Annotated in this window: 107 protein-coding genes and 2 riboswitches (2 of these 109 cut by a window edge); of the genes, 39 read left to right on the plus strand and 68 right to left on the minus strand. The window is 37.5% G+C overall.

Features of this window, described 5'->3' with window-relative positions; translation table 11 throughout:
• Nucleotides 1–339: the 5' portion of a glycosyl hydrolase family 18 protein gene (locus tag ACFYKX_RS08520; protein ID WP_389360053.1), read on the minus strand. 1,470 nt of this gene lie to the left of the window's left edge; only the first 339 of its 1,809 coding nucleotides appear in the window; its start codon is at nucleotides 337–339; its stop codon lies beyond the left edge, outside the window.
• Nucleotides 340–575: 236 nt separating this feature from the next.
• Between ACFYKX_RS08520 and ACFYKX_RS08525 the strand changes: the two genes are divergently transcribed.
• A complete protein-coding gene (locus tag ACFYKX_RS08525; RefSeq protein ID WP_389360055.1) occupies nucleotides 576–902 on the plus strand; it encodes a hypothetical protein in 327 nt (108 codons plus the stop codon).
• A gap of 42 nt (nucleotides 903–944) precedes the next feature.
• Here ACFYKX_RS08525 and ACFYKX_RS08530 read toward each other — a convergent pair whose 3' ends face one another.
• Nucleotides 945–1,160 (minus strand): hypothetical protein, encoded by a 216-nt coding sequence (locus ACFYKX_RS08530; RefSeq protein WP_389360057.1) that lies wholly within the window; start codon nucleotides 1,158–1,160, stop codon nucleotides 945–947.
• Nucleotides 1,161–1,362: 202 nt separating this feature from the next.
• Between ACFYKX_RS08530 and ACFYKX_RS08535 the strand changes: the two genes are divergently transcribed.
• Both ACFYKX_RS08535 and ACFYKX_RS08540 read left to right on the plus strand, forming a co-directional pair.
• A complete protein-coding gene (locus ACFYKX_RS08535; protein ID WP_389360059.1) occupies nucleotides 1,363–1,938 on the plus strand; it encodes a hypothetical protein in 576 nt (191 codons plus the stop codon).
• Between the two features lie 77 nt (nucleotides 1,939–2,015).
• Nucleotides 2,016–2,711 (plus strand): hypothetical protein, encoded by a 696-nt coding sequence (locus ACFYKX_RS08540; RefSeq protein ID WP_389360060.1) that lies wholly within the window; start codon nucleotides 2,016–2,018, stop codon nucleotides 2,709–2,711.
• Between the two features lie 240 nt (nucleotides 2,712–2,951).
• Here the strand turns inward: ACFYKX_RS08540 and pepF are convergent, their stop codons facing one another.
• From pepF to ACFYKX_RS08555, 3 genes are all read right to left on the minus strand, one after another.
• Nucleotides 2,952–4,760, minus strand: coding sequence for an oligoendopeptidase F (gene pepF, locus ACFYKX_RS08545; protein ID WP_389360062.1), 1,809 nt, complete (start codon nucleotides 4,758–4,760; stop codon nucleotides 2,952–2,954).
• A gap of 144 nt (nucleotides 4,761–4,904) precedes the next feature.
• Nucleotides 4,905–5,096: a hypothetical protein gene (locus tag ACFYKX_RS08550; protein ID WP_389360064.1), complete on the minus strand. Its 192-nt coding sequence runs from the start codon at nucleotides 5,094–5,096 to the stop codon at nucleotides 4,905–4,907.
• Between the two features lie 143 nt (nucleotides 5,097–5,239).
• A complete protein-coding gene (locus ACFYKX_RS08555; RefSeq protein WP_389360066.1) occupies nucleotides 5,240–5,440 on the minus strand; it encodes a cold-shock protein in 201 nt (66 codons plus the stop codon).
• A gap of 311 nt (nucleotides 5,441–5,751) precedes the next feature.
• Here ACFYKX_RS08555 and ACFYKX_RS08560 point away from each other — a divergent pair, with 311 nt between their 5' ends.
• The gene (locus tag ACFYKX_RS08560) at nucleotides 5,752–6,132 is read left to right on the plus strand and encodes an SET domain-containing protein (protein ID WP_389360068.1); all 381 of its coding nucleotides are present in this window, start codon (nucleotides 5,752–5,754) and stop codon (nucleotides 6,130–6,132) included.
• A gap of 55 nt (nucleotides 6,133–6,187) precedes the next feature.
• On the opposite strand, the gene ACFYKX_RS08565 is transcribed toward ACFYKX_RS08560, so the two are convergent.
• A complete protein-coding gene (locus tag ACFYKX_RS08565; protein ID WP_389360070.1) occupies nucleotides 6,188–6,562 on the minus strand; it encodes a hypothetical protein in 375 nt (124 codons plus the stop codon).
• A 216-nt stretch (nucleotides 6,563–6,778) separates the two neighbouring features.
• Here ACFYKX_RS08565 and ACFYKX_RS08570 point away from each other — a divergent pair, with 216 nt between their 5' ends.
• A complete protein-coding gene (locus ACFYKX_RS08570) occupies nucleotides 6,779–6,949 on the plus strand; it encodes a hypothetical protein (RefSeq protein ID WP_389360072.1) in 171 nt (56 codons plus the stop codon).
• Between the two features lie 89 nt (nucleotides 6,950–7,038).
• Here the strand turns inward: ACFYKX_RS08570 and ACFYKX_RS08575 are convergent, their stop codons facing one another.
• Together ACFYKX_RS08575 and ACFYKX_RS08580 are read right to left on the minus strand one after the other, a co-directional pair.
• Nucleotides 7,039–8,298 (minus strand): hypothetical protein, encoded by a 1,260-nt coding sequence (locus tag ACFYKX_RS08575; RefSeq protein ID WP_389360074.1) that lies wholly within the window; start codon nucleotides 8,296–8,298, stop codon nucleotides 7,039–7,041.
• Nucleotides 8,299–8,312: 14 nt separating this feature from the next.
• A complete protein-coding gene (locus tag ACFYKX_RS08580; protein WP_389360076.1) occupies nucleotides 8,313–9,995 on the minus strand; it encodes an SWIM zinc finger family protein in 1,683 nt (560 codons plus the stop codon).
• Nucleotides 9,996–10,128: 133 nt separating this feature from the next.
• Here ACFYKX_RS08580 and ACFYKX_RS08585 point away from each other — a divergent pair, with 133 nt between their 5' ends.
• Nucleotides 10,129–10,713: a YncE family protein gene (locus tag ACFYKX_RS08585; protein ID WP_389360078.1), complete on the plus strand. Its 585-nt coding sequence runs from the start codon at nucleotides 10,129–10,131 to the stop codon at nucleotides 10,711–10,713.
• Nucleotides 10,714–10,899: 186 nt separating this feature from the next.
• Nucleotides 10,900–11,046 carry a YncE family protein gene (locus ACFYKX_RS08590; protein WP_389360532.1) on the plus strand — a complete coding sequence of 49 codons (147 nt, stop codon included), beginning with the start codon at nucleotides 10,900–10,902 and terminating at the stop codon, nucleotides 11,044–11,046.
• A gap of 37 nt (nucleotides 11,047–11,083) precedes the next feature.
• On the opposite strand, the gene ACFYKX_RS08595 is transcribed toward ACFYKX_RS08590, so the two are convergent.
• The 3 genes from ACFYKX_RS08595 to ACFYKX_RS08605 form a co-directional block, all read right to left on the minus strand.
• Nucleotides 11,084–12,322 (minus strand): M20/M25/M40 family metallo-hydrolase, encoded by a 1,239-nt coding sequence (locus tag ACFYKX_RS08595; protein WP_389360080.1) that lies wholly within the window; start codon nucleotides 12,320–12,322, stop codon nucleotides 11,084–11,086.
• 323 nt (nucleotides 12,323–12,645) lie between these two features.
• Nucleotides 12,646–12,987 carry a zinc ribbon domain-containing protein YjdM gene (locus ACFYKX_RS08600; protein ID WP_389360082.1) on the minus strand — a complete coding sequence of 114 codons (342 nt, stop codon included), beginning with the start codon at nucleotides 12,985–12,987 and terminating at the stop codon, nucleotides 12,646–12,648.
• 35 nt (nucleotides 12,988–13,022) lie between these two features.
• Nucleotides 13,023–13,382, minus strand: coding sequence for a winged helix-turn-helix transcriptional regulator (locus ACFYKX_RS08605; RefSeq protein WP_389360084.1), 360 nt, complete (start codon nucleotides 13,380–13,382; stop codon nucleotides 13,023–13,025).
• Nucleotides 13,383–13,477: 95 nt separating this feature from the next.
• On the opposite strand from ACFYKX_RS08605, the gene ACFYKX_RS08610 reads away from it, so the two are divergent.
• Complete coding sequence (locus ACFYKX_RS08610) at nucleotides 13,478–14,734, plus strand: MFS transporter (protein WP_389360086.1); 1,257 nt, start codon at nucleotides 13,478–13,480, stop codon at nucleotides 14,732–14,734.
• On the opposite strand, the gene ACFYKX_RS08615 is transcribed toward ACFYKX_RS08610, so the two are convergent.
• Nucleotides 14,731–15,447, minus strand: coding sequence for a YwaF family protein (locus ACFYKX_RS08615; RefSeq protein ID WP_389360088.1), 717 nt, complete (start codon nucleotides 15,445–15,447; stop codon nucleotides 14,731–14,733). The genes ACFYKX_RS08610 and ACFYKX_RS08615 overlap by 4 nt on opposite strands.
• A gap of 125 nt (nucleotides 15,448–15,572) precedes the next feature.
• On the opposite strand from ACFYKX_RS08615, the gene ACFYKX_RS08620 reads away from it, so the two are divergent.
• A complete protein-coding gene (locus tag ACFYKX_RS08620; RefSeq protein WP_389360090.1) occupies nucleotides 15,573–16,484 on the plus strand; it encodes a nuclease-related domain-containing protein in 912 nt (303 codons plus the stop codon).
• 724 nt (nucleotides 16,485–17,208) lie between these two features.
• Here the strand turns inward: ACFYKX_RS08620 and ACFYKX_RS08625 are convergent.
• The 6 genes from ACFYKX_RS08625 to ACFYKX_RS08650 form a co-directional block, all read right to left on the minus strand.
• Nucleotides 17,209–18,192, minus strand: a complete 984-nt coding sequence (locus ACFYKX_RS08625) for a DUF3231 family protein (RefSeq protein ID WP_389360092.1) — start codon at nucleotides 18,190–18,192, stop codon at nucleotides 17,209–17,211.
• A 154-nt stretch (nucleotides 18,193–18,346) separates the two neighbouring features.
• Nucleotides 18,347–18,652, minus strand: coding sequence for an ArsR/SmtB family transcription factor (locus tag ACFYKX_RS08630; RefSeq protein WP_389360094.1), 306 nt, complete (start codon nucleotides 18,650–18,652; stop codon nucleotides 18,347–18,349).
• A gap of 33 nt (nucleotides 18,653–18,685) precedes the next feature.
• Nucleotides 18,686–19,450, minus strand: a complete 765-nt coding sequence (locus tag ACFYKX_RS08635; protein WP_389360096.1) for an SDR family NAD(P)-dependent oxidoreductase — start codon at nucleotides 19,448–19,450, stop codon at nucleotides 18,686–18,688.
• 264 nt (nucleotides 19,451–19,714) lie between these two features.
• Nucleotides 19,715–20,692 carry a hypothetical protein gene (locus ACFYKX_RS08640; RefSeq protein WP_389360098.1) on the minus strand — a complete coding sequence of 326 codons (978 nt, stop codon included), beginning with the start codon at nucleotides 20,690–20,692 and terminating at the stop codon, nucleotides 19,715–19,717.
• Between the two features lie 176 nt (nucleotides 20,693–20,868).
• A complete protein-coding gene (locus ACFYKX_RS08645; RefSeq protein ID WP_389360100.1) occupies nucleotides 20,869–23,097 on the minus strand; it encodes an MASE3 domain-containing protein in 2,229 nt (742 codons plus the stop codon).
• Between the two features lie 164 nt (nucleotides 23,098–23,261).
• Complete coding sequence (locus ACFYKX_RS08650; protein ID WP_389360102.1) at nucleotides 23,262–24,635, minus strand: MFS transporter; 1,374 nt, start codon at nucleotides 24,633–24,635, stop codon at nucleotides 23,262–23,264.
• 400 nt (nucleotides 24,636–25,035) lie between these two features.
• On the opposite strand from ACFYKX_RS08650, the gene ACFYKX_RS08655 reads away from it, so the two are divergent.
• The 9 genes from ACFYKX_RS08655 (at nucleotide 25,036) to ACFYKX_RS08695 (ending at nucleotide 34,516) form a co-directional block, all read left to right on the plus strand.
• The gene (locus ACFYKX_RS08655) at nucleotides 25,036–25,254 is read left to right on the plus strand and encodes a YuzF family protein (RefSeq protein WP_389360104.1); all 219 of its coding nucleotides are present in this window, start codon (nucleotides 25,036–25,038) and stop codon (nucleotides 25,252–25,254) included.
• A 12-nt stretch (nucleotides 25,255–25,266) separates the two neighbouring features.
• Nucleotides 25,267–26,163 (plus strand): manganese catalase family protein, encoded by an 897-nt coding sequence (locus tag ACFYKX_RS08660; RefSeq protein WP_389360106.1) that lies wholly within the window; start codon nucleotides 25,267–25,269, stop codon nucleotides 26,161–26,163.
• 206 nt (nucleotides 26,164–26,369) lie between these two features.
• Complete coding sequence (locus ACFYKX_RS08665) at nucleotides 26,370–27,950, plus strand: M2 family metallopeptidase (RefSeq protein WP_389360108.1); 1,581 nt, start codon at nucleotides 26,370–26,372, stop codon at nucleotides 27,948–27,950.
• 204 nt (nucleotides 27,951–28,154) lie between these two features.
• On the plus strand, nucleotides 28,155–29,402 hold the full coding sequence (locus ACFYKX_RS08670; protein ID WP_389360109.1) for a DUF418 domain-containing protein: 1,248 nt from the start codon (nucleotides 28,155–28,157) through the stop codon (nucleotides 29,400–29,402).
• Nucleotides 29,403–29,514: 112 nt separating this feature from the next.
• The gene (locus ACFYKX_RS08675; RefSeq protein WP_389360111.1) at nucleotides 29,515–30,051 is read left to right on the plus strand and encodes a GNAT family N-acetyltransferase; all 537 of its coding nucleotides are present in this window, start codon (nucleotides 29,515–29,517) and stop codon (nucleotides 30,049–30,051) included.
• Between the two features lie 183 nt (nucleotides 30,052–30,234).
• A complete protein-coding gene (locus ACFYKX_RS08680) occupies nucleotides 30,235–31,341 on the plus strand; it encodes a Fe(3+) ABC transporter substrate-binding protein (protein ID WP_389360113.1) in 1,107 nt (368 codons plus the stop codon).
• Between the two features lie 173 nt (nucleotides 31,342–31,514).
• Nucleotides 31,515–33,158 (plus strand): ABC transporter permease, encoded by a 1,644-nt coding sequence (locus tag ACFYKX_RS08685; protein WP_389360115.1) that lies wholly within the window; start codon nucleotides 31,515–31,517, stop codon nucleotides 33,156–33,158.
• Nucleotides 33,158–33,862: an ABC transporter ATP-binding protein gene (locus ACFYKX_RS08690; RefSeq protein WP_389360117.1), complete on the plus strand. Its 705-nt coding sequence runs from the start codon at nucleotides 33,158–33,160 to the stop codon at nucleotides 33,860–33,862. Before ACFYKX_RS08685 ends, ACFYKX_RS08690 begins: the two co-directional genes overlap by 1 nt.
• Nucleotides 33,863–34,024: 162 nt before the next feature.
• Nucleotides 34,025–34,516 carry a hypothetical protein gene (locus ACFYKX_RS08695; RefSeq protein ID WP_389360119.1) on the plus strand — a complete coding sequence of 164 codons (492 nt, stop codon included), beginning with the start codon at nucleotides 34,025–34,027 and terminating at the stop codon, nucleotides 34,514–34,516.
• 68 nt (nucleotides 34,517–34,584) lie between these two features.
• On the opposite strand, the gene ACFYKX_RS08700 is transcribed toward ACFYKX_RS08695, so the two are convergent.
• Nucleotides 34,585–35,829: a helix-turn-helix domain-containing protein gene (locus ACFYKX_RS08700; protein WP_389360121.1), complete on the minus strand. Its 1,245-nt coding sequence runs from the start codon at nucleotides 35,827–35,829 to the stop codon at nucleotides 34,585–34,587.
• A gap of 222 nt (nucleotides 35,830–36,051) precedes the next feature.
• Here ACFYKX_RS08700 and ACFYKX_RS08705 point away from each other — a divergent pair, with 222 nt between their 5' ends.
• Together ACFYKX_RS08705 and ACFYKX_RS08710 are read left to right on the plus strand one after the other, a co-directional pair.
• The gene (locus ACFYKX_RS08705) at nucleotides 36,052–36,417 is read left to right on the plus strand and encodes a hypothetical protein (protein ID WP_389360123.1); all 366 of its coding nucleotides are present in this window, start codon (nucleotides 36,052–36,054) and stop codon (nucleotides 36,415–36,417) included.
• Nucleotides 36,417–37,982 carry a sodium/solute symporter gene (locus ACFYKX_RS08710; protein ID WP_389360125.1) on the plus strand — a complete coding sequence of 522 codons (1,566 nt, stop codon included), beginning with the start codon at nucleotides 36,417–36,419 and terminating at the stop codon, nucleotides 37,980–37,982. The genes ACFYKX_RS08705 and ACFYKX_RS08710 overlap by 1 nt, the downstream gene beginning before the upstream one ends.
• Nucleotides 37,983–38,282: 300 nt before the next feature.
• Here ACFYKX_RS08710 and ACFYKX_RS08715 read toward each other — a convergent pair whose 3' ends face one another.
• Nucleotides 38,283–39,809, minus strand: a complete 1,527-nt coding sequence (locus ACFYKX_RS08715) for an AbgT family transporter (protein WP_389360127.1) — start codon at nucleotides 39,807–39,809, stop codon at nucleotides 38,283–38,285.
• A 303-nt stretch (nucleotides 39,810–40,112) separates the two neighbouring features.
• On the minus strand, nucleotides 40,113–40,982 hold the full coding sequence (locus ACFYKX_RS08720) for a DegV family protein (RefSeq protein WP_389360129.1): 870 nt from the start codon (nucleotides 40,980–40,982) through the stop codon (nucleotides 40,113–40,115).
• 346 nt (nucleotides 40,983–41,328) lie between these two features.
• On the opposite strand from ACFYKX_RS08720, the gene ACFYKX_RS08725 reads away from it, so the two are divergent.
• On the plus strand, nucleotides 41,329–42,252 hold the full coding sequence (locus ACFYKX_RS08725; protein WP_389360534.1) for an NAD(P)H-dependent flavin oxidoreductase: 924 nt from the start codon (nucleotides 41,329–41,331) through the stop codon (nucleotides 42,250–42,252).
• Between the two features lie 150 nt (nucleotides 42,253–42,402).
• Here the strand turns inward: ACFYKX_RS08725 and ACFYKX_RS08730 are convergent, their stop codons facing one another.
• The 6 genes from ACFYKX_RS08730 to ACFYKX_RS08755 form a co-directional block, all read right to left on the minus strand.
• On the minus strand, nucleotides 42,403–43,113 hold the full coding sequence (locus ACFYKX_RS08730; RefSeq protein WP_389360131.1) for an ABC transporter ATP-binding protein: 711 nt from the start codon (nucleotides 43,111–43,113) through the stop codon (nucleotides 42,403–42,405).
• Nucleotides 43,106–43,879, minus strand: coding sequence for an ABC transporter ATP-binding protein (locus tag ACFYKX_RS08735; RefSeq protein ID WP_389360133.1), 774 nt, complete (start codon nucleotides 43,877–43,879; stop codon nucleotides 43,106–43,108). Before ACFYKX_RS08735 ends, ACFYKX_RS08730 begins: the two co-directional genes overlap by 8 nt.
• Nucleotides 43,851–44,828, minus strand: coding sequence for a branched-chain amino acid ABC transporter permease (locus ACFYKX_RS08740; protein ID WP_389360135.1), 978 nt, complete (start codon nucleotides 44,826–44,828; stop codon nucleotides 43,851–43,853). The genes ACFYKX_RS08735 and ACFYKX_RS08740 overlap by 29 nt, the downstream gene beginning before the upstream one ends.
• A gap of 12 nt (nucleotides 44,829–44,840) precedes the next feature.
• Nucleotides 44,841–45,716, minus strand: a complete 876-nt coding sequence (locus ACFYKX_RS08745; RefSeq protein WP_389360137.1) for a branched-chain amino acid ABC transporter permease — start codon at nucleotides 45,714–45,716, stop codon at nucleotides 44,841–44,843.
• Between the two features lie 120 nt (nucleotides 45,717–45,836).
• On the minus strand, nucleotides 45,837–46,988 hold the full coding sequence (locus ACFYKX_RS08750; RefSeq protein WP_389360139.1) for an ABC transporter substrate-binding protein: 1,152 nt from the start codon (nucleotides 46,986–46,988) through the stop codon (nucleotides 45,837–45,839).
• Between the two features lie 340 nt (nucleotides 46,989–47,328).
• Entirely contained in the window at nucleotides 47,329–47,892 is a 564-nt protein-coding gene (locus ACFYKX_RS08755) for a flavin reductase family protein (protein WP_389360141.1), read from the minus strand.
• 202 nt (nucleotides 47,893–48,094) lie between these two features.
• Here ACFYKX_RS08755 and ACFYKX_RS08760 point away from each other — a divergent pair, with 202 nt between their 5' ends.
• The 3 genes from ACFYKX_RS08760 to ACFYKX_RS08770 all read left to right on the plus strand — a co-directional run bounded on the left by ACFYKX_RS08760 (nucleotide 48,095) and on the right by ACFYKX_RS08770 (nucleotide 50,658).
• Nucleotides 48,095–48,949 (plus strand): hypothetical protein, encoded by an 855-nt coding sequence (locus ACFYKX_RS08760; RefSeq protein WP_389360143.1) that lies wholly within the window; start codon nucleotides 48,095–48,097, stop codon nucleotides 48,947–48,949.
• Between the two features lie 42 nt (nucleotides 48,950–48,991).
• On the plus strand, nucleotides 48,992–49,909 hold the full coding sequence (locus tag ACFYKX_RS08765; RefSeq protein WP_389360145.1) for a Gfo/Idh/MocA family protein: 918 nt from the start codon (nucleotides 48,992–48,994) through the stop codon (nucleotides 49,907–49,909).
• A gap of 161 nt (nucleotides 49,910–50,070) precedes the next feature.
• The gene (locus ACFYKX_RS08770; RefSeq protein ID WP_389360147.1) at nucleotides 50,071–50,658 is read left to right on the plus strand and encodes a CPBP family intramembrane glutamic endopeptidase; all 588 of its coding nucleotides are present in this window, start codon (nucleotides 50,071–50,073) and stop codon (nucleotides 50,656–50,658) included.
• A 48-nt stretch (nucleotides 50,659–50,706) separates the two neighbouring features.
• Here the strand turns inward: ACFYKX_RS08770 and ACFYKX_RS08775 are convergent, their stop codons facing one another.
• The 4 genes from ACFYKX_RS08775 to ACFYKX_RS08790 all read right to left on the minus strand — a co-directional run bounded on the left by ACFYKX_RS08775 (nucleotide 50,707) and on the right by ACFYKX_RS08790 (nucleotide 56,702).
• Entirely contained in the window at nucleotides 50,707–50,847 is a 141-nt protein-coding gene (locus ACFYKX_RS08775) for a hypothetical protein (RefSeq protein ID WP_389360149.1), read from the minus strand.
• A gap of 107 nt (nucleotides 50,848–50,954) precedes the next feature.
• Entirely contained in the window at nucleotides 50,955–52,418 is a 1,464-nt protein-coding gene (locus tag ACFYKX_RS08780; protein WP_389360151.1) for a protein adenylyltransferase SelO, read from the minus strand.
• 763 nt (nucleotides 52,419–53,181) lie between these two features.
• Nucleotides 53,182–55,569, minus strand: coding sequence for a S8 family serine peptidase (locus tag ACFYKX_RS08785; protein WP_389360153.1), 2,388 nt, complete (start codon nucleotides 55,567–55,569; stop codon nucleotides 53,182–53,184).
• Nucleotides 55,570–56,171: 602 nt separating this feature from the next.
• Entirely contained in the window at nucleotides 56,172–56,702 is a 531-nt protein-coding gene (locus ACFYKX_RS08790) for a helix-turn-helix domain-containing protein (RefSeq protein WP_389360155.1), read from the minus strand.
• Between the two features lie 162 nt (nucleotides 56,703–56,864).
• Here ACFYKX_RS08790 and ACFYKX_RS08795 point away from each other — a divergent pair, with 162 nt between their 5' ends.
• On the plus strand, nucleotides 56,865–57,890 hold the full coding sequence (locus ACFYKX_RS08795; protein WP_389360157.1) for an ATP-binding protein: 1,026 nt from the start codon (nucleotides 56,865–56,867) through the stop codon (nucleotides 57,888–57,890).
• A gap of 73 nt (nucleotides 57,891–57,963) precedes the next feature.
• On the opposite strand, the gene ACFYKX_RS08800 is transcribed toward ACFYKX_RS08795, so the two are convergent.
• Nucleotides 57,964–60,330, minus strand: a complete 2,367-nt coding sequence (locus tag ACFYKX_RS08800; protein ID WP_389360159.1) for a polyprenyl synthetase family protein — start codon at nucleotides 60,328–60,330, stop codon at nucleotides 57,964–57,966.
• A 188-nt stretch (nucleotides 60,331–60,518) separates the two neighbouring features.
• Here ACFYKX_RS08800 and ACFYKX_RS08805 point away from each other — a divergent pair, with 188 nt between their 5' ends.
• The gene (locus ACFYKX_RS08805; RefSeq protein WP_389360161.1) at nucleotides 60,519–60,827 is read left to right on the plus strand and encodes a hypothetical protein; all 309 of its coding nucleotides are present in this window, start codon (nucleotides 60,519–60,521) and stop codon (nucleotides 60,825–60,827) included.
• Between the two features lie 41 nt (nucleotides 60,828–60,868).
• Here ACFYKX_RS08805 and ACFYKX_RS08810 read toward each other — a convergent pair whose 3' ends face one another.
• The 10 genes from ACFYKX_RS08810 to ACFYKX_RS08855 form a co-directional block, all read right to left on the minus strand.
• Nucleotides 60,869–61,153 carry a YkgJ family cysteine cluster protein gene (locus ACFYKX_RS08810; RefSeq protein ID WP_389360163.1) on the minus strand — a complete coding sequence of 95 codons (285 nt, stop codon included), beginning with the start codon at nucleotides 61,151–61,153 and terminating at the stop codon, nucleotides 60,869–60,871.
• Complete coding sequence (locus tag ACFYKX_RS08815) at nucleotides 61,150–62,505, minus strand: hypothetical protein (protein WP_389360165.1); 1,356 nt, start codon at nucleotides 62,503–62,505, stop codon at nucleotides 61,150–61,152. The genes ACFYKX_RS08810 and ACFYKX_RS08815 overlap by 4 nt, the downstream gene beginning before the upstream one ends.
• A gap of 3 nt (nucleotides 62,506–62,508) precedes the next feature.
• Complete coding sequence (locus tag ACFYKX_RS08820; protein ID WP_389360167.1) at nucleotides 62,509–63,528, minus strand: hypothetical protein; 1,020 nt, start codon at nucleotides 63,526–63,528, stop codon at nucleotides 62,509–62,511.
• 112 nt (nucleotides 63,529–63,640) lie between these two features.
• Nucleotides 63,641–63,724: riboswitch (cyclic di-GMP riboswitch) on the minus strand.
• A gap of 169 nt (nucleotides 63,725–63,893) precedes the next feature.
• Nucleotides 63,894–64,478 carry a nitroreductase family protein gene (locus ACFYKX_RS08825; protein ID WP_389360169.1) on the minus strand — a complete coding sequence of 195 codons (585 nt, stop codon included), beginning with the start codon at nucleotides 64,476–64,478 and terminating at the stop codon, nucleotides 63,894–63,896.
• Nucleotides 64,479–64,546: 68 nt separating this feature from the next.
• Nucleotides 64,547–65,527 (minus strand): siderophore ABC transporter substrate-binding protein, encoded by a 981-nt coding sequence (locus ACFYKX_RS08830; RefSeq protein WP_389360171.1) that lies wholly within the window; start codon nucleotides 65,525–65,527, stop codon nucleotides 64,547–64,549.
• Nucleotides 65,528–65,589: 62 nt separating this feature from the next.
• Nucleotides 65,590–66,348 carry an iron ABC transporter ATP-binding protein gene (locus tag ACFYKX_RS08835; RefSeq protein WP_389360173.1) on the minus strand — a complete coding sequence of 253 codons (759 nt, stop codon included), beginning with the start codon at nucleotides 66,346–66,348 and terminating at the stop codon, nucleotides 65,590–65,592.
• Nucleotides 66,342–67,295, minus strand: coding sequence for an iron chelate uptake ABC transporter family permease subunit (locus ACFYKX_RS08840; RefSeq protein ID WP_389360174.1), 954 nt, complete (start codon nucleotides 67,293–67,295; stop codon nucleotides 66,342–66,344). The genes ACFYKX_RS08835 and ACFYKX_RS08840 overlap by 7 nt, the downstream gene beginning before the upstream one ends.
• Nucleotides 67,285–68,238, minus strand: a complete 954-nt coding sequence (locus ACFYKX_RS08845) for an ABC transporter permease (protein WP_389360176.1) — start codon at nucleotides 68,236–68,238, stop codon at nucleotides 67,285–67,287. The genes ACFYKX_RS08840 and ACFYKX_RS08845 overlap by 11 nt, the downstream gene beginning before the upstream one ends.
• A 393-nt stretch (nucleotides 68,239–68,631) precedes the next feature.
• The gene (locus ACFYKX_RS08850; protein ID WP_389360178.1) at nucleotides 68,632–69,081 is read right to left on the minus strand and encodes a MarR family winged helix-turn-helix transcriptional regulator; all 450 of its coding nucleotides are present in this window, start codon (nucleotides 69,079–69,081) and stop codon (nucleotides 68,632–68,634) included.
• Nucleotides 69,082–69,245: 164 nt separating this feature from the next.
• A complete protein-coding gene (locus ACFYKX_RS08855; protein ID WP_389360180.1) occupies nucleotides 69,246–70,565 on the minus strand; it encodes a Na+/H+ antiporter family protein in 1,320 nt (439 codons plus the stop codon).
• A gap of 229 nt (nucleotides 70,566–70,794) precedes the next feature.
• Nucleotides 70,795–70,906: riboswitch (SAM riboswitch) on the plus strand.
• 117 nt (nucleotides 70,907–71,023) lie between these two features.
• Here ACFYKX_RS08855 and ACFYKX_RS08860 point away from each other — a divergent pair.
• From ACFYKX_RS08860 to metH, 4 genes are read left to right on the plus strand one after another with little or no spacing between them, the layout of a single operon-like run.
• On the plus strand, nucleotides 71,024–72,136 hold the full coding sequence (locus tag ACFYKX_RS08860; protein WP_389360182.1) for a methionine biosynthesis PLP-dependent protein: 1,113 nt from the start codon (nucleotides 71,024–71,026) through the stop codon (nucleotides 72,134–72,136).
• Nucleotides 72,133–73,308, plus strand: coding sequence for a cystathionine beta-lyase (gene metC, locus ACFYKX_RS08865; protein WP_389360184.1), 1,176 nt, complete (start codon nucleotides 72,133–72,135; stop codon nucleotides 73,306–73,308). Before ACFYKX_RS08860 ends, metC begins: the two co-directional genes overlap by 4 nt.
• Nucleotides 73,305–75,170, plus strand: a complete 1,866-nt coding sequence (locus ACFYKX_RS08870) for a bifunctional homocysteine S-methyltransferase/methylenetetrahydrofolate reductase (RefSeq protein WP_389360186.1) — start codon at nucleotides 73,305–73,307, stop codon at nucleotides 75,168–75,170. The genes metC and ACFYKX_RS08870 overlap by 4 nt, the downstream gene beginning before the upstream one ends.
• Nucleotides 75,148–78,597, plus strand: coding sequence for a methionine synthase (gene metH, locus ACFYKX_RS08875; RefSeq protein ID WP_389360188.1), 3,450 nt, complete (start codon nucleotides 75,148–75,150; stop codon nucleotides 78,595–78,597). Before ACFYKX_RS08870 ends, metH begins: the two co-directional genes overlap by 23 nt.
• A 139-nt stretch (nucleotides 78,598–78,736) precedes the next feature.
• Here metH and ACFYKX_RS08880 read toward each other — a convergent pair whose 3' ends face one another.
• From ACFYKX_RS08880 to ACFYKX_RS08905, 6 genes are all read right to left on the minus strand, one after another.
• On the minus strand, nucleotides 78,737–79,663 hold the full coding sequence (locus tag ACFYKX_RS08880; protein ID WP_389360190.1) for a DMT family transporter: 927 nt from the start codon (nucleotides 79,661–79,663) through the stop codon (nucleotides 78,737–78,739).
• A gap of 342 nt (nucleotides 79,664–80,005) precedes the next feature.
• Nucleotides 80,006–80,713: a M48 family metallopeptidase gene (locus ACFYKX_RS08885; RefSeq protein WP_389360192.1), complete on the minus strand. Its 708-nt coding sequence runs from the start codon at nucleotides 80,711–80,713 to the stop codon at nucleotides 80,006–80,008.
• Nucleotides 80,714–80,718: 5 nt separating this feature from the next.
• Nucleotides 80,719–81,210 (minus strand): YehS family protein, encoded by a 492-nt coding sequence (locus ACFYKX_RS08890; protein WP_389360194.1) that lies wholly within the window; start codon nucleotides 81,208–81,210, stop codon nucleotides 80,719–80,721.
• A gap of 130 nt (nucleotides 81,211–81,340) precedes the next feature.
• A complete protein-coding gene (locus ACFYKX_RS08895; RefSeq protein ID WP_389360196.1) occupies nucleotides 81,341–81,901 on the minus strand; it encodes a DUF1697 domain-containing protein in 561 nt (186 codons plus the stop codon).
• A 258-nt stretch (nucleotides 81,902–82,159) separates the two neighbouring features.
• Nucleotides 82,160–83,971 carry a WXG100 family type VII secretion target gene (locus tag ACFYKX_RS08900; RefSeq protein WP_389360198.1) on the minus strand — a complete coding sequence of 604 codons (1,812 nt, stop codon included), beginning with the start codon at nucleotides 83,969–83,971 and terminating at the stop codon, nucleotides 82,160–82,162.
• A complete protein-coding gene (locus tag ACFYKX_RS08905; protein ID WP_389360200.1) occupies nucleotides 83,971–86,028 on the minus strand; it encodes an efflux RND transporter permease subunit in 2,058 nt (685 codons plus the stop codon). Before ACFYKX_RS08905 ends, ACFYKX_RS08900 begins: the two co-directional genes overlap by 1 nt.
• 163 nt (nucleotides 86,029–86,191) lie before the next feature.
• Between ACFYKX_RS08905 and ACFYKX_RS08910 the strand changes: the two genes are divergently transcribed.
• Entirely contained in the window at nucleotides 86,192–86,746 is a 555-nt protein-coding gene (locus tag ACFYKX_RS08910; protein WP_389360202.1) for a TetR/AcrR family transcriptional regulator, read from the plus strand.
• A 70-nt stretch (nucleotides 86,747–86,816) separates the two neighbouring features.
• Here the strand turns inward: ACFYKX_RS08910 and ACFYKX_RS08915 are convergent, their stop codons facing one another.
• The 3 genes from ACFYKX_RS08915 to ACFYKX_RS08925 form a co-directional block, all read right to left on the minus strand.
• Nucleotides 86,817–87,509, minus strand: coding sequence for a YwaF family protein (locus ACFYKX_RS08915; RefSeq protein WP_389360204.1), 693 nt, complete (start codon nucleotides 87,507–87,509; stop codon nucleotides 86,817–86,819).
• A 170-nt stretch (nucleotides 87,510–87,679) separates the two neighbouring features.
• Nucleotides 87,680–88,810: a DUF4030 domain-containing protein gene (locus tag ACFYKX_RS08920; RefSeq protein WP_389360206.1), complete on the minus strand. Its 1,131-nt coding sequence runs from the start codon at nucleotides 88,808–88,810 to the stop codon at nucleotides 87,680–87,682.
• The gene (locus ACFYKX_RS08925) at nucleotides 88,800–89,378 is read right to left on the minus strand and encodes an RNA polymerase sigma factor (protein ID WP_389360208.1); all 579 of its coding nucleotides are present in this window, start codon (nucleotides 89,376–89,378) and stop codon (nucleotides 88,800–88,802) included. Before ACFYKX_RS08925 ends, ACFYKX_RS08920 begins: the two co-directional genes overlap by 11 nt.
• 186 nt (nucleotides 89,379–89,564) lie before the next feature.
• On the opposite strand from ACFYKX_RS08925, the gene ACFYKX_RS08930 reads away from it, so the two are divergent.
• The gene (locus tag ACFYKX_RS08930; RefSeq protein ID WP_389360210.1) at nucleotides 89,565–90,125 is read left to right on the plus strand and encodes a GNAT family N-acetyltransferase; all 561 of its coding nucleotides are present in this window, start codon (nucleotides 89,565–89,567) and stop codon (nucleotides 90,123–90,125) included.
• Nucleotides 90,126–90,323: 198 nt separating this feature from the next.
• Here ACFYKX_RS08930 and ACFYKX_RS08935 read toward each other — a convergent pair whose 3' ends face one another.
• From ACFYKX_RS08935 to abc-f, 3 genes are all read right to left on the minus strand, one after another.
• Nucleotides 90,324–91,619, minus strand: coding sequence for an NCS2 family permease (locus ACFYKX_RS08935; RefSeq protein WP_389360212.1), 1,296 nt, complete (start codon nucleotides 91,617–91,619; stop codon nucleotides 90,324–90,326).
• 160 nt (nucleotides 91,620–91,779) lie between these two features.
• Nucleotides 91,780–93,837 carry a catalase gene (locus ACFYKX_RS08940; RefSeq protein ID WP_389360214.1) on the minus strand — a complete coding sequence of 686 codons (2,058 nt, stop codon included), beginning with the start codon at nucleotides 93,835–93,837 and terminating at the stop codon, nucleotides 91,780–91,782.
• 431 nt (nucleotides 93,838–94,268) lie between these two features.
• Complete coding sequence (gene abc-f / locus ACFYKX_RS08945; RefSeq protein WP_389360216.1) at nucleotides 94,269–96,185, minus strand: ribosomal protection-like ABC-F family protein; 1,917 nt, start codon at nucleotides 96,183–96,185, stop codon at nucleotides 94,269–94,271.
• 767 nt (nucleotides 96,186–96,952) lie between these two features.
• Here abc-f and ACFYKX_RS08950 point away from each other — a divergent pair.
• Entirely contained in the window at nucleotides 96,953–97,540 is a 588-nt protein-coding gene (locus tag ACFYKX_RS08950; RefSeq protein WP_389360218.1) for a CBO0543 family protein, read from the plus strand.
• A gap of 95 nt (nucleotides 97,541–97,635) precedes the next feature.
• On the opposite strand, the gene ACFYKX_RS08955 is transcribed toward ACFYKX_RS08950, so the two are convergent.
• Complete coding sequence (locus ACFYKX_RS08955) at nucleotides 97,636–98,427, minus strand: SagB/ThcOx family dehydrogenase (protein ID WP_389360219.1); 792 nt, start codon at nucleotides 98,425–98,427, stop codon at nucleotides 97,636–97,638.
• 118 nt (nucleotides 98,428–98,545) lie between these two features.
• Between ACFYKX_RS08955 and ACFYKX_RS08960 the strand changes: the two genes are divergently transcribed.
• Nucleotides 98,546–99,421 (plus strand): LysR family transcriptional regulator, encoded by an 876-nt coding sequence (locus tag ACFYKX_RS08960; protein WP_389360220.1) that lies wholly within the window; start codon nucleotides 98,546–98,548, stop codon nucleotides 99,419–99,421.
• A gap of 69 nt (nucleotides 99,422–99,490) precedes the next feature.
• Here the strand turns inward: ACFYKX_RS08960 and ACFYKX_RS08965 are convergent, their stop codons facing one another.
• From ACFYKX_RS08965 to ACFYKX_RS08975, 3 genes are read right to left on the minus strand one after another with little or no spacing between them, the layout of a single operon-like run.
• Nucleotides 99,491–99,754, minus strand: coding sequence for a M14 family zinc carboxypeptidase (locus tag ACFYKX_RS08965; RefSeq protein ID WP_389360222.1), 264 nt, complete (start codon nucleotides 99,752–99,754; stop codon nucleotides 99,491–99,493).
• A 17-nt stretch (nucleotides 99,755–99,771) separates the two neighbouring features.
• Nucleotides 99,772–100,791, minus strand: a complete 1,020-nt coding sequence (locus ACFYKX_RS08970; RefSeq protein ID WP_389360536.1) for a FecCD family ABC transporter permease — start codon at nucleotides 100,789–100,791, stop codon at nucleotides 99,772–99,774.
• Complete coding sequence (locus ACFYKX_RS08975) at nucleotides 100,791–101,804, minus strand: FecCD family ABC transporter permease (protein ID WP_389360224.1); 1,014 nt, start codon at nucleotides 101,802–101,804, stop codon at nucleotides 100,791–100,793. The genes ACFYKX_RS08970 and ACFYKX_RS08975 overlap by 1 nt, the downstream gene beginning before the upstream one ends.
• Nucleotides 101,805–101,925: 121 nt before the next feature.
• Here ACFYKX_RS08975 and ACFYKX_RS08980 point away from each other — a divergent pair, with 121 nt between their 5' ends.
• Together ACFYKX_RS08980 and ACFYKX_RS08985 are read left to right on the plus strand one after the other, a co-directional pair.
• On the plus strand, nucleotides 101,926–102,894 hold the full coding sequence (locus ACFYKX_RS08980; RefSeq protein WP_389360226.1) for an iron-hydroxamate ABC transporter substrate-binding protein: 969 nt from the start codon (nucleotides 101,926–101,928) through the stop codon (nucleotides 102,892–102,894).
• Between the two features lie 173 nt (nucleotides 102,895–103,067).
• Entirely contained in the window at nucleotides 103,068–103,868 is an 801-nt protein-coding gene (locus tag ACFYKX_RS08985) for an ABC transporter ATP-binding protein (protein ID WP_389360228.1), read from the plus strand.
• Between the two features lie 46 nt (nucleotides 103,869–103,914).
• Here ACFYKX_RS08985 and ACFYKX_RS08990 read toward each other — a convergent pair whose 3' ends face one another.
• From ACFYKX_RS08990 to ACFYKX_RS09035, 10 genes are all read right to left on the minus strand, one after another.
• The gene (locus ACFYKX_RS08990; RefSeq protein ID WP_389360230.1) at nucleotides 103,915–104,526 is read right to left on the minus strand and encodes a hypothetical protein; all 612 of its coding nucleotides are present in this window, start codon (nucleotides 104,524–104,526) and stop codon (nucleotides 103,915–103,917) included.
• Between the two features lie 241 nt (nucleotides 104,527–104,767).
• Complete coding sequence (rlmD, locus tag ACFYKX_RS08995) at nucleotides 104,768–106,153, minus strand: 23S rRNA (uracil(1939)-C(5))-methyltransferase RlmD (protein ID WP_389360538.1); 1,386 nt, start codon at nucleotides 106,151–106,153, stop codon at nucleotides 104,768–104,770.
• Between the two features lie 229 nt (nucleotides 106,154–106,382).
• On the minus strand, nucleotides 106,383–106,955 hold the full coding sequence (locus tag ACFYKX_RS09000; RefSeq protein WP_389360232.1) for a hypothetical protein: 573 nt from the start codon (nucleotides 106,953–106,955) through the stop codon (nucleotides 106,383–106,385).
• Nucleotides 106,956–107,600, minus strand: coding sequence for a hypothetical protein (locus tag ACFYKX_RS09005; protein WP_389360234.1), 645 nt, complete (start codon nucleotides 107,598–107,600; stop codon nucleotides 106,956–106,958).
• A 189-nt stretch (nucleotides 107,601–107,789) separates the two neighbouring features.
• Complete coding sequence (locus ACFYKX_RS09010; protein WP_389360236.1) at nucleotides 107,790–108,176, minus strand: hypothetical protein; 387 nt, start codon at nucleotides 108,174–108,176, stop codon at nucleotides 107,790–107,792.
• A gap of 186 nt (nucleotides 108,177–108,362) precedes the next feature.
• Nucleotides 108,363–109,793 (minus strand): aspartate ammonia-lyase, encoded by a 1,431-nt coding sequence (aspA, locus tag ACFYKX_RS09015; RefSeq protein ID WP_389360238.1) that lies wholly within the window; start codon nucleotides 109,791–109,793, stop codon nucleotides 108,363–108,365.
• Between the two features lie 474 nt (nucleotides 109,794–110,267).
• Nucleotides 110,268–111,119, minus strand: a complete 852-nt coding sequence (locus ACFYKX_RS09020; RefSeq protein ID WP_389360240.1) for a DegV family protein — start codon at nucleotides 111,117–111,119, stop codon at nucleotides 110,268–110,270.
• A gap of 249 nt (nucleotides 111,120–111,368) precedes the next feature.
• A complete protein-coding gene (locus ACFYKX_RS09025) occupies nucleotides 111,369–111,536 on the minus strand; it encodes a hypothetical protein (protein ID WP_389360242.1) in 168 nt (55 codons plus the stop codon).
• Nucleotides 111,537–111,561: 25 nt separating this feature from the next.
• Entirely contained in the window at nucleotides 111,562–112,335 is a 774-nt protein-coding gene (locus tag ACFYKX_RS09030; protein ID WP_389360244.1) for a DUF1385 domain-containing protein, read from the minus strand.
• A 17-nt stretch (nucleotides 112,336–112,352) separates the two neighbouring features.
• Nucleotides 112,353–112,691, minus strand: coding sequence for a PadR family transcriptional regulator (locus ACFYKX_RS09035; RefSeq protein WP_389360540.1), 339 nt, complete (start codon nucleotides 112,689–112,691; stop codon nucleotides 112,353–112,355).
• A 261-nt stretch (nucleotides 112,692–112,952) separates the two neighbouring features.
• Between ACFYKX_RS09035 and ACFYKX_RS09040 the strand changes: the two genes are divergently transcribed.
• The 3 genes from ACFYKX_RS09040 to ACFYKX_RS09050 all read left to right on the plus strand — a co-directional run.
• Nucleotides 112,953–113,297 carry a PadR family transcriptional regulator gene (locus tag ACFYKX_RS09040; protein WP_389360245.1) on the plus strand — a complete coding sequence of 115 codons (345 nt, stop codon included), beginning with the start codon at nucleotides 112,953–112,955 and terminating at the stop codon, nucleotides 113,295–113,297.
• On the plus strand, nucleotides 113,294–113,797 hold the full coding sequence (locus ACFYKX_RS09045; protein ID WP_389360247.1) for a DUF2812 domain-containing protein: 504 nt from the start codon (nucleotides 113,294–113,296) through the stop codon (nucleotides 113,795–113,797). Before ACFYKX_RS09040 ends, ACFYKX_RS09045 begins: the two co-directional genes overlap by 4 nt.
• Before the next feature lie 229 nt (nucleotides 113,798–114,026).
• Nucleotides 114,027–115,343, plus strand: the 5' portion of a protein-coding gene (locus ACFYKX_RS09050; RefSeq protein WP_389360249.1) for a YheC/YheD family protein. 24 nt of this gene lie beyond the right edge of the window; 1,317 of the gene's 1,341 nt are visible here — the first part of the coding sequence; the start codon lies at nucleotides 114,027–114,029; the stop codon falls past the right edge of the window.

The raw sequence follows: 115,343 nt of genomic DNA on the forward strand, positions 1-115,343 counted from the left end.
TCCCCTAGCGTCCTTTGCTCTAACATGAAAACTGTAAGTGGTATTCGGAGCTAGACTCTTTACTACGTAATGTGTTGAAGAGGTATTTCCTATGTAACTATTATTTTGGTAGACATTGTAGCCTGTTACTCCTACATTATCTGTCGAGTTTGTCCAATCTAGAGATACACTGCTATCAGTAATATTTGTAGCTTGGAGATTCGTAGGAGCTGTCGGTGCTTTTCGATCTGGCTTAGCTGCTTCGGCTATCTGATAGCTCATAAAGCTACCAATTAAAACTAGAAAAACAACGGAAAGAATGACTAATTTGGATGATAATTTTTGACTAAGTTGCTGCATCTTTGTTTCCTTCCTCTCCTAATTAGAAAACGTAGCATATCCCCGTCAACATTAGGGTATTTATACCTACCTTTCCAATTATATTAGTAGTTTCTATTTAATTTTAGTATAAGAAGATTTTGGAGAATAGGGATAATAGTAGCATTATATAGTGGTAAAACTTTACAACTCAAAATAAATGAACTTTTTAAAAAAATTCACATATCCTACCTATATATATAAGGGAGGATACTGATTTGGACTCAAAAGAAACAAACCTTCAACAGAGTATGTATGATACAAATAAAACCCTAAACAATATTTCAGCTCAGCATGCCACAGCCGGGCATAATGAGGCAAATGCTAACATCATCCAATACAATATATCCACTAGCTCAGAATATGTTAATAGTTTAATAATGCTCTATATTGCAAAATTACTTAATAATATATCCAACAACACGAGTCAAGATCTCACAGATGATTTCACCAGACTAGAATCCTTGATTACAAAGGCAATAGAGGATGACCAACAGTATCGCAATAAACTATTGCACGAACTATCTAAGAACCATCGTAAGTAAAAGCAGCTCCTCTTTTGGAAGCTGCTTTACTTATATGTTATGTTAGCAGTTCTTAATCAAGGAAGCCGCTACGATCTGACTTTGCTGGACAAAAACTAGTTGGTTTTCTAAAAATGGTCCAGATGCTTCAGTTAATCGAAGTATAACGGAATCAAAGTCCTCTGAAAATAAATCTTCAATTGGATTCTCATCCAATTCGACCACAAACCCCCTAAATACACTTCCGTCTACAGTAAGGATTAACAGCTCATTATTCATTAAAGAATCCCTCCTTTCGTCATTATTTATATGCAAAGCTCCTTAACTCTCTTGGACAAACTTACTAATTAATTGAATTACTTTTTTTATTTAGTAGGTTTGACTATACATGTCCACATATTTTTGAATAACTTGTGGTAATAAGGAAGGGAGGCATATCTAATGGAACAAGACCAAAATCATAAAAAGAAAAATTTTGCGGATGCTGACGCAGATAAACAATCCTCATCTGCGGCAAGTGGCGGTCCTGACGGTGGTGATGCAGTTGCATCAAGTGCTAAGGACCATGCTGCTGGTGCAGCGGGAAGTGATGATGCGGCAGCTGCTGCTACAGATGCAGGGCGACATGCTGCTGCAGCAGCGGGTAATGACGATGCCGATGCGGCGGCGGCTGATGCAAACTCTAGTAGACATGCTGCTGCGGCGGCGGGTAATGAAGATGCTGATGCGGCAGCAGCAGATGCGGCAGCAGGAGAAAATTCTGCTTCAGCAGCTGGGACAACTTCAGCGGCTTCCGCCGGTAGAAATGCAGCCGCTGCTGCAGGTGCAAATGCTGATGCTGATGCCGATGCCGATGCCGATGCCGATGCTGACGCTGATGCTGATGCTGATGCCGATGCTGACGCTGATGCCGATGCCGATGCCGACGCTGATGCCGATGCCGATGCCGATGCTGACGCTGATGCTGATGCCGATGCCGATGCCGATGCCGATGCTGACGCTGATGCCGATGCTGACGCTGATGCAGCAGCAGCTGCAGGTTCAGCAACAAACATAGTCATCCAGTCAGTAACATCAGGAAATAATACCGCAAGAAATTCTATTGTAATTGAATAAAAGAAGGAAGGTGATAAAATGGCACGGGAAAATGATCACCTAGACGAACAAAAATCTAATTTTGCAGACGCTGACGCAAACAAACAATCTGCAACGGCAGCTGGTGGTGGCTCTGATGGTGGTGATGCGGCAAGCGCTAGCTCGGGCAACCATGCTGCTTCTAGCGCTGGATCAAACGATGCAACAGCGGCTGCTTCAGACTCTGATATACACGCTGCGGCGGCTGCAGGGAACGATGATGCCGACGCTGCTGCTACAGATTCAGCAGCTAGTAGACATGCTGCGGCGGCTGCAGGAAATGAAGACGCTGATGCAGCAGCAGCAGATGCGGCAGCTTGTGACAATGCTTCAACTGCTGCCGGAAATACTGCGTCTGCTGCCAGTAGTACAAACGCTTCCACTGCTGGGGCAGCGGATGCTGATGCCGATGCTGACGCTGACGCTGATGCAGCAGCAGATGCTGGGGCGGATGCTGATGCCAATGCGGATGCTGACGCTGATGCCGATGCGGATGCCAATGCGGATGCTGATGCCGATGCGGATGCTGACGCTGCTGCTGACGCGAGCGCAGATGCTGCTGCATCAGCCGATGCGGATTCGGATTCTGATGCTGACGCCGCTGCAGGGGACGCAACTAATATCGTAATTCAAAATCCAGCATCTGGAAATAACACAGCTACTAATGAAGTTAGAATTAGAAGAAGTAGTCTTTAAAGGTGAATACTAATCTTTAAAAATAGGTTGTTTTCGCATGGAATGTTACTATTCGTATATGCGCTCCAACACGGGTTCTATGCTGTTTAGTGGCATCTTTTCTCGCAAAATAAAGAAAAACAGCAACATAAATTTGTTCAATAGCAGTTTAGATTATTTAAATAGCAACAAATTTTATGAAAAGAGCCTAAAAATATAAAAAAAGCAGCCACAATGCTGCTTTTTTCGTTCTTTACATATTTAAAAACCCTTCTCCAACTCATCCACTAACTGCCCTACGTAAGCGACCGCTTTTCGAATCGGTTCCGGTGTAGACATATCAACACCAGCTAATTGCATTAATTCAAGAGGTTTTAATGTTCCTCCTGCCTTCAGAGCCGACAACCAACGATCCACAGCAGGTTGACCTTCTTCTTTTATTTTTTGAGCAGCAGCAGTTGAAGCCGTTAATCCAGCAGAATACGTATACGGATAAAGCCCCATATAGTAATGTGGTTGGCGCATCCAAGTTAAGCCCGCACCCTCATCCATTTCTACGCTATCTCCCCAGAATTTAGAGAGCAACTCTGTTTTTTGTTCGCAAAGCAGAGTTGCTGTGATTGGCTTTCCATTGTGTGCTAGTTCGTAGATTCGACGTTGAAGCTCTCCTTCAAGAATATGAGTAACAAAATTATGATAATAAGTTCCTAATGATTGAAGAATGACCCAGCGGCGCATACGGTCATCTTTGACATTAGCTAAGATATGTTGACTTAGTAACATTTCATTCATCGTCGAAGGCGCCTCAACAAAGTACATAGAAGGACGAGTATTGGAAATACGTTGATAACGTCCTGCTAAACTAAAATGACCTGCATGGCCTAGTTCATGGGCCAATGTAAAAGCATTCCTCATCGAACCATTCCAAGTCATTAAAATATAAGGATGTACTCCATAAGGACTCGAGCAGAAGGCTCCTGATCTTTTTCCAATATTGTCAGCAAGATCTATCCAACGATCGTTTAAGCCTCTTTCCATAATTTCTACATATTCAGACCCCATCACCTGTAGGGATTCAAGCACAAGCTTTGATGCTTCTTCATACGTAATGGTTGGTTCAAATTCAGGATCAAGTGGAGCTTTTAAATCACTGAAATGCATCTTATCTAATCCTAAAACACGCTGCTTAAGCTTAGCAAAACGTTGCATATGTGGAGCTAACTCTGTTTGAATCGTGTCTAATTGGTTGTGATACATTTCTTTCGTTACCTGTTGCTTATGTAAAAGCATATCTGTTGCAGAATCAAATCCACGAAGACGAGCTTCAATTACTTGTTTCTTTACTTCTGTCGCATAAGTAGCTGCGTATGTGTTCTTATATTGTTTAAGTGTTTCAACAAAAGAATCATACGCTTTTCGGCGAACCTCAGTGTCAGCTGAACCTTCATAAGTTGGAAATGAATTAAAAGTTAAAGGATAATCTACTCCATCATCAGTTGTAAAGGATGAAAACCTCATATCAGATGTTCTACTTCTTTCATAAATCATGTATGGAGCATCGTGAACTTCACTAAAAGCAGCCAATACTTCCTCAACATCTGGGGAAAGTTGATGTTGCTTTGTTTCTAATATATCGTTCAACGTTTTAGTAAACTCTTTTAACCCATCTTCTTGTTCGATATATTTTTTAACCGTGTCGTCAGCTATTCCAAGAATCTCTGAGTTTAAAAAGGAAGTGCTTTCACTTACATTTGCTAGCACAGATCCAACGCGGGCTGAATTCGATTGATTCACCGGATCCGTACCATCTCCGGATTGTTTTAAAGATGCATAAGTCATCACACGAACTACACGTTCTCTGAGTGCATCACTAGCTAGAAGACAATCTAGTAATGTTTTTGAACTCTCACCAAGGCGGCCTTTAAATTTAGTTACGGTTTGGATATCCTGTTCAATCCGGGATAGCTCCTTCTCCCAAGCTTCATCGGTTTGATATAGATCAGTTAAATCCCAAGTTTCCTCAACTGGTACCTCTGAACGAGTTAATGTTTTTTTAATGGTTTGTTTCATGGGAATGCTCCTTTCGAAACCTCTAAACTATTTCGTGTTACGAAACATTGGTTTTATTATACAATAAAAGAAGAATAATTAGAAAGAATATTTCGAAAAGAGATCTGATTAATTCGTGAAACGTCTTAGCTCCAAAAAAAAAACTTACCCTTTAGGCAAGTCTAATGCTCGATATGCTTCTTGATATTTTCCGCCTGCTGCAACTTCCGAATGGTACAATGCTTTAAGAGCAAAGTTTTTCTCAAGCTCATGTTCGTCCATTAACTCTTTTAAACGTACTTGTAATTCTTTATTTTCTTTAACTAACTGTTTCATTTGTGATTTGAAATATTTCACTTAATACTGCCAACCTTTCGTATCCGTACTTACAAAATTTACACCACATTTTATATATTGCTCTAATGTTACTTTTTATTTACATGCACAGTACTAAAATAGTAGAACTAAAAAAAGGAACCCGAATTGGGTTCCCATTAACATTATGCTTTTTTAACGTTAGTAGCCTGAAGTCCACGTTGACCTTGCTCAGTGTCAAAAGTAACTTTTTGGCCTTCATCTAAAGATTTAAAACCTTCGCCTTGAATAGCTGAGAAGTGTACGAATACGTCTTCTCCACCTTGCATTTCGATAAATCCGAAACCTTTTTCTGCGTTAAACCATTTTACTGTACCTTGTTGCATGTTTGTTTCCTCCTGCGTGGAAAATCCACATTTTAATACTATAGTTGCTCAATTAGATTTCAAAGGCGAGAAGTTTAAATACTTTTTCTTTCCTTACAGACCGAACAAAAATAATTCTTCTTAAGGTTAACAGACCAAATCAGGAAAAGCAAATTTATTCGATTTCCAAATTTCAACAAAACCCGCATTTTTTATCACAAAAGGTATACCTTTTTATGTAATATTTCTAACTTAGTTTACCTTCGATACCTTTAGTGGTACAGTTAGAGGAAGTGTCGCAGAAATAATTGTGAAAAGCGTAGGTGGAAATCATGATAGAGGTAAAGAAATCCCAATTAAGTGACGGGGAATTTAATAGAGGAGTTTTTGCAACTCGCGATATAAAAAAAGGAGAGCTTATACATGAAGCTCCCGTACTTGCATACCCTAATGATGAACATGAGCATATCGAAAAAACGTTACTGGCTGATTATGCCTTTGAATACGGAAAAAACCACTCAGCCATCCTTTTAGGGTATGGAATGCTCTTTAACCATTCATATGAGCCTAATGCAACTTATGAAATAAGTTTCGAAAAACATACATTCGACTTTTTTGCTTATAAGGACATTAAGGCAGGAGAAGAAATTCTAATTAACTACAACGGAGATGTGGATGACAACGACCCACTTTGGTTTAATAAAGAAGAATAAAGTAAGAAGACGCTTATCCTCTTATAATTAGGATAAGCGCATTCTTTTTTCTGAACTACCTAAATAACTTTGTTACTTTGGTTATTACTTTTTTGTCCTTAGAAGACACTTTTTTAGGCATAATAGGTTTTACAACACTACAATTTTCTTGAAGTGCTACTGATGTTATTTGTAGATAGAAGGCCTTAGAGTCCTTATCCCCACCAAGGTATCCTTTTAATATCTTTACTTTCTCAACCGAACCACTAAGCTTACTTTCGTAATCCCACTCAATTTCATTTTTGTATCTTGAGTCCATCTTTTCTTTCAAAGCTAATGCTTCTGATATTGCTTCTTGAGGAGTGTTAAAAAAGGAATTCGATCTATTCATTCTCTTTTTTCTTAACCCGTCTCCTGCATAAGCTTGATAAACTGTACTTGTCGTCAACATTGGTCATCCTTCCTAAAGGTCTTTTGCCTTCTGTCAAAAAGAATGAGCTTCAGAAGACCAAGGGGATTTCCTCATTCTTTAACAGTATATCCCAAAGTACCAACACCTACCACTTTTGTTCTCAATGAATTGAGATTCTATTGCGTTTTTTAATCTACATAATGAATAAAATATATTTATAAACACTAAGGCTTTTTAAGCAGAAAGGGAATCCTAATGAAAAACAAAGAAAAATTCAAGGTCAACGAAAAGGTACTTATTAAGGCAACAGGCGAAACGGGAACCATTCATAAACGAAGCTTCGTCGCCAATATGAAAAGATATTCTTATACTCTTAAAGAGCATCCTAATACTTTTTACTTTGAAGAAGAGCTAGACACTATATAGTTTTTGACACAACCATATTAGCCAGAAATCCACTTTTGTGAAAAAATTAACCGTTTAGAGATAAACTCCTAAACGGTTATTCCCTATCTTTAATGTCTCATGTCTTCTGGTGGAATTTCATTCTCAAATAAAAACTTCAGTAAATCTTTATAGTTATTACAAACAAATATAAGTTCTTGCCTATCGAACACCATGAATGACGGTGGCAACTCACTGCCATCCTCTAGTTTTAAAGATATTTCAATAGTCGTTTTCTTTACATCCTTTAAGTCATCCTTATCCGGCTCCTCTATAGGTTTTGTAAATGACTTATCCCCTACCGCTAACACAGAATAAGTCCAATCCTCTTTTGGTCTCCATTTCTCTTCTAAAAAGATTGGATCAGCTTCCTTAATAATTTCTACGGATTCGGTATGGTTTAAAAAGGGCATTTCATGATGGAAAGTATTTATATTTGCTTTAACATGTTGTCCCACTTTTAATCGATGGATATCATCGGTTCGGAACATAAGACCATTGTCTAGTATGACAAACTGAAACATTCGATTAATGGTAGTGATTTTACCCTCCGCTTTAATACTTTTTAATTCAGTATTCTCCTCTAAAAATTTGATAGCTTCGTCATACTTAGTGGACCTAAAAGCCTCACCCTTGTGATCTAATACAACAATCGTTGGAACGCTCTCAATGTTTAGCTCAGGGTATTGATCTTTTGCCTGCTTTAAATTATCCATAGTACTATAACCATTAACAAAATATTGAAGTTTACTAATTCTTTCATATGGGGGATCTTCCCCCGGCTTGTGAACAATTAACAATGAATAGAACCCTTCTTCAAAAGCTATCATATTTTGATACGGGGTTAGATGTTCTGCTTCATACGAAAAAAGATAATCTGCTTTCTTTCCATCCCCCCATTTTGCTTGAATGACAACAGTCGACTCCCCATGCATACGGTGAAATGGAAATGGCGACGTTAACGGTAGAAACGATGGTAGCTGCATAACACGGTTATCATGCCCCTCCATTAGTCCATATGTAACCACAATGGGTTTAGTTTCCTCTGGAAATTCTACCGATAATCTAGCCCTTGGATCAATTGTATCCAATCTTAAGTTCTTCATTACCTCTTCTGGTTTCCGTTCTACTAGCTCCCCGTTCCACCTATAGGTTCCTAGACCAATATCAAGCTGTTGACCATCTATTTCTACAACCGGAATTGGGGGTTCTTCCTCTAAATAGACTTTTTTCATATCAAAGTAAATCATTACTGCTAAAACTAAAACAATTCCAATTGCTCCAAGCACTACCTTTTTGGTTTTTAATCTATCCTTAAGCTTAATGGTCACAGCCTCCTAATCTATTAAATCTTTATTTTTCCAAGCTCATCAATAAACGCTGGTCTCTTAACATTTAATGTCATTAGTTTTCTTATTAACAATGCTGTATTCGTCTCTCCAAAGACTTTCTTATATGACTTAATAAGCTTACAAACATTCCTATACTTTCTCCGCTCATTTGCATTAGCCGATTCTGATTCTATGAATTTTAAATAGAGTAGGTTTGTTTCCTCGAAATAGTCTTCAATAAGGTAAGGGTACAAATGCTGGATAGAGGATAAATGATTATTACAGTATTGAAGAATTTTTTCGTATAATCGTTCCTCTTTTAATATCTCTAAATAAGCTGAAGACGGATATCGCTCCTTCTCAAAGGTTGTAAGGATTTCCTCAAGCATCGCTGGCCAGTCAGCCGAAGGGTATAAATTCTTCAACTCGTTGTAATAGCTATAGTCACTTCCGTATAGGAACTGTAACATTAACTCTCTTTGCATCTTTACATCACCTAGTCCTGCATAGGCTTTTAGACGATACTCCTTCCATATTTTAACCAAACCTCGATATTCTTTGTCAACTACTTCTCCTTCTTCACAAATACTTATTACTTCTCTGTAATTACCTACCTTTAATAATCGTTCAAGTACCTTTTTCCTAAAGGGGCTGAGGTGGATATTCTCATTTATAAAATGAAGTGCCCTTTCTTCCCCATCAAATTTCTCAATTAACTCTAGTTGAAGAAGCTTTATATTTTCGGTTTCGTATTTAGAACTCCATGAGTCACTTGAGTTTTCTAACATGCCATTAAGCTGTATTTCAAGTTTATTTCTAAATTTCTGATTGGCTGCTAAGTGGACACAAGCTCCCAATAATCTTAACTGCCATTCACTCCATCCTTCGTACCTTTTATGGTTAGCCTCATTCAGAACAGCATCAAAAAGTTTCTTTTGCTGAGATTCTTTTAATTGGGTCCCTCCTATTGAGAGAGCTTGGTCGATTATCCCAAAACTTTCATCTATAACACTACCAACAAACCCACTTGAATCATCACAGTATTGAATCATATCAACCACAACTGAAAGAACAGTCAAACTTAATAGTACTGCTCCTTCTATATCCCCAATTGATACTTTCGCATCTGCCTTCTCTAAAACCATATGTGCTCCTTCAAGTGCTTCATCTACTCTATTCCACTCTATAAAACCACGCTTTTTAGCTCCATTTATATATTCTCTAATCAGTTTTTTACTGGAGGCAATCTCATCTGTATTGGATGAGAATTTAAATAGCAATCTATTTTCAATCTCAGAGTATTCATTTGATAGATCTAAAATGATGTTTAGTAGTTCTTCCTTGTTAAAATTAAAGAGTATAAATTTAAGGTCTTTTTCTTGTTTCAAAGCAGTTTTGTCTAGATTCCCTTGGTTTTCACCATTCTCCCTTAAATCTCTCAATGCATACAATGCTGCAACCTGATGTTTACAATACTCTCCCCAATCATATGGACAGTCACAAGAAGTACTTACTATATCATCTTTTTCAGTCAAAGATACTTTTACTGAATAAAACTCAGTGCCAACTACCTCTACGATATAAAGGTTTTCCTTTACCATTTCTACCTTTTGAATGGAACCACTAATAAAGTAATCCTTGCCACGTTTTAAGATTGTTTTATCCACATATTCCTCGAAATCCGAAATCCTCATCATTTTTTACTCCCTTGGTCTGCTACTAATACCAATATTTTAACATTTTTAATAGAAAAAGATATGAATGCGATATTTCTAATCTCGAAATAATTATGGTAAAATTCAGTATAGTGCAAAAAAGGAGGATTCACCTATGAAGGAATACTTAATTGTATTGAACAAAGACGAGGACACTATCTCGATAGTGAATCTGGAATCAAACAGTGTTGAAAAGACGATAGAAACAGACCATAACCCACATGAAGTTATTGTTACACCAGATGGCAAGAAAACATATGTTGCTTGCTCGTTAGGAAACAAGTTAGACATTATTGATAATGAAACATTTGAAGTTGTAAAACGTCTAGAGCACCCGGATTTTAATTTTCCACATGGGCTAGGGCTTACAAAGGACGGCAAAAAACTTTACCTTGCATCTACATACAGTGAAAAAGTATTTATCATTGATACGGAAACAGATGAAATTGAAAAAGTGATCCCAACTTATCAGAAGTACTCTCATATGATCACTTTTTCACCGGATGGAAGTTCGGTTTATGTGCCTAACATTGGTAGCAACAATATAACCGTTATAGACGTTCAAACAGAATCAATCATAAATCATTTCCCTGTGGGGCCAGGCCCTGAGGGGGTTGCAGTTCATCCAAATGGTAAACATATTTATGTAGCAAACCAAGAAGATAACACATTATTTGTAATCGATACTAAAACATACTAGGTTCTTCATAAACGCAGAATTGGTAGTGTTCCAGTTCGCCTTCTGTTTACACCAGATGGCAAGTACGCGCTTACGGCCAACCGTGAGTCAGGGGACATTTCAGTTATTCAAACAGAACAGAAAATTAATGGCCAAGTTCGGCCCTGGGAAATTAAACGGATCCCTGTTGGAATTTGGGCTGGGGGTATCGTACTAAACGAAGATGCTTCAACTCTTTATGTAGCGAACAACAAAACAAACGACATTTCAGTCATTGACATGAACACTTTAAAAGAAGAAACGCGCATTGATGTAGGTATTCATCCTGATGGAATTGCTTATTTGAAAAAGTAAAAAGGTAGGGCCAGACCCCCGGGGTCTGGCCCTCATTTTATTTAGTTCTTTTTTCTAGCAGGGGCTTGGTGATTTCTTCTATTCCAACAAGCCCTAGCATAAAGAGAAAGATCTTTTGAACTCCATGATAGGCTTCTTTTGGTTCAAAATATTCTTCAAGGGTATGGCAACCTCCATAACCTCCGCCCCCGCCGAGCGTGACAGCAGGAATTCCTAGACTAATAGGAACATTGGAATCAGTACTACTTGCTCCATTTAAAACAGGGTCAAATCCTAGTAAATCAGCAGCTACTAAAGCCGATTGAACGATTAAAGAATCCTGAGATTGACTCCCTGCAGGTCGATCTCCAACCAATTCAATCTCTACTCTTATCTCCTCTTTCCCCCAACGAGAATTTTCATCATTAGCAGCTTGTTGGATGATTTCTAGAACTTCTTTTTCAAGTGAAAGTAGTTCATCCTGCGCAATCGAGCGCAAATCAATAACCGTACTTGCACTTGCTGCAATCGTGTTTACAGAAGTTCCTCCGGTAATCGTCCCCACATTAAATGTTGTTTTCGGATGGTCAGGAACTTGTAGATTAGATATTTTACCTATTGCCCTTCCTAAAGCATGAATGGCGCTCGGTAGTCCAAAGTCTCCAAAACTATGGCCCCCTGGTCCTGTATAGGTAACTCGATATCTTCGACTACCTGTTCCTAAATAGGTCACTTCATTGGGAGTTCCTGGTTCAATTGAAATAAACCCATCTATATCCTTATGATTTTTAAACAAACCTTTTACTCCCTTTAAATCCCCTAATCCTTCCTCACCAACAGTTGCAACAAACACAATATCCCCAACCGTTTTAACGCCAGTTTCATTCAATGCACGTATTAACGTTAGAAGCGAAGCAAGACCTCTTCCATCATCCGCTATACCAGGAGCATAAATCTTTCCGTCCCTTTTTTTCGCTTTAAGGTCTGTCCCTGCTGGAAAAACCGTATCCAGGTGAGCTGACACAACTAACTTCGGCCCCCCACTACCAGGTCGATCACCATATACATTTCCGTGTTCATCGACTCTTACATTCTGTAAACCAAGTTCCTCAAATCGCTTTTGAAAGAACTCTCCCCTAACCCTTTCTTGAAAGGTCGGAGCCTCTATTTCTGTTAAAAGAATTTGTTCCTCCACAGTTCTTTCGTTATCTTCCTTTAAAAAGTCTAAACCTATTTTTATAACATCTTCCCCTATTAATAGCTTAAATACTTGTTGAATCCCCATTCTTTCAGTCATCTAAATCTCACCCCTATAGTTCTCTATTACCTTCATATTAAAAGATTATGATTTTTAAATACAGTAAAGAGTTTGAAATATTCTAAAATTTTTATTAGCCAGATCCTCATCGTTTATTATTTTCTAGAATTCTAAATTTCCTATGTATTTGACAACAACTACAGATGAGGCAGTTTAATCTATTTTTGATTTTTTAAACGGATTCGCAAAAGTTTTACCTCTGATCAAGAACAACAAACTACTTATATACTAGTGGGCGAAACAAAAACAGAGATTAAAATTGAAAGGACAGTCCGCTCATATTCGCAGAACTGTCCTTTTAGTCAAACCTTTTTAACAAATTCAGATTTTAATTGCATGGCTCCGAAACCATCAATCTTGCAATCAATGTCATGGTCCCCGTCTACTAGGCGAATGTTTTTAACTCTTGTGCCGATTTTAATAACAGATGAACTCCCTTTTACTTTCAGATCTTTAATAACCGTAACCGTGTCACCATCGGTTAAGACATTCCCATTAGCGTCCTTTACAACCTTAACATCTTCATTTGCTTCAGACTCTGCTTCTGTAGTCCACTCATGAGCACATTCTGGACAAACCAATAGACTTCCATCTTCGTATGTATATTCTGAATTACATTTCGGACAATTTGGTAAAGCGACCATTATTATTCCTCCAAATTCTAATTTACTCCGCTAGTCTAATTTGCATCTTCGTTTTCTAATATTTCGTTCTCTATCTCTAGAGTGCGCTTCTTATGCTGTTTTCCCCATTCACTCATTAGCTGGAGTAAGGGAGTTGTTGATTCTCCGTATTCTGTTAAGTAGTACTCAACCCTTGGTATCTTTTCTTGGTAAATATCACGCATAATTAGGCCATCTTCTTCAAGTTCTCGTAGTGATTGGGTAAGCATCTTCTGTGTAATATTAGGGATTAGTTGTCGCAACTCTCCATAACGGTATGGTTTTTTGCTTAAATGCCACATGATCCTCGATTTCCACTTCCCACCCATGACCTCAACTGTAATTTCAACCGGACAATTGTACATTTCTCTTTTCATAACTTCTCCCCTTTACGAACAAAAAAGTGCCTACTTGTTATGTTAATACGCTAGGAATAATATGTAAATGAATTACAACAAAGGGGCTGTTATCCATGCAACTCGAAAGGTTTCGTTCTTACTCTAAAAACATTCAATCTATACTAGTCTGGAATATTCTATTCTGTTTCGGATTAGGCATACATCTAGTGTTATACAATCTATACCTAGAAGGAATCGTCCAAGATGACGCAATGATTGGTAAAATAATAGGGCTAAACTTTTTAGCTCAGGCTTTGATTTATATTCCCGCTGGACTCTTTTCAGATCGGGTTGGTTCAAAGAAAGGAGTTATAGTTGGGGTCATTCTTTTCACCATTGCTTTGGTAGGGAATTTGTTTGCTTCAACTCCTGATTCACTATCATTCTGGGGATTTATGATTGGTATTGGCCATGCAGCAAGCATCGTTACGTTCGTCCCTTTACTAACCGAATACTCCAACTCTGAGGAAAAAAAGAACTTATTTACATTTGCATTTAGTACAGGGACGTTATTTACTTTCTTAGGGACATTATTAGGAGGAATATTCTCGGATGGTTTTCAAACTATTTTTGATATAACACAAACAGAAAGTATGCGATTAACACTTGGCTTCACAATACTAATATTTGTTTTTTGTTTAATTCCGTTATTATTCGTAAAGAAGAATGCACTTAATGTTTCTAGCAAAAAACAGACTTCTATTTTTTCCATTATTAAAAATAAGCCTGGTGTGCTGCTTCCACTGATGAAGTTTAGCACCTCAAAAGTTTTTGCTGGTGTAAGTTTAGGAATCATATCACCCTTCCTAAATCTATTTTTTATGCATAAGTTTTCACTGACACCATCAAACATTAGCTTTGTTTTAGCCGCTGGAACACTCGCTACTGTAATCTTTATGAGTTATAATTCCAAGATTACAAACCGGATCTCAGAGGTTAAAACTGTCTCACTTTATCATTTGATTTCGATTCCTGCGATTATCCTTTTAGGCTGGACCCAGAGTATATGGATAGCCATTGTTGCGTTTATCATTTTTAGATCTGCAAACTTTGGATTAAACCCGATTGTTTCTAAGCTGATGATGGATGGAGTAGACCAAGAGATTAGAGGGCTAACAAATAGCTTTGGATTTATGGCCCAATCAATATGTATAAGCTTACTTGGTCCTATCTCTATGTATATAGTCCAAATTGCAGGAACTGAAAAAGGATATTTCCTACTATGTTTAATATCCGCTGCAGGCTCACTTATAGCTGGTGTTTACTTTTTATATGCGTTTGGGCAGAAAAAGAATCAGCTGGTTGGAAAAATGGAGAACCAGCCGGTTTAACTCCATTTATTTTTTATATAGAAGGGGGCATACAAGAATAAAAATGTCCCAATCGTTATCAGCTCTAGTGGGATCATGTAAAAAGGCCATGGACCCAAGTAGTCAAACACCGATGGATTTGCAGGCTTTCGCATGGTATACATATAGTTGCCATTCAGGACTATGTTTACGAAGAATATGAATAAGGCATATCCATTTACATAAAAGAAAGCTTTGATTACGGACTTAAAAGTGGGAGAGAATTCTTCGACGAACACCATAAATATATTGGCTACTACAATCCCCCCATGAGAGATAAAAAAATGAACATAGCGAAAATGCGGAAAAGTATAGGCTTGAATGTCTGGTGTGATCATGGCTTGTAGAGCACTCCCCAAGCCAACAAAATAAGTAAATTCGAAAAGTCTATAGCTTCTAGTTAGAAGTAGTACGCTAGATAAGAGTAGAGAAAGACTGCTTAAATGTAGTGGAAGAGAATGCTCAATCGCCCATGTATCAATATAATTAAGCCACCAAATTAGGCTTGCTTCTGAAGCAAGAAGAATAGTTGCTAATGAATACCTTGTGAGTCTATTGACTACGTTCTGTCTTAGCTGACTTCTAAATAGGTAAATTGTAAAACAAATTATTAATAAAATTGTTAGCGTTGTTATGTGGGTGGCTGAAAATAAAATAAAAGGGGCGTTTCCGTCGGGTTTGATTAGGTCTATCACTAGATGCACTCCTCTTAATTAGGCCTATCCATATTTTTGTCAAATCTGTAGTTTGATAATCCTTGTTTTAATAGAATCTATACAATAAGATAGAGCTAATTGGAAATAGAAAGGAGAAATTCATTTTGATTTTTAAGCCCCGATTTGAATCGATGGAGCTAAAGATTCTTAGGTATTTGAAAGCTCGTATGAAGTTAGATCCTAAAGATGAAAATCACTACACAAATCTTGAGAAAGGTTATGCAGGTGAGCTACAGTTCGATAAGCTATTAGAGAAACTCTCAAACGAAAATCTTGTGATAAACGATTTACTATTAGAATGTAACAATACTTTTTTTCAAATTGATACAATGCTAATCCTTTCAAACACGATTTACCTATTTGAAATCAAAAATTTTGAAGGAGACTTTTATATTGAAGGCGACAGATGGTATTCTACACCCCGATCTGAAATTAAAAACCCCCTACTACAATTAAAGCGTAACGAGTCTCTACTTCGGAGATTACTCCAGGAACTTGGTTCTAACTTTCCAATTGAAGCACACCTCGTCTTTCTTAACCCGGAATTCCAACTATATCAAGCTCCTCTTAACCTTCCTGTTATTTTCCCAGCACAACTCAACCGTTATATAGAAAAAATCTCAAGAAGATCCTCAACCATTAAAAACACTCACACAAAACTAGCGGAACAATTGCTTACCCTTCATATAAGCGAGTCACCTTTTTCTAGAATACCGGAGTACACGTATGAAGAACTTGAAAAGGGGATTATTTGTTTGGGGTGTGGTGGGTTTTATGAAACTCTTCATGGAACCACCTTAAAATGTAATAGGTGCGGTGAAACAGAAGATCACTATTCTGCTGTTTTAAGGAGTATTAAGGAACTTGAGGTCCTCTTCCCTTCAGTTAAATTAACTATGAAAACATTGCAGGACTGGTGCAAGGTTTTAAAAAACAAAAAAACCATAAAAAAGATTATTAGGGGAAATTATATGTTGGTTGAAAAAGGGAAACAGTCTTATTATATAAGGAAGTAATAGTATAGTTATTTTTGCTATCGAATCACACCCATACTTGCCGTGTTTCCTACTTTTTTCCTTCTATCGCGGCTCGCAGCACACCCTTGCCTGCCGCGTTTCTTGGTTTTTCCTTCAATCGCGGTTCGCAGCACACCCTTGCTTGCCACGCTTCTTACTATTTCCTTCTATCGCGGCTCGTAGGACACCCTTGCTTGCCGCGTTTCTTACTTTTCCCTTCTATCGCGGCTGGAAACACACCCTTGCCTGCCGCGTTTCTTCCTTTTTCCTTCTATCGCGGTTGGAATCACACCTTTGCCTGCCGCGCTTCTTCCTTTTTCCCTTCTATCGCGGCTCGCAGCACACCCTTACCTGCCGCGTTTCTTACTTTTTTCCTTCTATCGCGGCTGGAAACACACCCTTGCTTGCCGCGTTTCTTACTTTTTTCCTTCTATCGCGGCTCGCAGCACACCCTTGCCTGCCGCGTTTCTTCGTTTTTCCTTCTATCGCGGCTGGAAACACACCTTTGCTTGCCGCGTTTCTTACTTTTTTCCTTCTATCGCGGTTCGCAGCCCCCTTGCCTGCCGCCTATCCTACTTTTTTCCTTCTATCACGGCTCGATTCACACCCTCGCCTGCCGCGATACCCCTATTTTCTCTTAGGTTTGCGGCTATGTTCAAATCTTTCGCTCCACCCACAAAAAAGCCACCACACAAAAAAATGCAGTGACCATTCCTAACTATTTTTACTCTAAAACAGGAGCCTGCGGCGGTGTCTCCATCCAACCTTTCTCAATTAAGAGATTCACTCCATCCTCAGCATACTGAGCTACCTCAGTAGCTAATCTTGTAAAAGTTGATCCTATGTCCCTTCTAAAGGAAGTCGATATAGCTATTCCATAATTACTAACTCCTTGGGCATTAAGAAACGCAACCATGTTTAAAATCAATTTTTCTGAAAAAGGTGAAGTTGTAGTCGAAGTCACCCCGGCATTCCAAAATGAAGGAACGGGTAGTTCACTTTCAGAAAGAGGTTTTGAAAGAACAGTTATATGTTTTTCTGCTATTTCTTTTCCTCTCTTCAGATAATCTTTGACTTCTCCGTCTTGTAGAGACTGGATAAACCCTTTCATTAATTGTTCACCAATCTGGTTTGTAATAATGTTATAGAAAATGGAACTAATTTCTTCAGCAATCAGAGGACGTTTATCTCCAAACCATCCATTTAGGAAGCTCTGTTTTTTTATAAAACTTACTTCTTTTGGGACTGGGATATAAGGGGATCTTTGCCACAATCCTTTTTCTAACAATAAATCTCTAACTTTATTCAATTGAGCTAATGATTCTTTCACTTGATTTGTAAAAAACGAAACAACATCTTCTCTAGCTATTTTATTGGTAGCAATAGAACCGTAATTTACATTTCCCTTAGCTTTGAACCAAAGAAAATACAAAATAAATGGATCTGTGAATAGTTTCTCTGCACTTGAATTTAGATCAGAAGAAGAAAAAGCCGTTGGTATAGGGAAATTTTCCAATTCAAAAGTAGTTTTTATTTCATGAAGACTCTTTTCAGTAAATTTTAAAAGCTGATCATTCATCTCTTTTGTCTGTTCATCTTCAACGGTTTTCTCAAAATATTTTAAAATGCACCAATTCATGGATTCTGCTTGATATGAATTCCATAAGAATCCCATCTCACTTACTGTCAAATCTATTTTGTTACTCACGGACGACTTTCACCTCTTTTTAAAAAATATTTGGTTATATTATCTGTCAGTTTCCAGATAATTAAACACAAAGAAGTTAGAGTCTTCCTACTTGCAAAAAAGCCATGTTACGACTAAAACATAGTCTTAAAACTATAAAAAAAGAGAGTGAGCCTTAAAGAATACACTCACTCTCAACAATATTAATTAATTCCTTTAATTGATCCACGCTTTTTTCTAGAGATAGGGAGTAGTTTCGCTGCGTTCCTATCTGTTCAATGGTAACAAGATGATTATCACGCATAATTTTTAGATGATGAGATATCGCCGGGCGCGATAAATTTGAATGGTTGGCGATTTCATTTACACTTAGGGATTCATGCTCTGCAAGTAAGAGGATAATATCCTGTCTTGCTGGATCACTCAATGCATGAAACAATGGTATGCATGCTCTAAAAATATCTACCGCTTGTTGCCCCATAATTGTCCCCCACTTTTTTAAACAAGCACTTAATTATTTCTCACCTGCCACATACTTAGCAACTTTGGCTACTATGCTCCTTGGGAGAAATTTTGCAGTGAGTGCTCCTAATTTATTGACACTACCTGTAATAATGACACGTTTTCCTGACATAAGTCCAGCATATCCTTCTTTTGCAACAAGGTCGGATTCCATTGCTCGACTAAACATTTTCGTTCCTTCTACACTGGCTACAGATCCAAAGTTGGTCTTAGTCGCACCAGGGCAGAGTGTGGAAATCGTCACGGCGCTACCAGAAAGTTCTTCCACTAATGCTTCAGAGAAGGATAAAACATATGCCTTTGTTGCGTAATATACAGCCATTAAAGGTCCGGGCTGAAATGCTGCTGTACTAGCTACGTTTAAAATCCGACCACTATTTCTTTCTTTCATCATTGGTAAAAAGTAATGTGTTAATTCAGTTAATGCCGTTACATTCAATTGAATCATATTAACTTGTTCTTGCAAATCTAGTTTATCAAATTCTCCCATCAAACCAAACCCTGCGTTATTGACTAACACATCAATGTGAGCCCCTTGTTGCTTAATTTCCTCATAAACTTCTTTTGCTGCACCACCGATACTTAAATCTTTTTGGATAACCGTAACATTCAAGTGACTATAGGTCTCTTTAATTTGTTGCATTTTTTCTTTATTTCTTGCAACTAATATTAGGTTGTAACCGTCATTTGCAAATAGTTTTACATAATCATATCCTAGACCACTAGTGGCACCTGTAATTAAAACGGTTTTATTCATTTTTATTCCTCCATATTCGTTTAAATGTTTAAATATTTAAACACATAATAACAACATGGTCATATTAGGTCAATTGATAAGTTTTTCCTAAAAAAGAGCCAGATTTTACACTGGCTCCTTCTTACAATTTATACACAGTGCCAAAAGACACCCTTTTTCAAAGATTGAATTATTACATATGATAACTCATTTTAAGGAACAAGTTCCGCCATCATGATATCCTAAGGACAATTACATTCTCCTTCACCGGTGTAAGTTTTTACCTTAAGCTTTATACCAAGCTCTAAAAATGATAACTGCAATAACTAGAGCAACATAAGCTAAAGAAAGGAACAGTCTAAAAGGAGTAATTCTTTTCCTGTACCCTTTTGTAAATATTGCGAAGGCTACAAGTACTACATGATTAAGAAACGGGATGATCAGAAATATTAAAGTCGCAGCACTTAAAAACGGTAGGAGCCCTTCATCCATTCCATAGCCGAAAGTTACTTTATGTACTAGTGCTATTAAAAAAATGCTTACTAAAGCGATGATAGAGACCATAAAAATACTAATGCCAATGTCTATAGCTTTTGGAGATTCCGATTCTTCATTTTTTATATCATTAATGGATAATGCGATTCCAGCAACAATTGGGGTTAGCATCAGTGGGATGGAAATACACACAAACAGAAAACTAAAGTGCTCTCTTAAATAACTTTCTGGATAAACAAACCCCAGAATGAGTAATATCACATATATTACAAGCAGGCTCAATACGAATAAGGTAATACTTCCGCCTATGTTATCATCGACTTTCCTTTTTACAAATAGTTGAGCCAATACACTTAATCCCATCAGCCCGACTCCCAAGACTAAACAGACATCTAGGAAAGGATTGATTCCCTCATTCACACTATAACCGAATGCTATTTTTTGAATAAGTGTAAGCACTAATGAGCAAACGTATAGCCCGCTTCCGTACACTAAAGGAGTATAAACACTTAATATCCTCCTGGGAACATTTGGTTCCTTTGTAACTTCATTAATAAAGTAAGTTCCACCTATTAGTAATCCTAAAGAGGATATAGTAAAAGGAATTCCATAGTAGTTGCGAACATGTTCGACTGATGCAAACAACCCTATGATGAATAAGCAAACTAAAAAAAGCACAGACAAAACCCCAATAAGTACAATAAGTGTACCTAAGTTGCTAAGTTGGGAATTCTGCTGCTCCTCTATTTTTTGTAGATCATGCTCCATCGGAAGCCTCCTTTCCAATATCCATAATAAGGAAAATAATCCCCTTAATTATATGTAGTTCATTTCTACAAGACAACCATAATTAGAAAAGATAACCCATTAGTATGAGTAAGTGTCAAAAAATAAATATGACCCGTCCCTAATGCTCTCTAGAAAAGCAGTAGAAACTGGCCACTTTAATTTTTATATGGAAGCGTGATTTTTACGGTAGTTCCTACATGTTCTTCACTTTCGAATGCAATGGTTCCCTGGTGAGATTCGATAATTCTGTAGCTTACCATTAATCCAAGCCCTGTTCCTTTTTCTTTTAGGGTGTAAAATGGTTCTCCTAATCTTGGTAGGATGTCTTTTGGTACACCTACTCCGGAATCTTTAATCTGGATCACAATTTGATCATTCTGATTTTCCACGATTATTTTTAATGATCCACCGTTAGGCATGGCTTCAATGGCATTTTTCACTAAATTTATAAAAACTTGTTTAATTTGATTAATATCACAAATGATATCGGAATACTCCGTTAGGTAGTACTCTTTTATTTCAATATTATTTAACAATGCTTGTGGGGCAGAAAAGGCAACGATTTGTTTTACGATTTTTATAAGGTCGTGTTCTTGAAAAGTTATGGCTTGTGGTTTTGCCACCGCCATAAACTCATTTGTAATCATTTCAATTCGATCTAACTCAGAAAGCATTAATTCTATGTACGAACGGTTCGTTTCCCCTTTTTGTGAATCAATTAGTTGGGTAAACCCTTTCAAGGTTGTTAATGGGTTTCGAATTTCGTGTGCTAACCCTGCAGCCAACTCTCCTACCACCGCTAATTTTTCTGATTTTTGAAGCAGTGCCTCTGTCCTTTTTAATTTCGTTATATCTATACATGATCCTATTACTTCAACAACTTCCTGATTGACGATCACTGGCTTTAAAGTAATTACACAGGTTATATGGGATATGGTTATTTCAAATGTAACATCCTCCCCTAACCAAGATTGTTCATAATAATCCTTTAAAGCGTCTGATATCCCTTCGATAGGGTGCTCGCATATCTTTTTTCCTACAACTTGTTCAGGCTTGATCTTTAAGCTATTTAATAACTCTCCATCACAAATCGTATGGATAAAGTCTTCTCCTACTTTTATGAATTTAAAAATGACCCCCTGCTGCTTTCGGACCATTTCCTTTAGTTCACGTTCCATTTCTAACATCCGATTCTCAGCTTCCCTCTGTAATGTAATATCTCTTGAGATGGCAGCCATTTGAACGATCTTTCCTTGTTCATCTTTAATAGGAGATATCGTCATATTAATTAAAATTTTGGAACCGTCTTTTCGTTGTCTTGTCGTATTATAGGCAATCATCGTTTTTCCAGATGCAACCTCAGAAACTACATAATCAATATTTTCACGAAGCTCTGGCATGATGTCTCTGAATAACTTTCCCTTTACCTCATTTTCTTTCCAGCCATATACTTTTTCAAATCCTTGGTTAACTGTCAGTACCATTCCTTTTTCATCCATGATTGTAATGCTATCAGGCGTATGATCAAAAAAGGATTGCAATAACACTTGTGTGTTTTTTAGATCCTTTTCCGTTTCTTGCTTTTGTTGGAAGGTCAATTGTAGTTTAGAAAAGAAAAAAGCCTTTAAGATAAATAAATATCCAAATGCCTTAATGATATGACCAATGACGACAAATACATCTGAAACATTAGTGTAAAAAGTAATAGTGAACTCACTAAGTAACAGCAAAGAAAATGCAAACAATAATTCGAGATCAGCTTTTAACTTTGTCTTTTGATACTTTACTAAGGTATTTATAAATGTAATAAAAATTAAAAGACAAAGTAGATATTCGATCGTGTTCTTCAATATCGTTGGACCATGATTTGGGACAATTAAGATAGGAAGATCTTTTTCAAAATAATAGATGAAAGAAGTTACACAAAATAAAAACAGGAATGTATAGAGGCCAATCCACTTTCGGTTGATTGTTCTTTTCTTCTCTTCCGACAAGGTCAAAAAAAGCAAGCCAATCGAGGCAACGCTCCTAGCCATAATCCAAAACCAACCGGTCTTCTCTAAAGAACTTTCTGTTAGAAAAAATGGCATTCCTGGGTATGTCATAAAATGGAGTAAGTCGAAAACTCCTACAACAAAGAAGATAAACGGAAGCCAGAGAAATGTTCTATTTTTCGTTTCTTCAAACGCCTTCCAACCATACAAACTAGCTGCAAAACATACAATTACACTAAAGAGCTCTAAAATAGAATGAATAAAGATATGATTTTCCACCATATAGAGTTCATTCAAGGAGCTTTGATAAATATGACCTAACCCAATTAATAAAAACGAAATAAATAAAAGAGAAAACCCAAACTTAGATTGCTTTAATAAATTTGCCATGGTCACCTACCTTGTATTATGTAAAAAATGGCTAATCCACTTTTTAATATTCTTAATAGACTGATAATACTATTAAAGTGTAACAAACTAAATACCACATTTCACCAGATTATTTGTAAAAAATAAGAAAGAGTCTGGAGGGACCCAGACTCTTTTGCACTCTTCTACTTTCTTTCTTTTAACTCTGCCAATATTTGCGGGTATTGTTTATCCAGTTTATACATCCACATTAATACGGTCTGCAATAATGCTAAAACAAAAGGAATGTAAATATTGAGTGCCAAAATCATGGTTGTGGCAGTGGACGATTGTTCAGTGACCCCTCCTACATAACCTCCAAAAGCTAATAACCATCCAATTAGTGCACCGCCAAGTCCTGCACCAACTTTCATCCCAAAACTTGCTGCACTATTCACTAACCCTTCCGTTCTTATACCAAATTTCCACTCTCCATATTCGGCTGTATCATTAATCATCGCATATAAAAACATAATGATTGGGACCAATCCAAATCCTTGTATCGCCGTCCCTGTTAGGAAGACGGTAAGATTTGATGGGTCAATCAATTTAATGATCGGTCCAAAAATACCTATGATTGAAACGGTTAGGGCAATATTACGTTTCCCAAACTTGCCGACTAATTTTGCCATAAAGAAAAAACCGATAATCGTTGGAAGAAATAAAAGTAACCCTACGAGAGAAAAGTAAGCTGCATTACCAAGTATGTAAGTAGTATAGTAAAGACCAGCTCCTGCTAGAAGCGCATTAAGGGTATAGGCTACCACGCAGTATAAGGTAATAATTAACCAATACCTGTTTGTAAATAAGGCTTTTAGTCCTTTCTTCAAAGGAATATCCTTTCTAACTGTTACAGAAGAAGCCCCTACTCTTTCTTTTGTTGACCGAAAAGCTAAAATACTTGTCAAAATGATCATAAATCCACTAAAAGCAGCAACGACCGTCCAGCCCATTTTTCCACCAATGGCACTTGCTACCGGCTGAGCTAATATGGTGATCGCAAGTGTACTTAACATCGTGAAGACACCCGTGTAAATATTCAAAACCGATCTTTTATAAGGCTCTTGGGTCATTAACCCTAGTAAAGTTTTATAAGGAATAGAAATAGCTGTATACACCAAAATAAGGGCGATATAAGTGACATAGGCATAAATGATCTTTCCTGTTTCTCCTATTTCAGGTACAGCAAAGAGTAAAACGGTTGTAACACCAAGAGGGATTCCCATCCACAAAATCCATGGGCGGGCTTTTCCATGTTTTGACTTAGTTCTATCAACTAACGTTCCCATTCCTATATCTGTTACACCATCAAATAGTCGAGCAACCAGCATGAGTGTTCCAACCACTCCAGCTGATATGCCAGCAACATCCGTGTAATAGAATGTGAGAAAGGTTCCCACTAAGGTCCAAACTAGAATTACACCAAAGAATCCCATTCCGTAGTTCAACATTTCCTTATGACTCGGAGCATCGACATGTATAGATTTTGTATGGACGCTCTGTTGCTTCTCTGCTAGCATGATCTCTCCTCCTTAATATGTAAGCGTTAACAATTTACTAAAAATAAAATCCTCCTTTTAACGAACCTTCAGTTACATACCAACCGGTTAGTACTATAACCATAGTATAAATTAATTTTAGATAATTGTATATATTCTAAAAATTAAATAAGACTTTCTTCCCTCACTAAATCCTCAAATTATGTTTATAGATGTAGAATCCTCGTTAATCAAACGTTTGATTGAATTTAACAATATTCCTTTTACACCAACCTATGCCCCCATATTTCATTTGAAAAATCTGTCGATAGAGTCTATCTCCCCTTCAATTTAAAGAAGTGAGGGCATGGACCCGGTATAACTATAAAAGTAGACTCATATATTTGAATGGTTTGAAATCTAACAAAGGAGTGAAGTCATCATGAATCAAGTGTCACCGTCTTTTGTGAGTCAAATTGATCCGTACGTGTATCAAACGCTACAAGGGGTTACTGGCGGTATGGTGGTTGTACAAACAACAAAAGGATCTGTTACTGGAATGCTTAAGACCGTTATGCCCGACCATATTGTCGTTGAATCAGGTGGGTCTCCTTTCTTTATTCGCACAGCACAAATTGTTTGGGTAATTCCAAGAGGATAAGGAGGCCACTTCATGTTTAAGCGAGAGAATAAGATGTTAATTGAACTCCCCATTCCTGAACACGGATGTCCAAATGCAGCTGCTGCTGTCCAAGAGCTGCTAGGTGGTAAGTTCGGAGAAATGTCTACGTTAAATAACTATATGTATCAATCTTTTAATTTTCGGCAAAAGGATAAACTAAAGCCCTTTTATGATCTTGTAGCAAGTATTACAGCAGAGGAATTTGGTCATGTGGAGTTAGTTAGTAATACCATTAATCTACTATCGAGAGGCAACACTTTTTATACCGGAGATCCAGATGTTACCCCATTACGTGAAGGGAAAGATAGTCGGAACACCTATCACTTTATTGCCACTGCTCAAACGGCATTAGCTGGGGATTCGATGGGTCGCCCTTGGACAGGAGATAATGTTTTTAGTAGTGGAAATCTCGTATTAGATTTACTTCATAACTTCTTCTTAGAAGTTGGCGCTCGCACACACAAGATGAGAGTTTACGAGATGACAGAACATGAGACTGCTCGCGAAATGATTGGATACTTATTAGTTCGTGGTGGCACGCATGTGGTAGCCTATGCGAAAGCGCTAGAAATCGCTACAGGTGTTGATGTGAAGAAAATGGTTCCAATTCCAAATCTATCGAACACCAAATTTGATCATGCGAAAAAATTTGAAGAGCAAGGTGTCGGAAATATTCTCTACACTTGGAATGATGTCGGGGATTATGAAGATATTCGAAAAATTTGGAAAGGAACACATCCCGAGAGTGGCAGCCAACTAGTTGTAAAAACGGGCGCACCAAAAGGAGCACCAATCCCTAACCTCGACGATCTTCCTGAAGAATTTGCTCCTGGTATTGACCGTGACGATTATGCGAGAATTGCAAAGCGCCTAATGGAAAATCTATAAAATTTCCCTATTCTTACTTCTGGCCAGTTACGGATTATGATACTGGCCTTTACTTTTTCTCCCGTTAGAGGTCAAATGGTCAGATCGCTAAGTTACGCTTTTCTATTGTTCTAGTCAAAATAGTATCTTTCCCATACCTTTAAAATTTGATAGAATATTTAGAAAGACGAAATAAATCTGAAGGTTTACTATTGGGAGGAGAAACGATGAGTTTAGAACAATTTTTACAAGAACAAAATGAGGTTTTAAAAGAGTTACATGTTAATCGAGCGGAGTCATCTTGGATGGCTTCAACTACAGGTGAGGATGAGTGGAACAAAAAAACAGCTCAGGCTCAAACAGAAGTAAATCTTTATTTTTCTAATAAAGAACGCTTCGAACAGGTTAAGAGTTATCTTGAACAAGAAATTAAAAATCCATTACATAAACGTCAGCTTGAGTCACTCTATAACAACATGCTTAAGAATCAGTTACCAGAAGCTGACTTAAAAGAGATGGTTGAACTATCTACAAGTCTAGTAAGTGTGTTCAATACATTCCGCGCTACTCTTGATGGAGAGCAGGTTTCTGAAAATGATATTCGCCAAATTCTTGTTAAAAGCAATGATCGCGAGTTAAGAGAACGAGCATGGCATTCTAGCAAACAAATTGGTAAAGAAGTAGAAGAAAAACTCCTTACTCTAGTTCGCAAACGTAATGAAACTGCTCGTCAGCTAGGCTATGAAGACTATCATCAAATGAGTTTCGAAACGCAAGAACTAGATAGAGAGTATGTGTTTAATACGTTTAAAGAACTAAAAGAACTTTCTGATGAGCCTTTCCGTCAATTGAAACTAGAAATGGATCAGGAATTAGCAGAACGCTTTGGAATTAAAGTTGAGGATCTACGTCCATGGCATTATGCAGATCCATTTTTCCAAGAAGCTCCTCCATCAAAGGATTTGGACTTAGATCCCTTTTATGAAGGAAAGAATCTTGAGGAACTAACGGTAGCAACCTTTAAGAGTCACGGTATGGATATTACGGACATGCTTGCAAAGAGCGACCTATATCCTCGCCCTAAGAAAAATCAGCATGCTTTCTGTACAGACATCAACCGTGAAGGAGATGTTCGTGTTCTATGTAATAATGTAGAGTCTGACTACTGGTCGGCAACGATGCTTCATGAATATGGTCATGCAGTGTATTTTAAGTATATTGACCGTGAATTGCCGTTTATTTTAAGAGGTCCAGCACATACTTTAACAACCGAAGCTATCGCTATGCTTTATGGTCGTTTCGCGAAAAATCCAGCTTGGTTACAGCAATACTTAGGCTTAGAAGAGAGCCAAGTTGAAGCTTTAACACCGCTTATTAATCAATCATTAAGAAAACAAATGTTAATAGCTGGTCGCTGGATCATGACTTTCTCTTTCTTTGAGCGTGAGCTATATAGAAATCCAGATCAAGATTTAAATACTTTATGGTGGAAGATTGTGAAGGATGTACAATTTGTTAATCCTCCAGAAAATCAAGATTATCCACACTGGGCTGCGAAAATTCACTTTACGCTAGTTCCTGTGTATTATCAAAACTACCTATTAGGGGAGTTAACAACTTCTCAACTACAAAGATATATTGAAAAAAATATTTCTGAAGATTTATTTACAGAAAAAGTTGGAGAATTCCTTGTAAATGATTTCTTCAAACCGGGTGCAAAAGACAATTGGAATACAAAAATTGAGAAAGCTACTGGTGAGAAGTTGAATCCGAAGCATTTTGTTGATCAGTTTGTGAGTGTTAACTAAACAATATGACTGAAGCGATCCTTAATGGGTCGTTTTTTTTATTGAACTCTATAAAATATAATTCCCCTTCATTGTTAGGGTTAGTCATAACGTAGTGACTTCTTACGTTAAAACTAATTACCGTAGTCAATTACCCGATGTGACTATTTAAGACTATGATTAGGTTAAGAGAAATGACCTAATCAAAATTTAAGGAGAGACAAAATGATGAAGTCTTCACCAGTTTTAGGGAAGGATCGTATTGTTACGATAGATATTATTAGAGGTTTTGCTTTATTTGGGATTTTCCTTGTAAATATGCCCGCTTTTCATTCGGCGAATTTTATGGTGCAAATGTATAGTTTTGAGCATGAACTTACAGGATCAGATTATTGGCTAGATTTACTGTTCACACTTTTTGTGGATATGAAATTTTTTACCATCTTCTCATTTTTATTTGGCTTAGGTTTCTATATTTTCATGAGTCGAGCTGAACAAAAAGGATTGAAGATCAATCGTCTTTTTTCGAGAAGACTTGTAGGATTACTGCTTATTGGTACCTTACACTTTGTTCTGCTTTGGTTTGGAGATATTTTACACACCTATGCACTCACTGGGTTCCTTTTACTTCTTTTTTACAAGAGAAAGGTTAAAACGATGGTCATCTGGGGTACAATCTTACTTGTTTTAACGAATGTATTACTAATGGGAATGCCCCTTTTAATGCCTGAAGAAACGCTAATAGAAATGAAAGAGAGTCAAAATGCATCTTACGAAGAAAAGATTGATGAGTATGTCGATGTCTATGAAACTGCTGGCTATGTTAAGTGGGTATCTTACCGCTTCACAACAGAGATTATACCGATAATGAAAGGTACAATTCCATCTATGTTACCTGTATTGGCGATGTTTTTGTTCGGCCTAGCAGCTGGAAAGGCTGGTATTTTCAAACCTAATACTAAGCACCTTGATTTTATTCAAAAAGTTCGAACGGTTTCCATGATCGTTAGTATTCCTCTTGTAGTAACGCTAGCATTATTTAAGCTTGAAGTGGTTGATATCGGTATAAAAAGCAATACGTTTGTTCAATTATTCACTAGTCTAAGTGGGTTGACGCTATGTTTCTTTTACATCTCTGCTCTTACGCTATTGTTAAGAAAAGCAAAATGGCAGAAAATGCTCCGTCCACTAGGTTTTGTTGGTCAAATGGCATTAACAAACTACTTATCTCAAACCATTATATGTATGGCTATCTTTGTAGGACTGAGACAATTTGGAGAGGTTAGTTTAACGACTGGTACAGTCATTTGCTTGTTAATTTTCGCTTCACAGATCCTATTTAGTTACTTCTGGTTAAAAAACTTTCAATTTGGACCGTTTGAATGGCTTTGGAGAACTTTCACTTACGGGAAGATACAGTCCATTAAAAAACAGCAATCTACTAAAACATTGAAGCATAAAGAGGCATTATAAAAATTGATCAGCCTCGCTTATTATTGCTAGTATATCTAACTACCCTTCATGGGTTTTATCGTATAATAGTTTCAACAAGTAAAAAAGAAGATAGAAAGTTTGAGGAAACAAGATGAAATTATCAAATCCTTTCTCGACGGAAAGAATGAACTTCCGCTTACTAACAATGGATGATTTAGAAGTGGTTTATAGACAATTTTCAGATCCAGACATGTGTAAGTATTTTAGTGAGCCACCAGTGGATTTAAAGGAAGCAAAAGAAATCATTGAACATTACAAAGATCCTGAAGGTAAAGGATTTTTACGCTATGGGATGTTTGATAAATCGACAAATGCATTTATCGGAACGGTAGGATATCACTATTGGGATCCCAATCGTAAACAAGTAGAAATCGGCTATGATATTTGGAAGGATTATTGGAGACAGGGGTATATTTCTGAGGCATTGCCTCCCCTTATTAAGATTTGCTTCAATTATCTAGATGTTGATTTTGTATATATCCTTACTCATCCAGAAAACCATGCGTCTATTAAAAGTGTTACTAAACTAGGTTTCATTGAATGCCCCCCTCTCCGTGAAATTGATGTAGAGCCTCAAATTTGCTTAAAATTACCGAGAATAGAGTGGAATAACCGCTTATCCTTCTAACAGGATGGAGCGGTTTTTTTAATTCCCCCCTCCCTTCCACTTAAAATTCGCTTGTTCAAACTTTCGACACATTTATCACACATTTTTTTAACAAAAATTCAAATAAAGCCTTTACATGAGAATGATATTCAATTACAATGACAATGAAAATCGTTATCAATAACACATTCGAGGAGTGAGCACATGAAAAAGGCAAAACTACTTTTAACTTCTTTTCTTGCATTCGTACTAGTGCTAGGTTTATTAGCAGGATGCTCTAGCTCAGAAGAGACAGCAAAGAAAGAAGAAAAAGCACCTGAAACAGAAACAAAAGCAACTGAAGAGAAAAAAGAAGATCCTGGCGTAGTTAACTTATATACAGCGCGTCACTATGATACTGATGATGCCATTTATGCTGCATTTACTGAAAAAACTGGTATTAAAGTAAACGTTATTAAAGGTGAAGGCGACGAGTTAATGGAGCGTCTTAAGCGTGAGGGAGAATTAACTGAAGGTGATGTATTTATCACTGCAGATGCTGGGAACCTACATAGAGCAAAAGAAAATGGATTACTTCAACCAATCGTAAGCGATACAGTTAACAGCAATATTCCTGAAACCCTTCGTGACTCTGAAAATAATTGGGTAGCTTTAACAAAGCGTGCACGTGTAATTGTATATGCTAAAGACCGTGTTAAACCAGAAGATCTTTCAACATATGAAGCTTTAACAGAAGCACAATGGAAAGGCAAAGTCCTAATTCGTTCTTCTGAAAATATTTATAACCAATCTTTATTAGCTTCTTTCATCGAATTAAATGGTGAAGATAAAGCGAAAGAATGGGCTACTGGAATCGTAGCTAACATGGCTAGAGAACCTAAAGGTGGAGACACAGATCAAATCAAAGCGGTTGTTGCCGGTGAAGGTGACGTAGCCATTTCAAACACTTACTATGTTGGTAGATTAATAAACTCAACAAACGAAGAAGATGTTAAAGTGGCTGAACAAGTTGGCGTATTTTTCCCTAACCAAGACACAACTGGTACACATGTTAACATTAGTGGTGCTGGACTACTTAAACATGCTAAAAACAATGAAAATGCAATTAAATTTATTGAATTCATGACAAGTGCAGAAGCACAAGGGCAATTTGCAGAAGGAAACAATGAATACCCTGCTAACCCTGCAGTTGAAGCTTCTGAAACATTAAAATCTTGGGGCGAATTCAAAGCTCAAGAAATTAACATGACAATTCTTGGCGAAAAGAATGCTGATGCAGTTAAAATTTTCAACGAAGCTGGATGGAAATAAAATAAACTAGAATAATAGTGCCGTATCATGAATGTTCATGGTACGGCCATTATTCGTTATATCTACCTACTAGAATAAATACTCTATATAATGATACGATTATCAGGAATTGTTTACATAAGGAACGTATACCCTACTATGTTCTTGTTAAAAGTAAGAAGGATGTGCTTAACTTGAAGCTACTTATACGGAATTTAAAAGTACATTATAATAATTGGGCAGGCTTAAGCCTATTTTTTATCGGAATCATACTCCTCCCCACACTCTTCATTGGGGTTAAATTTTTCGCGAAGCCTAATGATAATTGGTATCATATTCAAGAATTTCTTTTAACCCAATATATTCAAAATACCCTAATTCTTATATTCTTTACTGGTCTATTTACTGTGCTCATTGGCGTAAGCTTAGCATGGATTGTTACCGCCTATGACTTCCCACTGAGAAAGTTCTTTAAATGGGGGTTAATTTTACCTTTAGCCATTCCTCCTTATATTGGTGCATACACATATAATGGAATGCTCAATTATACAGGGATCATTCAATCAACATTGAGAAACTCTTTCGGATTAAAATTAGATCAAAAATACTTTGATATTATGACTATGCAGGGCACCATTTTTATTTTTACTGCTTTTCTATTCCCTTATGTTTACATCATTACAAAGGCATTTCTAGAAAATCAATCATCTGCCCTCATAGAAAACGCAAGACTCCTAGGAAGCAGTTCCTTCGGCGTATTTTTTCGTATTGTACTGCCTCTATCAAGAACAGCTATTATTGGTGGAGTTAGCTTAGTTATATTAGAAGTTTTAAATGATTACGGGGTTGTAAAATTCTTCGGAATTCAAACCTTTAGTACCGCTATTTTTCAAGCTTGGTTTGGAATGGGAGATCTAGATTCAGCTATTAAACTAGCTGGAGTGCTAATGACCATTGTTGTCATCATCTTAGTTTTTGAAAAAATATTAAGAGGAAGAAGAAATTACAACTACTCGACTACAAAAGTTCGTCCTATTCAGCCAAGTACATTGCCGAAATGGAAAAGCTGGATTCTATTTGGCTACACAACAGGAATCTTTTTGCTGGCATTTTTAATTCCATTACTCCAGCTTATATATTGGCTATTTATGACATATGAACGAATATTTAGTCCTGAATTTTTAAAATTAGTTTGGAACTCACTATCTGTTGCACTTATCTCTTCATCTATTATTATCTTAATTGCATTAATTATTGCCAATTACAGCAGACTCTCTCACGGAATGCTAGCCAAATTTATAACGAAGATTATCGTTCTTGGATACTCCATTCCAGGAGCCATTATTGCGATTGGAGTGTTAACTGTCTTTATCGCTTTAGATAAAGAAATATTTGGCTTATATGAAATGATGGGCTTACAACCTACAGTAGTACTAAGTATGAGCATTGTGATGCTTCTGTTTGCATATATCATTAGATTTTTAGCAATTGGTTATAACTCCATTGAGGCAGGATTTGATAAAGTAGGTACTTCATTTACCGAGGCGTCAAGGATGTTAGGAAATAATATTACGCAATCTTTCTTTAAGGTTGATATTAAGATGATCAAAGGAGCAGTCTTTGGTGGATTTATCCTTGTTTTTATTGATATTTTAAAAGAATTACCTTTAACTCTGCTTTTACAGCCATTTAATTTTTACACCTTGGCCACAAAAGCATTCCAATATGCCAGTGACGAAATGATCCAAGAAGCAGCTTTAGCTTCTCTTCTTATTATTTTATTAAGTAGTGCTTCCATTGTGGTTTTCCATTATATCTTTGAAAAGGAGTCGAAATAATGTTTATTCAGTTGGAGAATATTAACTTTAAATATCGAAATTCAAAACAATTAACGCTCCAAGACGTTAGTTTCTCTATAAATAAAGGTGAACTAGTTTCCATCCTTGGAAAAAGTGGTAGTGGGAAAAGCACCATTTTACGTATCATTGCCGGACTTGAAGTCCCCAATAGAGGGGCGCTTGTCATTGGAGATCGAACCATGGTGAGTGATACACACTTCATTCAGCCGGAAAAACGAGGAGTAGGGTTAGTTTTTCAAGATTATGCCTTATTTCCACATTTAACTGTTGCGGATAATATTAAATTCGGTTTAAGGAAAATGAGTCGAAAAGATAAACTTTTACGTCTTGAAGAGGTTTTGCATCTAGTAGGACTATCTGGTTTTGAAAAAAGATATCCATTTGAACTAAGTGGTGGTCAACAGCAGCGTGTCGCGCTTGCAAGAACACTTGCCCCTAATCCATCATTAATTATGTTTGATGAACCTTTCAGCAATCTTGATGCTGATTTACAAATACAAATTCGAGAAGATTTAAGGGCAATTATAAAAAAAGCAAATATCACAAGCATTTTTGTTACACATGATCAATCTGATGCAGCAGCACTTGCGGACCGAATTATCGTTATGGAAGAAGGAAAGTTAATTAAAATTGGAACACCTAGAGACATTTTATCCACTCACCCAAAGAGTGTAAACATATAACCGAGTGCATACCAAGCACACTAAATGAACCACTTATCCTATTTTGGGGTAAGTGGTTTTTTATTATTTTGAACGATAAATTACCTACCATACGAAAGACACCCAGAAAGACTGAGTGCATAATCTATAGGCATAAGATTCTAAACACTATGGAGGTTCATAATGATAAATTTTAAATCATTTACTGGAGTAGTAACGATGATTAGTGATTTTCCAATAGGGCAAAATGGTGAATCAGAGGGTTGTTATAAGTTAATTTCTGTAGAAGATGGTTCTGGAGCAACCGTAAACTTTGTTGTCTCTCCCACTACCTACGTTGTGGACCATGTTACGTTAGTTAGAGGTGACAGAGTAACTGGTTACTATGATGCAAATGCACCTGTACCTTTTATCTATCCACCACAATACCGCGCGCTTGTCATGGTAAAAGAAAATCCACAGCAAAATGTAAAGGTTGATTATTTTAACTCTCAGTTAGTGAGCAGTGACGGATCATTAAGATTAAATCTTTCTAACTATACTCAAATCTTGTTAACAAATGGGCAAACCTTTTCTAGAACTCCTGCAAACCGAAATCTTATTGTAATCTACGGCCCCTCCACAAAAAGCATTCCAGCTCAAACTACGCCATATAAAATCATTGTATTATGCTAAACTGTAGACACAAAGAAAACCAAGAGATTCCACCTGGTTTTCTTTGTGTCTTCAATATTAAGACTCTACTAAACGAAAATAATTTCCTCCGTTGCTCTATACTCCCTAGGTGAGAGCCCAACATACTTTTTAAAAGTACCACTGAAATAATTTGGTGTATTAAAGCCGAGTTCTTCCGCTATCCATTCTATTGTATGATCCGTATGACGTAATAACCACACTGCACGCTGCATCCGCACAAAGGTAACATATTCAACAAAGTTTCGTCCCGTCTCCTGTTTAAAGATTTTACTAAAATAAGGAACACTAAGGTTTATTTGTTCAGCTACCCTCTTAATGGATAAATCTTCTGTACAATATCGAGCAATATATTCAGTACATTTCTGAATCTGACGATCATCTGTAATCTCTTCATAGTAGCGTAGCTGTATTCTATTATAAGGCGAAGTGCGCCTAGCCTTACAAGCTTCCCGATAAGAATGATGCAGAAGCAGAGGTTCACGATATATGGATCCTACTCCTATATATAAATAGATTCCAAACTCATTTTCTAATGCTTTAATTGTATCTAGAATCCTCTCCTCCCCCTCTTTCCAATCTTGAAGGGAAACATGCTCTGAAGGAACTTGAATTAGCATTAACAGGTGTTTTCGGTATGATAGAAAGGATATTCGATAACCTTGGAAACGTTTCTTGAAAAACTCTTGAATCACGGCAGGTGCATTCCATCCTTCCTGCTCTCTTCTTTCTGAGCCTTGGACAAATCCTTGAATGAAGCATACTACGTTTGGCACTGCCTCTCCCGGTAAGAAAAAACGAGATTGGATTAGCTCTTCTTCCGTAGTTACCTCCCCTGCCATTAGTCTTCTTAAGAAAGCCTCTTGATAAGGTAATGTGTTAGACTCTCTATTCTGTTCCTGTTGAATCTGATGAAAGAGTTCATCATAATCACTAAATCTGGAATTTACACTATCTAGTTCACCAATAGCACGCTTTAGTGTACGAAGAAAGGTATGTTTTTTCACAGACTTTACTAATAGATAATTTAATTTAAACTCAATAGCCAACGGAGAAGTATTTAATAGGGACGGATCTAATAGGGGAATAATCCTACTTTCTTTATTCTTTTTTCGAAATCTATGTATTTTTACCCAGTCAATCCATTTAGTAACTTCTATAACCACGATGTTTATATCATCGTACTCATGCGTATCTTCAACTAGAGTACAGCTGTCCCTAAATTCCTTAATAATCCAGTCTGACAGCATTTTATGCTCCAATTTATCTTCTACTATAAGACTAATGGAATACATATGACTCTCCTTCCTGTCTCTCATGAGGTGTTATTGCTAAGCTATCCTTATACAGATTATAGAATAAAAATTAGATAATATTAAATATTTGTATTTTTCTGATATTTTATTGTAAGGTATTCGCTCTTCCTTTACAGTAAAATCAGTTTAACAATATTTAGGCAATATAAGGAGGGAAAATAGTATCTGCACAAGCCTAAAAGATATTAAGGGGGTATTTATATGGCTGGAGAGTACAGTGAATACGATTATGTTGAGGCCGGTACGATAGACGTTAAAGATCTTGAGCCTCTCGATCCAGAAACGAAAAGAATTATGAAAGGCGAATTTAGTACTGGTCTTAAATTAACGGTCTTCTATTATATCTTTATTCTTTCTATTCCAATCTTAAACTGGTTTGCAGGTGAATTCATGTTCTCTCGGATGTGGGGAGGCATGACCTATAGTTGGTTTTTAACTAGTATAGTAGCAATGGCAATGGCATTTATCATTGCTTATATTCATACTACACTTTATGAAAAGCGCTTACAAAATAACCAGGGTGATTCTTCTCAATCTAAAACTGCTGACGAAAGGAGAGTCATGTAATGAGCGTCATTTTTGAGCCAAAATTTCTTTTAACACTTATCCTCATGGGGACAATTGTTTATATCACTTATTTAACTAAAAGAAATACAACTGCCTCTGATTATTTCGTTGGTGGCCGTAGCTTCGGTTGGTTTACAAACGGGTCAGCTATCGGCGGTGACTATCTAAGTGCAGCTACGTTTCTAGGTATTGCAGGTCTTACCTATCAGCTTGGCTACGATGGTGCTTACTATGCTTTCTGTTTCTCAATTGGGTTAACTTTACTAGCTATTTTCGTTGCAGGACCGCTTCGTCGATTCGGAGCTTATACGGTAGCGGATTTCTTAGCTTATCGTTTTCATAGTAAACGTGCTCGTGTTGCGGCAGTAGCAGTTGTTCTTGCCATCTCGGGCTTCTATGCAGCCCCTCAATTACTTGGTGCTGCTCAAATTCTAAGTATGTTTTTCGGTACAAGTTATGAATTTGGAATTATTTTTACATGTTCCGTTATGATTTTCTACGTGGGTGTCGGTGGAATGAAGGGCACGACTCTCAACCAGGCTCTTGAACTATGGATTCGTTTAGGTGCTTTCCTTCTAATGGTGGGTGCAGCTATCTATGGTGGGCTTCACTATCAGGAAATTTTAGCGGCTATCAATGAATTTAAAGGTGAAATTACTGGTACTTCTGAATTCACTGCTGACGGAAAAGATATCCCATTTGATGGTTCCGTTTGGACGGGGACAGGTAACTACTTCCCTTCTTTCTGGCAAACAATCTCAATGACCATTGGACTTTCACTAGGAACGATCGGGCTTCCTCACATTCTACTTCGTTTCTATACGAATCCAAGTGCCAAAGCAGCTCGTAAATCTGCACTTATGGCAATCGGAATTGCAAGCGTTTTCTTCTTATTCGCTGTGTATCTTGGAGTTGTAGGACGTTCTATTTTCTTAAGTGGTGATGCAGATCCAGCTGTTATGAAAGATCTAATCGCTGGCGGTAATAACATGGTGGTACCATCTACAGCTCAGGCGCTTGGTGGAGAATGGTTGCTCGGGCTTGTTATTGCAGGTGCATTTGCTGCCGTTTTCTCGAATCTATCGGGTCTATTTATTGCTAGCTCAGGGGCTCTAGCACATGACTTATATGCATCTTTCTTCCGTAAAAACATTACACAGAAAGAACGTGTAATTGCTGGTAAAGTTTCTATTATCATCCTTGGTGTTTTATACGGGGCTCTTGGTCTTATGGTTAAAGAAGCGTCCATCGGTCACCTAGTTGCACTAGCATTTACCGTTGCCGCTAGTACCTTTACACCGGTCTTTATCCTAGGAATTTGGTGGAGAGGAATGACGGAAAAAGGAGCTATTGCGGGTCTTGTAATCGGTCTACTAGCTTCTATGTATATGATTTTCTTTAAAACGACTCTTCCGGAATTCCTACAGTTTAATGTTCCTGGATTAATCACAGTACCAATTGGATTCCTATCTGTTTACATTGTTTCAAAACTAGATCGTAAAGTACCTTCTGACGTAAATGAGTTTATGAAGAAAGTTCACTCAAAGGAATCGGAAGCGGCTTAATAGTTTTGATGAGGGTGCCCCCAAGTACCATTTGGTGGCCCCTTTTTATTTTGTTTTATTATGAAAGACATTTCGATTAGAACTTCTATGGGTTTTGTCTTTCATCCGGTTTATGAAAGACATTTCAGCTAGTACTTCTATGGGTTTTGTCTTTCATCCGCCCTTATGAAGATCATTTCCATTGGACCTATCACAGATTTGTCCTTCACCAGTCATAGCCATGTACAAGTTTAATCAACGTGAAAAAGGCGTGAATTCTAAATTGAATTCACGCCTTTCCTACATTAAGGATGCCACTAATTACGGCATATAAATTGGTGATGCTGGACCGATATCTAATCCTGTGAACATCCAGATAATTAGCATTAATACCCAACCAATTGTTAGTGCGATAGAGTACGGAAGCATAGTCGCAATTAACGTACCAATACCCACATTTTTATCATACTTTTGTGCAAACGCAATAACGATCGCAAAGTACGGCATTAATGGTGAAATAACATTTGTTGTTGAGTCTGCAATACGGTATACAAGCTGAGTGAACTCTGGAGTATATCCCATTTGCATCATAATTGGAACAAATACTGGTGCCATAATCGCCCACTTTGCTGAAGCACTACCAATAAATAAGTTAATAAACCCTGAAATCACGATAAAAGTAAGAATTAACGGTATTCCAGTGAAACCAGTGCTATCTAGTAATTCAGCACCGTTTACGGCTAACACTAACCCTAAGTTTGATTCTTTAAAGTAAGCAACAAACTGAGCTGCAACGAAAGCTAGTACAATGTATGATCCCATTGTCGCCATTGTTTCAGAAAGTTGGTTTGCTACATCTTTGTCAGACTTAATTGATTTTGTAATTCTACCGTATACAAAACCTGGTACGAAGAAAAGAATTAAAATTACAGGAACAAGTGAATGGAAGAATGGAGCATTTATAATGTTCTCTTCTCCCCCACGTAGTGGTCCCCACTCAGGAACAACTAGAAGAGCAATCCCAATACTGGTGATGATTACGGAGATTAACGCACCCCATAATCCTTTTTTCTCAACTGCTGATAAATAGCTTACTTCTTCTTTCACTTCACCTTTAAAAGTACCTAAACGTGGTTCAACAATTTTATCAGTAACGAATGTACCAATGATAGTGATTAAGAACACAGATGCAATCATGAAATAATAGTTCATTGCATAGTTGATGCCTTCTGCATATGCAGGATCAAAGATTGCTGCAGCATCCTTTGTTAAACCACCAAGTAGTGGATCTAAAGATGTTAATAAAAGGTTCGCACTAAATCCACCTGATACCCCTGCGAACGCAGCAGCCAAACCAGCTAATGGATGTCTTCCTAAACCAGCAAATAATACTGCACCTAATGGTGTTAGTACAACATAACCAGCATCTGCTGCCATACTTGACATTACGCCACCGAATACTAATGCAGCCGTTAACAATTGTTTCGGAACGGATGTTACTAGGCCGCGTAATGCAGTACTAATTAAACCTGAGCGCTCAGCGATTCCAATCCCTAGCATTGTTACTAGAACTGTACCTAACGGCGCGAAACCTGTAAAGTTCGTAACAGCACTATCAAATAAATAGGCAATTCCCTCTGAGCTTAGAAGATTTTTTACCGTTAAAAATTCTCCCTCATTCATTGGATCTGCTACTTTTACTCCTAGGCTAGAAAATAAAGCTGATAGTAAAACAACAAGAACAGAAAAAATAGCAAATAGCGTCACCGGATGAGGAAGTTTATTCCCTACCCGTTCAATCCCATCTAAAGCACGAAGGATCAAACCTTTCTTCTTTGGTGTTTCCAAGTTAGTTACCTCCCCTATGATTAAAACAAAAATTCTGATAATTGTTACATAAAGACAGTTTCTATTATAGAGGTGGTTTTACAGAATAGAAAGGTATATTAAAATATCCGAAATAGTAAAATTCTTAGTAAAATTTAAACTATTTCTTATTTAGATTATCGAAATTTCATTGAAGTGACGCATTTTATTAAAAAGTGTCCAGTCCCTTAAGGAACCAGACACTAATATTCTAATATAATTTTATCACTTAACAGATAACCTTTTCCAAGACTATAGTTAGTAAAGAAATTTTAAAAACCTCGGCTAATCTCTCTTTTCAACAAAGAACATGGAGATTGCGCCTAAGCCAACATGGGTACCAACTGAAACTCCCATTTGCATGATATGGATTTTTCCAGAGAAATCAGTCTCTAACTCAATTTTGGTCCTAAGATTTTCTGCTACTTTTATATCTGATGTATATCCGATTATAATAAATTCCGTTAGCTCTTTGTCATTTCTTTTTACAAACTCTTCCACATAATGTTTAAGTACTCTTTTAGTACCTCTTTCTTTCCCAACTATTGCCCCCTTGCCATCCTTCATAGACATAATTGGTTTTACCTTCAAGATCTTACCTATAAAAGCACTTGTATTTGAGATTCTTCCACTCTTGATTAAATGGTCTAAATCGTCAACAGAAAGAAAATGCTTTATGTTTATTTTATACTTCTCATTGAATTCAACAATCTCTTCAAATGAAGCTCCACGCTCTCTCATCAAAGCACTTTTTAAAATTAACCAACCGCTACCATGACTCATACACTTTGAGTCAACGATGTGGATTTTTACCGTTGAATTTGGGTTTTCCTCGTAAAAATAGTCCTTGGCTAACACAGCTGATTGATGTGATCCACTAGTTCCACTAGACATACAAATACACAAGATTTCATTGTGTCCACTCTTAATAGCACTATTAATAATATCTAAGAATTCCATTGGACTCGGCATACCTGTTGTTGGATACTCGGGTAATGCCTCCATAATTCCATAGTAATAATCAGGTTCAATATCTACTCGATCTCGATAAATTTTCCCACCTATATTTATTGTAAGTGGCGCTAGGCTAATGTCATATAATTCAAGTATTTCATTTGATAAATCACATGTTGAATCCGCCATGATTTTAATCATCTATATCCTCCAAAAGTAAGTATACTTTAGCTTAACCCAACCCTAATGCATTTGATATACATTTATTATGAACGAATTGTCTATCTTTAATGATTAACAAGGAGTTCTTTGCATTGTTTAGCATTAGTTGCCCTTCTCCCCTACACAATCAATATCCACGTCGATACTCCTATTCAAATATGAACATTCTGTGACAACCACAAAAATAACACTAACTATTAGGAGTAGGTGTTAATTTTCTCACGCCCTTTTGGAAAACCTCTAGCTATAATGATTTTAGCAATATCAATATCATTTAACGAAATGGGGTTTAAATTTGAATTTTCCACAATTAAAAATTGGTCACATGATGCCAAAGGTTCCAATTATGCAAGGTGGCATGGGGGTTGGGATTTCATTAAGCCGACTAGCCTCAGCGGTTGCAAATGCTGGAGGAATCGGAATCATATCAGGAACTGGGATTTCTGTAGAGGATATGAGAGCACATATAAGAAAAGCGAAGGATTCGATTAATGAATCTGGATACATTGGAGTTAATGTCCTTTTTGCCATGAATGACTTTGCTGAAAAAATGAAAGCAGCTATTGAGGAAAAGGTTGATTTTATCATATCAGGTGCTGGAATTTCGAGAGATATGTATGCTTGGGGAAGAGAAGCTGGCATTCCTGTCATCTCGATTGTATCCACAGCCAAGCTTGCCAAACTGTCTGAACGACTTGGTGCTTCTGCTGTTGTTGTCGAAGGTCATGAAGCTGGGGGACACCTTGGTACCGATCGACCTTTATTTGATATACTGCCTGAAGTGATTGAGGCTGTTAAGATCCCTGTCATTGCAGCTGGGGGTATCATGACTGGAAAAGACCTCCGACGTGCCTTAAGTTTGGGAGCTGCTGGTGTACAAATGGGAACTAGGTTCGTTGCAAGTGAGGAGTGTGATGCGCCGTTATCATTTAAAGAAAAGTATGTATCCGCTCGTCAAGAGGATACTATCTTAGTCAAAACAACGGTGGGTCTACAAGGTCGCGCGATTAAGAACAAATTTACTGACCTAATCTCCGATGATGGAAAAGTCAAAATCAAAAAGTGTATTGATTGTTTAAAGAATTGTTCTTATCGTTTTTGTACGATGGATTCCTTGGTAACATCGATGAATGGGGATTGTGAGAATGGTCTTGTTTTTTCCGGCGCAAGAGTACATGAGATTAAAGAAATCCTACCGGTTAAAACCATCATCAACAATATTATGAGAGAGTACGAGGACTGTATTTAAATTAGAATAGGTACCTGATTTCTGAACATATCTTAAATCAGATCAGGTACCAATTATTTTTAACATACATGTTAATTTTGCTCTAAAGCCTACATTAATCTCTAACCAAAGATCCTAAGTGATTGTATTATAAAGCAATTCTATATTCCCTTAACCAGATTTTTTCCCTAAGTAAGCCTCCATAATTCTAGGGTCAACTAAAAGATCCTGCGACTTCCCTTCGGCGATAATTTTTCCTGTCTCGAGTACATACCCATAGTCTGAAATGCGGAGAGCCTGTCTAGCATTCTGCTCTACAAGCAGGACTGTTGTTCCTGCTTGGTTTATTTCCTTTATAATCTTAAAAATATCTGCAACAACCAGTGGCGCGAGCCCCATCGAGGGTTCATCAAGTAATAGTAGCTTTGGCTTACTTAAGATTGCCCTAGCAATAGCTAGCATTTGCTGCTGACCACCAGACAATGTTCCCCCAAGCTGTTTTTGTCTTTCTTCAAGAATGGGGAACCGCTTCATTACATTCTTTATATCTTGTTCAATCTCGTTATCCTTGCGATGATATGCGCCCATTTCAAGATTTTCTAGAACGGTCATCCCTGCTAAGATTTGGCGTCCTTCCGGGACTAGAGCGATTCCTTTTCTCAGAAGCTGGTCTGGTCGAAGTCCTGTTACTCCCTCTCCTCGAAATTCAATGCTTCCCTGCTGCGTTTTTAGAAGGCCTAAAATTGTCTTCATGGTCGTCGTTTTTCCAGCACCGTTCGCTCCAAGAATTGTAACAATACTTCCCTCCTCGACCTCAAGGCTGATGTCTTTCAGCACCTGAATTTTTCCATAGAATGCTGAAATGCCATTTACTTTAAGCATATAACTCATCCTCCTCACTGCCGAGATAGGCTTCAATCACATCGGGATTGTTTTGAATGTCTTCTGGTGTTCCTTCTGCAATTTTTTTACCAAAGTTAAGGACTGCAATTCGGTCGCATATTTTCATAACAAGAGGCATATCATGCTCAATCAACAGCACCGTAATCCCTTGCTCCTGAATTTTTTTTATCAGCTGAAATAAATCGCTCGTTTCAGTTTCATTCATTCCGGCTGCTGGTTCATCAAGGAGCAATAGCTCTGGACTGCTTGCTAAGGCTCTTGCGATTTCAAGCCTCCTTTGCTGCCCGTAAGCTAAACTGTCAGATGTAACATCTCCATAGCCCGCCAAACCAACAAACTCGAGTAATTCATTCGCTTTTTTTCTGATTCTCTCCTCTTCCTGCTGTTGTTTTTTTGTTCGAAAGACACTGCTAAACACACCAGCTTTGGAACGGCAATGTTCCCCCACCATCACATTTTCCTCTGCCGTCATTTGAGGGAATAAACGGATATTCTGAAACGTTCGGCATATTCCTTTTTGGGTGATTAAATGCGGCTTAAGGCCATTAATGTTTTCTCCGTTAAATACAATTTCTCCCGAAGTCGGCTTAAACATAGAGGTCATCAAGTTGAACATGGTTGTTTTCCCGGCACCATTTGGCCCAATAAGTCCAAAAATTTCTCCCTTATTTACAGAAAAAGAAACATCAGACAAAGCGCTTAATCCACCAAAGTTTTTAGAGGCTTTTTTGATTTGAAGTACCATGCTTTTGTCTCCTTTTCCTTGTTTTCTGTTTAATCCAGTTCAGGATATTAACGTCAATTAATCCCTGAGGTCGTACTGCCATCATAATGATAATGATTAAACCATAAATCATATAGCGATATTCACTAATAAAGCGAAGCACTTCTGGCATTACCGTTAAAAATAAAGCTCCAAATACCGGCCCCCAAATAACTTCGCTTCCGCCAAAGACAGCAAAAATTAATATTTCAACTGCACGGTGATAAGCAAAGTCCGCGGGACTTATATACGCCAATACATGCGCATACAAAGTACCAGCAAAACCGGAAACTAACGCACTCTGTCCAAAAGCCAACACCTTGTAGTACGTAATGTTAATCCCCATGGATTCTGCTGCTTTTTCATCAAGTTTAATGGCAGCAAATGCACGTCCAACACGAGAGCGATTTTGCCTTCTAAAGAACATGATAATTCCGATTGTTATCAATAATAAGAGCAGAAAAATAGTCAAAAATATAAACTGATTGTTTTGAAGACCAATCACTTGTGGATCAAAACCAAAGCCTTTTAGCGTTTTAAGGATCTCCCTACCAAGATGCGGGATGCCGGATAGGCCGACTGCCCCCTTGGTTAACGATTCCCAATTAATAAAGATTACTCGAATGACTTCTCCAAACCCTAGTGTTACAATCGCAAGATATACACCCTGTAGTCTTAAAGTTGGAACACCAATGATAATCCCACATAATCCAGCCATAAGCGTTCCCGCCAGAATACCTACAATAATCGGCAGATCAAAATTCAACGTTAAGAGGGCGGAAGTATAGGCACCAATTCCCATGAACCCTGCGTTGGCGAGGGAAAGCTGTCCTGTTGCCAAGGTTATATAAATGCTTACCCCCAATATAATGTTGATTAGAACAAAGGAAGCAACCTGTAAGTAATATGGATTGATTAATTCTGCAAACATGGTTTCACCTTCTTACGCTGATATTTTTTTGCCGAACAAGCCCTGAGGCCGGATAAGTAGAATAACAATAATTGCTGCAAAGGCAATAGCATCCCTATATCCCGAGTCCCCATATACCACTATGAAGGTTTCAGCTAATCCAAGGATAAGCCCACCTGCCATGGCACCCTTGACATTGCCCATACCTCCTAAAATAATAATAGCTAGTCCTTTTAATCCGATTGACAAACCCATCTGTGGAGTTACTGAGTTAAATGCCATTCCGACTAGGATCCCAGCAATCCCCCCCATTGCAGATGCAATGATTACAGTCATCGTTATCGTTCTTTTGACATCTACCCCAAGAATACTAGCTGTTTCTAGGTTCTCTGCAGTTGCACGTAAAGCCTTTCCTGCCTTTGTCTTCCCAAGCCAGAAAGACAGAGCGTACATCAGAAGAACGGAAATGACAAAAATAACAATCTGAACTAGATAAACAGTAATGGAACCAACTTGAAAGCTGATTTCAGCAAATGAAGTTCGGAATGGATGATTCCCTGCGCCAAAGAGATGATGGGATAAATTTTCAAGCAATATAGAGACGCCTATTGTACTAATTAAAGGTGCTAAATGGGATACACCTTGCTTATTACGGAGCGGTCTTAAAGCAAAACGTTCAAGCATGTACCCCATTATGGCCGTAACTAAAACAGCAGCGAGAAACGCAAGCCAGAGCGGTCCCTGTAGGGTAGTTGTTACGATTACACCAATAAAAGCTCCAAACATAAAGATTTCTCCATGTGCCATGTTAATGATGCCGAGCACTCCGAAGACTAATGTAAATCCTAGGGCAACAATGGCATAAATACTCCCCAAAGTTAAACCATTTATTAATTGTTCGATTAACATGGTTATCCACCTTCTAACTTTTAATATGAAAGGAAATTATGCAAACCAATTTAAAAGGAAAGCTCAGGCACTAAATATGCGCCGGAGCTTCTAGTAATTTATTAGTAAAATAATTTTTTTCTACTCAAGTACTTTAAATGCTCCATCTTTAATCACTAACACGGTCGGATCCATGACAACATCCCCTTCTTCATCAAAAGAGAAATTACCAAGAATACCATTGAATCCTGAAATCCCTGCTAATGCGTCACGTAATGCATCACGGTCAGCTTCACCAGCATTCTTTAATGCTTCAGCCATAATGTAAAGAGCATCATAGGCTTGTGCTGCGAATTGATCTGGTTTTTTACCATACTTTTCTTCAAATTTACTTACAAAGTCCTGAACCTTTTGATCGTCTTTCTCCCCATACCATGGAGTTGCAACAATTAGACCATCAGCAGCATCACCTGCAATCTTTATAACTTCAGGTGAATTGAAGCCATTTCCACCTACAAAAGGAACATCAATGCCCATTTTGCGGGCTTGGTCCATAATAACGGCTCCTTCATTATATAGAGCTGAAGCTAAAATTAGATCTGGGTTTAGGCCTTTAATCTTTGTTAATTGGGCATTGTAATCCGATTGCCCTTTTTGGAACGTTTCAATCGTTAATATTTCAAGTCCCTTCTCTTCAGCCACCTTCTTCATCGTGTCGAAGCCGGACTTCGTGAATACATCATCATTCCCATAAAGAATAGCAACTTTTTTAGCATCAAATTTTTCAATTGCTTTATCTATAGCAGCCGGAATTGCTAAAGCTTCAGGAAGAGAGTTTCTGAATACATAATCTCCTATCTGAGGAATACCTTCTGCGGTAGTTGATGTTCCCATAATCGGCACCCCGTTAAGATCAGCTTCAGGTCCAACTACATTCATTTCTGTGCTTAAGGTAGGTCCGATAATGGCTGTTACGTTTTCAGAGTTCATCAGCTTTTGCGCTGCCGTTAATGCCTGGTCCTGCTTACCTGCAGAATCTTCAATAACTAGGTTCAGCTCTACCTCCCCTTTGTTATTAATCTCTTCTAATGCTAGCTTTAACCCGTTAGTGATGGCTTCCCCGTAAGCTGCTCCAGGACCACTTATATAAGAAATGACTCCTATATCAGCCTTTATTACTCCCGTGCTCTTCTGTTCATCATCACCTGCTGCTTGATTGCCTCCGCATGCTGAAAGGACAAGCAAACTAGTTAATGCAGTAAATTTGGCAAATCTCTTAAACTGCTTTTTCATATCTTAACCTCCCTATTTTCAGAAATATAGCAATATTCAAAACTATATAACTATTAAAATACAAATGCTCACCAATGTAAATAAAAATATGTTAATTATTCTTACAATATGCTTGCATTATTAATAAATAGATTTAGTTAATTAAAAAAAGAGAGTAAACCAGGGGTAGTTACCCCCAAAAGTTAGTTTTTCACTCTAACTTTTGGGGGGCGGAACCGGTGGTTACTCTCTGTTTTAGTGGTTTTATTTTTACCTATTATACAAGTTCACAGACTTTTAGGTACTTTTTACTAATAAATGAATCCTCCCAATCCACAGCCGAATGTTTAGGATTTCTTCATCAATAATCCTTCACTGGATAAGAAATTATTCTACTATCTTTATCCACAGTCGTGTACATGGACCTTCCTATATAAAGGGGAATGGATAGCTTTTCAAAATTAGGCAAGCCGCTTTCTAAGAACTTCTCCTCATCACGGTAAAATTGTACGATATTCCCTACAAACCAATCATGGTCTCCATATGTATTACGATCCATAACCTCACACTCATAAGCTACGTAGGCAGCCTGTAAGATAGGTGATCCTGTAGCCTCTCCCCTTTCAAATTTCATGTCTCCTATTTCAAACTTATTTACATCCGAACCTGAAAACACTCCAGCTTGTTGAATAAAATCTGCTTTTTCAAAAGGAAGAAAGTTAATCGCAAATTTCCCTGCTTCCTTCATTAATCCGTAAGTATAACGTTCACGGCCAATTGCTACACCATAAATAGGTGGCTCGTAGGAAATGTAAGAATGCCAGCCAGCCGCCATAATATTGTCTTCCCCTTTATGGGAAACCGTAACTAGCGCAACCATCCCAGGATAACTGTGCATGACGGTTTTATCGATAGCTTCTATCATTTAAACTCCTCCTCATGTTGTATTATCTATATTTTATAATGTTATGATCTACAAATAATAGGAATATGTTCTATTCATCCAACTTTTATCGAAATTAATAATATATTCTTTTTTCGAGAATAATTAACAAATAATAGCTATTTGTTAAAAGCTTTTTCAGGTAATAACAGATTGAAGTGGAAGCACGCTTGGGGGACCTACTATGAATATCTATCAAGAAATATGGGATGCAGATATGAATGAGAATGGTGTCCGTCCGATATTCGCTTCTGAGAAAGGCGATCTTTCTCAAGGCTTTGTTGCTGTAAATACAGAAAGTTGTCATCAAGACCACCGTGTGATTAAGGAAGTATCTATCCCCGATAGAAAAAGAGGCAGTTATGAATATGTTGAAAAGCTTTTTGACAACTATACGCTAAATCAAACAAGTCGAGAGAAAAATTCTATTTCGGAATCTAAGGAAGTAGAAGAATTTCTAAAAATGGCTGTTAACTCTGCTCCCCTACGATTGGCAAAAAAATACTTAGAGGAAAATACCAATAAAGTACTGGATGAGATTCAATGGTATACATTTTTGCACAGACTTTGGTTTCGGCAATTTGATTGGGAAAGTGGTAGAGATTTATCGGGTTTCGAACATGTTTTTGTTGGGGATCAAAAAGGAAGAAAGCTTGTCGGTCATCATTTTTGGTATAAATACTGGTTAGAAGATACTCCTACTCTAAATGAACATCATAATGGTCTAATCAATATGACTTGCTCTGCTCAAGATGAACTAAAGTATCCTAGCCCCGATGTCATTACTGTTAGTTACCATTTAAAAGCTTACGATTATGAGAAGAGACGTTTTATAAAAGTTATCAAACGGAAATGTGCTTTCTTTGTTGGTCTAAGTGCTGAGGGGCTTTTAGCAATTGGAACCGTTCGAGCTATGCAGGAGAGTAATACTTCTGAATTTCTTCTAAATGACGTTCCCTATAAACTTAAACTGTTCATGAGCCCTGATGGAAAAAGAATCCGGACGTTCTATCCTAGTTATGAACCCACTCAATACTGAAGAATTACTATTTATACTATTGTTCTATATAATGTTAGTGGGGTGATAATATTGAAAATTGGAATTGTTGGTTTAGGAGATATAGCGAAAAAAGCGTATTTACCAGTTCTTTCCGAAAAAGAAGGGATTGAGCTTGTCCTTTGCACAAGAAATGAAGAGACATTAAATACATTATCAAAAAAGTATAGAATTAAGGAAAAAGTACAGTCAGTAGATGAACTCATTACGAAGGACCTTGATGCTGCCATCGTAAGCACGGCTACTGAAGCCCACTTTGAAATAGCTGAAAAATTACTGTTGAATGGAATTAATGTTTACATAGATAAACCGATTTCTATGAATTTTCATGAAACGGAAAGAATTGTGAGCCTGGCAAAGGAAACCGGAAAAATGGCTATGGTTGGTTTTAACAGAAGGTTTATCCCAAGGGTTAAAGAACTGAAGGAACATGGGAAGGCTAGCTTAATTTTAATGCAAAAAAATCGATTTGCTTCTCCTGATCATGTTAGAAGATTTGTTGTTGAAGATTTTATCCATGTAGTTGATACGTTAAGGTTTTTAATGGGAGCACAGGTCAATGATGTGAAGGTTGAGTTTCTTAAAAATGAAGAAATGATGGATCATTTAGTTATCCAGCTTATCGGAGAAGGCTGTACGGCTATCGGAATTATGAACCGAAATGGCGGTGTGACAGAAGAAATCATTGAGTATAATACAGGACATCATAAATATGTCGTTGACAGTCTCGTTGAAACTACCCATTTCCATAACAAAGAGATTAAGATCACAAAGTTTGGTGACTGGGAGCCAACACTTTATAAACGTGGCTTTTTTCAACTAATGGAACATTTCTTAGACTGTGTTCAGAACAACAGTACTCCTGATCCATCTATAGAAGATTCACTTATCACTCATGAGATTTGTGAGCGAATTGTAAAATATATTGATGGCGATGCTTAAAAGGTTAAAACCACTTTCAAAGGAGAAAGTGGTTTTTAACTTTCATAAACGCTTATTAACCTCTCGTTTAGAAAAATAAAAAGCTTATTATTTCTTTTCGTGCGGTTGAAGTAAATGGTAAACTTAGGAATATGAATTTATAGAAGGTAGGAAGAATTTGTATGGAGACTTCTGAAAAAGAAATATCAATAAAAGAACTAATCTTATCGTTTAGTGTTTTAGGAATTATTGCCCTTATTGCCATTCTAATATGGAAGAGATTTGATACGCTAGATTTCTTAGCAGTTTTATTTGATCCATCAAATCTATTAATTAATGTATTGTTAGGTGCTTCCAGCGGCATTATTTTAGCACTTATAGCTACTATTCTAGTAAAAATAACAGGAACAAAAATGCCTAAAAGTAATGATCAATTAATAGACATTATGATGAGACCATCAGGCCCTGTATTAGTCGGTGCCTTACCTGGTACCTTTGAAGAATTGTTCTTCAGGGGTTTTTTACTTTTATTTTCCATGCACTATACAGGAACATTGGCTGGAGTAATCTTATCAACATTAGTTTTTTGGGCCATACATATTCCTCAATACAAAACGAAAATTGTTTTAAACTTAAATGTTATCTTGCTTTCTATCTTAACAAGTATTTTAGTTATCGAAACTGGGTCACTTTGGGGGGCAATATTTGCTCATGCTGTTTACAACTACTTAGTTACCTTAGCTGTACAAAAGAAATTAATAAAAGTATAGGTAGATTTAAAATTCAAAAACAGCCAAGGGATCTCGGCTGTTTTTAAATTAACGTTGAGGTTTATTTTTACGGACATTGTCGTTCGGCGAATCACCGGTACCATCCTTGGCATTACTATTAGGTGTTCCATAAATTTGATTATCTTTCGTAACTTTTGCGCCTTCTGGAAAATCGTCTTTTGTTTTCATGATTTTCATCTCCTATTTAAGTATTCATGCCCTACGATATTATTTGTCTTAGGCAAGAATCTATACTAGAAACAGAAAGAAGCATCACTAACGGATGCTTCTTTTTATTACGTTCCACAGAATGTTCGATATGGTTGGCCGGTCGGATCAGGTAGTTTACAGAAATCATCATTTTCAGGTACGTGTGCATATGGTTTTGAAAGAACATCTAGTAGACGTTCCATCACCGAGTAATCCCCATTTTTCACGGCAGCATCTAGAGCTTCTTCCACTCGATGATTTCTAGGAATGACCATAGGATTCGTGTTTTTCATTAATTCCATTGATGATTCCTTTGGTTCTTGTTGCCTTTCTAACCTAGCTTGCCAGCTCTCATACCATTTTGTAAACTCTGGAGTCCCAAAAAGGTCCAAGCCTTCACGTTTATCTAAAGTTAATGCACGGAAGGTGTTTGTAAAATCTGCACGATGCTTTTGCATCATTCCCAGAAGTTCGTTAATGAAAGCTTCATCCTCTGCCTCTTCGTTAAATATTCCGAGTTTTGCTCTCATTCCATTTAGCCAATTTTGTTTATAAAGCTCGGTGTAATTCTCAATCTCGGTCTGAGCCATTTTTACAGCTTGCTCTTCATCTTCATGGAGCAACGGCAATAAAGTTTCAGCAAAGCGTGCAAGATTCCATCCACCTATATACGGTTGATTACCATAAGCATAACGTCCTTGACGATCAATGGAGCTAAATACCGTTTCAGGATTATAAACATCCATAAAAGCACATGGACCATAGTCGATGGTTTCTCCACTAATGGTCATATTGTCCGTGTTCATTACTCCATGGATGAAACCTACTAACTGCCATTTCGTAATAAGTTCCGCTTGACGCTTAATGACCGCTTGTAGAAATAAGAGATATTTATTATTCTCATCTTCAATTTCTGGGTAGTGGCGGTTGATTGTATAATCAGCGAGAGAACGAAGCTCATCCACGGTTCTTAGGCTCGCAGCATATTGAAAAGTTCCAACACGAATATGGCTTTTGGCAATTCGCGTAAGCACCGCACCTGGTAATAGGGTTTCACGTATGACGTCTTCCCCTGTTGTTACAACTGCCAAACTACGAGTAGTCGGAATGTTCAATGCATGCATCGCTTCACTAATGATGTATTCACGTAGCATTGGCCCAAGCGTCGCACGGCCATCTCCTCCACGAGAATATGGTGTTCGACCTGATCCCTTAAGCTGTATATCAAGGCGTTCTCCTTTTGGATTCACATGTTCTCCAAGGAGCACAGCACGGCCGTCTCCTAACATGGTGAAATGACCAAATTGATGACCTGCATATGCCTGTGCAAGGGGTTCGGTACCCTCAGGGATTTGGTTACCAGCAAATTCAGCAATACTGTCTTCCCTTTTTAAATCCTCAATGTTTAGTCCAAGAGATGTCGCTAAGGAACCATTAACAATCGCTAATTTTGGTAATTTTACAGGTGTAGGTTTCGTCCGTGAATAAAATGACTCCGGTAAACGATCGTAACTAGTATCAAAGTTCCATCCTGTTTTGTTGTTAGTCATTTGGAATCCCTTCTATCTATAGTCAATTTGTGTCTTTTGTTTAGATTGGTTTTGAATAGGTCTTAGTCCTAAAAAAATTCTTTGGATATTAAGTGATCTTCCTACTTGTACTTGTTATATTCGTTTAGCTATTTGGCTTCAAGTTTCAAGTACCCGAAGTTGGTTCATCTTCTGACAATAATTCGTGTTTCTTTGACTTTTTGTCAGAAGTTAGTCCATCTTCAGACAGTGCCCCGTGTTTCTCTACCTTTTCTGTCCGAAGTCGGTTCCTCTTCAGACAGTAATTCGTCTTTCTCTACCCTCTTCTGTCCGAAGTTGGTTCCTCTTCAGACAGCAACCCGGGGTTTTCTGCTTCTTCTGTCCGAAGTTGGTTCCTCTTCAGACAGCAAGCCGGGGTTTTCTGCTACTTCTGTCCGAAGTTGGTTCCTCTTCAGACAGCAAGCCGGGGTTTTCTGCTACTTCTGTCCGAAGTTGGTTCCTCTTCAGACAGTAATTCGGGTTTCTCTCCTCTTCTGTCTGAAGTCAATAAATAGCAAATTACTTTGCCACAAGATTTTATCTATTTCATATTTAATTCAAGTTACTTTTAGTTATCTACCTTCTTTAACATCACAATGCAAGGTATAACAGTGGATACTTCTTCCATTATACCGTTAATACTATGCCAAAGCTTATAATAAGATTTGGTGGAAATTAATAGAGTCCATACTTCCTGACATAAAAAAGAATCTTAGTGATTCAACACTAAGATCCTTCACTAAAACTATTCTTTTGTTACTAAGTAAGCTTTGTACTCAGTTACGCCTGCTTGTTCTACGTATACTGCCATTACATAGTCACCATTTGAAAGCTCTGTGCCGCCTACTTTACCATCCCATAGGAATTCATGATATGGCGCTGTAGCATTTTCAAAAACTCCTAAGGTCCCAATTTGATCCCCAATGGTTCCATCAGCATTAAATTGATATAAATCATATGCTAACACTTCCGCTCCACCAGGTAAATAAGCACCTACATAGTAGCCTTCTTCAGCTTTTTCCATAAACGCACCCGTTACACGAGGGTAATCAGGCTCACCTACGAATAAGATAGAAGGAACATCAAATGTATTCACACCATCACTTACGGTAATTGTCCCCTCATAGTAACCAGGTTCTAGTTTAGAAGTGTCTACTTGAACATTTAAGTCCACTTGCTGAGTCTTACCAGCTTTAACTTTCAAGTTATTACTTGTTGAAACCTTAATTCCATCTGGATTTCCAGCAAATTCAACATCAAAGCTGTAAGTCTTCGCTTTGTTCGATAAGTTTTTAATTTCAAAGCTTTGTTTTTCAACTTGCTTACCACTACTCTTAACAAATTTTCCAAATGAATGACTACCAGGAGCTACTAATGTTTCCGTATTTAATGCATCAACAATACGGATACTTCCCGCACCTTGCGAGTTGTGTGCATACTCTTCACCAGTAGCCGGATCTACAACACCCGCAGCCGTGTTCATTAGTGCAGCTTTCACATCTTCAGTACTCCAGTTAGGATTCTTTTCTAAAAGTAATGCAGCAGCACCTGCAACGTGAGGTGATGCCATACTCGTTCCTTGTAATGCAGCATAACCTTCTCCAGGGAATGTACTTACGATATTTACACCAGGAGCTGAAACATCTGGCTTGATCATCCAAGTGTGTGTGACTGGTCCGCGAGATGAGAAGCCAGCCATTGTTTCTTCAACACGTTGATCAAATGCGATATCAAAAGAAATCTTGTTATTTCCCGCTTCTAACTCATCAAGAAGTTTTTTACCATCAGATAATTCCGTTTTAATTGTCGGTACTGCTAATCCAGGAACATCTGCATGTTCCCCCTCAACATTGTTAAAGATGATTGCTCCAACAGCCCCAGCATTTTTAGCATTCTCTGCTTTATCAACGAACGCAAATCCTCCACGACTGATTAAAGCAATTTTACCTTCAAGGTCCTTTCCTTCAAAGTCTGCTGCAGCTCCAAGACCTACATACACAAACTCATACTCACCTTCATTTAATGCTAATAACTCTTCATCAGAAGGGAATCCCATTACTTTTGCAGTTGGATATTCAACTCCTTCAGAAGTAGAAATGTCAGAAGTGTAAACATTATACGGCAACTGCGTAGCCCCTACAGAAATCGCCTCACGAGAAGTACCCGGAGATCCTACTGTCCAGTTATTAGGACCAGCGTTTCCGTTAGATGTTACAGCTACTACACCCTCAGCCATTGCCCAGTCTAAAGCAATTGAAGTAGCCCAATCTGGATTGTTAAGAGAATTTCCTAAAGATAAGTTCATTACGTCAGCGCCATCTTGAACAGCAAGTTCAATACCGGCTACAACATCTTCAGTAGAACCACCATTTGGACCTAATACGCGGTATCCTAATAATGTAGCATCAGGTGCAACCCCTTTGATTGCTCCGTTTGCTGCAACTGTACCAGATACGTGAGTACCGTGGTATTGACCCTCACCTTCTTGTGGGTCATTGTCATCATCTACGAAGTCGTAGCCTTTATAATCTCCAAATGCATGAACTAGGTCTGGGTGAGTGTAATCAACACCAGTGTCGATAACGGCTACCTTTACACCTTCACCTGTAAAACCAGCTTCCCAAGCTTCGTTCGATCCGATGAACGGTGCACTGTTCATCATCGCTGGACTGAATACTTCCGCAGATACTTCTTCAGCAGATACTACATCAGCCGTATAATGAACATTCGGATATACAGCCTTTACGCCAGGGATCGCAAGTATTTTAACGATCTCGTTAGCAGGAAGTTCTACAGAGAATCCTGAAAATACATAATCGTACTCTCTATTCACATCTGCATTCTTTACTTCCTTAGTTAAAGCGTTCTTTACTTTATCTCTTTCATTCTTTAAACTTGCCTTTGTTTGTTTCTTCCCTTTATGTTTCGCTTCAACGATTGACTCTTCCGTTAATTCAACAATAACAGAAGTGGGTCTGTTCGATGAAAGCTCAATATCTCCATGAATCTCTGCTAATGGTAATTCAGTAACCTGTGTACTTCCTCCATTAGCAGCCGCACCAAAGCTAAATGTTGAGAAAATTAATACAAATGATAGTAGTCCGAATAAACCTTTTGAAAAACTTCTCCTCATCTCCTAGTGATCATCCCTTCTATAATTAGTTGTTAAGAATCATTCGTCCTCACCCAATTACCTATGTAAAAGGACTCTTCGTTGCATAAAAGAGTAAGTATTTTCGAAAGATTCTTTCACTTAGAAATTATATGGGAAAGTATAAAGGTAGAGTAGACCCAATTTTCTGACTTTTTTTAACAAACTTTTGGTTCTTTATTAACTATTTATTTTAAATTTTCTTAAAAATTTGATAGTTTAGTAGGTTTTTTTTAGGGTCTCGAAGAAATTTTCAGGGACAAAATATCTAAAGTGAATGAAACATAGTACATGCTTTAATACCTAAATAATGGTTATTCTATTCAGCAAAAATAAGAGAAAAAGTTCCATTGTTTATATTAAAATTTCATTTCCAATATTACGCAATTATTACATCTTCCCTTTTCACAAGAACGGTGGTATACTAATCAAGCGATGAGCTGAATTGCATAAGACGAGATTGACGCGCCTTTTAGGCAATGCACAATGTGGAGTGCTGTCTCTCGCCGCAATACGCAAAGACGTCCTACGGGGCGTCTTTTTTATGAACAAAAAAGCGCCCCTATAGGCGCTTTTTCTATGTATTAATATTCTTGTTCCATTTCTGTTGAAGAGGTTGCTACTCCAATAATCTGATTTTCAGAATTATATAATGGCTGCGCAAACACGTCGTATAAAATAAAACCATTTGATAAAGGGAAGGTAATCTTTCTTCTTATCGGGGCTTCCTTCGTTAATACATCCCTTTTCAACTCCATGAGTGCGGCAGTTCCTTCATTATCATCTATTTCAACGTCTGTTTTCCCTATCACGAGACCGGTTTGAAAGTCCTGGTGAGGATTGTATATCCAAGTGTATCTCAGGCTTGTATCACAATGTGCAAGGATCATCGGGGAATTAACTAATGAGTATTCAAATGGGTTCTCATCCAGAGAAAAAGTTGAGTAGTGAAACTCTAATATGTTCGCTATACTTTTGGCAACATCATCACTTGGACTACGTTCACCACTTTCTATTTGAGCGTAGTAGGACCGATCAATAAAAGCCATAGTAGCTACTTGTTTTTGAGTATAATTTTTTCTTTTTCGTAAGTGAATAAGCCATTCTCTCTTCAAGTTGGTAACCTCTTTCATCCGTTCAAAAATAATGTGGCTAAATTGCCACTATTCTTATTATCCTTCATGATGACTACCTAGTCATGTGGCTAAATTGCCACTCCTCAATCTATTAATTGACTAACCCTTTGTATGATACAGTGTTATAAGGAGGGTCTAAAAATGCTAATAAATCAAATTGATTTCTCTCAACTTATTAACAATAGCTTAGATGCTATAATACTTCAACAAGAAGGCTCAATTGTATATGCAAATCGAGCATTTATAAGTCTTTTAGGCTTTCACAACGAACAAGAAGTAGTAGGCAAAGATATCTATGACTTTATGATCAAAGTTGAAGTTGAAAGACCTCTGAACGTTCTAGAAAGTTCAAATGGACCTCTAATGGAGAAGAGAATGATTCGAACGGACGGTAAAATTATTGACGTAGAGATCTCAATGAAACCTTACATAGTACGTGACCAGATAGCCACTCAAGTCATTATTCGTGACATTACCGATAGAAAAGTAAATGAAGAATGGTTGAGACAATCAGAAAAGCTTTCAGTGATAGGTGGATTAGCCTCCGGTATTGTGCATGAAATCCGGAACCCTCTTACAGCTATCATTGGTTTTATACAGCTGATGAAATCAAATCCAAATGGCGAATATTTGGATATCATTTATAACGAAATAAGACAAATCGAAGAAATTACAAACGAATTATTGCAACTTTCAAAGCCTAGTAAACAATCCTTCTCCCTCCAAAAAGTTAATCATATTGTTAAAGAGGTCATTAAGTTCTCCGAAAATGAATTATTTAAAAGAAGAATTAAAATATCATTTAACGGGTTTACTGACACCGATACATTCGTATTAGGGAATAAAACTCAACTAAAACAAGTAATTTTGAATTTAATAAAAAATGGAATGGAAGCTATCAATCGTGATGGTGAAATCCATGTACATATTAAGAAAGATTTTCAAAATGTCTATATAAGTATCAGGGATACTGGGATTGGCATTCCTCCGGATACACTTCATAAAATTGGTCAGTCCTACTTTACTAATAAGACTCATGGTACTGGACTGGGGCTAATGGTCTGCCTGAATATTATTAAAAACCATAACGGTCAAATGAATATTGAAAGCAAGGAAAGCTTTGGCACAACCTTTACTATATCCTTACCATTAGCAAAGAAAAAATAAAAAGACGTCTGTTGTGAACGTCTTTTTTTTCATAACTAATAAATTTCAGCACCTTTTTGACGCCTACCTTCAATTAACGATCTCTGTGCACCATGTAGTTTAATAAGTGCTTCAGAAAAGCCGTCTTGTTTGAAACCTGTTCTAACGCTTCCATAGCAAGACAGTAGTGCTCCCACATCTCTTTTCTAGCACCCTCTCTACCAAGGATGGAAACAAACGTTGAATTGTTGTTTTCAACATCCTTTCCTACCGATTTCCCAATCATGGTCAAATCGCCTTCTACATCAAGTAAATCGTCCTTTATTTGAAACGCGATGCCTGCATGACGTGCAAACTTTTTCAATGCTTCTATTTCGGTTTCATTCTCATTTGCGAGAATTGCTGGCATAATAAGAGCTGCTTCGAAGCCTATTCCAGTCTTATAAAAGCACATCATGTTCAGCTGTTCTAACGTCAATTTCTTCCCTTTTGAATCCAAGTCCAGCTCCTGTCCCTTACACATATCTGCTGTTGCCTTCGCTGTATAATGAACCAACTTAAGTACCGTTTTTGAATCAAACCCCTCAAGGGATGCTTGTTCCTCGATTGCTTTTTGTGTTAGGAAAAGACCAGTTAATTCAGCTGTGGCAATATTATATCTTTCATGTAGTGTTTGGCGCCCCCTACGAATAGATGCATTATCCTGAGAAGGTAAATCATCAAAGATTAAAGAAGCTGTGTGCATATATTCTAATGATTTTAAAAGTGGGATAATAGCGGACTCCTTAAGGGCATACTTGTTAACTCCCATAAACCAAGCAACAATCGGCCTCAACCGCTTTCCGTCACCTTTAAGGCTGTAATTTGCGGCATCCGTGATGGACTCTTTTGGAATGGATTCATTTTTAGCGATATTTAGAACTCGATTAATCTTCTCCCGTACCGTTTTTATCGTCTCTAAAAATTCATCCTGCTCTTTACGCTCATTTTTTAAATTTGCAATCATGTGGTCCCTTAAAAGTTTATCGAAGAAATCTACGTTATCTGCTTTCTGGACCATTTTTTGTATAAGATGGTTAAACTTTAAGTTTGTAGGAATAAACAGCTCCATCACTTCATTGTATTTCTTCGCGCCCATTCGTGCCTTATACCTCTTTAGACCATTTATTGCTCGATCCAGAATTACCTCTCGTGTTTTGGAATCTGAGTTATACACATTTTGAATGAGGTTACAAATTACAGTCCAATATAATTCAAAAGGATTTATGAGATCTGGCCGTTCACGATGATATTTTAGATAATACGTATAAGGGGTGACAGCCCCATCCCGTATGTCATCAAACATATCTGCAAAATCATCAGCCAGCTGGTTGTAAATCCCATAATAGAAAGTTCGATTTTCAAATCCTTCATCCTCAGGAGCATTGATAACCGAACGTGCAATCAATCTTGACGAAGATGATTTTATGATGACGGGGATATAAAGTTCTTCATTAGTGTAGTTGGGGTTGTCTAAATCTTTCACACGGTCCACTTCTTGAGATTGAAAAAACACATAGGATTGCTCTAAAAAGAGTTTAAAAGTATTTGGGTGATGCTCGCTCTTAATAAACTGAAAAGCCTCCCGAAGTTCAGAATGAATAAATTGCATTAAATTTAGATGATTACCAGTCCACTTCAACTCGGGGACAAAGCCAGTAACCAAAGTAGTACGAATCAAAGTAGAGTATTGTTTCTCCTCTTGAGCGGACAAGATCTTTGCATCTAGAAGATCGTCAATGAATGGGTAAGTCAGACCATATGAATAACCGAGTTTTATAGCTTTTTCTAATCTGTTAGAACGCTCGACATGAGAGACTTCAGCATTCATTTCCTCTATCTCGTGCATGACGACCCCTGCTATAATCTTAATCAGTTTTCGTTGTGCCTGTTCTGCATCAAGCCCCTCTGGTATATTAGCGGATACCATCTTAAGTTTATCAAATAGCCAGATAATAGTGGATTCAATGCCCTCTTTCTGGGCCCAGCGGTACAATCCTGCCATGCTAAACATCTCATGATTGTCTTTACGTTTCGTTAGGTGGTTTTTCAAATTGTTAACTGAACGAGCGATACTAGCCTGTGTATCCGGTGAGTCTAGGGCCTTTCCTAAATCTCTCATAAAAATATAGGAGATACTCCGATTCAGATAACTGTCTAGCTTACCTGTGTAATCAAGCCATTGGATGTAGTGGTCATACCCCTTTGATGAATTGCGTTTCCCTTTTTTACTTGAAAACAAAGAAAGTATAGGATGATGGATGTGGTTATGTTTCCAAGACTCAAAATCCTTCATTAAACTAGGTATATGAGTCTGTTCTGTCACTTGCATTTGTAGCGATTTGAAATATTGTGCAGCTTTCCTCTCAGCTAGCATATAGCATTTATTCGAATTTTTTTCTAACTCTACTTTTATCCCCATACATAACCTCTACTTCGAGTTTATAATTGATCAATCTATTAATATATAATTTAAAGGTAACATCTTTATAACTAGAAAGCTAAACATCTTCCTTAAAAGGTGGCAAATACTAATAAATCCTATACTAGTTGCAAATAAAGTTAAACCGTTTAAAATGGATATAGAGTAAATGAGAGGAAAGATATAAAATGATTAATAAAGCTGATGTGATCGAGAGATTAGGTACGCTAGTGGGAAAAGAAGTAACTAGTGAGAACCTTCATGAAGCTCTTTTTTGTGAGGACAAACATCAAAAAATTCGACGTCGCTTCCATGTTGGTAGCCACACATACGTACAATATAAAGTTAAGATAGATGAAAATAGTGATTCTCAGGCCTTTGTTGATCTTAGAATTCCCGGTAACCCGAATACCTTTAGAGTCAATCTCGAGGAAAGGGACGGACAGCTAGTCTTTCACTCTAATCCAAACCCTAGAATTAGTTATTCATATTTATAAGAAAAAAGGAAAGGACTTCTTACGGCAGAAGTCCTTTCCTTTTACTGATTTAACACAACTCTATACTTCAAGTCTATCCCCAGACGTTCCTGCAATTCATTACAGGCTTTAGCATTCTGCTCGAAAAATTCTTCTTTACTCATAAAGCTCGAGAAGATTTCTTCATAGGCTTGATTAATTCTACATAATAAAGGCCTATTTTCATAGATGCTACACCTGTTATTCACAAGCATTTTGCAAATACCGTTTTCGTTATATTCCTCCAAGAAATCAATGCCTTCTATGGAAGAACAACATGCTCCACACTCCGTACATGGAAATGTCATAGCTCTAACACTTCATCACTAAGCATAAAATCATTGAATTCATCGAGTGTGTCGTATTTGAATGTGATGTTCAATCCATTTGCTAACGAGACAATTGCTTGTTCTGTAAATGTGGTGTCCACAACCGCAAGATCTACTACCTTTTTAAGTTCCACAAGCGTTTCTTGATAATCACTATAGTAAGCGATAAGAATTTTCTCCTCTTCTCTTACCTGTTGAATGATCATCTTAGAAAGCGTTTCAGCTTTCGCACGTGCTTCCTTAGCTAAAGCTAAATCCTCTCTAGCATTCGTAAAAACTTTATATAACTGCTTCATCCCCATAAGCGCTACGGTACCAGCTAGGGCTGCTCCTACTGGGCCAAAAAGAGCAGCACCAGCAGCTGTCATGATAATTCCAGAAAAACAGCTAAGTGCATTACTCCCAAGCCCTTCAACAAATTCCTCTGTTGATATTTTGCCAGATAAGTATTTATACGTTAGTTCTGTCATGTTTACAGCAGAGCTTGCTAGAGCAGATGCAACATTCCCCGACATTAATACACTGTTTTTTCCCACGTACTTTAATCCATAAGCAACTCCACTAACAACAGCTCCTCTAGCGGCACTATTAGCAGCAGCTTTTCCGGTCTCTTTGACACAGAAATCTCCTTTGTAAACACCGTGGATTGTATTCATAGTTCCACCAACAAATGCTCCAGCAAGTGCACCACCTAGCATGGCATTTTTAGCACCTGATAAGAACTCAGCTGTATTACTTTTAAAAGCATATGAGTCAGGATTCTCAGCAGCATATTTTGCTTCATTATGGGTTGTCCCACCACTTTTAATATCATCATGTTGAAGCTGTCCCTTAATTGAACCGTGTGCATCTTTATAATCTTGAGCATAGACACTGCCAGAATTCATGCGTTTCTCAACTAAATCATTAACCTTAGCTTCATGCTCGACATTAACTAGACGGTCCATCCCATTATATTTTGAGTCAGCAACCGCCCGTGCTAAATTACTTGCTTTGTCAGAAGACTTTGCTTGAATTTCTCTTAAGATGTCACCACTTTTGTTGCGTATAAGAATATCCGCTTCGTGATGTGGCATTCCAAGCTGATCAGTGGTAATTGCTCTAAGCATGCTTCCCGCTTTAGCTGCATTTACATTAAATTTAGTAGACTCAATGATTTCAAACATCCGTCCCTGTGTAAAATCGCTCGAACAATTCATATATTGTTTCGCTACTTTTACAAGCTGATCATTACCGGCTACCGTCTCTATTAATGCATTGCCTTGTCGTTCAACCGTTTCACTCACAATTTGGGAAGCAATAAAATCAATATCAGATTGTCTTAGCGCCATCGGTTAATTTCCCTTTAAATCTGTAACCGCTTTTTTCTTTGCTGTGATGACAGATTGTAAATTTCCAACTAGTTGGCCTTTTTCATCCAGGATTGTTGTATTTAGAACATCTCTCATAATAATCGCTAATTTATAGTTTGTATGAATAATGGACTGTTCTTCAGTTGAGTAGTTTCTGAAATCTAACCCCTTTTGGCTAATCACTGATTTCATCTTATAAATGTAATCCATAAATAACTTATTTGTACTTTCTGCTAAATCTTTCATGCTATTAGTTGTCGAACTAATTTGATTCATGACATTTTTAGCAGCGCTCAGTTTTTCAACTTCTGTATTCACTTCAGCCTTTTTCGCATACATTTCATGTAGCTTTTTCTCCGTTGTGGATGCAAAAATTAAACTTCCAATGGCTAATGCTGGTGCGAGTGCGATTCCACCTAGAACCATTGTTCCACCAGCAATTCCTAAACCACCTGCACTTAAAGCTCCTCCACCAAGGAAGGCTAGTGTAGCATTTTGAGCAGCAATTCCACTTAAAGTAGCGATTGCTGTACCTGTTGATGCTGCAGCAAATGTTGTAGTTGCTCCTACAGCTCCCATAGCGGCGAGACCTCCACCAGCTATTGAAGCCACACCTGCAGTCAAGACTTGTCCAGCCTTAACTACTTGTTTTTCAATATTAAGGACAAATTGTTCAATATCTTGGTTCGTAACAAATTCATCCGTTACAGCTTTATTAGAAAAATTAACATTCTTAATTTGTTTAAATTCATTAACAAAGTCTTTTATCGAACCATCTAGAATTTCTAGCTTTAATAATCCATATTCCTCAAAATTTGAATTGGTTTGATCTCGACTCGTTTCAAATTGGTTATAGGCGTTTTTATATCTTGACTCTAACTGCTCAGCGATTTGTTTTGTTTCTTTCATATTTTGATAAGAATCATACCCTTTTTTACCTGCGACAGCTGCTGAAGCGGCTGCTGCTCCTGCTACAATCAATGGAATGAACGGTAATGGCATAGGAACTCCTGCTTTCTATTAATTTTTTGTAGTATTTAGCGAATAACCTAATTTTGAAGCCTCTAAACACAAAAAACGCCCTATAGAAAAATAGGACGCACAATGTAAAATAAATTGCAACTGGCTGGCGTATCAATAAGAATTAGCCCCTATAGTTTTGCGTCCTACCTTTTCAAGTAGTTTGCCAATTATTAAATTAGGTATTAGTAACTACCTTAATAGTAAGTCCTTTTGACTATTTTGTAAATAAACTTCATTGTTTTTTCAAAATATTTTGTATTCTATTAATATAGATATAAAAAGGATATATCGTACCACTTCATCTTACACTTTTTAGTACATATTTTTATATTAATATATCACTTCTAGGCCTCTGCACCCTCAAATACTTCTACACGATCAATAATAACCGTTTTATCTTCAATGGCTGTTCTTGGTCTTGCTTCTGGAATAGCATCTGGATAGCCTATTTGAATCATTCCTACAATCTTCTCTCCAGGTTTAACACCCATTTTTTCTCTGAAATAAGGGGAGTGGATAAACGGACTCGTCTTCCATATCGTACCGATTTCCTTTTCCCAAGCTGCAAGTTGTAAATTTTGGATAAAGGTACATACAGCAGCATAATCCTCTTCCCATTCTTTTTGACGTGGATCCTCTGGCATCACTACAAGTAAATGTACTGGTACTTTCATAATGTTTCCGTGAATCATTTCTGGAGTTTGTTTTTTGCCACCTTTGACTGGGTTATGAATGATAGCATCTGCAAGCTTCTCACGCCCTTCCTCCATAAAAAGAACAAATCTCCAAGGCTCACGAAGTCCATGATTAGGAGCCCATGCAGCAATGTTGAGTAGTTCAAACAGAACCTCCTTAGAAATGGCATCACTTTTAAAACGTTTAATCGATCTACGTTCTTTAATCACTGTGGCAATATTGTTATTTGACATAAATAAATTCTCCTTGTTTTTCGTATTATAAAAGGATTCATAACGACTGCTATGAATCCTTTAATGTATTATTTTAACGCTGCTTCAATTTCCGCAACTTGTTGAGCAACAGAAGTTAAACCGCCACCAGCAATGTACCATAGGGCTGGATCCAAGTAGATGATTTTACCATTCTTTGCAGCGTTTGTTTTATTTACAAGTTCATTGTCAAACATGTCAGCTGCTGTTCCGTTTCCTTCAACTACTGCATCGCGATCAACAACAAATAGATAGTCAGGGTTCGTTTCTGCAATGTATTCAAACGTTACGCTCATACCATGAGTAGAAGCTTCGATGTTTTCATCAGCTGGTTTCACTCCGAATACATCGTGAAGAATTCCAAACCGAGAACCAGGGCCATATGCACTTAACTTCCCACCAGTAGTTAATGTAACTAAACCTTTTTTGTCATCTGCGGCTGTAACAGCTTTTAACGAATCAATAGCTTCATTAATCTTTGCAAGTTCAGTTTCTGCTTCTGCTTCTTTACCAAAGATTTCTGCTAATGTATTTACATTATGAGTAAACGATTCCATGTATTTTGCGTTGTCTACACCAACAAATACTGTTGGAGCAATCTTGTTTAATTCTTCATATGCAGCTGATTGTCTACCAGAAATTAAAATTAAATCTGGCTCCATCCCATAAATGGCTTCAAAGTCTGGCTCCTTTAAACTACCTACATTTTCATATTCTTCTCCAGCAAATTTCGAAAGGTATTTAGGGAATGTTCCACCTTGAGGAACTCCATCCACTTCAACACCAAGCTTATCTAAAATATCTAGTGCACCAAAGTCAAAAACAACAACTGTTTCAGGATTCTTTTGTACTACTGCTTCACCTAAATCATGTTTAATGGTTAATTCTTCTGGCTCAGCTGCCGCTTGTTCTGACTCAGTTTTTGTTTCCGCTCGTTCATTGCTTGCTTCCTCAGTATTGTCTGAACCACAAGCTGCTAAGAACATCACTAGCATTGCAGTAAATAAAGTTAATAACAGATTTTTCTTCATTTTCTTTCACTCCTATAAAGTTTTTATATGTTTAAATTATTTTTAATAATGTAATCCCTTAGTTAAGCGAAATACACACAGATCCGATTTCCATCAATTTGATTGATTTGAAAATCCATCTCATAAACTTCTTTTAGTACTTCATTTGAGATAATCTCTTCTGTTGAACCTTCCCGAATGACCTTTCCATGTTTAAGAGCAACGATATAATCCGAGTAACAGGAGGCAAAATTAATATCATGGATGACGATGATAATCGTTTTACCAAGATCATCAACCATTTTTCTCAATGCCTTCATGATTTGCACAGAGTGTTTCATATCCAGATTATTAAGTGGTTCATCTAGTAGAATGTATTCAGTGTCTTGAGCTAGAACCATGGCGATATAAGCTCTTTGTAATTGCCCACCGCTTAGTTGATCAATAAACTTATCCTGCAATTCTACTAACTCCATATACTGAATTGCCTCATTTACACGATCCCAATCCTCTTGTCTTAATCTACCTTGAGAATATGGAAATCGTCCGAAGCTAACAAGCTCACGAATGGTAATTCGAATATTTACGTTGTTTGATTGCTTTAAGGTCGAAATCGTTTTCGCTAAATCATTGCTTTTATAAGATGTAATATCCTTACCGTCTAATAGAACTTGCCCTTTATCTCTTGGAATAAGACGAGATACCATGGACAATAACGTACTCTTTCCTGCTCCATTTGCTCCAATAAACGAAGTTATTTTTCCTTTAGGAATGTTAACGGAAACATCCTCAACTACAGGCTTATTTCCATAGGATTTTGAAATATTTTTAACTTCTACCATGATTTATTCTCCTTTAGCAGTAGATAAATAAAGTACACTCCACCAAGGAAGTTAATAATGACGCTTACCGTTGTTGAAAAAGTAAACACTCTTTCAACAATGAATTGTCCACCAACTAGAGCAATGATACTGATTAAGATGGAACCGATAATTAGATAGGAATGTCGAAATGTTCGTAAAAATTCATGAGCGACATTCGCTACTAATAAACCTAAGAATGTGATCGGTCCGACTAATGCAGTTGATACAGATACAAGAACCGCAATGACGATTAGAAGCTTTTGAACAACAGCATCATAAGGAACTCCTAGGTTAATCGCTTGATCTCTTCCTAGAGAAATGACATCTAAGTACTTTACATGTCTTAAGAAATAAAGGGTTACTAGAATAATTAATATCACTGATAGTAAGAGAAGATCTGTATTCACATTGTTAAAGCTAGCAAACATGGAATCTTGTATAACTAGAAATTCATTTGGATCAATGAGTAATTCCATAAAGGAAGAAATACTTCCGAAGAATGTCCCCATGATGATCCCGACTAATAAAAGAAAGTAAATGTTTCTTCCTTCTTTTTTCATAAAAATAAATCTAAATAACAGCCATGCGAAAATGACCATTAATCCAACTGATAGAAGAAAGTGATGTCCACGGCTCATCATCGTAAGCGTTGTACCACCAAATAGGAAAACGATAACCGTTTGAATCAGCATATAAAGAGAATCTAGCCCAATTAAGCTCGGAGTTAAGATTCGATTATTGGTAATCGTCTGAAAAACGATAGTCGAAAAAGCTATGCAACTTCCTGTTAATATAATGGCAAATATTTTCTTTGCTCTTTTCGGTAGAACGTACTCCCAATGTTCTCCAATATCCCAAAACAAGAACAATGCTGTTAAGGCGATTGATAAAATGGCTAGTATAAGAATCTTTGCTTTATAACCCATGTGCTCTTCTCCTAATAAGTAAATATAGGAAAATACCGCTTCCTATCACACCAACCGTTAACCCGATTGATACCTCGTACGGGAAAATAATGACTCGGCCAAGGATGTCACAGAATAATACGAATGCAGCCCCAAGAACCGCGGTGTGATTCAAACTTTTTTTCAAGTTATCCCCTTGATAGATCGTAACGATGTTTGGAATGATTAACCCTAGAAAAGGCAAGGCCCCTACCGTCAGCATGACAACAGAAGATACTAGAGCAACGATTACCAAACCTATATTTACTACCTGTTTATGATTAAGTCCTAAGTTTGTAGAAAAATCTTCTCCCATCCCGGCGATGGTAAAACGATTTGCAAATATGTAAGCAACAATGACGGCAGGTATGGCTATATATAGAATTTCATACCTTCCTTTTAAGATCATGGAAAAATCACCATGTAGCCATGAGCCAATACTTTGAATCAGATCATGTTTATATGCGAAAAAAGTTGTGATGGAGCCAACGATGTTACCAAACATGAGACCGACAAGTGGAATAAAGATGGCATCTTTAAACTTGATCTTGTCTAGGATTTTCATAAAAACAAAGGTCCCTAGTAAGGCAAATCCAAACGCAACAAACATTTTCTCAAGCATTCCTGCTGTAGGAAATAGGATCAATGCAACGAGAATTCCAAGTCTAGCCGAATCCATCGTTCCAGCAGTTGTTGGTGATACGAATTTATTTCTCGTTAACTGCTGCATAATAAGTCCAACTATACTCATCGCCATACCCGCTATTAAGATGCTAATGAGCCTAGGAATACGACTTATGAGTAGGATTTCGATTTGATCTTCACTTAGATTGAAGATATCTAATGGAGATATACTAGATACTCCTACAAACAGTGAAGTGATGGATAATAAAATTAACAAGATGACTAAATATACTAGTTTCATAATCTTTTCCTCACAGCTCTAACGTTATGGCATAAAACCAGCGGAGATATTGATAATCATTATCAATTTAAAACATTAAAAAATTTAGTGATTTAAACCACTAAATAGATACTTGTTTGAACAAGTTTTTAACTAAACTGATGATAACAATTCTCATTATCATCTGTCAATATGAAAAATCAAAATTTTTAATCAGACAAACTATATTTTTTTATTTTCACAAAATCGCAATATTTGTACATGCACAATTTATTTTAAATGAGGCATCCTCTCACCTCCGTTGTAGTGCAGGTTTAGGTTCTAGAGGATTCGGGGAGGGTTTCATTGCAGAATGGTGGAGCAAAGCTTACAAAGCACGAAAAAAGAAGGTGTATTCTAGATCACCTTCTTTTCTTATTTAAGGTTTTCCCTTATTTGGTCAAGGATCCTTAAGCAAGTTTCTAAGTCTTCTTCATTAATTTTTTCTGTTGCCTGTGAGATGGTCTTTAATGCTAATTCATTAAGTTTATCTTTTAACTCTATACTTTCTTCTGTCAAATAAATATGTTTAATTCGTCTGTCATTTTCATTTGGAACACGTTTTACTAATTCATTTTTAATCATATTATCAATTAAACGGGAAATACTTGCTTGGTCTCTTTCAATATTTATGGCTATTTGATTTTGAGTTTGTCCATCTTCCTCAAAAAGTCGACTAAGAACCTGCCATTGTTCGTATGTAATGGAAAAATTATTTTGACGGAAGTTTTGGTTTAATCGATTATTCATTAATCGAGAAGCATGAAATAACTTGTATCCAATTGAATCATCTAAGCGGTAATGTTCTTTAACGATGATTTTCACTCCTTTATCCATCTGTATATGGATACGATATATAAAAATATTATATCAACGAATCAATCCCTAGCAATTGTTTTCTTGTTTTGCCAAAATGCAAAAAGAGGATGAAAAAAAGTATTTTCATCCTCTTCAGTATGTCTATAATTAAGTTCATTTTATTCCTACTATTACAACACCATGGCCGCAATCCATCCAAAAACAAACAACGGAATGTTAAAGTGTATGAACGTCGGAACACAGGTATCCCAAATATGGTTGTGTTGCTTATCAGCATTTAATCCGGCTGTTGGCCCTAATGTACTGTCTGAGGCTGGTGCACCTGCGTCTCCTAATGCACCTGCTGTTCCTATTAAGGAGATAATTGCAAGCGCAGAGAAGCCTGCCTCCATACCAAGTGGCACAAATAACGTTGCAATAATTGGAATCGTCGCAAATGATGAACCTATTCCCATCGTGACAAATAACCCAATTCCAAGCATAAGTAAAGCTGCTGCTGCTTTGCTATCCCCAACAATCATAGCTGTTTGAGATACTAGCAAATCAACATGCCCTGTCTCACGAATAACGGAAGCAAAGCCTGATGCCGTTAACATTACGAACGAGATGAACGCCATCATCTTCATTCCTTCCGTTACTACATTGTCGGCTTCCCTCCACTTTAACGAACCGCTTCCAATTAGAACAACTAAACCTGCTAATGCTGCAATAATCATGGATTCAGACATCGTTTGAACAACTAGCGTCACCACAATAGAAACAATTGCTGCGCCAATCGTCCATTTTGTGTAGACTTGCTTTTCTGCTTGTGCCCCAACAATGTTACGATTCTCATACGTACGTTTTTTGCGATATGTGAAAAGAACGGCAATCAATAATCCAACTACTAGGCCTACTGTTGGAAGTGCCATTGCTTTTGGAATTGTTGCTAAATCGATTGCAAGGCCGTTTTCCTTCATATTGTCAGCAATAATCCCATGAAAAATAGCTCCAAAACCATATGGCAAGAAAATATATGGAGCTGTTAATCCAAACGTTATAATCGTTGCAATTGCTCGACGATCTACACCTAATTCATTCAAAATTTTTAAAATAGGTGGAATTAAGATTGGTATAAAAGCAATATGAATGGGAACCACATTCTGAGAAAACGATGAAACTAGTACAAGTAAAAAGAAAATTAGTGCTTTTGATAAAACTACTTTTTTCGTGTCCGAATTTCTTCCAACCATTTTTGTTACTAGATTCACCATAACTTCTGGCAAACCTGTACGCGCAATCGCAACAGCGAACGCTCCAAGAAGTGCATAGCTTAGTGCAACAGTCGCACTTCCACCAAGTCCTTCACTAAATACTGTAACCGTTTGTTCTATACCGAGTCCTCCTAAAAGGCCTCCTGTTAAAGCACCAATGGTAAGTGCTAATACAACATGGACACGTGCCAAACTTAGAACTAACATAACCATAACTGCAACTAACACAGCATTCACAACTATCACCTCAAAATCCTTTATCTTGGTAAATCACTAATATAATAAAGCAACTATGATAGATTATCATTATGGTAGAATAGTTGTCAATGCAATTTGTTTCCTTTAACAGCAATACATTTTTTTCATACTAAAGACTAGTTTCTAAAATGCATCGCAAAAGAACTATTGACAATAGCCTGTTTCATATAGTAAAGTTTACAGAAAATTAAAAACTAAATGATATTATCTCTTATCCAGAGAGGTCGAGGGTATGGCCCTATGACACCTCAGCAACCTTCAATTTTGTTTGAAAAGGTGCTAATTCCATCAAGTTTTATTTAAAACTTGGCAGATAAGAGGACGGTCATCCCTTTGACTTCACAAGGTCCTCTTTATCTAACATAAAGAGGACTTTTTTATTTTTGGTCCTCTTCTTAGGAGAAACAATTTTACAATAAGCCAAAAGGGAGAAAAAAATGAAAAGTATTGAAACTAAGCTTGCTCAAATCGGAAATCGTAGTGAATCGGTGACAGGAACAGTAAATCCACCTGTCTATTTTTCAACAGCATATCGACATGAAGGAATTGGCCAGTCTACCGGCTACGATTATGTACGAACCGGAAATCCGACTCGGCAAATCCTTGAGAACGCCATTGCTGAACTAGAAGAAGGTGAACAAGGATATGCCTGCAGTTCAGGCATGGCTGCGATTTTCACTGTTCTTTCCCTCTTTCAATCTGGTGACGAATGGATTGTGTCAAAGGATCTTTATGGTGGAACTTACCGTCTGTTGGAAAAAGGGTTTAAAAAGTGGGGGCTCACATGTAAGTACATAAACACAAGTAAACCTGAAAATATCCTTAGTCAGATTACTTCTCAAACGAAGGCCATTTTTCTAGAGACTCCAACAAATCCATTAATGGAACAGACGGATATCGCTGAAGTGGCATCCATCGCAAAGAAACATGGTTTACTGCTAATCGTTGATAATACTTTTTTTACTCCTTACTTACAGAAACCCCTAACACTAGGTGCCGACATCGTGATTCATAGTGCTACCAAATATTTAGGTGGTCATAATGATGTGCTTGCAGGGCTAATTGTGGCAAAAGGAAAAGAATTATGTGAATCACTTGCCCTATATCATAATGGTGCTGGTGCTGTTTTAAGCCCCTTCGATTCTTGGTTATTAATTCGTGGAATGAAAACTTTAGCACTTAGAATGGATCAGCACGAAAAAAACGCAGGTAAGATTTATCAGTTTTTACTGAATCATGAAGGTGTGACCGACGTTTTGTATCCAGGTCGCGGTGGAATGCTCTCATTCCGAATTAAAGATGAAACCTGGGTCAACCCCTTTTTAAAAAGCCTTCAGCTTATCACGTTTGCTGAGAGCTTAGGTGGAGTGGAAAGCTTTATCACCTACCCTGCCACACAAACACATGCTGATATCCCAGAACATATTCGAATTGAAACGGGTGTCTGTAATCGACTATTAAGATTCTCAATTGGGATTGAGCATGCTGAAGATATTATTCACGACCTTGAACAGGCCTTTGCGAAGGTAGGATCGGAGGTAAAACTATGACTTCCTTTGAAACAAAACTGCTACACAATAGGCATAAGTTTGATCCAGCTACCGGAGGCGTAAGTGTACCTATTCATCCTGCATCTACTTTTCATCAAAGCAATATTGATCAATTTGGTAAATATGATTATAGCCGCAGTTCAAATCCTACAAGAGAAGCACTAGAGGATTTCATTGCCTCCTTAGAGGAAGGGACAAGAGGATTTGCTTTTTCATCTGGTATGGCTGCTATTTCAACCGCCTTTTTACTTTTATCACAAGGGGATCATGTCATTATTTCAGAGGATGTATATGGTGGGACTTATCGGATGATTACCGAGGTCCTTTCAAGATATGGGATTGAGCACACCTTTGTGGATATGACCAATTTGAGATCAGTAGAACTTGCTATTCAGCCAAATACAAAGGTTTTCTATGTAGAAACTCCTTCTAATCCTTTGTTAAAAGTAACAGATATTAAAGCTATAAGTGAGCTTGCAAAAGAACATCATGCACTTACATTCGTAGATAACACTTTTCTAACACCTGCCATTCAGAAGCCCCTTACATTAGGTGCAGATGTTGTGCTTCATAGCGCAACGAAATTTTTGTCAGGACATAGTGATGTTGTAGCTGGGCTTGCAGTGGTGAAGGATGAAAAGCTTGGTGAAAAACTAGGCTTTTTACAAAACTCTTTCGGTGCTGTTCTCGGTGTCCAAGATGCGTGGTTAGTAATGAGAGGGATAAAGACCTTATCGGTTAGAATTCAGCAATCTTCGGCATCCGCTTCAAAGATAGCTAGGTTTTTAGACACACATCCTTTAGTCAGGCATGTGTATTATCCAGGATTAAGCCATCATCCTCAGTATGATTTGCAATCCACTCAAGCAAAAGGCTCAGGAGCGGTCCTTTCGTTTGAATTAGAAAATGAGCAAGTGTTACGGTCATTTGTTGAAAACGTTCAGATTCCAGTATTTGCAGTTAGCTTAGGGGCAGTCGAGTCGATTCTCTCCTATCCTGCTAAAATGTCTCATGCAGCCATGCCAGAAGTTGAACGTAAAAAAAGGGGGATTACAAATAGTCTTCTTCGTCTTTCCGTCGGTCTTGAGCACCCCGAAGATCTAATTAATGATTTTTCACATGCCTTACAAAAGAGTGAGATTCATAGCGTCACACAAGGAGGAGCACGATGAGTTTTTTAGAAAAATTACAAAATGAAATTTTAATAGCTGATGGCGCTATGGGTACGCTTCTCTACTCCTTCGGTACGGATAGTTGCTTTGAAGAGTTGAATCTCTCTCACCCAGAAGACATTATAAAAATACACGAAGCCTACATCGACGCTGGAGCAGACCTTATTCAAACAAATACGTATGCAGCCAATTATTTGAAGCTTCAAAGGTATGGATTAGAAGATCAAGTGAAAGAGATTAATAGTGCATCTGTTCGACTTGCTAAGCGGGCCTCACATAACAGAGCGTATGTTTTAGGAACAATAGGTGGAAATCGAGGCATTAAACCTAATTCGATTTTGTTAGAGGAAATTAAAAGAAGCTTTAGGGAACAACTGTATTGCTTATTACTAGAAGGAATCGATGGGTTATTATTAGAGACATTTTATGACCTAGAGGAACTTGAGACAATCTTAACGATTGCACGAAGAGAATCTAATCTACCTATTATCGCTCAACTATCCCTTCAGGAACCATACTTTCTACAGGATCGAACCCATATTAATGATGCGTTAAAGCGTCTCGTTGATTTTGGGGCAGATGTGGTAGGAATCAATTGCCGGCTTGGTCCACATCATATGCTTTCTACGTTAGAAGAGGTCGAATTACCAAAGAACGCTTTTCTATCTGCCTATCCAAATGCTAGTCTTCCTACTTATACAGATGGGAAATTTCATTATGAAGGAGATTCAGACTACTTTCGAAAATCTGCCCTCTCCTTCCGCGATCAAGGTGTAAGATTATTAGGAGGATGCTGCGGGACAACGCCGAATCATATTAAGGCGTTTGCAGATGAACTCAAAAATGTTGCTCCTATTACTGAAAAATCGGTTAAAACGAAGAATAGAAAGATTAAGATTGATCCTTCCCCTACTTTTCGAGAGGAGCCTCCTCTACAAGACATCGTGAGAAAACGGTCTTCCGTTATTGTAGAATTGGACCCACCGAGAAAATTGGATACGACGCGTTTTTTCAACGGAGCACATGCCTTAAAGGAATCAGGGATTGATGCCATCACTTTAGCTGACAATTCATTGGCCTCCCCTCGTATTTCCAATACTGCTTTGGGGCACTTGGTTAAAACGCGAGTCGGATTAAGGCCTCTTGTCCATATTACTTGTCGCGATCGAAATATTATTGGACTTCAATCCCATTTAATGGGGCTGCACACACTAGGATTAAATGATATTCTTGCTGTAACGGGTGACCCTGCTAGAGTTGGAGACTTTCCAGGGGCATCATCTGTATACGATCTTTCCTCATTTGAACTCATTCAAATGATCAAACAGCTTAACAATGGTTTATCGGCTTCAGGGATGGATTTAGGTCAAAAAGCGGCATTCTCGGTTGCAGCTGCTTTTAATCCAAATGTACGACACATCGATAAAGCAGTAGAGAGAATGGAGAAGAAAATTGCTTCTGGTGCTGATTATTTTATTACCCAACCGATTTATTCTGAAGAGAAAATCCTAGAATTATATGAACATACGAAACATATATCCGCTCCCATTTATATTGGATTAATGCCATTAACAAGTAGTAAAAATGCAGAGTTTTTACACAATGAGGTACCTGGTATAAAAATATCACAATCTGTTCAAGATCGCATGGCTGCTTTTAAAGACAACCCTATCAAATCGAAGGCAGAAGGAATTTCCATTACGAAATCTCTAATTGAGGTAGCTGCAGAACTCTTTAACGGAATCTATCTCATCACGCCATTTATGAACTATGAAATGACTGTCGAACTTGCTACATTTGCAAAAGAGTATAGCGCCCAGGTTCTAAGGAGGAAACAAAATGACGAAATCAAAATTAGATAACCAGCTTCAGAAAAAGATTCTTATAATGGATGGCGCTATGGGTACGATGCTACAAAGAGCGGATTTGACAGCTGATGACTTCGGTGGCGAAGAGTATGAGGGTTGCAATGAAAATCTTAATCTAACAGCCCCTTCTGTTATTGAGTCCATTCATCTAGAGTACTTACATGCGGGGGCAGATATTATTGAAACGAATACGTTTGGGGCTACAAGTGTTGTTTTAGAGGAATATAATCTTGCTAATCAAGCTTATGAAATAAATAAGGTTGCGGCTCTAATTGCAAAGAATGCTGTTGATCAAATAAGCACTCCCGATTGGCCAAGGTTTGTTGCAGGATCAATGGGCCCTACTACGAAGACCCTAAGTGTCACTGGCGGAACCACTTTTGAAACATTAATAGATTCGTATGAAGAACAAGCTTTAGGGTTAATTGATGGGGAAGTTGACCTATTACTTTTAGAAACTAGCCAAGACTTATTAAATGTAAAAGCTGGCTTCATAGGCATTAAAAATGCTTTTAATAAAAGAAATATCGAATTACCGATCATGATCTCAGGCACGATTGAACCGATGGGAACCACGCTGGCTGGACAATCCATTGAAGCATTTTATATTTCTGTGGAGCATATGAAGCCATTCGCGGTGGGATTAAACTGTGCAACCGGCCCAGAGTTTATGCAAGACCATATTCGATCACTATCCAATCTTTCTTCTTCTGCTGTTAGTTGCTATCCTAATGCTGGTCTTCCAGACGAAGAAGGAAATTATCACGAAACTCCGGAGTCGTTAGCCCAGAAGCTTGCTGGCTTTGCCTCTGAAGGCTGGTTAAATATTGTGGGTGGTTGTTGTGGGACTACGCCGGAACATATTAAAGCCATAGCCGAAAAAATGAAGGATTTCTCACCACGTAAAAGTGTGGAAAATAAGCTTCACATGGTATCTGGAATTGAACCTTTTATTTATGATGACCCGACTCTTCGCCCTATCATGGTTGGGGAGAGAACAAATGTCATTGGTTCGCGGAAATTTAAAAGATTAATAGGCGAAGGAAAGTTTGAGGAAGCTTCCGAAATAGCAAGGGCACAGGTTAAAGGTGGAGCTCATGTAATCGACATTTGTATGGCAGATCCGGATCGAGACGAATTAGTGGATATGGAGAATTTTATAATAGAGGTTGTTAAGAAAGTTAAAGTGCCTCTTGTCATTGATTCAACGAATGAAGAAGTTATCGAAAAAGCTCTCAGTTACTCCCAAGGAAAATCAATTATTAATTCCATTAATCTTGAGGATGGAGAAGAAAGATTTGAAGCCATTGCTCCCCTCATCCATAAATATGGAGGAGCTGTAGTAGTAGGAACGATTGATGAAACAGGGATGGCTGTAACGGCTGAAAATAAACTTGAGGTTGCAAAGCGATCGCACGACCTGTTAGTTCATAAATATGGGATCTCCCCACAGGATATCATTTTTGACCCGCTCGTATTCCCTGTCGGAACTGGAGATGAACAATACATCGGCTCAGCCAAAGCAACGGTTGATGGCATTCGTCTCATCAAAGAACATTTGCCTGAAACACAAATTATTCTTGGGATAAGTAACGTGTCATTCGGTCTCCCTCCTGTTGGAAGAGAAGTGCTGAATTCTGTATTTTTATATCATTGCACTCAAGCTGGCTTAGATTACGCTATTGTGAATACGGAAAAGCTTGAACGATTTGCCTCCATTTCAAAAGAAGAGGTTGAACTGGCTGAAGCCCTTTTGTTCCATACAAACGATGAAATACTAGCTAAGTTTACTGAGTTTTACCGCGGGAAAAAGAAGGAATTAAAAAGTACTATGCCTGATATGACTCTTGAAGAAAGACTGGCTTATTATGTCGTAGAAGGTACAAAAGAAGGCTTATTGCCTGACCTGGAGCTTGCACTTAAAACCTTCCCTTCCCCACTTGATATCATTAATGGACCTTTAATGACAGGAATGAAAGAAGTCGGCCGCCTCTTTAATGATAATCAACTGATAGTAGCTGAGGTATTACAAAGTGCCGAGGTTATGAAGGCGTCGGTAAGCTTTTTAGAACCGTATATGGAGAAAACGGATTCTTCTCATAAAGGAAAGATTCTTTTAGCAACGGTAAAAGGCGACGTACATGACATCGGTAAGAACTTAGTAGATATCATACTAAGTAATAACGGGTACGAAGTTGTTGATTTAGGGATAAAAGTAACATCAGCCACTTTGATTGACGCCATTAAAAAAGAAAAACCAGACATCGTCGGTTTATCTGGTCTATTAGTTAAATCGGCACAGCAAATGGTGTTAACGGCACATGACATGAAACAAGCAGGAATTGAGATTCCGATTTTAGTAGGCGGAGCTGCTCTTTCTAGAAAATTTACAGATACGAAAATTGCAAACGAATATGAAGGTCTTGTACTTTACGCAAAGGATGCAATGAATGGGTTATCACTAGCAAACCAATTAAGGGATCCTGTAGAAATTGAAAAACTCATTGTTGAGAAAAGAGAAAAGGCTGATTTACAGCCTGTAACGTTTAACCGTCCTTCTGAAGGTGGTGTAGCGACTGCGGTAAAAATTAAAAAGACGGTGCGGACCGATGTACCTGTTTTTGTACCAAAAGATACGGAAAGGCATCTTCTTAAAACGGTCTCACTCTCCCATATTGAGCCGTATATTAATCAGCAAATGCTTCTCGGCCATCATCTTGGAATAAAAGGAAACATTGAAAAGTTAATTGAAAATCAGGATGAGAAAACATTGAGAATTAGAGAAGTCGTTCAGGAACTTATTGTGCAAACTAAAAATAACAAGGAATTTCAGCCAGCAGCTGTTTATCAATTCTTCCCTGCCCAATCTGATGAGAATAAAGTCATTATTTATCACCCAGATTTATCCGGTACAGTGTTGGAAGTATTTGAATTTCCTAGACAACAATCGGAGCCTCATCTGTGCTTAGCTGATTATTTGAAATCTGTATCTAGTGGCGAAATGGACTATGTAGGATTTTTTGCTGTCACTGCAGGAATCGGTATCCGAAAAGCTGCTGAACAGCTTAAAAAGGATGGTCACTTCTTAGAAAGCCACGCTCTACAAGCATTAGCATTAGAAACTGCTGAAGGCTTTGCAGAATTTGTCCACCGACAAATGCGTGATCGCTGGGGATTCCCTGATCCTGTTGAAATGACAATGAAGGACCGCTTCTCTGCCAGATACCAAGGTCAACGTTTTTCCTATGGTTACCCTGCTTGCCCTGACTTGGAGGACCAAAGAAAATTATTTAACCTTATTCAACCAGAAGATATCGGAATTCATCTAACTGAAGGATTCATGATGGAACCTGAAGCATCCGTAACGGCCATGGTATTTGCTCATCCAGAAGCAAGGTATTTTAATGTATTGCGGAACTAGTAGCCTTTGTTGGATAGGGTAAGTAAAGGCTAGAATATTGGGTAAACTCCTAATCCTGATCTTTTATGTATATAAAGCTCTATTAATAACACATATAAATAAAGCAGCTAACCTTCAAAGGTAGCTGCTTTACTCATATCTAAACATCCAAAGATTGAGCAATTTTCCGACGATGACGATTCCGAAGAATATCCTCTAACATTCCTGTACCTAAAACAACCCCTATCACGATTAACACAAATCCAACTAACTGCTCTACTACAATCGTTTCTCCAAGAAACATAGCTGAACCAAGCAGGGAGAAAAAAGGCGTAAGATTAATAAAAATAGCAGTAGATCCTGCGCCTAGTTGCTGAATTGCGTAGTTATAAAGCATATGTCCGAGGCCTGTAGCAAAAATAGCAGAAGCTAGTAAAACTAACCATACATAAAGTGGCTGATTAAATGTAAATGTCTCTATAGGATCTAGCCAATAACTTAGTCCGATCATCATTAACGAACCAAATATAAGCATAATTCCTGTCATCTGCCTAGAATCTAGATTGCTTGTTAACTTTTTAATTAATACAAAGCTAATTGCTTGTGTAATGACAGCACCAAAAATAAACAGATCCCCTATTGAAAATCCTGAAAGAGGTCCACTTCCATTTAAAATGACAAAATATACACCACATAGTGCGACGAGAATCCCTACCGACTTAAACACAGTTAGGACTTCTTTTAGAAAAATCATCGCAAAGATTGAGGTGAAAAGTGGAACCAACCCTAAAATAAGACCGGCATTTGACCCTGTTGTAGTCGTTAATCCCATTGCTAAACAAAGGTGATGACCTAACACACCAAAAATAGCTGCTACAAAAATCCCTATTAGATTTCTTCGGGAGATTTTCTTAAAGCTTCTTAACATCATCAGGATCACCAAAACCAGCAGACCTGCCAAAAATACACGAACCCCTTGAATAAATACAGGTGGAAAATGCATGACCAGAATCTTAATGGCCGAGACATTGAATCCCCATATAACCATTAGAAGTAATAACAAGCTGTATAATAACCCTCTAGCCAACCATAGCCCTTCTTTCTAGAACTTATCTCTATTCTCTTCCCTTATCAAGATTACTGCAAATCTATATATACTGCAATCCTCTAAATGGCTAAAGTTCATTTTGTAATATTTGTAAAATGAATTCATTAAATGAATCCTGGGTTTTATGATAAGGCCAGTTATCTCCTATATTAAAAGACACAATAAGACACCTTGTTCTCCATTTGATGCAAGGTGCTATTCTTGAAAAGGGCATATTTAGCATACAGGTTGCCATCTGTGAGTTTTATTATTGATAGCGGGTAATAGCAAATTGCTATCACAGGCATATCTTTGTAATCAAGAGATCCTCTAACCCCAGTACTAAACCGTCATTTTCCAGCTCGACATTGCTAACCAGTTCTCCTGTCTCTTATAATCAGGCATCATTTTCCCTACAAGACGCCAGAAGGACCGGTCGTGATTTAAATGAACCATGTGACACATTTCATGAACGACAACATACTCAATAACATCTAATGGTGCCATGGCTAGCCTCCAATTAAACGTTAATTGGAAATTCGAATCACAGGTTCCCCACGTCGTTTTGCTATCAGAAATACGGATAGAGCGTGGTTTTACTTTAAAGTTGCCCTGATATTTCCGAATACTCTTCTCCACCAAGGTTTTGCACTGCTGATAATAAAATCGCCTTAAGGCTTGTTTGATCTTCTCATCATCAAATTCTTTCACATATATATGTAATTCCTTTTCTTCAAATACAACATAATCTTGCTCGATTTGAGAGTCTTGTAAGACTTCTATCGGAAAAGTGTTTCCTAAATATAGAAAGCTTTCTCCATGATTATAAGTCTTTTTTTGAGGTCCTCGTAATCGACCCTTCATTTCTTTTAAGTTTTCCTGGATCCAACTCCACTTGTCTTCTAATACTTGAATGATTCTTTCATCTGGGGTACCTTTTGGTGCTTGAACTTCAACATTTCCATACCCATCTATATAGATGCCAATTGATGTTCGGTTTTTATATTTAATTTCAAAACTAATGGTCTCATCTAAATATGTATGAATCATCTAGCTTATCCTCTGTATTTTAGCGTTAGCCCTTTTAAAAAGTTTCTAGCGTATTTATCTCCACACTCTTTATAATTCTTGTGGCCTTTTTTTCTTAATAAGGCGCTTAACTCTCCTTTTGTAATGGTAACACCTGCTTCATCTAATAGATCAATAATGTCCTCACTTGTAAGTGCAAGTGCTATTTTCACTTTCTTTAAAAGAATATTATTAACATGTTCGTTAGACAGTGCTGGTCTTTCCGGCTCTCCTGGTTTTGGCTCTTGCCTTCCCCTTTTAAAAATGATAAAGCCATTAAAAAACGATTCTAACATCGCATTACTAATTTCATTTTCCTCATCATCGTATTCATCTTCATCATTACTTTTCTTTGAAAGAATCTCAAGAACCTCTTCCTTTGTTACGTCAATACCACCAAGTTTAAAAATCTCAACCATATCCGTGTTTTTTATATCTAAAGCGTATCTAAATCTAATTAATATATCATTATTAATCATCAGTAAACCTCCTATAATATTGCCTGTACACATTAGAATACAGGTTTATAGATTAAAATGAAATGTCTGGTAAAGAAATCTTATTTTATGTGAGTAAACAACCTATGTAAATAACAGGTGTGAAAGGAACCTAAATTTCTTCCGCTTTTGACATCTCAACAAGTTTAGTAACCGTCTTCCAATTCCGAACCGTTGATGGAACACCCAGCTTGGGAAGGTTATTAGCTAACTTCGAGTTCCGGATACTTTGTCTAAATAATAGATAGATCTCTTTGTCTTTAATACGAATTTCTTCGCTTTTACTTGTGTAGTCATTAAGTTTAACAATGCTATCTTCAAGTGGCACATCTTGCAAGAAGGCAACGTAGAGACTCTCACCTTCTGACATTGATTCTGCCTCTTGGATTTCCTTTTTAGTAAATGGGCAGCTCTCACTAATCTGTTTAAGCTCTTCCGCTGTTCGTAATACAACATTTACCGAGAAGCCAAATTCTCGTTCAATTTCACTCTCAATTCGACTTTGAAGGGCAACTTTTTCTTCTGCAGATTCAAAAACTACATTCCCACTTTGAATATACGTTTGTACGTTATTAACACCTAGTGATTCCATTAAGGTTCTTAACGCGTCCATTTTTATTCTGTTTTTACTACCTACATTAATTCCGCGTAACAGTGCTACGTATTTCGTCAATTTAACCCCTCCTCATATAATTATAGAGTATATTTAGATATGTTAATCATATTACAGACGGAATTGACGTTAAGATGCACCGAAAAAAGCACAAATTAAGGGACAAACTTAGAATCGTGTAGAATACCTGAAACAATAATTACTCTCTCCAACGATCGTGAACAAAAAAGCATGAGTCAGGCTACTATTAACCAAACTCATGCCTAAATATAGATTTATAATATATTCAACGCTGCTTGCACTGAGGACCGTTCCCTACTACTTAAACAAATCTAAAAACAGTTCCCAGAATCCTTTTTCTTTAACAGGCTCTTCTTTTTTCGTTTCTTGCTCTTCTTTTTCAATGCTTTCCGTTTTTATAACAAACTGAACTGAATAAACATTTTCATTCTGAGGAGAGACAAAGGAAACAGGTGTAAAGTCAGACTTATCGTACTCAGAAATCATCTGATTGATTTCCTCTTGCATTTGTTCTGGTAAGTCTTTCGTTTCTTGGTATAATTCATCCGTACCATCATGGAGTTTGCCGACTCCCTCATTTAACCCACTTGTTCCTCCGGATACTCCAACAATACCCGAATGCAGCTGGTTATAAGAAGCAGCAAGCTGACCTACCCCTTCTGTATAACCTACTAATCCGGAATGAAACTCACTGTAATTAGAGGACAATGTTGCTAAGCCCTTTTGCAATTCTCCTAATCCACTCATATCCGTCTCTTTTAGAGAAGCCGAAAGTTCATTTGCTATAGAAGTCAGGTTTCCACTAATAACATGAATCGCTTCACTAGCTTGCTTTAAAGATGGTTCTACCGCTAAAAAGGCTTCATTTACAGCAGAATAAGTTCCTCTTACTTTTTGAGCCGCGGTATTAGATGCAATCAGTTTATCCAGTACATTGGAATCAGCACCGCTCGCATACAACCCCGTTATCTCTTCCTCTGTAAGCTGTTGAGCAGGAATTTCCTTAATTGCCCCGTCCAAAGCTTGGTAAGCAACTGAGTAATTCTCTTGCAAAGTTGATAGTCCGTTTGCTGTTTCCGTCAGACCATTTGCTAACTGAGTAAGACCAGCTGGCAGCTCATTCAGGCTTGTTAAGTCCATTTCTGAAGAATCCCCAGACATAGAATCACTAATGGTCTTAAGTGCATCACCAATAGAATTTGAAGCTTGAATGATTTCTGTGGATGCGCCATTCACCTGGTTAATCCCATTTTTGTATTGAGTTGAACCCTCTCTAAGTGACGTTACCCCACTGTTTAATTGGGAAACTCCGTCCTCTAAATCAGCAACTCCATTATTTAATTCCCCTATTGCATCTGATAAAGTCGACATATCATCTGTCATACTGTCCATTTCTGATGTATCAATCGGAAGTGTGGATGGAACAGCTGCTATTTCAATTCCTTGAAACTCAAAATGTTCTACATCTGCTTCCACACTGAAGTTTTCCTCTTGCCCTGGCATAACAGTAAACGTAATTTGTTTATTCTTCCCCGCGTTTGCAATCATCCCGCCGGAAGCCTCAATGTTACCATACATATTGGATAACATAAGGGAGACTTGTAATAAGTAGTTTTCATAAAAGACTAAATCAACATTTTTATTTACTTTCGTCTCAACATTTATTTGGATATGACCCATTTTGCCTGCAAGTTCGGTTGGATCTATTTCTTTCCCATCCAATAGATAGGAAACATTAATATCCCAAGGTAATTCAGAATCATCCTTTAAAGTCCCTTGATAATAAAAGTTTCCTTCTGGGGCGTTGACACGAATGGTCTCCCCTTCTAGATTTAATTCCGATAAATCAGTTAGATTTTTGACGCTACTGTACTCCCCGTAGTCGAAGACTTCTCCAGGCTGAGCCACATCTAATGTATTTACAACATAGATTTCTTCTAGGTCCCCATTTGCTTTTAACGTTGCATATACCACTTCATCTTTAGAAGTGATTTTCCCAGCCACTTTTTCAGCTGACACCCTGTTGGTTTTGTCAGCAGTTGCAAGAAATGAAGGTAAGAGTACTATGAAGGATAATACAACTAACAGAAATTGTTTTTTTCTCATCATCACTTCTCCTCATAAAAATTAGCTTGATAGGTCGTTTTCTTAATAAATTTATCTAATACCAATAAAAGTGCCGGTAATAAAAATACAACCATTACAAAGGCAAGTAATGCTCCTCTTCCTAACAGTAAACCAATGGAAGATACAATTGGATTAGATGACGTAATCCATAAAATGAACCCTACACTCGATAAGATTGCAGCAGATATTGAAATAGAGAACGTTTTTTCATCCAATGTTTTCACAATTGCTTTCAATGGAGACATTTCTTTCCGATAATGTTGATAAGCTTCCGTAAATAAAATAGCATAATCCACAGTGGCTGCAAGCTGCACCGTACTGATAATTAAATATCCTACAAACACCAATGAAGAGTTTGTGAAATAAGGGATTGATAAGTTAATCCATACAGCTGATTGGATGGTTACGAGTAAGACTAGTGGAATGGAAATAGATTTAAAGGTCACAAGTAGCACAATCGCAATCGTAACAACCGTCAGAACGTTAACCACAATATTGTCCTTGTTTACAGTATTTTTAATATCGTACAAGGTAACACTTTCTCCTAAACTAAGTCCCTGATCTCCGTAATACTTCTCAGCGATTTCCTGTACACTTTTTACAATGGAAAAAGGAACTTCCCCTTCTGTCCCTTGATTCGTATTGATAACAATACGGCTGTAGTTTTCAGAGTAAAATTCATTCGTAATCGATTCATCTAGATATTCTGGAGGAATGACTGAACCGACCATATTCACATAAGCAATAACACTTGTAATATAATCGAGGTCTTCTAATTCTTGAACGAGCTCTGTCTCTTTAACGATATCACCTCTAGGAACTAAAAGAACCATTGGCGTGGCTTCACCAAATGCTTTTTCTATTACTAAAAAGTCACTACCAGCACGCGTTGTTTCTGGTTGCTCACCAAGTCCATACGTAAATGACGTATTACTTTGTGCTAAAAAGCTTGGTATCAGAATGGCAAAAACAAGGAGTAAACTTGGAATTCTTAGTTTTACCACAACATTTCCGATTCCTGTAAAGCTTGGTACAAAGCTTTTATGCTGTGTTTTGTCCATCCATTTATATAGCAATAAAGTTAACGCGGGTAAAAATACCATAACACTAATAAAGCTTAGAAGAATTCCTTTCACCAGATTTAATCCAAGATCCGAGCCGATTTCGAATTTCATGAATGTAAGGGCGATAAATCCAAAGAAAGTGGTTGCTGCACTAGCCGTAATGGCAGGAAAAGACTTTTTCATTGCAAGTAGCATAGCCTCTTCAGGATTAGTCGTCTTCTTCCGGTAATCAGAAAAACTATGAAGAAGAAACACGGCATAATCGAGCGAAACAGCTAACTGTAAGATTGGCGCAACCGATTGAGTTACAAAGGAAACCTCCCCTAAGAAGATGTTGGTTCCCAAGTTTATTAACACAGAAACACCGATCGCCGTTAGGAAAAATAACGGCTCAATCCAAGATGTGGTTGAGATGACAAGGATGAAAATAATGATTGGAACCAGTAGAATGGCAGCATAAAAAGATTCCGTTCCCGCCATTTTTTGCGAGGATGCAGTATTAATCGCTTCCCCTGCAATCGCACCATCTTCACCGATCAATTCGTAAATGGCATCTGTAATTTCAACTTCATCACCAGCGCGAACACTAATAGAAAACAGCGCATTTCTATCCTTGTAATAGGTTTCTGTCGTCTCTTCGTCCGCCATTTCTAATGGTGTCTTTAAATCCACCACATCATCTAACCATATTACCTCTTCAATCCCATCAATAGCAGATAGTTTTTCTTTATAACTAAGAGCTTCTTGCAAGGATACATCGGCCACCATTACCCTTGTATTTGGAACAGAAGCTGTAAATTCATTCTCCATAATCTTCATTGCCTGTGTCGACTGAGCATCATCTGGCAAATAATCTACCATATTATAGTTCACCGACACGAATAATTGCGCAACCGTTGAAATCACCGTAAATAAAGCAAAAATAATCACAACAGCTTTCTTATGCTTGATGATTCGTTCTGCAATACTGTTCATATTTCATCCTCTCTTGAGCCATTTGCATTTTCACCTTATCATTATATAAACACGGTGTTGGTTATTCAACAAACAGTTACTTAAGATACGTTTAGTACACAACAGAATGCCATTGGTTGTTGTTTAACTCATTGAAATCTGAAAGGATAGGATTAATTCTAATATGGACAGACGTAAAAAATATACGCGGATGGTTTTAAAGGAAAGTCTTATGAAATTAATGAAGGAGAAACAAATTTCAAGCATTACGGTAAAAGAAATATGTGAGTTGGCAGACATAAATCGCTCAACATTTTATTCTCATTATTCAAGTCAATACGATCTACTAAATGCCATTGAAGAAGAGTTTATCCAGGATATGATTAATACACTTAGTCAGTACAATTTTTCAAAAGAAGAAGAAGCATTGAAAATGACCGAAAAAATCCTTGAGTATATAGCCGAGAAAAGTGAAATATGTAAGACACTTCTAAGTGAAAATAGCGATATTCACTTTCAAAAAAAGGGAATGGAGATTACACAGCAGTTTATATTTAAAAACTGGATTATTGGTAATCATCTTGAACGGGAAACGTTTGAATATATAAGTATGTTTGTTGTGAGTGGAAGTATTAATGTAATTAAATATTGGTTAGAAAGTGGGATGAATAAACCACCAAAGGAAATGGCCGAAATTATCAATAACTTCGTAAATAAGGGATTATCTGATATACGATAAAGTTGGGGCAAAAAGAAAGAGTCTGTGCACCCAAAAAAAGTTGGGACAAGGTACCTGTCCCCTTGTCCCCTTATCTCTTTTGTAACATGCCCATCGGGAGATACGTGATGAAGAATACAACTATTGCTGCAATTTCAAGATTGATATAATACATAATTCCTGATCCAAAAAAGGACAAGATCGTTTCTGATTCTGTAGGATTGGCTAAATAGAAGAAATTTGTGTCTAGAAGGTGGTTGATGAAAAAGATGGGAAGTGCAATGATGTTCAACAAAATGAAGCCGGTCCATATAGCTTTCTTCGGTACACGATAACCCTCATATACGATGAAGTAGAGTACAGACCATGTGATTGCGGCATGATGGAGGAAATATTTAATGAAACGATAATGAGGAAATTGATAAAACAATTCGGGTGTTACCATGCTTAATATGGGTGGAAGTGTTCCCGTAAAAAATAACAAATAGAATACTTTTTTACTTGGTTTAATGAATAGATAAATAGCCATAAATGTACTGAAGGAACATAGCTGTAAAGGTAGACTACCAACCTCCCATTGGTTTGTAGCCACTACCCATATTTGATGGGAAATTTCACTGATTACCAAAATACATAATAATGTCCATTTGATGTAAGACTTGTGAGCCCTGAGGTTACGCCTAAACATGATTAAAAAAGTACAGACTACAAAAAACATCAGTAGCACTGTAATATGCGGAACAGAAAACGACTCAAAGGTCCGCATTTCTGTAACCGAAAACATGAGATCACCCCTATCCTGGTTTTATGGATATTTTATTCGGGTGGGGTTTGGACATAGACTATTGTTTAAAATTTTCGAGCACCTCTAAAGGGACGAAGGACAGGGTTCTGTGTCCCTAATTAAAACAAATTGGGACAAGGTACCTGTCCCCTTGTCCCTCCCTCACAGCTTTAGTTTTTCAACACTTTCATCTTCTTATCATCCTCACTGTAGATGACAACTTGATATCTATCATCCTGTATCGCTTTTAAAGCGTCCTCTGATTGCAGAAAGTCTTGGACTGTTTTTTCTATCGTCTCTACTACGTTTTCAATAGCTGAATCTTTGGATGATACAGTGGTTCGAATGACAATGTGAAAATGGTCTTTATATTTATTATTGGTATAGCCTACCGAATACACCTTAAAATCTTTTTCTGCCTTTAAGCCTTTTGCAATGGTATCAAACAAAGGCATGAACCTGCCTTCTCGTTCTCTAATTTTAGGATCATACGTGAGGATTTTTACAGTGTATCCCTCTATGTTTTCTTGTTTGAATGTTTCTAAGATGTCCGATTTAATCTCTTCTGTTCTTGTTTCGGTTTTTGGCAACTCGAAAAAGACAACGCCATCTCTAACTCCATTTTCCATTCCAAGTGAGACATGTCCGTAAGGTTCCAATACCTCATAAACGAGTGCAGTGATTTTATCGAATTCCAATGCTTCTTCTGAAGGATTCTCAGCCATCTCTTTCCAAATCCGACCCGTTTCAGCATCATTTAATACTTTAAAGCTATATTCTTCTTCATTTCTTGCTTTCAATATATCTTGAATTAATTTTTCAATAGGTTCTTTTACTTCGTTGTAGTATTCTTCTGGTTCGAAAATCATTACTTCAATATATTTTGTTTTGTAGTCTACATGTGCATTGATATTCATAAATTTATTTTCATAAAGCGCTCGATTAATTTCTTCTCCTACTGACATCACTTCAATCTTATTTTCGAAAATTAAATTAAGATATGGAATATTAGAAGCCATTTTCGCCACAGCAGGCGATACAAATGCTGTACCAACGAAAAGACCAAAAGCTGCTACAGCGGATAGTGTAAAAACGGTGATTCTTTTTCTAATTACTCCATTCTGTTTCTTTTTCAAGTTATTCTTGAATAAACTCCATTCTTTATCAACTTGTTCCTCTACCTCTATGTTGATATCTCCGCTGTTATATCTATCAGGTAATTCGTCTATAAATTTTTCAAGAGTGTTTGGAACCTCAATCTCTTCCAATGATTGAATAGGGTCTTCCTTTTTATATCCCATTCGCCTTAACCTCCTGTAAAAAATGGTTTGATTCTTTCATTATTTTTGCTAGGTTTTGTTTCCCACGTTTCATCCTCGTTTTGATAGTGATAATGTTTTCATTAAGAACAAGAGCAATGTCCTTAACTGATAAATCTTCATAATAATGAAGAAACAGAGGTAAACTTTGATCTCTTTTGAGTTTCATAAATTGTCTCAGCATTTCTGCCTTATTCTCTTTATTTATTGCAACCTGTTGTGCTGACTCCGTAGTTATCTTCATTTGTACTTCTCTATAGTCATCAAGGTCGATATGTATATGACGATGATTTTTTCGATAGATATCTATCGAACGAGAATATACAAGGCTGTAAAACCATGACTTAAAATTTGTCATTTCTTTGTTTTTCATAATGCTTATATAAGCACCTTCTAGTGCAATTTGTAATGCATCTTCGGCATGTTCTTTTGATTTTAGAATGAGGTAAGCAGTTTTATATGCTGAAGACAATAAAGGCTTTACTAAAAGACTAAACGCCTCTTGTTCACCTCTCCTGATTCTTTCTATTAAATCTTGATCTTTTCCCAACGGAGAAACCTCCTTTTAAATTGTGCACATATGTATAACGAAATGAATGGAATGTTTGGTTTCACTTTTCTAAAAAATAGTATTCTATAGGTCATAAGAGAAAGGCTTTTACTTAAAACTGCATCGCTTCCCACTTAAACGATTCTGCCTTTTCGCTTAATTTCAGTCTACAGGAGGATACAGTTAATGGGTATTATTGGTATGGTTAAATTAATTAATAGAATAGAAATCGAGGAGATTATTATGAAAATGATTATAGATACAGATCGATTAAGGTTGAGAGTCTTTGAAGCAGAAGACTTCCATGTAGCGAAAGGATTCTGGGGAAATGATGAAGTAATGGTTTATAGCGGAGGAGCAGTTGAGCATGATTTACTTCCAGTTGTGTTAGATTCCTATGCTAAGTGCTATGAAAAACATGGCTTATCTATCTTTGCAGTGGTTGAAAAAGAGTCAGGCAACGTGATAGGAGCAGCAGGATTTAAACTAAAAAGTTCACCGGAAACAGTCGAACTGATCTATCATTTTATTCAAGAATCCTGGGGGAAAGGATACGCTACGGAGGCAGCAATAGCTTGTATTAATGTAGCGAAAAATCATGGACAAGTTAAAAAAATATTTGCTTCAGCAGATCCAAATAATGAACAATCTTTTAAAATATTGGAGAAGCTTGGCTTTGATTATCAAGGATTAAAATGGTTTGAAGACACTGAACAGGAAGAACCCTATTATTCAATGAATTTATAACCAAGGTTTAAAGTTTCCAATTAAATAATTGCTATTGTTTTAACTATGTCTTGGCAAGAAGCAACTTACCTAGTGTAACATGCGTGGATTGAAAATGATTTATCCATGTGAGAATCTATAAAAAACGAGGGACCAGTACTGGTCACCTCGTTCTATTCTCGCTTTGTATTGGACAAGAAAGCTGCCTTAGTCCTATCATTAATGTACTTCAGCAATAAATGTGAGTAGAAAGAGTGCTGCTATGATATATAACGGTAAGGACACTTCTTTCGCTTTTCCTAATGCGAGCTTTACTAATGGATAGAAAATGAATCCAAAGGCAATGCCGTGGGCAATGCTATATGAAAATGGAATCATCACAATTACTAGGAAAGCTGGAAATCCTTCGGAAAGATCTTGGAAATCAATTTGTTTCACGCTTTGAAGCATGAGTACTCCAATGATAATTAAGATTGGAGCGATTGCACTTCCGGGAATGATTTTTACCAAAGGAATGGCAAAGATGGAAAGCAAAAATAAACTTCCTGTGACGATTGCTGTTAGTCCTGTACGTCCTCCAGCTGCAATTCCAGCTGTGCTTTCTACTGTAGAAACCGTTGGACTTGATCCAAATAATCCACTCGTTAAAATAGAAAGTCCGTTTGCTTGGAAGGAACGCTTGAACTTTTTAGGGCGATTCATCATATTTACGTGACCATTAATTAACCCGATGTTCTCAAATAAGAGAACCATCGTTAATGAAAAGACGGCAACGACAAACGTAAAGCTACCAATCCTTTCAAATGAAATGGCACCAAATAAAGAGGCATAGCTTTCAAAAGAAAGAGAACTGCTTCCCACATTTTGAAAACTTACTACACCTAATAAAGCAGCGATAAGCGTACCAGCCATAATACTAATTAAGAAATTAGCCGGCACATTACGCATGAATAGAAACACAGCCAGTAAGATGGATAGAATGGTGGAAATCACAAACGGATCGGTAACATCACCTAAACTTAGAAGTGAGTTCTCTCCTTTTATGATTAAGCCGCCTTTTTCTAATCCAATTAGTGTTAAGAACAACCCTAACCCTACTGTAATCGCATGCTTTAACGAATCTGGAATGACTTCCAGTAGTATCTGAGAAATTCGTGTGAAGGAAACTGCCGTAACAATAACTCCCGATACTACTACTGCCCCTAATGCTTCCTGCCAGGATAATCCCATAGAATGAACAAGTGTATACGTAAACATCGCGTTAATTCCCATTCCAGGAACGAGAATGATAGGTGCGTTTGCCCAAATCCCCATCAACCAACAGCCGATGATACACGTAACAATTGTTGCAATAATTCCAGCTTCTAATGGAATCCCCGCTTCTGCAAGAATCGTTGCATTTACAGCAATGATGTACACAATGGTAAAGAAAGAAATCATCCCAGCCATCAGCTCTCGTTTAAGAGTCGTCTCATGTCCAGGTAAATCAAAATAACCCTTTAGCCATTGAAGCATAGTAACAACCTTTATTCAGTTTCCCTCTCCCACCCGGCCGCAAAGGACCCACAAAGTAGTATTATAAGCGTGGATTGGAAAAAGGTAAATGAAAAACACTTGGCAATAAAAAGAAACGACTGATGCTCGAGAGTGTGACAGCATCAGTCTATGTAAGTCTCTAAGTTCGATCCCAAAATCGTCGTTTCGTAATCGCAGCAACAAAGTCTTTTCCAAAGTTTTGATTGTTTGTTGCAAACACTACCCCTGCTAGGTTGTTATTTTCGGACCCTTTAAGATAGGAACTTGCGTCTGAAGCAATACCAATTGGCTTATAATGCTTGTATGCTCCACTGATAAAACTTGCAACATAGTTGTTGAAATTAGCTTGATTATCAGTGAGTCCACCTACTATATAGAGTGCGTCATAGAGGACATTGTGAGTAGAAACAAACGTTTCATCGACTTTAAGTGTTGTACCATCTGCCCCAGTAACCATCCCTAGCTTTTCGCTTACAATCTCTATAAAAACACCATTTTGCTCCAGAGTTTCCAAAACGCTTTTTACTTCTGGACCATTAAAACCATTTCCAATGAGCACTCCCACTTTTAGCGTATGTGGATAATGTGCTGTGTTCGCCTGACTTACTGCAGGTGAAGAAGCTGTCACTGGTACGTGATTTCCGGTTGGAGGGTTTACCCCCACGTTATCTGCAATGATGGTCGCCATTTCCTTATCTACATTGACAAACATATCAACAACTTGTTGACGAACAGACTCTCTTTTTACTTTAACGAGCTCAAAGCTAAAAGCCTCAATAATATGTTGTTTTTCAACGGTAGACATACTATTCCAAAACAACCTCGCATGCGAATAAATATCTTTAAAAGATTCACTACTTGCTTTCACTTTGCGGCCTTCTACTTTTTCCGGATAATGAACAAAGCCACCTTCCTCAGGCTTTGTAGGTCCGGGTGTATTATTGGCTATCGAGTTCTTAAAATAGTTGGTTTGGTCCACATCAATCCGATATCTCATAAAGCTATCTCGCTGGTTATTATGAAAAGGACATAGAGATCTATTAATCGGCAAATCCGGGTAATTCGATCCACCAAGCCGGTGCTGTTGCGTAATTTTATAGGTAAAAGTTCTCCCCTGTAAAATCGGATCGTTACTAAAGTTAATGCCCGGTACTAAGTTAGTCACATCAAACGCGGACTGCTCTGTTTCGGCAAAGAAATTATCGACATTCTTATTCAGGGTCATTTTCCCAATAATATCCACGGGTATAATTTCTTCAGGCCAAATCTTTGTAGGATCTAGTACATCAAAGCTGAACTTAAATTCATCTTCCTCATCAATCATCTGCACGCCTAGTTCGAATTCAGGATATGCACCACGTTCAATCGCATCTCTTATATCTCTTCGATGGTAATCCGGATCAATCCCACCAATAAATTGTGCTTCTTCCATTAATAGAGAATGAACACCAAGAACTGGCTTCCAATGAAACCTTACAAAGGTAGATTTTCCTTGTTCATTCACAAATCGGAATGTATTAATAGCGAACCCTTCCATCATTCTCCAGCTTCTAGGAATCGCTCTATCGGACATGGCCCACATTACAAAATGAGCTGATTCTTGATTATTCGCAACAAAGTCCCAAAAATTATCGTGAGCAGCAGAGGCAGTTGGCATATCATTGTGAGGTTCAGGTTTAAGTGCGTGTTGGGAATCGACAAACTTAAAGGCATCAAAGAGGACAAAAATTGGAAACTGGAGTCCCAACATATCGTAGTTACCTTCTTCTGTATAAAACTTAGTTGCAAACCCTCGAATATCTCTTGCGGTGTCCTTTGAGCCCTTCCCTCCCTGTACGGTTGAAAAGCGGACAAACACAGGAGTTTTAGTTCCAGGTTTCTGTAAGAACCCCGCCCTCGTATACTGTTTCATAGATTTATAGGTTTCAAATTCACCATGTACCCCAAAACCTCTTGCATGAACAACCCTTTCCGGGATTCGTTCTGTATCAAAATGCATCTGTTTCTGAAAGAAATGAAAGTCTTCCATTAGAACAGGACCACGATCTCCAGCCTTTAACGTATGCTCAGCATTTGCAACCTTTAGTCCTTCATTGGTAGTCAATTTTTTACCGGTATTTTTTACACGGAACTGATCTAGCTGTTCGTTTTTTATGTTTTCATCATCTTTTCCTTTGTATCTTGATGACTTATCCATGTAATCACCAACCCTGTTAGATGTTTAACCCACTCATATATATGAATTTCTACTGGATTTAGAACGGTTTTTATAGAACGGAAGTGGCAACGAAGGCACCTTACAATAGAAAAACCATTTCGTCTTGGAATACGTTTCATTTTCTAAATATGTATATGATTGTTACAATAAAATGGAATGATGAGGGGGGTATAACCATGAGGCGATTGGGAACAGACAAGAAGTATAAGTTTCGAGATATTGTCCTTGATGCATTGTCTTTTTTATCATTAGTACCTCAAATAGTCTTTTGGCCTTTTAAAATGGTGGGGAAATTATTAAGATTTCTTATAAATCTATGGCAGTGAATGTAGAAAGAGCTTGGATAATCAAGCTCTTTCTTAGGATTTATTAAAATAGAATAGATAGGAATCGACTTCTTTTATTAACTCTTAATTACTCAAGCTCAACCATAAATTCATGACTGACTCTAATTCATTCGTTAATACGAGTTTCCGTTTATAAAGCTTATCAAGTTCTTCATAATCCATATTGTCAGCTGACATGGCTTTATCCATTTCTTCTATTTCCATTTCAAGCTTCTCAATCTTTGATAATGCCTTTGCTGCTTCCTTCTCTTCCGTATCGCTTCGTTGTTTCTTCACTTTTTCAACTTTTACGACAGGTTCTTTTTCTACCTGCTTAGTAACTTTTTCTTTTTCACTTTTGTAAAAATCGTAGTTTCCAAGATAGCTCTTCAAAGAATAATCCTCAAGAGCAATCAATCTTTCCCCAATTTTATTGATAAAATAACGGTCGTGTGAGATGAAGAAGATCGTCCCTTCAAAGTCCTCCAGTGCTTCTTCAAGAGTTTCAATCGATTTAATATCCAGGTGATTCGTTGGCTCATCGAGGATTAATAAGTTGATATCTTGATATAACAGCATGGCAAGCTTTAGTCTAATTCTTTCCCCGCCTGATAAATGCTTTACTTTTTTAAAGACGCTCTTTTTATAAAACATAAATTTGGCGAGGTATTCACGAGCTTTTCCCTCTACAATTGAGATATCCTCTCTAAAGGTTTCTATGACTGTTAACTCTTCATCTTTAAACGTAATCTTCTGTGGTAAGTAGGCAGCCATTACATTAGCGCCTAACTCCACTACTCCGTTATCTGGCTGCACCTCACCTAGAAGCATTTTTAGAAAGGTTGTCTTCCCACTCCCATTAGGGCCAATTAGTCCGACCCTTTCTCCATACTGAACCATCAAGTCCGCATTCTTTAAAATCACTTTATCTTTATAGCTTTTAGATAGACCAACCGCCTTTATCGTTTCGTTCCCTGAGCGCTCTGCCACTTTTAAGTCTAATCTCATATTACTTCGCTCAAAAACTGGTTTATCGATTCTGTCTAATTTATCAAGTTTCTTTTGAATGCTGGCTGCTCGTTTAAAGAACTTGTTATTATCGGCTCTCATCGCCCAATCTCTTAATTCCTTAACTTGCCCCTCCATCCCTTTGATTTTCTTTTGCTGCTCTCTAAAATGCTCATATTGAATGCGCATATTCTCTTCTTTTTGACTGACAAAGGATGAGTAGTTACCCTTGTAAGAGATCGATTCCATATCCTCAATCTCTACAATCTTCGTTACCACCTTATCAAGGAAATATCGATCATGGGACACAATTAGGACAATCCCCTTATATGTTTTAAGGAAGCCTTCAAGCCACTCAATGGCTTCCATATCAAGATGATTGGTAGGCTCATCAAGTAACAAAATGTCCGGATTATGAATAAGGAGCTTTCCAAGCACAACAGTCGTTTTTTCGCCTCCGCTTAATAAATCAAAATCCTTATTTAAAAAGCTGTCGGAAAAATTAAGCCCCGTACAAACCTTGCCTAATTTCTCTTCACGCTCGTATCCGCCTCTCACTTCAAACACTTGTGTTAAGTCACTGTATTTGTTTAATGCTTTTTCCAAAGCTGCATCTTCCAACGTCTTCATCTGCTCTTCTAATTCACGCATTTGCTTTTCAATGTTATCAACTTCTTCAAAAGCCAAGTTTAGTACATCAATGACTTTTAAACCTTCCGGATAGACAGGTGATTGTTCCAAATAAGCTTTAGTGGCTCCTCTCGGTAGATGAATAAGACCTTCATCATAGCCATAGCTTGATGTTTGTGGATAGCCTGGATAGTAATGCATTGGCTCGATTCCCGCAATGATTTTCAGGATCGTACTCTTACCGGTTCCGTTTGCACCAACAATTCCAACCTTTTCTCCTTCATACGCTTCAAGTGAAAAATGATCGACTACAAGTGTAGCTTCCATATATTTTTTAATGCCTTGTACTTTAAGTTCTAACATAACAGTTTCCTTCTTTCTCCTAGAATGATAACGTTATGTCTTTATGGATGTGGCAAAGAAAATAAGCTCTGTTTTTCTAGTCTGTTGATTTCCACTGTGCGGTCAGGAAGTCCCATGGGATGACTTGCGAAAAAGTACTACCGCTGACTACGCTCATTACGTTTGGTAGGACTATTCTTATACTGCTTGATCCTGCAGCAACTCAAAATATTCCCACCTACGAAGGAATACGAATATATTTTTGAGATAACCTGAAACCCTCTGCAATTTATCAACAGTTACCGTTTTAATAATAAAAAAGACCATAAGAAGATGGTTCTTCTTACAGTCTGTATCATCCGTGAATATAATTTATTAACGTTAGGTATGCACATTAAAGAAGCATACAACTATGCCTTCGTTCATACATCCACCAAGCAGAACTTCAGTGGAATACGAAATAAATTATAATCTTGATATTAGTAAAGTAAGTTTCCTTCTAATTCGCCACGATTCCATAAAGAGCATAACAAATAAACCTATGTCTATAGGTGTTTTGATACTCCATACAAAATACTTATTAATTTTTAATCAAATTAATATTGGCAATTAGTTGGTTCCATAAACTTACTTTCCCCCTTCAAGATTTTCTATATTATCTCATTATTTCATTATATTGTAAATACAATTTCTCGTTTATCACTTGCTTCCAATCCCTTGGCTTACGTATAAAGCTCGATAAATTAGTCCATTATACTTATAGTTTTTACTTTTTAGGAGTGCTGGTATTGGACAAATTCACACCAAAAAACATGTTTACCATTAATCCTAGTTGGGATGAAATCATCGAGGTAAAGGTTAAGCTTAAAAACCTGTTAATAGACTATTGGATTACTGAGACGGTATTCACTTTCAATTGGTGGTTCCTTTTGATCACTTCCATTGTCTTCTTTATCGTATGGATAAAAGTTCTAGACAAGAAAAGAATTATTGAAATTTCTTCATTTGGGCTTTTGGTCGGTACATTAACATTTTTATTAGATATGATAGGTGACTCGTTAGTTCTCTGGTCCTATCCTGACAGACTAGGCCCCTTTACCAGTTCAATATTTGAAATCCATAATATCCATATCCCCATTATTTATATGATTATTTATCAATATTTCAATACATGGAAATCTTACTTCATTGCTTTAACTATTAGCTCTTTTATTTTTGCATTTATATTAGAACCAATAACTGCTTGGTTAGGTATATACGAGATCTATCACTGGAAATACATGTATTCCTTCCCTATTTACATTTTAGGTGGCGTTACTTTAAGATGGATAATCATCAAAGTTAAAAAAATAGAAAAAAAGTATATTAGGACCTAATTAATTTTAATATTCATGCCATTAACTATGAATTAACCATGTCTCCAAAAAACGACTAGACTCACCCTATGTACGGATGAGTCTTATATGGTTCTTTAAATTTTTGGTGGTCTTCGATCGTGTAGCCAATCCTTCCCTTCTACTTGACCAACAGACGCCATTAAAACAGATAAGTGCTTCCTGCCATCGATTCCTAGAAACTTATTCATCTCTTTATCATACCAATGCCCCATTGTGCAGGACCCCAGCTTTAACGCATTCGCTACAAGATGAAAATTTTGCGAAACATGCCCTACATCCCACCAAATATAGCGGTAGGTTCTTTCCTTATATTTAAACAAGGTACGGTCTATGACTGCTGTCCAGACAAAATTTACTGCAGCCTTTTTAGTCATTTCCTGCTGTTCTGTCACGTCAAAAGCAAAGTCAGAAAAGTCGCCAAGTTTAATTCCTTCCAGAATCCAGTCTTGCACGTTTAGATGATAAAGCCCCTTCTCCAGCCCTTCTACATTATTTATGAGCATAAACGTTTCAATTGGATAAAGAGCACCTGCTGAGGGTGTTGTTCGCACTTGATAATCACCTAAATCTGCAGTAATTCCTTGTGTTCCCCACAGTATTAAGTTTAATTGATTGAGGGTAATGGGCTTGTCGATAAAATTTCGCTTAGATCTCCTATTTTGTAAGACGTCCCATAAGGATGGAACCTCACTAAATTCAGGTTTCTCAAGTTGTATTTGTACTGGTGCATCTTTAAATTTCATGTAAGTTGGTGGTTTCTTTGAAAGGTCAGCTTTAAGATGCCACCCTTCTTCTAAGTCTCCATATCCATACGATGTCGCCTCAATAAAATCTTCACAAATGCTTTCCCACGTTTTTAACATCATTTCCTCCATCATTTTCTGATTTAATTTGTTATTATTAGTATAAAATGAATTTCTACATAAGTGAAATTAATAATTCTAATTCAATCATTAGTTTTTACTAATAAAAGGAGAGTTGAATGTGACTCTATTACAATTCGAGGTTTTCATGGTAGTAGCTGAGGTAAAAAGTTTTACACAAGCTAGTAAACAACTAGGCTATACTCAATCCGCTGTTTCCCAAATGATTAGTAGTCTTGAAAAAGAATTAAATGTAAAACTCTTAAATCGCAGTCGTTCTGGAATTACACTAACTACAATTGGCGAAAGAATGTTAAAACATGTGAAAGAGATATACAGAATCAAAGAAACGATGTATCAGGAAGCCTCATCGTACAACGGATTAAATGTAGGAGCTTTAAAAATTGGGGTTACACCTAGTGTGTTTACGAAGTTAATACCAAAAATAATTCCGACATTTAAGAAGGTTTACCCAGATATCGATCTAGTCATTTTTGAAGGTACATATGAGGACGTAACTAGTCTTCTTGAAAATGATGATATTGATTTAGGCTTCACCATATTAGAGAGAGAGAATAATATGGGGCAAATCCCGGTTCTAGAGGACCAACTTATGATTCTTTTAAAAGATACCCTTCCATTAGCAACCGAAGAGAATCTTACAGTCAGTCAAATTCACGAAAGCTGTTTTATACTGCCTAAAGGTGATTGCGATCAACTAATTAAGGAAGTGTTTAAAAAGAGTGAGTTAACTCCAACGATTAGATATGAAATACAAGACACCTCCACGATTATGGCTATGGTTCGAGAAGGAATTGCTTTAACCATACTCCCTGAGCTTGCCATCCCTAATGAGATAGCTGGGGTGAAAACTATTCCTTTAAAGCCTATCGAAAGACGCAAAATTGGCTTTGTGGTAAAAGACCTACAGACAATTTCTCCGGGGGCAGCGGAATTTATTCTTCATGCCAAAACTATGATTGCATCAGAAAGCTAAGAATTTCTCACTTTAACTTATTAAAAAAACCTGAGTACATCATTTAATGGACTCAGGTTTTCATTATTTTTAGCTAACACAAGATAGGTACTCTAGTGTTATGGCTCCAATCAGTTCATTTGGGTGTGGACAGGCAAAACATAATGCATTCTTAGGGCCGTTCCCAATTTTCATACAAAGGATTGGGTGTCCTTCACGTGATTCTCCAGCCTCGAAAACGGTAACGATATCTGGAAACTCTTTGGCTAGCCTCCTACAACTTTCATCCATTTCATCTACCGTAAGAAAAGCTTTGTAATCCGGAACATTAGCAACAACAGATTGAACATTCATGTAGGAAAGTTCCTTTCTTATTTAGTCCTGATCAGCAAATACACGAAGTAAGGTGCACTTAAAATCGAGACGATGATCCCGACAGGAATTTCAGTTGGTGCTAACAAGTTCTTCCCTATCGTATCTGAAACCATTAGCAACAAAGCCCCTATCAGTGCTGAGATTGGAATAATATATTGATGCACAGGTCCCAATATCTTTCTAGCAATATGCGGGACAACAAGTCCTAAAAAAGCAATCGCTCCACCTGCTGCAACGGAAGCACCTGCAAGGGCAACAGCAATGAGCAATAATAACCTTCTTTCAGATTCGACACTTGTACCTAGACCAGAAGCTACGTCATCCCCTAGGTTTAGCACATTTAAGGAATGTGCTTTTTGAAGAGCAATGGGGATTAATATCAATATCCAAGGCAATAAGGCAAACACAAAATTCCAGTTTGCATTCCATATATCACCACTTAACCAAACCGTAGCTTGTCTAAAGTTTTGTGGATCCATTTTTAATTGGAAGATCGTTAAAATCGCAGCAAACCCTGCATTGACCCCTATCCCAACCAGAACTAACCTAATCGGGTTCACCCCTTTTTTCCATGCGAGTGCATAGATGATAAGTGCCGCAACAATGGCTCCTACAAGAGCCGCGATTGGCATGATAAAAGTAGACAAAGGGCTCGTAACATCTAATTGACCTTTGAAAAAGTATAGGAATAAGACAACAGCAAGACCAGCACCTGTGTTAATACCAAGAATCCCAGGATCCGCAAGTTCATTTTGAGTGATTCCTTGTAAGATGACACCCGATACTGCTAGTCCTGCTCCAATTAGTAGGGCTAACAAAATTCCTGGTAAGCGAAAATCAAATAGGACAAGCTCCTGCCGATCTGTTCCATTATTCATTAATGTCTTAATAACATCCATTGGAGCTATCTGAATGACCCCTGTGCTCAAACTTACAAAAAACATGATTAGAATCAACATGATCAGAATAAGGAGACTAACAAGAAACTTACTCTTTTTAGCAACAGGCTTCTTCATCATTTTCCACCTCCACTTCCACGAGCTAAGTAAAGGAAGAAAGGTACTCCTATTAGGGAAGTAATCGCTCCCACTGGTGTTTCAAAAGGAGCATTCACGAGTCTCGATACCACATCTGATAACACAAGCAACAATGCCCCAAAAGTGATAGAAGTTGGAACAATCCAACGATAATCTGTTCCGACAATGAATCTAACAATATGCGGGACGATGAGTCCAACAAACCCTACAGCCCCTGCTACCGATACGGCAGCTCCTGTAAGAATAAGAATGGAAATAATTCCGAAAAACTTTACTAACATATTATTTTGCCCCAGCCCTGTTGCAACATCTTCACCTAGGCTGAGCAAGGTAATCGATTTAGAAACGGATATGGCTACAAATAGACCAATCCCTCCTGAAATCAATAGAATGGAAACGGATGTCCAGTTGGTCCCATCTAGCCCTCCTGCAAGCCAAAATCCCATCTCTTTTTCCAAATTAAAATGTAAAGATAAAATGGAAGAGATTGACCGCAGCATCGTCCCAATCGCTACACCTGCTAGAGCAAGCTTCACAGGAGTTAATCCACTTGAAGATAAGGAACCTATCATAAAAATAAGTCCAACCGCTATCCCTGCCCCCACAAATGACGAACTGATTAGGCCCAGATTTGAGACACTAGGGTAAAAGGCAAGCATCAATACAAGTGCAAAGGCCGCTCCATCTGTGACTCCCATAATCGATGGTGATGCTAATGGATTACGAGTCATCCCTTGCATGATAGCACCTGAAACGGCTAAAAAGGCACCCACTAGTGCCGCTGAAAAGGCTCGAGGCAGACGTAGTTCTTGAATCACCTGATGCGCAGTAACTTCTGGATTAAATTGAAATACTGCTTGCCATACTGTGCCAAGATCAATATTCGTTGCCCCATAAGAAACAGATAAACCTATTGAAATAAACAATAAAAAAATGACGAAAATATTAATAACGATTTTTGATGTATTCGAATGATGGATAAATTCTCGCATTGCTCTCCCCTATTTTGCTAGTTCTTTAAGTTGTCATAAAAACTTTCAATTTATAATTGACTCTCCATATGGGAATGATTATCATTAACGAAGAAATTATACCACAAAAGGAGAAATGATTTTGAAAACAACTATGAACCTTCGTCGAATTTTTACTATTGTGATGATTGGATTGGTACTTATTATTTCTGGTTGCGGAAATGATAATGCATCACCAGAACCTAAAACGGACGATCAACCTGAAAGTGAAACGACAGAAATCACTCTTGATTCTGCTATGGGTGAGGTCACGATTCCTGCAAATGCTGAAAAAATTCTAGCTCCTTACCACGAGGATGCTTTAGTGGCACTTGGTGTTACTCCTGTTGCTCAATGGGCAATTGGACAAACTGTTCAACAGTACCTACAAGATGATTTAAAAGATGTTCCTTTAATCGAATGGAATATTCCTGTTGAGCAAGTATTAAGTCATGAACCTGAATTAATTATTTTACAAAATAATATGGATAGCTATGAAGGCACGTATGAAGATTATAACAAGATTGCTCCTACCTATTTAATGACAGAAGAAACAGTAGCTGATTGGAGAAAGCAAATCGAAACATTCGGAAAGATTCTTGGGAAAGAAGATGAAGCTACAAAGCTATTAAGTGACTATGAAGAAAAAGTTTCATCTGCTCGTGACCAATTAACAGAAGCAGTTGGAGATCAAACGGTTGCAGTTATCTGGGCTGCAGGAGATCAATTCTACGTATTTGAACAAAATCGTCATAGTGCAGAGGTTCTTTACTCTGAACTAGGAATTAAGCAACCAACACTTATCCAAGAAATCGGGCCAGCTGATGCTGCAGCATGGAATCCACTTTCAGTTGAAAAGCTTTCTGAGCTTGATGCTGATCATGTCATCTTGTTAGCTTTAGAAGGTGAACAAGGGATCACTACTTTAGAAAATAGTGCAGTATGGCAAAGCACGCCTGCTGCTAAAAACGGAAATGTCCATATCCTAAATGATCCAAGTAACTGGACAAATAAAGGATTAATCGCATCTCAAAAAACCATTGAGGATGTATTAGAAGTATTAACTAAATAATGTTTAAAAAATGCTGTCCATTCAAATGGATAGCTTTTTTATATGAAAAATATGGATTTGAAATGTGTCTATTTTAGTAACTGATAATAGCTATCATTGACTACCACCCTTTCTGCACCTAAAATGAAGGTATTCATCATGGTAATACATGTATTACAACAGGAGAGATTTCAATGAACTCATTATCAGCTAAGAATTTAACATTAGGTTATGGAGAAACCATTATTATAGATAATTTAGATATAGAAATTCCTAAAGGGGAAATTACGGTTTTTATTGGTGGAAATGGTTGCGGGAAGTCTACGCTATTAAGGTCTTTAGCTAGGTTACTCAAGCCCAAAGGTGGTACCGTTTTGTTAGACGGGGTAGAAATGAACAAGATGAAGACAAAAGATATTGCTAAAAAGCTAGCAATCTTACCACAAAGCCCTGTTTCACCGGAAGGATTGACCGTATACGAACTTGTGAAACAAGGTAGACATCCACACCGTTCATTTATTAAGAACTGGTCTAAAAAAGATGAAGAAGCAGTGAATCGTGCACTCGAATCGACCAATATGCTTCATTTAAAGGACCGAGCAGTTGATTCATTATCTGGTGGCCAACGCCAACGCGCATGGATTTCTTTAACCCTGGCACAAGACACAGACATTATATTGTTAGATGAACCTACCACCTATTTAGATATGACCCATCAGATTGAGATTCTCGATCTGTTATTTGACTTAAACGAACAAAAAGGACATACCATTGTCATGGTTTTGCATGACTTAAATCTTGCTGCTCGATATGCTCATCATATCGTGGCTGTAAAAGATAAAAGAATCTATGCCCAAGGAAAACCAGAAGATATTATTACATGTGAGTTAGTAAGTGATGTGTTTCAGATGAAGTGCAATATTTCCTGCGATCCTATCTTTGGAACTCCAGTATGTGTCCCTCACGGAAAGGGGCGATTGATTCTGGCTAACTAGAATCATAAAACAAAAGCTGAAATGCACGATGGCATTTCAGCTTTTATTATTCCTCGGGAACAATCCGTTCTACAACTATATCTTGCTTTTTTAATTCAAATAACATGGCAATTTTCGCTTTACGTACATTTTCATTGATAAGGATCGTATACTCTTCGCCATCCTTAAAGGTGAATTCCATTTGACCACTTGTCATGACACCTCTTTTTACCTTGAACCTTTCTTTTACACCCTCAATATCAGACCACGCATAATGTCTTTCTTGAAAACCAAAAAGAGGATTAAAGTGGATTCCCTCTTTATCGACATAATGGTATTGACCAAAACTTAGAATACCGATTGCAATGGCAGCTGCAAATGCTAGCGACATAATCACTTTCGTAAGTTTTCCATTTTTTTCTTTGCTAATTAAGATGGCATAGATGATAAGTAAAGCAGCAATTAACAAAAGAGAAGCTATAAAAGCACCGTACGCTACTTTAGGCGGCTCAAACACCCAATAGCCTTCGGGTTTATACAGTATTTCTTGAACGGGTACCAGTAAAAATAACGCAATAAAAACAGACCCTAAAATTAGAATAATGGCAGACGGAATAAGCATTTGGTTCCAATCTGTTTTCTTCTTTTTTGTAATCGTATAGCCCCCAGAATACATCAAGATAACCCCTTTAATTTATATATCTACCATACGTAAATTATACAGTATTTTAATCCTTGTTCTAGCAGTTTTAAAACTAGGTAAATACTGTAATTTACATATTATATTATGATAGTTTCTTCTCCATAAGTAAAGAGCGTTGAGTCGCTTTCACCTTGAATGTAAGATACGGACAACACTTCACAATTTCCCTTCTTCTAAGTAAAGACTCGTTTTTTCGGTTCTTTTACTTAACAGCTGATTACTTGGTTAAAGTAAGCCTTGCAACGGCTTCAACATGAACAGTATGTGGGAATAAATCAACTGGTTGGACGACTTCTAATGTATAACCGAATTCCTCAAGTTGTTTAATATCCTCAGCAAATGTAACTGGATTACATGATACATAAACAATTCTTTCAGGTTTGGCACGCCCAATTCTTCTCATTACTTTCCCACCTGCACCGGAACGTGGAGGGTCAAGAAGTAACAATTCTGGGCTTCCAAACGTCTCCAACACTTGATCAATTCCTTTTCTAGCATCCTTTGCTAAAAAACCAGTGTTGTGAATCCCATTATCCGCAGCATTTCGTTTGGCAGATTCAATCGATGTCTCAACAATTTCAATCCCTACTAGTTCCCCTACTTGGTTTGCAAATGGAAGTGAAAATGTCCCAACCCCACAGAAAAGATCAATCATTTTCTCTGTCTTCTTAGGCTGCGCCATTTCAATGGCTATGTCTACCAGCTTCTGTGCTTGTGTTGGATTCGTTTGGAAAAACGTATCGAACCAAAGACGGAAACGGTACCCATCCATTTCATCGTATATAAAATCACGTCCAGCTAAAATATGGCTTTTTTCCGATTGAGTGCGGTCCGCCCATTGCGTGTTTTCAAGCCACATTAAGCTTTTAACTTGAGGGAATTTTTCGCTAATCCGCTTTACTAAATCATCAGCAGCCTCTCTTAAGTGAACATCAGGCGCCTCCGTTGCAAAAAGAGCTAGCATTATTTCCCCTGTAGCAAAGGATTGTCTAACCATTAAATGTCGAAGGATTCCTTCATGCAAATCCTTGTTATACCCCGGTAATTGGTGGCTTTTTGCCCACTCCGCTACTTCCATAGTAGCAGCAACCATGTCCTTGCTTGCAATTAAGCAAGTCTCCAGAGAGATGATTTCTCTAAAATTTCCTTGCTCATGCAGACCAAGGGCACCGTCTGGAGAGAATGTAAACTCCATTTTATTGCGGTAATGCCAAGGGTTGTCCATCCCGATGGTGTCTAATACAAGATTAGGATCAAACCCTTGAGAAGAAACGGCTTTTTTCACATAGTCTGTCTTATGTTTTAACTGCCCTTCATATTGCCAATGCTGCCATACACATCCACCACATCTCTCAAAGTGTGGACATTGCGATGCTAATCTCTCTGGATGGTTCTCCAAAATTTCATCTGGCATTGCCTTTCTTTTTTTTCGCTCAGGATTGTCAACTGTTACTCTTACCTTTTCACCAGGTAAAGTTTGAGGAATGATAAGTTTTAGCTTTCTTAAGTTTCCTAGTTCATTTTCACGCCAAACCTCAGCCAAGCCTGAACCTTTTTCATCTAGTTGTCTAATTTCGGCAACCATTGTTTCTCCTCTATTCATCAATGAGTAGTCCTCCCTTTTATGCAAATTATTTATAGTAAATGTATTGATAACGTTCAACTAACCTAGTATAAAGGACAAGCCTGTATTATAAAACTATTTTAGCCTAGTAGATTTTGACACTATAGAACATGCGATAAGCATGGTGGCTGGTATAAAAGGAAAAAGTGCCTAATCACGGTCAGGCACTTAAATCTTGATATTATTCTATTACAACTAATAGCTGAACTTATATTTTTACCTTATTGTACACTTCCAGGTACTTTTCTACCTCAACACTTAAATCTTTTTGGCCACTGAAAGATAAGAGATCATGGCACCAGAAAGTCGTTGTATATCCTTCTTCTTCAATATGCTCATTTATTTCTCCATACTTCTTTACATTCTCCCACTTCACATCTTCGTAGACTGTGTTTTTTAGCCACCAGTTTTGAATGTCATTTTTCAAATTCTTTGCGGTATGAGGAAGTGTGATCACACTATTAATCAAGACTGGAGGAATTTCATCATAATGACCATGGAAGAGTTGAATGTTTGTAAATAAAATTTTTCTTACTTTCCGCTCTTCAATCTCACTCTCAAGTGCATATTGCCTTGCCATATATTGTGGTAAGAATGTTCTGTACCAGGACATGGATTGATCGATACTTTTACTCGATTCTGAGCCTAAAGCATTCCCATTTAAAGGTTGAAACCGATGCTTTGATAGAAGAGTATCTAAGTCTCTTAAAATCAGAATTGAGTTATTGATAAGATTTCTTACATTATTTACCGAGTGAATAATATTCGTATGCTGATCCATTTAGTTCCCCCCATAACTCCAGCCCATTTTATTAACTTCCTTCAGTTCGCTCCATTGAAGGTCCTTTTCCGTTCGTTCAGATTGATACTTCGTCTCATAGGGATAAACAAACTTCATATGATGATGAAATCCATTGAAACTGACTAACCCTTTTTTCCTTAATAGTCGTTTTAGATCTGAAAGTAACATTTCATCCTGCTTGGTTTTGAAATCTTTAAGGGTATGTATAACGTTATAGATTTGTTTCCACGATAGCCAATAAAGCTGATTTATGGGGAAATCTATGCCTCGAACATGTTCAACACTTTCTTTTAATTCTTTAAAGTGCAGATAGGTATCATTGGTTAGGTAGACCAAAACCGTCCCCATTAGTTTGTCTTGGTGAATCTCCATAAGTATGTGGCATAATTCCTTATGCATATCCTCAATTTCCCTAGCTAGCTGGTCCCGTTGCCAGGTTTGTCTTTCTTCTACTTCAGTTGTGGTATCTTCATCGCTCGATTTATCGGACCAATATTTTGCTTCAATACATACAAGATACTGCTGATGGTTCTCATCTATCAAACGTAAAAGTACATCGGGTTCAGAGTTATCGAGCCTTGGCCAAAACTCATATGAACACTCTATGATGGTAGAATCAAACAATAATGGCTCCCCTTCCACATTTATGCTCGACTCTAAAACAGATTGAATATAGACAGAGGATGAAAGATATTGAAACGTGCCAATGACAGATGACGTTAATACATCCTCAGAGTTTCGAAGTTTTGAAGGGACCTTCCCCTTCATTTCGGCGATTAACAGATTGTTCCCCCCCTATTAGCATACTTTCCCTTATCTAATTACATCATTATACTGCACTCGAACAAATTCCTTTACTAGTTCCAACCTATTTTTAGAATCAATAACTTCAAATGGAATATAGACTTCATGGTTTTTTAAGGAAAAGTTTCTCATTTCTATAATATTAAAATGTAATAGTTGTTGGATTTCTTTTTGTACTATTTTTCCTTTAGTAGATTCCTTATTACCTGGATCAACGTGAAGGATCAAACAGTTGTAACGCTTCTCCCCATATAAAGTAGCAAATTTAGGTGCTTTTCCTCTAAAGCTTCTTGGACTATATCCTAACGTAAGGCTTTTCGGTGCAAGGTTAATTTCCATTGGTCCTAAGCCTGCTAAAAACTTATGTAATTCACTGAATACTTGTAGTTCGTTCATCTTTTAACTCCTTATAAAATTTGTGGTTATTGTCCAGCTGTTAAAAACCGAGTTTATTCAACCTTCGTTGTTGTTAGTTGCTACAATAATTATTTAGCTATTCTCTATATTTAGCAATATTTGAAATATAAAAAAGGCACTATTCGCATGAAATAGTACCTATTTTATAGGAATAACAAACAGTTATTAATCTCTCTCCAGTAAAGAAGCCCCCGCTATCCCTGGCTTCGTCATCTCATATGGGTCCAGGATCAGATTCAGTTCTTCTTCTGTCAGAACATCGTATCTTAAGCAGAGTTCTCTAACTGGTACACCTTTTATAATGGCCTCTGTTGCAATCTGTGACGCTACATTGTATCCAATATGTGGGTTTACAGCTGTAATCACTCCTACACTCTTTTCCACGTACTCTTTAAGGCGCTCTTCATTTGCTGTGATTCCTTTTAAGCAATGTTCTGTAAACGTACGGAAAGCATTGTTCATGATACTAATCGATTGAAGAAGGTTAAAAATTAAGACCGGTTCCATGACATTTAATTCAAACTGACCAGCTTCAGATGCAAGGCAAATCGTTTGGTCATTTCCAACTACTTGGAAGGCTACCTGATTAATGAGTTCTGGTAAAACCGGATTTACTTTTCCAGGCATGATGGAAGAACCTGGTTGCCTTGCAGGTAACGAGATTTCTCCCAAACCTGCCCTTGGTCCTGATGCCATTAACCTTAAGTCATTAGCGATTTTTGACATGTTCAACATACATACTTTTAACGTTCCTGATACTTCTGTATAAGCATCTGTGTTTTGCGTCGCATCCACAAGGTGCTCAGCTCCGGTTAACGGAAGTCCACTGATGTCTTTTAAATATTTTACTACTAATTCAATATAACGAGGGTCTGCATTTAACCCGGTTCCAACAGCTGTTGCTCCCATGTTAACTTCATATAAATGCTGCCTTGAATGTTTAATTCGTTTTATATCACGTTCAATCACACGGCTATAGGCTTCAAATTCCTGTCCTAGACGAATAGGAACAGCATCCTGTAGGTGAGTGCGTCCCATTTTAATAATATGATTAAATTGATCTGCCTTTTGTTGAAATACTGCGTGCATTTCTTCCATTGAGACCAATAATTTTTCTAACAGATTTAACGCTGCAATATGCATTGCCGTTGGGAAAGCATCATTCGTAGATTGTGCCATATTAACATGAATATTTGGACTACAATGGAAGTAGTCTCCTTTTTCTTGACCAAGCAACTCAATTGCACGGTTGGCAATGACTTCATTTATATTCATATTAATGGAAGTTCCTGCTCCACCTTGGATAGGATCCACAATAATTTGGTCATGCAACTTTCCTTCTATTAACTCATCTGCCGCTTTAACAATGTTTTCCCCGATTCCGGAGTAAAGATGTTTAATGTCCATATTCGCAAGGGCAGCTGCTTTTTTCACAACAGCCATAGCCTTTATAAGTTCTTCGTGAATTCGATACCCTGTAATCGGAAAGTTTTCAACTGCTCGAAGTGTTTGAATTCCATAATATGCACCGGCAGGAACTTCCTTCTCTCCTAAAAAATCTTTTTCCGTTCTCATTTGAATCTTTGTATTCACCATTTACTTCAGACCCCTCTATTTATCCATAGAAATTCTTAACCTATTTATTTGTCACATGCCTATTAAAACAAATCAAATCGTAAAGCTCAAGGGTTTCCGGTATTGTATTAAAGTAAAAAACACTTTGTTACTTATCAATAAGTTAAGTTGGAAGAACAAGTTCGTCCCATTGCGCTGCAGCCACTCGCTTTCCGCGGGGAGGAAGCTGAGCCTCCTCGGCACGCCTGTGGTGTCTCAGCCTTTCCTCTACTTCCTGCAGGAGTCGAGTGTTCTCCGCTCCTAGTTATTAATAATGTTGTGCAGGATCAACAAATCTATTGAAGAAAATAAATACCCGAACTATTAGGCGAAATATTCATTAAAATATTTCCTAATAATTCGGGTTTATCATATGTCCAAGCCTCTTTCTCTAAATCTATTCAATGGCACTAAGGGATTATTGTCCCATTAGAATGTTAGACAAAGTCACCCTCCCTAAGCTTCTAATCCTGCTATCCCGAATCCCCCAGGTCCAGAATGAGTCGAAATCATGGCTCCTGCTTGAATCCACCTTACATGTTGGAATCCAGCTTCTTTAGCGAGTTCATCCATCCGCTGCTTAATGCTATCTTCAAGTCCAATGGAATAGATAAAGTAGAGCTGTTCTCGATCAATGTTGTATTCCGTTAAATATTCTTGAAAGAGTTTTTCAGAAACCCCCATCATTTTCCCGCGATATTTTTTTGTAGAGACAAGCTTTCCATCCTTCAATTCAATACAAGGCTTTATTTTTAACAAAGCTCCTCCGAGGTAAGCCATATTGCTTACCCTTCCACCCGCTCTTAAAAAATCTAAGCTACCAGGCGTAAAAGCGAGCCTTGATTTAGGTACCACTGCTTCTATCTTTTCGACTAAGCGCTCAGGCTCAATCGTAGGTTCTTTCTCTAACACAGTAGCAGCATACAATACGATAGCTGCTAAGCCACCTGTAACGTTCAAAGCGTCGATTAAGAAAATATCTTCTAATTCTTCCGCTGCAATGTTTGCGTTTTGAAAGGAAGACGATGCCTTTGATGTATAACCTATATGTATAATTATTGAATCAGGGTAATCTGCTCTTATCTTGGTAAAAAGCTCTTGATACTCATGAACATTTGTGGCTGCTGTAGAGGGGATCTTTTTGGTACGCCCATAGTAATCATAAATCTCTTCAACTGGTAAAACACCATCTAAATAATCCTTGCCATCCATGATGACATGCATCGGGACTACTTGAACAGCATATTTGCTAGCTAAATCTTCTGGTAAATCGGCACCACTCTCAGTAGATAAAATAATTTTTCTCACTACATTTCCTCCTCTAATATCGTTAAAACAGCCCTAATGTTTCTAGCATGAATATGCCATATTTTAACTATACACTAGAAAAGAAGGAAAGCATGTATTTTTTTATCTTTGAATACATTACTCATGTACGTGCCGCTAGTATAATCCATTCAATATTTGATTTCCTCTTACACTTCCACAATAAACAGCCAATTTGAAAAAAGGCAAAAAAATAGGACAAGAGTGGAGTGTCCCCCTTGTCCTTCTGTATTAAGCTTCTTTCCTCTTCATCATTGATAATATATTCGCAGCTACAAGTAGAATTAAAATCGTACCAGTTTCATAAGTTTCTACTGGTTTGTCACTAATAAAATAATTATAGACCGTTATAAGCAATGCGAATGCAAGACATATTCTACTATATAAATGATGTTTCATTTCTTTATTTCTCCTTTCACATTCATTAGGCAGTTTTGTTTGCTTTTAGCAAAGCTTCCTCTTTTTCTAGTAGGCTTTGAAAAGCTTGGCGCGAAACTTCTAAATGTTCTTCCTTCGGTTTTGAGGTTGTTAATAACTGAAAGGCATAACCGGCCCACTTAAATGGCATGACTACGCTTCGAACATATTTGTTTTGACTCATGATCACTTCACCATAAAACGGGAACCAAATGAATATCTTCAGCCACATTGGCATGGGGATGTACGCCATGATGATGGCATATATGATGAGCAAGATGGTGCAGCTCGATCCACACCACTCATGTATTCTAGTTGTTTTCTTTCCTTCTTCGATTGTAAGTGAACGATTTTGTAAATATAAATTATGTAGCACGTGCTCTGCCGCATGATATTTCCCTTTAGCAGTTACCTTAAGCATGATAATGACCATTGCTAACCCTACTATCATCCCAGAGAGAAATGAGTCATTTTTGGCTTCTGTAGTGATTGTTTCGATGACGATGGGCATGCGATAGACCATCACAAACGGTGCAATTAAGAAAAACAAGCCTATCCACCATGTCATATAGAAGGCAAAAATGGTATCTGCAAAACCACGCAGCAATGGAATTTGAAGCCCACTGTGTACCCAACCTGGTAGTGGTTTTTGTTTTTTTATTTCAACAGTAATCTCTCCATTTTTATCTCTTGTTGCTTTTGATTGATAATTTTTCCCATAAAATGACACTGCATTACTATGTGCCATGCCACCATTAATTAATAGCTCATTTTCTTTCATGGTTCTTCTCTCCTTCATTATCTACTTTGGTTTAACTCATCTATATACTCTTTTCCGTTACGAACAAGTTGTTCTAGTCTTGCAAACTCCAACATTACTACTTCTTTTCCGAGACTAGTAAGTATGTAGCTTTTCCTTCTTTCAGAATCCTCTTTACCTTCTTTTTTAATGAGGTTTTGTTTTTCTAACTTACTTAGAGCTCCATATATAGTACCCGCTCCAAGCTTTGTCTCCCCTTTGCTTAGTTCCTCAACCTTTTGCATAATTCCATAACCATGGCGAGGTTCAAGGAGGGATATTAGGATATAAAAGGTTGAATAAGTAAGAGGAAGAAACTGATGTGCTATTTTACTTATGACTTGCCACCCCTTATATCGCCATTTCCTATTACGTTCATCGCTGTATCACCGGTCGTTATATCGACACAGGATGTATCGTACATCGATATAATACATCGACCTCCGATATATTGCAACCCCTTTTTTCCTTTTATTTCTATAATTTTTTATCCTTCGAACCTTATATTTCTTTGGAACGATTACCATACAAGGGAATATGCCGAATGATGCACATTCTGCTATAATAAAATCTTGAAGTAGATTATTGGAGGTAACAGAATGAAAAAAACCTCACCAACTCAGTACTTACCACTTACGCATACAACGTATTACATATTAATTTCTCTCGTAACACCGCTTCATGGATATGGCATCATGCAGAAAGTTGAAGAAATGAGCAATGGTGATGTTAAATTAGGTCCAGGGACGTTATACGGAGCTCTAAGTAAATTAGAAAAAGAAAAACTTATTATAAAAACTGAGGAAGACGAAGAACGAAGGAAATGTTATATCCTCACCGAACTTGGCAAGCAAGTCGTGAAGCTAGAATGGGATCGATTACAAACCTTAGTGGAAGTAAGTCGAAACTTGGTCGAGAGCATTGAGGTGGAGGAAAACCTATGACCACTAAAAAAGTATTTAAAATCTTCTGGGCTTGGCAGGATAGCAATGAGGAAGTATGGCTAAATCAGATGGCCAAAGAAGGCTGGGCCTTAAGGTCTTACAAGTATCTTTATACGTTTGATAAGGCTGAGCCTGATAACTATATTTATAAGCTTGATTACAAAGCGAATAAAGATGATGATTTGGATGAATATAAGATGATTTTCCAAGACGCTGGTTGGGAGTATGTGACTCGTTACGGAGATTGGCATTATTTCCGAACTCTGGCAACAGAAGATACTTCTCCCGAAATTTATACAGAATGTGAATACAAAATTGAAAAATACAATAGCTTGCTATCAAACCTGACTGCAGCACTTATCGCACTGATCGTTTTTGCCATAATTGGGTTGACTACATACCAATCACCTCTCTTATTTGGAATTTTTCTATCTCTTTTAAGTATCATTTCGGTATGTATTTTCAAAGTCAAACAAAAGATTAATAGGTTAAGAGAATGAAAAAAGGCGGTCCTTCCTTAGGTACCGCCTTTTTCATATGACATAAATCAAAATAAAGAACATTCCTTAATGATAGCCCCCTCACTATTACTTGCCAAATTTGCTATAAAAAAGCAGCATTAGTTAAGAACGCAAGCCTATTTATTAAAAAATATGGACAAGTGCTTTTACAGAAAAGAGTCTTATTTAATACAATAAAGCATGTCAAAAAATAAGGAGTTGAACCGCTATGACAGACAAGTTGATTTACTCGGTCGTTATTGATAAGGAGCTTAGTCCACATGAGATTCACCTCCATGCTGAAACATTAAAACAACTCTATATGGAGTCAAACTCCATCGAATTGAATTTCGGAAACCTTACAAAAAAATTAACGATTAAGGTCGATCATACGTTAAAAATAAATCAAATAAAGCTTCCATCTTACTTAAACGAAACCATATCTATACCCAATCTTCCCTATGTTTGCTTTTTCAAAGAAGATCTTCTATTCTTAGGACCTGTTATTGGTTTCAAATTAAGCTTTTACGAATATACCCATTTTCAAAATTTATTGAAGCTTCGTTTTTCAAATTATGATCAGATTAAGGGTCTACTATTTATATTTAATGATCAAACCATTAACCAACAGGATAAAACAATTACTGGCTTCTATTATGAACCATCCACCAATCAATTCATTGAAGGCACTTTTCCTTATCCTGGGGCAATCTACAGTCGCTCTAGAATGAAACCCGAAACTTATAGCCACTTTAAAGAGCATATTGGGGAAAATATATTTAACTACCCTTATGAAAATTATAATAAATATACTTTTTGGACCAAATTATCAAAAATACCTTATATAAGAGAACATCTACCTGTTACCAGTGAATATACCGGGGTGGATAGTTTGCTAGACATGCTTGCGAAATACGAATCCGTCTTTGTGAAACCTACCTCATTAAGTAGAGGAAAAGGAATTTTCCACATAGCAAAAGTCAACGACGGGTATATGTTATCAGATAACAACGGTAAAAAAACACCTATTAATTCAGAAAAGATGTTAGCAAAAGTATTTCCGTCAAAAATTCAAAAGAACAAACAGTATATCGTGCAACAGGAAATCCCTTTTTATCATTTTGGTAAAAAAATAGATTTCCGTTTATATCTCCAAAAAGACTGCACTAAAAACTGGAAGTATTCGGGCATGGAAACAAAAGTGGCGAATGTCGGAAGTGTCGTCTCAAATTCAACATACAGAGAGAAAATGATGCCAGGTGAAGTAGCTCTTAAGGAAATCTATCGTTTAAATGAAGATGAAATAAAACTAAAAATAGCTGAGTTAACTAAATTAGGCTCGAATGTACTAAACGTAATTGAGAAAATTGATCGAGCACACTTCGGTGATGTTGCCATTGATTTAGTATTAGATAAAGAGTGTAAGATTTGGTTACTAGAAGTACAAGTGAACTATGCTGCAGATAGAAAAGCACTTAGGTCAGTCGATGAACGCCAGGTCCTCCCTTCTATCCTTCCTACACCGTTTGAATATGCTAAAGTATTA

Source organism: Cytobacillus spartinae (assembly GCF_042865285.1).
Lineage (GTDB): Bacteria > Bacillota > Bacilli > Bacillales > Cytobacillaceae > Robertmurraya_A > Robertmurraya_A spartinae.

Bases quoted from the DNA above. Each gene is read 5' to 3' on its own strand.
- ACFYKX_RS08530 (WP_389360057.1), bottom strand. From the start codon at position 1,160: ATGAATAATGAGCTGTTAATCCTTACTGTAGACGGAAGTGTATTTAGG.
- ACFYKX_RS08535 (WP_389360059.1), top strand. From the start codon at position 1,363: ATGCTGACGCAGATAAACAATCCTCATCTGCGGCAAGTGGCGGTCCTG.
- ACFYKX_RS08540 (WP_389360060.1), top strand. From the start codon at position 2,016: ATGGCACGGGAAAATGATCACCTAGACGAACAAAAATCTAATTTTGCA.
- pepF (WP_389360062.1), bottom strand. From the start codon at position 4,760: ATGAAACAAACCATTAAAAAAACATTAACTCGTTCAGAGGTACCAGTT.
- ACFYKX_RS08555 (WP_389360066.1), bottom strand. From the start codon at position 5,440: ATGCAACAAGGTACAGTAAAATGGTTTAACGCAGAAAAAGGTTTCGGA.
- ACFYKX_RS08560 (WP_389360068.1), top strand. From the start codon at position 5,752: ATGATAGAGGTAAAGAAATCCCAATTAAGTGACGGGGAATTTAATAGA.
- ACFYKX_RS08565 (WP_389360070.1), bottom strand. From the start codon at position 6,562: ATGTTGACGACAAGTACAGTTTATCAAGCTTATGCAGGAGACGGGTTA.
- ACFYKX_RS08570 (WP_389360072.1), top strand. From the start codon at position 6,779: ATGAAAAACAAAGAAAAATTCAAGGTCAACGAAAAGGTACTTATTAAG.
- ACFYKX_RS08580 (WP_389360076.1), bottom strand. From the start codon at position 9,995: ATGATGAGGATTTCGGATTTCGAGGAATATGTGGATAAAACAATCTTA.
- ACFYKX_RS08585 (WP_389360078.1), top strand. From the start codon at position 10,129: ATGAAGGAATACTTAATTGTATTGAACAAAGACGAGGACACTATCTCG.
- ACFYKX_RS08595 (WP_389360080.1), bottom strand. From the start codon at position 12,322: ATGACTGAAAGAATGGGGATTCAACAAGTATTTAAGCTATTAATAGGG.
- ACFYKX_RS08600 (WP_389360082.1), bottom strand. From the start codon at position 12,987: ATGGTCGCTTTACCAAATTGTCCGAAATGTAATTCAGAATATACATAC.
- ACFYKX_RS08605 (WP_389360084.1), bottom strand. From the start codon at position 13,382: ATGAAAAGAGAAATGTACAATTGTCCGGTTGAAATTACAGTTGAGGTC.
- ACFYKX_RS08610 (WP_389360086.1), top strand. From the start codon at position 13,478: ATGCAACTCGAAAGGTTTCGTTCTTACTCTAAAAACATTCAATCTATA.
- ACFYKX_RS08630 (WP_389360094.1), bottom strand. From the start codon at position 18,652: ATGGGGCAACAAGCGGTAGATATTTTTAGAGCATGCATACCATTGTTT.
- ACFYKX_RS08635 (WP_389360096.1), bottom strand. From the start codon at position 19,450: ATGAATAAAACCGTTTTAATTACAGGTGCCACTAGTGGTCTAGGATAT.
- ACFYKX_RS08640 (WP_389360098.1), bottom strand. From the start codon at position 20,692: ATGGAGCATGATCTACAAAAAATAGAGGAGCAGCAGAATTCCCAACTT.
- ACFYKX_RS08645 (WP_389360100.1), bottom strand. From the start codon at position 23,097: ATGGCAAATTTATTAAAGCAATCTAAGTTTGGGTTTTCTCTTTTATTT.
- ACFYKX_RS08650 (WP_389360102.1), bottom strand. From the start codon at position 24,635: ATGCTAGCAGAGAAGCAACAGAGCGTCCATACAAAATCTATACATGTC.
- ACFYKX_RS08655 (WP_389360104.1), top strand. From the start codon at position 25,036: ATGAATCAAGTGTCACCGTCTTTTGTGAGTCAAATTGATCCGTACGTG.
- ACFYKX_RS08660 (WP_389360106.1), top strand. From the start codon at position 25,267: ATGTTTAAGCGAGAGAATAAGATGTTAATTGAACTCCCCATTCCTGAA.
- ACFYKX_RS08665 (WP_389360108.1), top strand. From the start codon at position 26,370: ATGAGTTTAGAACAATTTTTACAAGAACAAAATGAGGTTTTAAAAGAG.
- ACFYKX_RS08670 (WP_389360109.1), top strand. From the start codon at position 28,155: ATGATGAAGTCTTCACCAGTTTTAGGGAAGGATCGTATTGTTACGATA.
- ACFYKX_RS08675 (WP_389360111.1), top strand. From the start codon at position 29,515: ATGAAATTATCAAATCCTTTCTCGACGGAAAGAATGAACTTCCGCTTA.
- ACFYKX_RS08680 (WP_389360113.1), top strand. From the start codon at position 30,235: ATGAAAAAGGCAAAACTACTTTTAACTTCTTTTCTTGCATTCGTACTA.
- ACFYKX_RS08690 (WP_389360117.1), top strand. From the start codon at position 33,158: ATGTTTATTCAGTTGGAGAATATTAACTTTAAATATCGAAATTCAAAA.
- ACFYKX_RS08695 (WP_389360119.1), top strand. From the start codon at position 34,025: ATGATAAATTTTAAATCATTTACTGGAGTAGTAACGATGATTAGTGAT.
- ACFYKX_RS08700 (WP_389360121.1), bottom strand. From the start codon at position 35,829: ATGTATTCCATTAGTCTTATAGTAGAAGATAAATTGGAGCATAAAATG.
- ACFYKX_RS08705 (WP_389360123.1), top strand. From the start codon at position 36,052: ATGGCTGGAGAGTACAGTGAATACGATTATGTTGAGGCCGGTACGATA.
- ACFYKX_RS08710 (WP_389360125.1), top strand. From the start codon at position 36,417: ATGAGCGTCATTTTTGAGCCAAAATTTCTTTTAACACTTATCCTCATG.
- ACFYKX_RS08720 (WP_389360129.1), bottom strand. From the start codon at position 40,982: ATGATTAAAATCATGGCGGATTCAACATGTGATTTATCAAATGAAATA.
- ACFYKX_RS08725 (WP_389360534.1), top strand. From the start codon at position 41,329: ATGATGCCAAAGGTTCCAATTATGCAAGGTGGCATGGGGGTTGGGATT.
- ACFYKX_RS08730 (WP_389360131.1), bottom strand. From the start codon at position 43,113: ATGCTTAAAGTAAATGGCATTTCAGCATTCTATGGAAAAATTCAGGTG.
- ACFYKX_RS08735 (WP_389360133.1), bottom strand. From the start codon at position 43,879: ATGGTACTTCAAATCAAAAAAGCCTCTAAAAACTTTGGTGGATTAAGC.
- ACFYKX_RS08740 (WP_389360135.1), bottom strand. From the start codon at position 44,828: ATGTTTGCAGAATTAATCAATCCATATTACTTACAGGTTGCTTCCTTT.
- ACFYKX_RS08745 (WP_389360137.1), bottom strand. From the start codon at position 45,716: ATGTTAATCGAACAATTAATAAATGGTTTAACTTTGGGGAGTATTTAT.
- ACFYKX_RS08750 (WP_389360139.1), bottom strand. From the start codon at position 46,988: ATGAAAAAGCAGTTTAAGAGATTTGCCAAATTTACTGCATTAACTAGT.
- ACFYKX_RS08755 (WP_389360141.1), bottom strand. From the start codon at position 47,892: ATGATAGAAGCTATCGATAAAACCGTCATGCACAGTTATCCTGGGATG.
- ACFYKX_RS08760 (WP_389360143.1), top strand. From the start codon at position 48,095: ATGAATATCTATCAAGAAATATGGGATGCAGATATGAATGAGAATGGT.
- ACFYKX_RS08770 (WP_389360147.1), top strand. From the start codon at position 50,071: ATGGAGACTTCTGAAAAAGAAATATCAATAAAAGAACTAATCTTATCG.
- ACFYKX_RS08775 (WP_389360149.1), bottom strand. From the start codon at position 50,847: ATGAAAACAAAAGACGATTTTCCAGAAGGCGCAAAAGTTACGAAAGAT.
- ACFYKX_RS08780 (WP_389360151.1), bottom strand. From the start codon at position 52,418: ATGACTAACAACAAAACAGGATGGAACTTTGATACTAGTTACGATCGT.
- ACFYKX_RS08785 (WP_389360153.1), bottom strand. From the start codon at position 55,569: ATGAGGAGAAGTTTTTCAAAAGGTTTATTCGGACTACTATCATTTGTA.
- ACFYKX_RS08795 (WP_389360157.1), top strand. From the start codon at position 56,865: ATGCTAATAAATCAAATTGATTTCTCTCAACTTATTAACAATAGCTTA.
- ACFYKX_RS08800 (WP_389360159.1), bottom strand. From the start codon at position 60,330: ATGGGGATAAAAGTAGAGTTAGAAAAAAATTCGAATAAATGCTATATG.
- ACFYKX_RS08805 (WP_389360161.1), top strand. From the start codon at position 60,519: ATGATTAATAAAGCTGATGTGATCGAGAGATTAGGTACGCTAGTGGGA.
- ACFYKX_RS08810 (WP_389360163.1), bottom strand. From the start codon at position 61,153: ATGACATTTCCATGTACGGAGTGTGGAGCATGTTGTTCTTCCATAGAA.
- ACFYKX_RS08815 (WP_389360165.1), bottom strand. From the start codon at position 62,505: ATGGCGCTAAGACAATCTGATATTGATTTTATTGCTTCCCAAATTGTG.
- ACFYKX_RS08820 (WP_389360167.1), bottom strand. From the start codon at position 63,528: ATGCCATTACCGTTCATTCCATTGATTGTAGCAGGAGCAGCAGCCGCT.
- ACFYKX_RS08825 (WP_389360169.1), bottom strand. From the start codon at position 64,478: ATGTCAAATAACAATATTGCCACAGTGATTAAAGAACGTAGATCGATT.
- ACFYKX_RS08830 (WP_389360171.1), bottom strand. From the start codon at position 65,527: ATGAAGAAAAATCTGTTATTAACTTTATTTACTGCAATGCTAGTGATG.
- ACFYKX_RS08835 (WP_389360173.1), bottom strand. From the start codon at position 66,348: ATGGTAGAAGTTAAAAATATTTCAAAATCCTATGGAAATAAGCCTGTA.
- ACFYKX_RS08840 (WP_389360174.1), bottom strand. From the start codon at position 67,295: ATGGGTTATAAAGCAAAGATTCTTATACTAGCCATTTTATCAATCGCC.
- ACFYKX_RS08845 (WP_389360176.1), bottom strand. From the start codon at position 68,238: ATGAAACTAGTATATTTAGTCATCTTGTTAATTTTATTATCCATCACT.
- ACFYKX_RS08860 (WP_389360182.1), top strand. From the start codon at position 71,024: ATGAAAAGTATTGAAACTAAGCTTGCTCAAATCGGAAATCGTAGTGAA.
- metC (WP_389360184.1), top strand. From the start codon at position 72,133: ATGACTTCCTTTGAAACAAAACTGCTACACAATAGGCATAAGTTTGAT.
- ACFYKX_RS08870 (WP_389360186.1), top strand. From the start codon at position 73,305: ATGAGTTTTTTAGAAAAATTACAAAATGAAATTTTAATAGCTGATGGC.
- metH (WP_389360188.1), top strand. From the start codon at position 75,148: ATGACGAAATCAAAATTAGATAACCAGCTTCAGAAAAAGATTCTTATA.
- ACFYKX_RS08885 (WP_389360192.1), bottom strand. From the start codon at position 80,713: ATGATTCATACATATTTAGATGAGACCATTAGTTTTGAAATTAAATAT.
- ACFYKX_RS08890 (WP_389360194.1), bottom strand. From the start codon at position 81,210: ATGATTAATAATGATATATTAATTAGATTTAGATACGCTTTAGATATA.
- ACFYKX_RS08900 (WP_389360198.1), bottom strand. From the start codon at position 83,971: ATGATGAGAAAAAAACAATTTCTGTTAGTTGTATTATCCTTCATAGTA.
- ACFYKX_RS08905 (WP_389360200.1), bottom strand. From the start codon at position 86,028: ATGAACAGTATTGCAGAACGAATCATCAAGCATAAGAAAGCTGTTGTG.
- ACFYKX_RS08910 (WP_389360202.1), top strand. From the start codon at position 86,192: ATGGACAGACGTAAAAAATATACGCGGATGGTTTTAAAGGAAAGTCTT.
- ACFYKX_RS08915 (WP_389360204.1), bottom strand. From the start codon at position 87,509: ATGTTTTCGGTTACAGAAATGCGGACCTTTGAGTCGTTTTCTGTTCCG.
- ACFYKX_RS08920 (WP_389360206.1), bottom strand. From the start codon at position 88,810: ATGGGATATAAAAAGGAAGACCCTATTCAATCATTGGAAGAGATTGAG.
- ACFYKX_RS08930 (WP_389360210.1), top strand. From the start codon at position 89,565: ATGGGTATTATTGGTATGGTTAAATTAATTAATAGAATAGAAATCGAG.
- ACFYKX_RS08935 (WP_389360212.1), bottom strand. From the start codon at position 91,619: ATGCTTCAATGGCTAAAGGGTTATTTTGATTTACCTGGACATGAGACG.
- ACFYKX_RS08940 (WP_389360214.1), bottom strand. From the start codon at position 93,837: ATGGATAAGTCATCAAGATACAAAGGAAAAGATGATGAAAACATAAAA.
- abc-f (WP_389360216.1), bottom strand. From the start codon at position 96,185: ATGTTAGAACTTAAAGTACAAGGCATTAAAAAATATATGGAAGCTACA.
- ACFYKX_RS08955 (WP_389360219.1), bottom strand. From the start codon at position 98,427: ATGATGTTAAAAACGTGGGAAAGCATTTGTGAAGATTTTATTGAGGCG.
- ACFYKX_RS08965 (WP_389360222.1), bottom strand. From the start codon at position 99,754: ATGAATGTTCAATCTGTTGTTGCTAATGTTCCGGATTACAAAGCTTTT.
- ACFYKX_RS08970 (WP_389360536.1), bottom strand. From the start codon at position 100,791: ATGAAGAAGCCTGTTGCTAAAAAGAGTAAGTTTCTTGTTAGTCTCCTT.
- ACFYKX_RS08975 (WP_389360224.1), bottom strand. From the start codon at position 101,804: ATGCGAGAATTTATCCATCATTCGAATACATCAAAAATCGTTATTAAT.
- ACFYKX_RS08985 (WP_389360228.1), top strand. From the start codon at position 103,068: ATGAACTCATTATCAGCTAAGAATTTAACATTAGGTTATGGAGAAACC.
- rlmD (WP_389360538.1), bottom strand. From the start codon at position 106,153: ATGAATAGAGGAGAAACAATGGTTGCCGAAATTAGACAACTAGATGAA.
- ACFYKX_RS09000 (WP_389360232.1), bottom strand. From the start codon at position 106,955: ATGGATCAGCATACGAATATTATTCACTCGGTAAATAATGTAAGAAAT.
- ACFYKX_RS09010 (WP_389360236.1), bottom strand. From the start codon at position 108,176: ATGAACGAACTACAAGTATTCAGTGAATTACATAAGTTTTTAGCAGGC.
- aspA (WP_389360238.1), bottom strand. From the start codon at position 109,793: ATGGTGAATACAAAGATTCAAATGAGAACGGAAAAAGATTTTTTAGGA.
- ACFYKX_RS09025 (WP_389360242.1), bottom strand. From the start codon at position 111,536: ATGAAACATCATTTATATAGTAGAATATGTCTTGCATTCGCATTGCTT.
- ACFYKX_RS09030 (WP_389360244.1), bottom strand. From the start codon at position 112,335: ATGAAAGAAAATGAGCTATTAATTAATGGTGGCATGGCACATAGTAAT.
- ACFYKX_RS09040 (WP_389360245.1), top strand. From the start codon at position 112,953: ATGAAAAAAACCTCACCAACTCAGTACTTACCACTTACGCATACAACG.
- ACFYKX_RS09045 (WP_389360247.1), top strand. From the start codon at position 113,294: ATGACCACTAAAAAAGTATTTAAAATCTTCTGGGCTTGGCAGGATAGC.